The 115,343-nt window shown below is 55.9% G+C and carries 104 protein-coding genes (2 of these 104 running past the window's edge); 40 read left to right on the top strand and 64 right to left on the bottom strand.

Translation table 11 applies throughout. The annotated features are described in order from the left end of the window. A protein-coding gene (locus Q9245_RS11875) for an isocitrate/isopropylmalate dehydrogenase family protein (protein ID WP_305897385.1) crosses the window boundary here: on the top strand, positions 1-77 show its final stretch. 1,078 nt of this gene lie to the left of the window's left edge; the window shows 77 of its 1,155 coding nt (coding positions 1,079-1,155); its start codon lies beyond the left edge, outside the window; the stop codon is at positions 75-77. A gap of 47 nt (positions 78-124) precedes the next feature. Continuing rightward, complete coding sequence (locus Q9245_RS11870; RefSeq protein WP_305897384.1) at positions 125-1,384, top strand: aspartate aminotransferase family protein; 1,260 nt, start codon at positions 125-127, stop codon at positions 1,382-1,384. An 88-nt stretch (positions 1,385-1,472) separates the two neighbouring features. On the opposite strand, the gene Q9245_RS11865 is transcribed toward Q9245_RS11870, so the two are convergent. Then, the gene (locus Q9245_RS11865) at positions 1,473-2,042 is read right to left on the bottom strand and encodes a DUF1439 domain-containing protein (protein WP_371824814.1); all 570 of its coding nucleotides are present in this window, start codon (positions 2,040-2,042) and stop codon (positions 1,473-1,475) included. A 68-nt stretch (positions 2,043-2,110) separates the two neighbouring features. Further along, the gene (locus Q9245_RS11860; protein WP_305897383.1) at positions 2,111-3,337 is read right to left on the bottom strand and encodes a pyridoxal phosphate-dependent aminotransferase; all 1,227 of its coding nucleotides are present in this window, start codon (positions 3,335-3,337) and stop codon (positions 2,111-2,113) included. A gap of 158 nt (positions 3,338-3,495) precedes the next feature. Between Q9245_RS11860 and Q9245_RS11855 the strand changes: the two genes are divergently transcribed. Next, positions 3,496-4,473: a D-2-hydroxyacid dehydrogenase gene (locus tag Q9245_RS11855; RefSeq protein ID WP_305897382.1), complete on the top strand. Its 978-nt coding sequence runs from the start codon at positions 3,496-3,498 to the stop codon at positions 4,471-4,473. Positions 4,474-4,526: 53 nt separating this feature from the next. Here Q9245_RS11855 and Q9245_RS11850 read toward each other — a convergent pair whose 3' ends face one another. The 3 genes from Q9245_RS11850 to Q9245_RS11840 form a co-directional block, all read right to left on the bottom strand. Further along, on the bottom strand, positions 4,527-5,192 hold the full coding sequence (locus Q9245_RS11850) for a response regulator transcription factor (protein WP_133006238.1): 666 nt from the start codon (positions 5,190-5,192) through the stop codon (positions 4,527-4,529). A gap of 43 nt (positions 5,193-5,235) precedes the next feature. Next, entirely contained in the window at positions 5,236-7,185 is a 1,950-nt protein-coding gene (acs, locus tag Q9245_RS11845; protein WP_305897381.1) for an acetate--CoA ligase, read from the bottom strand. 216 nt (positions 7,186-7,401) lie between these two features. Continuing rightward, positions 7,402-8,961 (bottom strand): fatty acyl-CoA reductase, encoded by a 1,560-nt coding sequence (locus tag Q9245_RS11840; protein WP_305897380.1) that lies wholly within the window; start codon positions 8,959-8,961, stop codon positions 7,402-7,404. A 320-nt stretch (positions 8,962-9,281) separates the two neighbouring features. Between Q9245_RS11840 and Q9245_RS11835 the strand changes: the two genes are divergently transcribed. The 3 genes from Q9245_RS11835 to Q9245_RS11825 all read left to right on the top strand — a co-directional run bounded on the left by Q9245_RS11835 (position 9,282) and on the right by Q9245_RS11825 (position 13,147). Further along, a complete protein-coding gene (locus Q9245_RS11835; RefSeq protein ID WP_305897379.1) occupies positions 9,282-11,228 on the top strand; it encodes an EAL domain-containing protein in 1,947 nt (648 codons plus the stop codon). A gap of 213 nt (positions 11,229-11,441) precedes the next feature. Beyond that, positions 11,442-12,095 (top strand): class I SAM-dependent methyltransferase, encoded by a 654-nt coding sequence (locus Q9245_RS11830; RefSeq protein ID WP_305897378.1) that lies wholly within the window; start codon positions 11,442-11,444, stop codon positions 12,093-12,095. A gap of 44 nt (positions 12,096-12,139) precedes the next feature. Then, entirely contained in the window at positions 12,140-13,147 is a 1,008-nt protein-coding gene (locus Q9245_RS11825; protein WP_305897377.1) for a DUF2156 domain-containing protein, read from the top strand. Here the strand turns inward: Q9245_RS11825 and murI are convergent. Together murI and nudC are read right to left on the bottom strand one after the other, a co-directional pair. Continuing rightward, positions 13,139-13,969: a glutamate racemase gene (gene murI, locus Q9245_RS11820; protein ID WP_305897376.1), complete on the bottom strand. Its 831-nt coding sequence runs from the start codon at positions 13,967-13,969 to the stop codon at positions 13,139-13,141. The genes Q9245_RS11825 and murI overlap by 9 nt on opposite strands. A 2-nt stretch (positions 13,970-13,971) precedes the next feature. Continuing rightward, positions 13,972-14,799 (bottom strand): NAD(+) diphosphatase, encoded by an 828-nt coding sequence (nudC, locus tag Q9245_RS11815; protein WP_305897375.1) that lies wholly within the window; start codon positions 14,797-14,799, stop codon positions 13,972-13,974. A 136-nt stretch (positions 14,800-14,935) separates the two neighbouring features. On the opposite strand from nudC, the gene plsB reads away from it, so the two are divergent. Next, on the top strand, positions 14,936-17,407 hold the full coding sequence (plsB, locus tag Q9245_RS11810) for a glycerol-3-phosphate 1-O-acyltransferase PlsB (protein ID WP_305897374.1): 2,472 nt from the start codon (positions 14,936-14,938) through the stop codon (positions 17,405-17,407). A gap of 31 nt (positions 17,408-17,438) precedes the next feature. Here plsB and Q9245_RS11805 read toward each other — a convergent pair whose 3' ends face one another. The 9 genes from Q9245_RS11805 to cysM form a co-directional block, all read right to left on the bottom strand. Then, positions 17,439-18,263: a class I SAM-dependent methyltransferase gene (locus tag Q9245_RS11805; protein WP_305897373.1), complete on the bottom strand. Its 825-nt coding sequence runs from the start codon at positions 18,261-18,263 to the stop codon at positions 17,439-17,441. An 18-nt stretch (positions 18,264-18,281) separates the two neighbouring features. Further along, positions 18,282-18,989, bottom strand: a complete 708-nt coding sequence (gene tsaB / locus Q9245_RS11800; RefSeq protein ID WP_305897372.1) for a tRNA (adenosine(37)-N6)-threonylcarbamoyltransferase complex dimerization subunit type 1 TsaB — start codon at positions 18,987-18,989, stop codon at positions 18,282-18,284. A gap of 32 nt (positions 18,990-19,021) precedes the next feature. Continuing rightward, complete coding sequence (gene adk / locus Q9245_RS11795; RefSeq protein ID WP_305897371.1) at positions 19,022-19,675, bottom strand: adenylate kinase; 654 nt, start codon at positions 19,673-19,675, stop codon at positions 19,022-19,024. A 229-nt stretch (positions 19,676-19,904) separates the two neighbouring features. Continuing rightward, positions 19,905-21,275 carry an HDOD domain-containing protein gene (locus Q9245_RS11790; RefSeq protein ID WP_305897370.1) on the bottom strand — a complete coding sequence of 457 codons (1,371 nt, stop codon included), beginning with the start codon at positions 21,273-21,275 and terminating at the stop codon, positions 19,905-19,907. 40 nt (positions 21,276-21,315) lie between these two features. Continuing rightward, positions 21,316-23,961, bottom strand: coding sequence for a phosphoenolpyruvate carboxylase (gene ppc / locus Q9245_RS11785; RefSeq protein ID WP_305897369.1), 2,646 nt, complete (start codon positions 23,959-23,961; stop codon positions 21,316-21,318). Positions 23,962-24,042: 81 nt separating this feature from the next. Further along, a complete protein-coding gene (mazG, locus tag Q9245_RS11780) occupies positions 24,043-24,882 on the bottom strand; it encodes a nucleoside triphosphate pyrophosphohydrolase (protein ID WP_305897368.1) in 840 nt (279 codons plus the stop codon). Further along, entirely contained in the window at positions 24,879-27,116 is a 2,238-nt protein-coding gene (relA, locus tag Q9245_RS11775; protein ID WP_305897367.1) for a GTP diphosphokinase, read from the bottom strand. The genes mazG and relA overlap by 4 nt, the downstream gene beginning before the upstream one ends. A 73-nt stretch (positions 27,117-27,189) precedes the next feature. Continuing rightward, positions 27,190-28,542 (bottom strand): 23S rRNA (uracil(1939)-C(5))-methyltransferase RlmD, encoded by a 1,353-nt coding sequence (gene rlmD, locus Q9245_RS11770; protein ID WP_305897366.1) that lies wholly within the window; start codon positions 28,540-28,542, stop codon positions 27,190-27,192. 28 nt (positions 28,543-28,570) lie between these two features. Next, on the bottom strand, positions 28,571-29,464 hold the full coding sequence (gene cysM / locus Q9245_RS11765) for a cysteine synthase CysM (protein ID WP_305897365.1): 894 nt from the start codon (positions 29,462-29,464) through the stop codon (positions 28,571-28,573). Positions 29,465-29,622: 158 nt separating this feature from the next. Here cysM and Q9245_RS11760 point away from each other — a divergent pair, with 158 nt between their 5' ends. Further along, entirely contained in the window at positions 29,623-32,487 is a 2,865-nt protein-coding gene (locus Q9245_RS11760; RefSeq protein WP_305897364.1) for an ATP-binding protein, read from the top strand. A 5-nt stretch (positions 32,488-32,492) separates the two neighbouring features. On the opposite strand, the gene pdxJ is transcribed toward Q9245_RS11760, so the two are convergent. The 13 genes from pdxJ to rpoE form a co-directional block, all read right to left on the bottom strand. Next, entirely contained in the window at positions 32,493-33,227 is a 735-nt protein-coding gene (pdxJ, locus tag Q9245_RS11755) for a pyridoxine 5'-phosphate synthase (RefSeq protein ID WP_305897363.1), read from the bottom strand. Then, a complete protein-coding gene (gene recO / locus Q9245_RS11750) occupies positions 33,224-33,964 on the bottom strand; it encodes a DNA repair protein RecO (protein ID WP_305897362.1) in 741 nt (246 codons plus the stop codon). The genes pdxJ and recO overlap by 4 nt, the downstream gene beginning before the upstream one ends. Positions 33,965-33,971: 7 nt before the next feature. Next, positions 33,972-34,889 (bottom strand): GTPase Era, encoded by a 918-nt coding sequence (gene era, locus Q9245_RS11745; RefSeq protein WP_305897618.1) that lies wholly within the window; start codon positions 34,887-34,889, stop codon positions 33,972-33,974. Continuing rightward, complete coding sequence (gene rnc, locus Q9245_RS11740; protein WP_114333050.1) at positions 34,889-35,578, bottom strand: ribonuclease III; 690 nt, start codon at positions 35,576-35,578, stop codon at positions 34,889-34,891. The genes era and rnc overlap by 1 nt, the downstream gene beginning before the upstream one ends. Next, positions 35,575-35,961 (bottom strand): DUF4845 domain-containing protein, encoded by a 387-nt coding sequence (locus tag Q9245_RS11735; protein ID WP_305897361.1) that lies wholly within the window; start codon positions 35,959-35,961, stop codon positions 35,575-35,577. Before Q9245_RS11735 ends, rnc begins: the two co-directional genes overlap by 4 nt. A 26-nt stretch (positions 35,962-35,987) precedes the next feature. Continuing rightward, positions 35,988-36,770: a signal peptidase I gene (lepB, locus tag Q9245_RS11730; protein ID WP_305897360.1), complete on the bottom strand. Its 783-nt coding sequence runs from the start codon at positions 36,768-36,770 to the stop codon at positions 35,988-35,990. Between the two features lie 17 nt (positions 36,771-36,787). Continuing rightward, the gene (gene lepA, locus Q9245_RS11725; protein WP_305897617.1) at positions 36,788-38,590 is read right to left on the bottom strand and encodes a translation elongation factor 4; all 1,803 of its coding nucleotides are present in this window, start codon (positions 38,588-38,590) and stop codon (positions 36,788-36,790) included. Positions 38,591-38,692: 102 nt separating this feature from the next. Next, positions 38,693-41,416, bottom strand: coding sequence for an EAL domain-containing protein (locus tag Q9245_RS11720; RefSeq protein WP_305897359.1), 2,724 nt, complete (start codon positions 41,414-41,416; stop codon positions 38,693-38,695). A gap of 121 nt (positions 41,417-41,537) precedes the next feature. Then, positions 41,538-43,013: a DegQ family serine endoprotease gene (locus tag Q9245_RS11715; protein ID WP_305897358.1), complete on the bottom strand. Its 1,476-nt coding sequence runs from the start codon at positions 43,011-43,013 to the stop codon at positions 41,538-41,540. 83 nt (positions 43,014-43,096) lie between these two features. Beyond that, a complete protein-coding gene (locus Q9245_RS11710) occupies positions 43,097-43,546 on the bottom strand; it encodes a SoxR reducing system RseC family protein (protein ID WP_305897357.1) in 450 nt (149 codons plus the stop codon). Beyond that, a complete protein-coding gene (locus Q9245_RS11705; protein ID WP_371824813.1) occupies positions 43,536-44,573 on the bottom strand; it encodes a MucB/RseB C-terminal domain-containing protein in 1,038 nt (345 codons plus the stop codon). Before Q9245_RS11705 ends, Q9245_RS11710 begins: the two co-directional genes overlap by 11 nt. Before the next feature lie 17 nt (positions 44,574-44,590). Then, on the bottom strand, positions 44,591-45,151 hold the full coding sequence (locus tag Q9245_RS11700) for a sigma-E factor negative regulatory protein (RefSeq protein WP_305897356.1): 561 nt from the start codon (positions 45,149-45,151) through the stop codon (positions 44,591-44,593). 15 nt (positions 45,152-45,166) lie between these two features. Further along, positions 45,167-45,784 carry an RNA polymerase sigma factor RpoE gene (gene rpoE / locus Q9245_RS11695; protein WP_227664607.1) on the bottom strand — a complete coding sequence of 206 codons (618 nt, stop codon included), beginning with the start codon at positions 45,782-45,784 and terminating at the stop codon, positions 45,167-45,169. 207 nt (positions 45,785-45,991) lie between these two features. Between rpoE and nadB the strand changes: the two genes are divergently transcribed. The 5 genes from nadB (at position 45,992) to Q9245_RS11670 (ending at position 50,279) form a co-directional block, all read left to right on the top strand. After that, the gene (gene nadB, locus Q9245_RS11690) at positions 45,992-47,599 is read left to right on the top strand and encodes an L-aspartate oxidase (protein WP_305897354.1); all 1,608 of its coding nucleotides are present in this window, start codon (positions 45,992-45,994) and stop codon (positions 47,597-47,599) included. 39 nt (positions 47,600-47,638) lie between these two features. Continuing rightward, the gene (locus Q9245_RS11685) at positions 47,639-47,911 is read left to right on the top strand and encodes a succinate dehydrogenase assembly factor 2 (protein WP_305897353.1); all 273 of its coding nucleotides are present in this window, start codon (positions 47,639-47,641) and stop codon (positions 47,909-47,911) included. Then, the gene (locus Q9245_RS11680; RefSeq protein WP_305897352.1) at positions 47,895-48,371 is read left to right on the top strand and encodes a hypothetical protein; all 477 of its coding nucleotides are present in this window, start codon (positions 47,895-47,897) and stop codon (positions 48,369-48,371) included. Before Q9245_RS11685 ends, Q9245_RS11680 begins: the two co-directional genes overlap by 17 nt. 14 nt (positions 48,372-48,385) lie before the next feature. After that, a complete protein-coding gene (locus Q9245_RS11675) occupies positions 48,386-49,354 on the top strand; it encodes a folate-binding protein YgfZ (protein WP_305897351.1) in 969 nt (322 codons plus the stop codon). Positions 49,355-49,445: 91 nt separating this feature from the next. After that, positions 49,446-50,279: an HDOD domain-containing protein gene (locus tag Q9245_RS11670; protein ID WP_305897350.1), complete on the top strand. Its 834-nt coding sequence runs from the start codon at positions 49,446-49,448 to the stop codon at positions 50,277-50,279. Between the two features lie 11 nt (positions 50,280-50,290). On the opposite strand, the gene ung is transcribed toward Q9245_RS11670, so the two are convergent. The 13 genes from ung to ffh form a co-directional block, all read right to left on the bottom strand. Then, positions 50,291-51,019, bottom strand: a complete 729-nt coding sequence (gene ung / locus Q9245_RS11665) for a uracil-DNA glycosylase (protein WP_305897349.1) — start codon at positions 51,017-51,019, stop codon at positions 50,291-50,293. Positions 51,020-51,022: 3 nt separating this feature from the next. Continuing rightward, a complete protein-coding gene (gene lysS / locus Q9245_RS11660) occupies positions 51,023-52,558 on the bottom strand; it encodes a lysine--tRNA ligase (RefSeq protein ID WP_305897348.1) in 1,536 nt (511 codons plus the stop codon). 50 nt (positions 52,559-52,608) lie between these two features. Continuing rightward, positions 52,609-53,704, bottom strand: a protein-coding gene (prfB, locus tag Q9245_RS11655; RefSeq protein WP_114333037.1) for a peptide chain release factor 2 whose coding sequence is annotated in 2 segments (ribosomal slippage) — positions 52,609-53,631 and positions 53,633-53,704 — 1,095 coding nt in all. Because the reading frame shifts where the segments join, the coding sequence is not laid out codon by codon here. 161 nt (positions 53,705-53,865) lie between these two features. Beyond that, a complete protein-coding gene (gene recJ / locus Q9245_RS11650; RefSeq protein ID WP_305897347.1) occupies positions 53,866-55,611 on the bottom strand; it encodes a single-stranded-DNA-specific exonuclease RecJ in 1,746 nt (581 codons plus the stop codon). Between the two features lie 6 nt (positions 55,612-55,617). After that, positions 55,618-57,018 carry a threonine synthase gene (gene thrC / locus Q9245_RS11645; protein WP_305897346.1) on the bottom strand — a complete coding sequence of 467 codons (1,401 nt, stop codon included), beginning with the start codon at positions 57,016-57,018 and terminating at the stop codon, positions 55,618-55,620. Positions 57,019-57,029: 11 nt separating this feature from the next. After that, positions 57,030-58,331 carry a homoserine dehydrogenase gene (locus Q9245_RS11640; protein WP_305897345.1) on the bottom strand — a complete coding sequence of 434 codons (1,302 nt, stop codon included), beginning with the start codon at positions 58,329-58,331 and terminating at the stop codon, positions 57,030-57,032. 144 nt (positions 58,332-58,475) lie between these two features. Beyond that, on the bottom strand, positions 58,476-59,210 hold the full coding sequence (locus Q9245_RS11635) for a thioredoxin fold domain-containing protein (protein ID WP_305897344.1): 735 nt from the start codon (positions 59,208-59,210) through the stop codon (positions 58,476-58,478). Positions 59,211-59,344: 134 nt separating this feature from the next. Continuing rightward, positions 59,345-60,247 (bottom strand): site-specific tyrosine recombinase XerD, encoded by a 903-nt coding sequence (gene xerD / locus Q9245_RS11630; protein WP_371824819.1) that lies wholly within the window; start codon positions 60,245-60,247, stop codon positions 59,345-59,347. A gap of 97 nt (positions 60,248-60,344) precedes the next feature. After that, on the bottom strand, positions 60,345-60,701 hold the full coding sequence (gene rplS, locus Q9245_RS11625) for a 50S ribosomal protein L19 (protein WP_114333033.1): 357 nt from the start codon (positions 60,699-60,701) through the stop codon (positions 60,345-60,347). A 25-nt stretch (positions 60,702-60,726) separates the two neighbouring features. Next, positions 60,727-61,485, bottom strand: a complete 759-nt coding sequence (gene trmD, locus Q9245_RS11620) for a tRNA (guanosine(37)-N1)-methyltransferase TrmD (RefSeq protein WP_199007552.1) — start codon at positions 61,483-61,485, stop codon at positions 60,727-60,729. Between the two features lie 3 nt (positions 61,486-61,488). After that, a complete protein-coding gene (gene rimM / locus Q9245_RS11615; RefSeq protein WP_305897342.1) occupies positions 61,489-62,016 on the bottom strand; it encodes a ribosome maturation factor RimM in 528 nt (175 codons plus the stop codon). A gap of 29 nt (positions 62,017-62,045) precedes the next feature. After that, entirely contained in the window at positions 62,046-62,285 is a 240-nt protein-coding gene (rpsP, locus tag Q9245_RS11610; protein WP_133006280.1) for a 30S ribosomal protein S16, read from the bottom strand. 164 nt (positions 62,286-62,449) lie between these two features. Further along, positions 62,450-63,838 (bottom strand): signal recognition particle protein, encoded by a 1,389-nt coding sequence (ffh, locus tag Q9245_RS11605; protein ID WP_305897341.1) that lies wholly within the window; start codon positions 63,836-63,838, stop codon positions 62,450-62,452. 160 nt (positions 63,839-63,998) lie between these two features. On the opposite strand from ffh, the gene Q9245_RS11600 reads away from it, so the two are divergent. The 4 genes from Q9245_RS11600 (at position 63,999) to Q9245_RS11585 (ending at position 69,299) form a co-directional block, all read left to right on the top strand. Continuing rightward, the gene (locus tag Q9245_RS11600; RefSeq protein WP_305897340.1) at positions 63,999-64,796 is read left to right on the top strand and encodes an inner membrane protein YpjD; all 798 of its coding nucleotides are present in this window, start codon (positions 63,999-64,001) and stop codon (positions 64,794-64,796) included. An 88-nt stretch (positions 64,797-64,884) separates the two neighbouring features. Beyond that, positions 64,885-66,183, top strand: a complete 1,299-nt coding sequence (locus tag Q9245_RS11595; RefSeq protein WP_305897339.1) for an HlyC/CorC family transporter — start codon at positions 64,885-64,887, stop codon at positions 66,181-66,183. 158 nt (positions 66,184-66,341) lie between these two features. Continuing rightward, positions 66,342-68,543 (top strand): DUF1631 domain-containing protein, encoded by a 2,202-nt coding sequence (locus tag Q9245_RS11590; protein ID WP_305897338.1) that lies wholly within the window; start codon positions 66,342-66,344, stop codon positions 68,541-68,543. Positions 68,544-68,549: 6 nt separating this feature from the next. Further along, positions 68,550-69,299 carry an energy transducer TonB gene (locus Q9245_RS11585; RefSeq protein ID WP_305897337.1) on the top strand — a complete coding sequence of 250 codons (750 nt, stop codon included), beginning with the start codon at positions 68,550-68,552 and terminating at the stop codon, positions 69,297-69,299. Between the two features lies 1 nt (position 69,300). Here the strand turns inward: Q9245_RS11585 and grxD are convergent, their stop codons facing one another. Continuing rightward, positions 69,301-69,627 carry a Grx4 family monothiol glutaredoxin gene (gene grxD / locus Q9245_RS11580; protein WP_305897336.1) on the bottom strand — a complete coding sequence of 109 codons (327 nt, stop codon included), beginning with the start codon at positions 69,625-69,627 and terminating at the stop codon, positions 69,301-69,303. A gap of 210 nt (positions 69,628-69,837) precedes the next feature. On the opposite strand from grxD, the gene argF reads away from it, so the two are divergent. Both argF and Q9245_RS11570 read left to right on the top strand, forming a co-directional pair. Beyond that, on the top strand, positions 69,838-70,752 hold the full coding sequence (gene argF, locus Q9245_RS11575; protein WP_305897335.1) for an ornithine carbamoyltransferase: 915 nt from the start codon (positions 69,838-69,840) through the stop codon (positions 70,750-70,752). A 3-nt stretch (positions 70,753-70,755) separates the two neighbouring features. Beyond that, the gene (locus Q9245_RS11570; protein ID WP_305897334.1) at positions 70,756-71,829 is read left to right on the top strand and encodes an ABC transporter ATP-binding protein; all 1,074 of its coding nucleotides are present in this window, start codon (positions 70,756-70,758) and stop codon (positions 71,827-71,829) included. Positions 71,830-72,032: 203 nt separating this feature from the next. On the opposite strand, the gene Q9245_RS11565 is transcribed toward Q9245_RS11570, so the two are convergent. From Q9245_RS11565 to Q9245_RS11540, 6 genes are all read right to left on the bottom strand, one after another. Beyond that, on the bottom strand, positions 72,033-73,604 hold the full coding sequence (locus Q9245_RS11565; RefSeq protein WP_305897333.1) for an ATP-binding protein: 1,572 nt from the start codon (positions 73,602-73,604) through the stop codon (positions 72,033-72,035). Between the two features lie 56 nt (positions 73,605-73,660). Continuing rightward, positions 73,661-74,395 carry a response regulator gene (locus Q9245_RS11560; RefSeq protein ID WP_305897332.1) on the bottom strand — a complete coding sequence of 245 codons (735 nt, stop codon included), beginning with the start codon at positions 74,393-74,395 and terminating at the stop codon, positions 73,661-73,663. A gap of 174 nt (positions 74,396-74,569) precedes the next feature. Beyond that, a complete protein-coding gene (locus Q9245_RS11555) occupies positions 74,570-75,046 on the bottom strand; it encodes a peptidylprolyl isomerase (protein WP_305897331.1) in 477 nt (158 codons plus the stop codon). Beyond that, positions 75,046-77,256: an acetyl-CoA hydrolase/transferase C-terminal domain-containing protein gene (locus Q9245_RS11550; protein ID WP_305897330.1), complete on the bottom strand. Its 2,211-nt coding sequence runs from the start codon at positions 77,254-77,256 to the stop codon at positions 75,046-75,048. The genes Q9245_RS11555 and Q9245_RS11550 overlap by 1 nt, the downstream gene beginning before the upstream one ends. An 83-nt stretch (positions 77,257-77,339) precedes the next feature. Continuing rightward, positions 77,340-77,693 carry a hypothetical protein gene (locus Q9245_RS11545; RefSeq protein ID WP_305897329.1) on the bottom strand — a complete coding sequence of 118 codons (354 nt, stop codon included), beginning with the start codon at positions 77,691-77,693 and terminating at the stop codon, positions 77,340-77,342. A 235-nt stretch (positions 77,694-77,928) separates the two neighbouring features. Continuing rightward, on the bottom strand, positions 77,929-78,966 hold the full coding sequence (locus Q9245_RS11540) for an NADP(H)-dependent aldo-keto reductase (protein WP_305897328.1): 1,038 nt from the start codon (positions 78,964-78,966) through the stop codon (positions 77,929-77,931). A 102-nt stretch (positions 78,967-79,068) separates the two neighbouring features. Between Q9245_RS11540 and Q9245_RS11535 the strand changes: the two genes are divergently transcribed. Both Q9245_RS11535 and Q9245_RS11530 read left to right on the top strand, forming a co-directional pair. After that, a complete protein-coding gene (locus Q9245_RS11535) occupies positions 79,069-80,316 on the top strand; it encodes a glycosyltransferase family 1 protein (RefSeq protein WP_305897327.1) in 1,248 nt (415 codons plus the stop codon). After that, positions 80,282-80,839, top strand: coding sequence for a phosphatase PAP2 family protein (locus Q9245_RS11530; RefSeq protein WP_305897326.1), 558 nt, complete (start codon positions 80,282-80,284; stop codon positions 80,837-80,839). The genes Q9245_RS11535 and Q9245_RS11530 overlap by 35 nt, the downstream gene beginning before the upstream one ends. Here Q9245_RS11530 and dinB read toward each other — a convergent pair whose 3' ends face one another. After that, entirely contained in the window at positions 80,840-81,904 is a 1,065-nt protein-coding gene (dinB, locus tag Q9245_RS11525) for a DNA polymerase IV (RefSeq protein WP_305897325.1), read from the bottom strand. Positions 81,905-82,017: 113 nt separating this feature from the next. Between dinB and Q9245_RS11520 the strand changes: the two genes are divergently transcribed. Genes Q9245_RS11520 through minE form a run of 5 tightly spaced genes read left to right on the top strand, consistent with a single transcriptional unit; the run spans position 82,018 to position 84,568 of the window. Further along, positions 82,018-82,296 carry a DUF1244 domain-containing protein gene (locus Q9245_RS11520; RefSeq protein WP_305897324.1) on the top strand — a complete coding sequence of 93 codons (279 nt, stop codon included), beginning with the start codon at positions 82,018-82,020 and terminating at the stop codon, positions 82,294-82,296. Further along, complete coding sequence (locus Q9245_RS11515; protein WP_305897323.1) at positions 82,296-82,658, top strand: HopJ type III effector protein; 363 nt, start codon at positions 82,296-82,298, stop codon at positions 82,656-82,658. The genes Q9245_RS11520 and Q9245_RS11515 overlap by 1 nt, the downstream gene beginning before the upstream one ends. Before the next feature lie 22 nt (positions 82,659-82,680). Continuing rightward, on the top strand, positions 82,681-83,439 hold the full coding sequence (minC, locus tag Q9245_RS11510; RefSeq protein WP_305897322.1) for a septum site-determining protein MinC: 759 nt from the start codon (positions 82,681-82,683) through the stop codon (positions 83,437-83,439). 58 nt (positions 83,440-83,497) lie between these two features. Further along, a complete protein-coding gene (gene minD, locus Q9245_RS11505; protein ID WP_305897321.1) occupies positions 83,498-84,310 on the top strand; it encodes a septum site-determining protein MinD in 813 nt (270 codons plus the stop codon). A 3-nt stretch (positions 84,311-84,313) separates the two neighbouring features. Next, positions 84,314-84,568, top strand: a complete 255-nt coding sequence (minE, locus tag Q9245_RS11500; RefSeq protein ID WP_133006302.1) for a cell division topological specificity factor MinE — start codon at positions 84,314-84,316, stop codon at positions 84,566-84,568. A gap of 14 nt (positions 84,569-84,582) precedes the next feature. On the opposite strand, the gene Q9245_RS11495 is transcribed toward minE, so the two are convergent. Continuing rightward, entirely contained in the window at positions 84,583-85,590 is a 1,008-nt protein-coding gene (locus Q9245_RS11495; protein ID WP_305897320.1) for a DUF2804 domain-containing protein, read from the bottom strand. A gap of 138 nt (positions 85,591-85,728) precedes the next feature. On the opposite strand from Q9245_RS11495, the gene Q9245_RS11490 reads away from it, so the two are divergent. From Q9245_RS11490 to Q9245_RS11470, 5 genes are all read left to right on the top strand, one after another. Next, positions 85,729-86,454, top strand: a complete 726-nt coding sequence (locus Q9245_RS11490; protein WP_305897319.1) for an START domain-containing protein — start codon at positions 85,729-85,731, stop codon at positions 86,452-86,454. An 84-nt stretch (positions 86,455-86,538) separates the two neighbouring features. Next, entirely contained in the window at positions 86,539-87,030 is a 492-nt protein-coding gene (locus Q9245_RS11485) for an HPP family protein (RefSeq protein ID WP_305897318.1), read from the top strand. A 23-nt stretch (positions 87,031-87,053) separates the two neighbouring features. Then, on the top strand, positions 87,054-88,439 hold the full coding sequence (locus Q9245_RS11480) for a PhoH family protein (RefSeq protein WP_371824812.1): 1,386 nt from the start codon (positions 87,054-87,056) through the stop codon (positions 88,437-88,439). A gap of 138 nt (positions 88,440-88,577) precedes the next feature. After that, a complete protein-coding gene (locus Q9245_RS11475; protein ID WP_305897317.1) occupies positions 88,578-90,191 on the top strand; it encodes an FAD-dependent oxidoreductase in 1,614 nt (537 codons plus the stop codon). A 48-nt stretch (positions 90,192-90,239) separates the two neighbouring features. Further along, positions 90,240-91,898: an acetolactate synthase large subunit gene (locus tag Q9245_RS11470; RefSeq protein ID WP_305897316.1), complete on the top strand. Its 1,659-nt coding sequence runs from the start codon at positions 90,240-90,242 to the stop codon at positions 91,896-91,898. A gap of 46 nt (positions 91,899-91,944) precedes the next feature. On the opposite strand, the gene Q9245_RS11465 is transcribed toward Q9245_RS11470, so the two are convergent. The 4 genes from Q9245_RS11465 to Q9245_RS11450 form a co-directional block, all read right to left on the bottom strand. Then, complete coding sequence (locus Q9245_RS11465) at positions 91,945-92,508, bottom strand: winged helix DNA-binding protein (RefSeq protein ID WP_305897315.1); 564 nt, start codon at positions 92,506-92,508, stop codon at positions 91,945-91,947. A 69-nt stretch (positions 92,509-92,577) separates the two neighbouring features. Continuing rightward, positions 92,578-93,882, bottom strand: coding sequence for a TRAP transporter large permease (locus Q9245_RS11460; RefSeq protein ID WP_305897314.1), 1,305 nt, complete (start codon positions 93,880-93,882; stop codon positions 92,578-92,580). 3 nt (positions 93,883-93,885) lie between these two features. Next, the gene (locus tag Q9245_RS11455; RefSeq protein ID WP_305897313.1) at positions 93,886-94,425 is read right to left on the bottom strand and encodes a TRAP transporter small permease; all 540 of its coding nucleotides are present in this window, start codon (positions 94,423-94,425) and stop codon (positions 93,886-93,888) included. 41 nt (positions 94,426-94,466) lie between these two features. After that, positions 94,467-95,441 carry a TRAP transporter substrate-binding protein gene (locus Q9245_RS11450; protein WP_305897312.1) on the bottom strand — a complete coding sequence of 325 codons (975 nt, stop codon included), beginning with the start codon at positions 95,439-95,441 and terminating at the stop codon, positions 94,467-94,469. Between the two features lie 282 nt (positions 95,442-95,723). Between Q9245_RS11450 and Q9245_RS11445 the strand changes: the two genes are divergently transcribed. Genes Q9245_RS11445 through Q9245_RS11435 form a run of 3 tightly spaced genes read left to right on the top strand, consistent with a single transcriptional unit; the run spans position 95,724 to position 98,151 of the window. Beyond that, entirely contained in the window at positions 95,724-96,461 is a 738-nt protein-coding gene (locus Q9245_RS11445; protein ID WP_305897311.1) for a 5-oxoprolinase subunit PxpA, read from the top strand. Beyond that, on the top strand, positions 96,461-97,207 hold the full coding sequence (gene pxpB / locus Q9245_RS11440) for a 5-oxoprolinase subunit PxpB (RefSeq protein WP_305897310.1): 747 nt from the start codon (positions 96,461-96,463) through the stop codon (positions 97,205-97,207). The genes Q9245_RS11445 and pxpB overlap by 1 nt, the downstream gene beginning before the upstream one ends. After that, positions 97,204-98,151, top strand: coding sequence for a biotin-dependent carboxyltransferase family protein (locus Q9245_RS11435; RefSeq protein ID WP_305897309.1), 948 nt, complete (start codon positions 97,204-97,206; stop codon positions 98,149-98,151). Before pxpB ends, Q9245_RS11435 begins: the two co-directional genes overlap by 4 nt. On the opposite strand, the gene Q9245_RS11430 is transcribed toward Q9245_RS11435, so the two are convergent. The 4 genes from Q9245_RS11430 to Q9245_RS11415 form a co-directional block, all read right to left on the bottom strand. After that, entirely contained in the window at positions 98,141-99,493 is a 1,353-nt protein-coding gene (locus tag Q9245_RS11430) for a sigma-54 dependent transcriptional regulator (RefSeq protein ID WP_305897308.1), read from the bottom strand. The genes Q9245_RS11435 and Q9245_RS11430 overlap by 11 nt on opposite strands. After that, complete coding sequence (locus tag Q9245_RS11425; RefSeq protein ID WP_305897614.1) at positions 99,490-101,304, bottom strand: ATP-binding protein; 1,815 nt, start codon at positions 101,302-101,304, stop codon at positions 99,490-99,492. The genes Q9245_RS11430 and Q9245_RS11425 overlap by 4 nt, the downstream gene beginning before the upstream one ends. Before the next feature lie 94 nt (positions 101,305-101,398). Then, the gene (locus Q9245_RS11420) at positions 101,399-103,594 is read right to left on the bottom strand and encodes a TRAP transporter fused permease subunit (RefSeq protein ID WP_305897307.1); all 2,196 of its coding nucleotides are present in this window, start codon (positions 103,592-103,594) and stop codon (positions 101,399-101,401) included. 84 nt (positions 103,595-103,678) lie between these two features. Beyond that, on the bottom strand, positions 103,679-104,656 hold the full coding sequence (locus Q9245_RS11415) for a TAXI family TRAP transporter solute-binding subunit (RefSeq protein WP_305897306.1): 978 nt from the start codon (positions 104,654-104,656) through the stop codon (positions 103,679-103,681). Positions 104,657-105,073: 417 nt separating this feature from the next. Here Q9245_RS11415 and betI point away from each other — a divergent pair, with 417 nt between their 5' ends. From betI to choV, 6 genes are all read left to right on the top strand, one after another. Then, positions 105,074-105,670, top strand: a complete 597-nt coding sequence (gene betI / locus Q9245_RS11410; protein ID WP_305897305.1) for a transcriptional regulator BetI — start codon at positions 105,074-105,076, stop codon at positions 105,668-105,670. Continuing rightward, positions 105,670-107,133: a betaine-aldehyde dehydrogenase gene (gene betB / locus Q9245_RS11405; RefSeq protein WP_305897304.1), complete on the top strand. Its 1,464-nt coding sequence runs from the start codon at positions 105,670-105,672 to the stop codon at positions 107,131-107,133. Before betI ends, betB begins: the two co-directional genes overlap by 1 nt. A 63-nt stretch (positions 107,134-107,196) precedes the next feature. Continuing rightward, on the top strand, positions 107,197-108,864 hold the full coding sequence (betA, locus tag Q9245_RS11400; protein ID WP_371824811.1) for a choline dehydrogenase: 1,668 nt from the start codon (positions 107,197-107,199) through the stop codon (positions 108,862-108,864). Between the two features lie 34 nt (positions 108,865-108,898). Further along, positions 108,899-109,831, top strand: a complete 933-nt coding sequence (locus Q9245_RS11395) for a choline ABC transporter substrate-binding protein (protein WP_305897302.1) — start codon at positions 108,899-108,901, stop codon at positions 109,829-109,831. Positions 109,832-109,970: 139 nt separating this feature from the next. After that, entirely contained in the window at positions 109,971-110,819 is an 849-nt protein-coding gene (gene choW, locus Q9245_RS11390; RefSeq protein WP_305897301.1) for a choline ABC transporter permease subunit, read from the top strand. Beyond that, entirely contained in the window at positions 110,816-111,994 is a 1,179-nt protein-coding gene (choV, locus tag Q9245_RS11385) for a choline ABC transporter ATP-binding protein (protein WP_305897300.1), read from the top strand. The genes choW and choV overlap by 4 nt, the downstream gene beginning before the upstream one ends. Positions 111,995-112,066: 72 nt before the next feature. On the opposite strand, the gene Q9245_RS11380 is transcribed toward choV, so the two are convergent. The 5 genes in view from Q9245_RS11380 to Q9245_RS11360 are tightly spaced (at most 14 nt apart) and all read right to left on the bottom strand, a layout consistent with a single transcriptional unit that may run on beyond the window. Beyond that, positions 112,067-112,492: a secondary thiamine-phosphate synthase enzyme YjbQ gene (locus Q9245_RS11380; protein ID WP_305897299.1), complete on the bottom strand. Its 426-nt coding sequence runs from the start codon at positions 112,490-112,492 to the stop codon at positions 112,067-112,069. 14 nt (positions 112,493-112,506) lie between these two features. Further along, positions 112,507-113,574 carry a succinylglutamate desuccinylase/aspartoacylase family protein gene (locus Q9245_RS11375; RefSeq protein ID WP_305897298.1) on the bottom strand — a complete coding sequence of 356 codons (1,068 nt, stop codon included), beginning with the start codon at positions 113,572-113,574 and terminating at the stop codon, positions 112,507-112,509. 6 nt (positions 113,575-113,580) lie between these two features. Continuing rightward, positions 113,581-114,486: a 30S ribosomal protein S6--L-glutamate ligase gene (gene rimK / locus Q9245_RS11370; RefSeq protein WP_199007592.1), complete on the bottom strand. Its 906-nt coding sequence runs from the start codon at positions 114,484-114,486 to the stop codon at positions 113,581-113,583. Positions 114,487-114,488: 2 nt separating this feature from the next. Continuing rightward, positions 114,489-114,980 carry an ATP-dependent zinc protease gene (locus tag Q9245_RS11365; protein ID WP_305897297.1) on the bottom strand — a complete coding sequence of 164 codons (492 nt, stop codon included), beginning with the start codon at positions 114,978-114,980 and terminating at the stop codon, positions 114,489-114,491. Beyond that, positions 114,961-115,343 carry the 3' portion of a mechanosensitive ion channel family protein gene (locus tag Q9245_RS11360; RefSeq protein WP_371824818.1) on the bottom strand. Its footprint extends 424 nt past the window's final position, so the window shows 383 of its 807 coding nt (coding positions 425-807); its start codon lies off the right edge, out of view; it ends in the stop codon at positions 114,961-114,963. Before Q9245_RS11360 ends, Q9245_RS11365 begins: the two co-directional genes overlap by 20 nt.

Genomic DNA, 115,343 nt, shown 5'->3' with positions numbered 1-115,343 from the left:
ATCTTGCCGATTCGGGCAATGAACAGCGCAACACACAGGAAATCGGAGACGCCATCTGCAAACGATTGGCCCCGTAACCACCAAGTTGCTGATACGCATGAAAATTCATTCCGGGAGGTAATCAATGACCGACCACAAGGGCAAGCTGTCCCCTTTGTTGAAACAAGCCACAGGTGTCACTGCCGCCAAAGGCGAAGGTGCTTACATTATTGATCCGGAAGGCCGTCGTTATCTGGATTTCACGTCGGGTATCGGTGTGACCAGCACCGGCCACTGCCACCCCAAGGTGGTCGAGGCGGCGCAAAAACAGGTGGCAACCATGGTCCATGCCCAAGCGACTACTGTCATGAACCCTCGTCTGCCAGAGCTTGCCGAAAAACTGGGAGAACTTACACCGGATCCCCTGAATGCTTTCTTTTTTTCCAATGCCGGAACCGAGGCCGTAGAAGGCGCCATTCGTCTGGTGCGCCAGGCGACGGAGCGTCCCAACATCATCGTATTTCACGGTGGTTTTCACGGCCGCACCATGGGTTCTCTCTCCCTCACAACCTCGAGTGTCGGTTTGCGGGCCGGCGTCAGCCCAATGATGAGCGGCGTTGTTGTGGCTCCCTTCCCCCATGCATTTCATTATGGCTGGAGCGAAGAGGAAGCCACCGATTTTTGTTTGCGTGAGCTGGACCGGATTTTCGTGACTTATTCGGCACCCAAAGAAACGGCCGCCATGTTCATTGAACCCGTTCAGGGGGAAGGCGGTTACGTTCCGGCGAACACCCGGTTCATTCAAGGACTGAGAGAACGCTGCGACAAACACGGCATTATGCTGGTGTTTGATGAAGTGCAAGCCGGCTTCGGCCGCAGCGGCAAGTTTTGGGCCCACGATCACTTTGGCGTCACACCCGATGCCATTCTGATCGCGAAAGGCCTGGCCAGCGGTTTCCCCATTTCCGCGTTAGCAGCCTCGGAGGAAACCATGACCAAAGGCTGGCCGGGCTCTCAGGGCGGCACCTATGGCGGCAATGCGGTTTCAGCAGCGGCCGCCATTGCCACCATTGATGTCATCCGGGAAGAGGGGCTTGTAGACAATGCCGAGCGGATGGGGCAACGCTTGCGCAGCAACCTGGAATCGCTGAAGAAAGATTACCCGGACATGGCAGACATCCGGGGCATGGGGCTGATGCTGGGCGTAGAAATGCGCCGCGGCGATTGCCCGGACGGAGAACGGGCGGGCAGCCTTCTCAAGGAGTGTGAGAAGCGCGGCTTGCTGATGTTGCGCTGTGGTCCCTATCAGGAAATCGTGCGCTGGCTACCGCCACTGATCGTCAATCAGGAGCAGGTTGACGAAGCTACCCGCATTTTTGAGGAAGCACTGAAAGCAACTGCGTGATCGTGTTTTCCCTGCACGAACAAGAAGGCCGGATGACACACGTTCACCCGGCCTTTTTCGTCTGGCAGTTCATGCTGAAAGCTGGGGCTTACTCCGCCATCACCAGCTCCAATCGCCCACGGGCAACCCGGATGTCCATCGGCACCACCCCTAACAGGCGCTGGGCAGTGTTTGTTTCATCCAATCGGTACACCGGCATGGTTTCCAGCATTTGGGCCACCACCCTCATGACAGAGTCAGTCACCGGGCCAAGATCGCCTTTGAAGAACGGTGAATCAATCGAACTCTCCAGGAGTTGCAGGCGACGTATGTAGACCGCTTTCTCCTGGCTGTCATACACCGGCGCGCCTTCTACTTTCAGGGCAAGATCAACCGGAAGTTTGGCCAGAAGCGCATTCAGGGCAACCTGTCCTTTCAAATCAATCACCGCGACATCCCGGCCATCAGGACCTAATGTGATGTCGGCATCCGTCAAACTCAGGCTCAGGGGGGAGCCACTTTGAAGCTGTTCTCGATCGTATTTGGCCACCGCGTTCTTCAAATGCTGCTCCACTTCACCTTCAGTAATGGAGTACGGGGAAAAACTGGCACACCCACTTGCCAGAACGATGGCAAACATCAGCGCTAAGCGCACAATCGGTTTAAGCATGTTATTCATTCGTCAGTCTCCTCGGAAGACTCCTATAGTGCGGGATCTCCCGGGAGCTGACAACTTACAGTCCTGTATCAGAACTTCTGTTTCGCCATCCAGGGAATAATCCGGTCGAAGGCTTCGTTCATCCGTTCGCAACTGAGCGAAAAACTGAATCGAAGCGCGTTGGTGCAGTGGTCACCGAAGGCGTCTCCCGGCACCACACAGACGCCGGTTTCTTTCAGCATCCGCAAAGCCACATCCGAGCCGTCTACATGGGGCGGTAAATTGGGAAAGGCATAGAACGCACCGCCGGGCTTGTACCCTGTCAGGTGCGGCGTGCGATCGATCAAATTGACGATATTGTCCCGACGCTCGCGATAAATACCCACCATATCCTGAACGCAATGCTGCTCTGCAGAGAGCGCAGCCACGCCGGCAAACTGGGCCGGAGTGTTCGCCACCGACGTGGTAAACATGTGGTAGCGCCGCAACGATTTGATGGCGGCCTGGCTCGAAATCACCCAACCGACTCGCAGACCCGCCATGCTGTAGGTTTTCGAGAAACTGCTGATGCACATGATGTTGTCGAGATCGACCGCACAACTGAGCACGCTGGCGAAATCTTCGTCATCAAACAGCATATGGTCATAGACTTCATCGGCATAGACCTGAATGCCCCGGTACGCACACTCCTCCAGAATGGTCTCGACCGTACTGCGCGGGTATACCGCTCCGGTGGGGTTGTTGGGGTTATTCAGAACCAGCGCAAAGGTGCGGGACCCCATGGCTTTGATGACATCATCAGGATCGAGCTGATGGTTGTTTTCAGCGTACGTCGGGATGTACTTCACTTCCCCGCCCGTCATCCGGATCAGCGGTGCGTAAAGCAGAAACGAGGGGTCGGTAACGAGAAACTGCCTGCCCGGTGCCGAGGTGGCCGAAATCGCCAGGTACAGGGCCTCGGTCGCTCCACTGGTGATCAGAATATTGTCCCGGGTCAGCTTTCGATTGTAGCGTTTGCCGTAATAATCGCGCAAAGCCACCAGTAGTTCCGGTAGGCCAGCGTCCATCGTATAGCCGGTCTGACCGGCATTCAGCGCGTCAACGTATGCCTCTATGATATGCGGTGGCGTGGGTTGATCGGGCTGCCCGATTGAAAGATGAATAACATCTTTCATGGTAGAGGCCATATTCACAAGTTTGCGAATGCCGGACACAGGAATGGCCTGCATGGCGGGATTCCAGCTGGCCTTCGCTTTCCGGTACTTCATCTTACGAGACGTCGCCTGCTCCACACGCTTGTTCAATGGCTCCGGCATGTCCACCTCCTTGCACGTCGGGGGGAATAAAGGCTTACCTCGAGCGTAGCACGAAGCCCCGGGGGTACAAGTATAGCGGCCGATTTGACCACAGCCTTGCTGACAACCAGACTGTGTAATCATCGATGAACAGACTGCCAACCCCTTCTGGAGCTGACATGACAGAGTCCCGAAAACCGGTTGTTACCGTGCTAACCGCCCCGGACGATCCCACGCCGCCGGGCATTGAACCTCTGAAAGATCAGGCGGAAGTCCGCTTCGCCTGCGATGAGCAATCTCTGCGAGATACCCTGCCCGGCACCGATGTGATGATGGTAACGGACTTCCGCACCGAAGCGCTTGAGGCAGCCTGGCCCGCGGCCGATCGCCTGCAATGGATTCATGCCACCAGTGCCGGTGTCGATGCCCTGATGTTCCCTGCCCTGATCGACAGCAACGTAACCGTGACCAACGCCCGAGGCATTTTTGACCGCACCATTGCCGAATATGTGTTGTGCACCATTTTGATGTTTGCCAAAGACTTCCCCGAATCGCTCAGGCTTCAATCCCAACGCCAGTGGAAACACCGGGACACGGAGCGCGCTGAGGGCAAGCAAGTCCTTGTGGTGGGCGCCGGTTCTATCGGCCGTCAAATCGGCCGTCTGGTCAGAGCGATTGGTATGCACCCCCACGGAATTGCCAGAACGGCCCGGGACTCCGACCCGGATTTCGATGCGGTACACAGCAATGAGGCGCTGTATGAACAACTCGAACAGGCTGACTTTGTGGTGATCGCCGCCCCGCTGACCCCGCAGACCGAAGGGCTGTTTGATGCAAAAGCATTTGCCGCGATGAAAAACTCGTCCCGGCTGGTCAACATCGGGCGCGGCCCCATCGTGAATACCGAGGCGTTGATCAAAGCATTGGATGATAGAGAAATTGCCGGAGCGGCCCTTGATGTCTTTGAAGAAGAGCCCCTACCGGCAGATCACCCCTTGTGGGCGCGGGAAAATGTCATTATGACCGCGCACATGGCGGGCGATTTCATTGGCTGGAATCGGGCGCTGACCGAGCAGTTTCTCGACAATTTCAAACGATGGTCCCAGGGCGAAGAAGTCTTCAATCTGGTGAACAAAAAGCTGGGATACGCGGGCTAAAAAACGGGAGCCATCAGGCTCCCGTTTCTTATCCGTACCTAAAAGCCCGACCATCAACCGCCCGAAAGCGACTGCTCGGAAGGGTCAAGCTCCATTTGCTGAATGGCGATGACTGCTTGGGTCCGGTTGCGCACACCCAACTTACGGAAGACCGCTGTGATATGGGCCTTGATGGTGGCTTCCGATACATCCAGATCGTAAGCAATCTGTTTGTTCAGCAGTCCTTCAGCCAACATGCCCAAAACACGGAACTGCTGGGGCGTCAGAGAGGCCAGACGCTCCGAAAAGTCCGTGGGTTCGGATTGCATCCGCTCGATCTTGTCGGCCACGCCGTCCGGCAACCACACATCGCCTTCCAAAACCGCCTGAATACCTTCCGTGATGGTCGGCAGAGGCGCGCTTTTCGGGATGAAGCCGGAGGCACCATAGTCCACAGAGCGGCGCATAACCTGTAAGTCTTCGGAACCTGACACAACCACCACAGGCAAGCCCGGATACTGGCCTCGCATGAACACCAAACCCGAATAACCATGTGCACCCGGCATGTTCAGGTCCAGCAAAATCAGGTCAGCATCGGGGTTGGCCTCTACCGCCGCCTGTAATGCCTTGATGCTGTCCACCTCGACTGTATTGGCATCCGGCACCGCTTGGTTGACCGCCTGTTTCAAGGCTGCTCGAAACAAAGGATGGTCATCAGCGACGATAATTGTTTGTGTCATTCCACACATTCCTCACAGGTTATAGGCTGGCAAACACGGGCGATTAATTCGACGCCCGGCTGCCAATCAGTTCATCCACTACGCTTGGATCGGCCAGCGTGGAGGTATCCCCCAGCTGATCGTGTTCATTGGCTGCAATCTTACGCAATATTCTGCGCATAATCTTGCCGGATCTTGTTTTCGGAAGGCCTGGCGCCCACTGAATCACATCCGGGGATGCAATCGGCCCAATTTCCTTTCGAACCCACTGAACCAGTTCTTTCTTCAACTCATCTGACGGCTCTTCACCCTGCATCAGGGTAACGTACACATAGATACCCTGGCCTTTAATTTCATGGGGATACCCCACCACGGCTGCCTCTGCCACTTTAGCATGGGCAACCAAAGCACTTTCAACTTCGGCAGTACCCAAGCGGTGGCCAGACACGTTCAACACGTCATCAACACGACCGGTGATCCAGTAGTCGCCATCTTCATCGCGGCGTGCGCCGTCCCCGGTGAAGTACATACCCTTGTAGGTACTGAAATAGGTCTGGATAAAGCGTTCGTGATCCCCGTAAATCGTGCGCATCTGTCCGGGCCAGCTATCCAGAATCACCAGGTTGCCCTCGGTGGCACCGTCCAGCAGATTACCGTCATTATCGACCAATGCGGGCTGAACACCGAAGAAAGGCCGCGTGGCCGAACCCGGCTTCAGGTCCACCGCGCCCGGCAAGGGCGCAATCAGAATGCCGCCGGTTTCAGTTTGCCACCAGGTATCAACAATCGGGCATTTGCTGTTGCCTATCACACGGTGGTACCACTCCCAGGCCTCCGGGTTGATCGGTTCGCCAACCGAGCCGAGCACGCGCAGGCTGTCGCGGGTTGTGCCATCCATGCAGGATGCACCTTCGGCCATCAGCGCACGAATCGCGGTGGGCGCGGTGTACAGAATATTAACCTTATGCTTATCCACGACCTGCCCCATCCGGGAACTGTCAGGATAGTTGGGCACACCTTCGAACAGCAGGGTGATCGCACCGTTGGCCAAAGGACCGTAAAGGATATAGCTGTGGCCGGTTACCCAACCAAAATCAGCGGTACACCAGTAAACATCGCCATCATGATAATCAAACACATACTGATGGGTCATTGAAGCGTACACCATGTAGCCACCCGTGGTGTGTAACACACCTTTGGGCGCACCGGTGGAGCCGGAGGTGTACAGCATGAACAGCGGGTCTTCCGCATTCATCGGTTCCGGCTCGCATTCGGCCGAGGCATTCGCCATCAAGTCTTCGTAACAAACGTCTCTGCCTTCGGTCCACGGCACCTGATCGTTACCCGTGCGCTTAACCACGATCACACAATCAACCTTGGCTTCACTCTCGTGCTTGAGTGCTGCGTCAACATTCTTCTTCAGAGGAATGGCCCGGCCACCGCGCAGGCCTTCATCCGCTGTAACAACAAAGCGGGACTTACCGTTAACAATTCGCGCGGCGACCGCTTCCGGAGAGAAACCACCGAAAACGACCGAGTGAATCGCACCAATGCGGGCACAGGCCAGCATTGCAACGGCCGTTTCGACGATCATCGGCATGTAGATGGTAACCACATCCCCCTTCTTGACGCCTTGATCTTTCAGCACGTTGGCAAACTTACACACCTGTTCGTGCAGCTCGCGGTAGGTCACATTGCGTGAAACGGAAGGGTCGTCACCTTCAAAAATAATCGCAGTCTGGTCACCGCGTTCGGCAAGGTGTCGATCGAGACAGTTGGCCGAAGCGTTCAAAACACCATCTTCGAACCATTTAATAGACAGGTTATCGTAATCGTAAGTGCTGTTTTTTACCTTGGTAAACGGCTTGATCCAGTCAATACGCTTGCCATGTTCGCCCCAAAATTCGTTCGGGTTTTCAACGGACTGGCGATACATCTGTTCGTATTGCTCCGCCGTCACCAATGCAGCTTTCGCGATATCGGGCTGAACCGGATACACCTTTTTATCTGTCATCGTCTTCCCCTTGCTCAGAGTTGTTATCTTTATCGAATGTCTTTTCAAGGCGGGTAGAACGCAGGGCCGCGTTCAAAAATATGGTTACACGTAGTTCAACACGTGAATCACTACACAATGAATTAGACGAACGTCCAAAATAAATAGGACGAACGTCCAGCCTACGAAAAGAGGGGGAAATCACTTTTCGAGGAACCCTTCATCATTCAAGGTCATTCACGCCGCGCGCTGGGTCTGCTGCCTCGTCTTCACGCGTTTGGTTTTTCGCGGTTTCAAAGCGTATCGATTGAGTCCTGCCAGATGGATTTTCCGAAGGTACAGTTCCCAATCAATGGCGCGGGCATCGACCGGAAACAGGCTTTGGTCAATCTCACCGGTGCGCTTCGCCAACGCAAGCAATTGGTCATTGCAGAAAATGTAGTCCGGAGCGGTGTAAAACCCGAAGATCGTGGCCAGCGATTGAGTGGTATCCAGGTTTCGCAGCCACTTCAGATCGGAACGGCTACCCAGCCGCCTGAGAACGCCATTGCTCAAACTGAGAGGCAAACGGACACCACTCACCACCAGATCAAACAGGGTTCGGTTCACCGCCACAAACGGCTTCGACGGCTTTCGGTAGAAGAGATGATCGTAGGCCGCGTAGTTCGCTTTCGCTTCGGCCATTAAATGATCAATGAATTCGCCGATGGTGATCGGGTTCGAGCTGCCACTGCTGCACTGGTAAATCCTGTGTGCCTCCGGCTCGGCCAAAGCCTCAGCCAGTGCGAGGATTATCGCATTGGCCACCAGATCCACGGGAATGACGTCGATGACCCCTGAGCGGTTGCCGGGGAACAACGACACTTTTTCACGGGCGTAGGCCAGAATAATCGCATCGGCCACTTTGACTCCCTCAATCCAGCCGGCCGCCGGTTCCTCAAGCGCACTTTCAATGATCGAAGGTCGAACGATAGTCAAACTCCGGCCCTGGAGCGCCTTAAGCAAAAGCTGCTCACCCAGCCACTTGGTGAAGGTATAGGTGTCACTCCAGCCGTAGCGGCGAGCCTCCCGCAATCCCAGCTCGACCAACCGCTTTTCCAAAACTCTTCCCTCATAGCGGCTGCGCTCGTGCTCAATTTTGTCCTGGAGCGTTCTGATCAGAGCTTCAACCTCATAATAGCCATGCTCTGATCGTGGTATCGGCTTTTTGGCCGGCTGAATGACCGCTTCAGCTACCTGCCCACTGTTCATTCCATTCACGTAGCAGGTCGATACCTGCAACACCGCCAGCTTTGGATTCAACCGCGCCAGCGCGGCGACGTTGTCCAGGCATAAGGTGTTGATCTTCAACGCTTGGTCAAGCGCTTCCTGAAAGTTCACACTGGCCGCAGAGTTGATTACCGCATCCAGGTTTCCCGCCAGCTTCTGAAACGCCTCCTGCCCGATCCCGAACTCAGGCTCGGTGACCTCACCGGTGATGCACTGAACCTTGTCCGCGAGGAACGATTCGAACGACTCAGGATCGCTTTCACGCACGCTGTCGAATACCGACGAGGTCGCAATCTCTTCAATAAACCGACTGCGGGCATCCGCGTATTTTCGGTTACCCCGAATCAACAGATACACGCCGCCGATTTCGGGCACAGCCCTGATAAGCTTTTCCAAAACCACTTTGCCTAAAAAGCCAGACGTCCCTGTAATCAGCACTCGTTTACCTTTTAGCCGCTTCAATACCTGAGAAGTCGCCGTACCAGCCGATGCCTGCTCGCTCGCCATTTCCTGCCCTCCGTGTCTCATGTCCGCATACCGGATCAAGCGTTCCCGGCTAACGGGCCGGGCATTGCCTTGCTGTTATTGTCGCTCAATGTTTGCACACCCAGTATGACAAGTAGGTGACCAACTGCATACTTAACACACAAACCATTCCCCATTTCAGTTCCCGGCTTTCGAAACTGCCGCCTGATCTGTAGAAAAACCAATCACATCACATTCCTGCTAACAAACCACTTAAATAGATCGTACTAAGCATTCAATAATCCGATGATCTTGTCTAAGCTCGAACCCTAACAAGAATGAACATCTCGTCACGTATTGTTTAATACGGCGAACCAGATGGCATGCCAGCTCTGCAATTTACTTATAACAACGAAGAAATCTGGCGACGACACAACGGAAACGTGGACATGGAACCCAACCTGATCGATAAAGTTCTGGACTATATCCGGAAGCCATTCAAGCCTGATGAACTCTTGACCCTGGTGGAAGACGCATTAAACAATCACGCTCTAGTGAAATCCCACGTTGCCATCCAGACACGACTCGAAAAATCAGAAGCGCTGCACCGCTATATCGTCAACAGCTCTCCAGACATCGTTTTTATGCTGGATCAGGACGGTCACTTCTGTTTTGTTAACGACAAAGTAAAAAGCCTGTTGGGATATCCACCGGCCGAACTGTGTGGCAAACACTTCCGGTACATTCTTGATGAGCGGGATGTTGCCCGGGGCGCATACGCTCTTCGCGGGCCCAACATCAATGTCGATAACCCTCGTTCACTGGAAGTACGCCTAAAAGCCCGGGGACAAACAACTGCAACCCGCCACTTCGAAATTACTGCGTTTCCGATTGAACCTCAAAGCTGGCCCCCCGCCGATGAATCACTAAGCGGATGCTCCCCTCAGCTGGCCCGCTACTATGGCACGGCAAGAGACGTAACCGACCGAAAAGAAGCCGAAGCGTTTATTAACTTCCAGACCTATCACGACCCGCTAACCCGCCTACCCAATCGCGCCCTGTTTCGAGACCGGCTGGAACTGGCGGCGGCACATGCTCGTCGCAACAGCCATCAATTGGCCGTGATGTTTCTGGACCTTGATCGCTTCAAAATCGTCAACGACACTCTTGGTCACGCGATGGGTGACCGCCTGTTGCAGGCCGTTACCCAACGCATGGAACAATGCCTCAGGCAGGGCGATACCCTTTCCCGTTTCGGTGGTGATGAGTTCACCATCCTGCTCCCTGTTATCGATAGCACGGACGATGCCCGCGGCGTTGCCAAAAAACTCATTGCCGCACTTCAAAACCCGTTCCAGCTAGGAAATCACGAAGTGTTTGTTGGCGCCAGCATCGGCATTGCTCTGTTCCCGGACGCAGGCCAGACCATGGAACAATTGCTGCAGTGCGCAGACTCCGCGATGTACTACGTAAAAGCACGGGGCAAAGACGGGTACCGGTTCCACTCCAACAGCATGCGCACGGCCACCACCCACCGACTCCGTATGGAGCGAGATCTCAGGCTCGCCATGGAGCGCGAAGAATTTCAGGTGCATTATCAACCACAGGTGTGCTCTGAAACCCGCCGCATGGTTGGCGTAGAAGCGCTGGTGCGTTGGCAACACCCGACTCTGGGGCTTCTCTATCCGGTTGATTTCCTGCCACTGGCGGAAGAAACAGGGCTCATCGCAAAGCTGAGTGAAAAAGTGCTTAGCCACGCCTGCAAAGAGGTAGGAGGCTGGATCGCCGCGGGACATCCTGACCTTCGTCTGGCGGTCAATCTTTCGCCGAGCCAGGTGGAGCATCCACGGTTCGTTGAAATGCTGACAGAACGTCTTAACGCTCACAGTTTTCCGAGGGAAAACCTGGAAATAGAAATCACAGAAAACGTGATCATGAAGGACCTTGAACAAATCAGCAGTAAGTTCAGGGACTTGGCAAGCTCAGGCATTCGCATTGCCATTGACGATTTCGGGACTGGCTATTCCTCGCTGAATTATCTGCATCGACTGCCCATACACACCCTGAAAGTCGACCAATCATTTGTAAAAGCCATTCGCAGCGGCGACGATGGCGCATGTATTGTAAATGCCATCGTTGCCATGGCTCATGGGTTGAAACTCGAAATAGTCGCCGAGGGAGTCGAAACCAATGAGCAGCTCTCCTATCTGAAAAAACTCGGATGCCAGCAAGTACAGGGTTTCTTCTATGGCCCGGCTCAACCCGCGTCTGCAATCAGCCGGATACTGAATTCAGCGGATCGCCGCCTAGCTTGCGCCAACCAGAGCTAAGATTGTAAGACACTCCTATCGAAAAGGTTGACGCGGTTTGCAAAGCGTTGCAGCTCGTTAACTTTTGTATCCCGAAATGCGTGCTACTGCACATATTTCACACACTGCCTTCACTAACCTAATCGTTACACGCACGTCACCGAAGCAACCGCTCGCCGGTTAACAACGACAAAAAGGTGGCGGCAACCAGAGACCAGAAAGAAGGCAGTAACCATGCGCGACAAGTACAAATATATCGGTCCCGTCTACGATTTCCTCAGCAACCTTTACAGCGGCAAAAACATTCATCACTGCAAAACCGCCATGCTGGATGTAGAGACCGTGCAAAAGGGCGACCGGGTTTTATTCGCCGGTGTCGGCCATGGTCGTGACGCCATTCGCGCAGCAGAACTCGGGGCCGATGTAACCGTGGTCGATCTGTCTGAGACCATGCTGAGAAAATTCGGGGATGCCCTGCGTGACGAGGCACCTCATTTGACCATTCGCCGCATCCACAGCGATATCATGAAGGTGGATGAGGCCGGGCAGTACGACATGGTTGTCGCAAACTTTTTCCTGAACGTGTTCGATGAAGACATGATGGTCAAAGTTCTGGAGCACTTGATCAGCCTGGGCAAATCAGACGCCAAAATCGTCGTGGGCGATTTCTGCTATCCAACGGGAAACATTTTCTCTCGCACGTTCAAAAAGCTGTATTGGTACATGGCCGTTTTCGTCTTCTGGCTGTTCGCCAACAACGCCTTCCACAAGATCTACAACTATCCCGAACACATGCAGCGCCTGGGCTTGCAAGTGCGCGAAAAAAAGCACTTCAAGCTGCTTAACATGGATTGCTACTGGTCCATTTTGGGCCAGAAAAAAGCCTAAAACCTACTACCCAGCACAATAAAAAAGGTTACGGGAGCTTTACTATGTCAGACCAGATTCTCGCACTCGATGGCATCAAAGAGCGCGCGGCCAGTCAATTCACCTTTTCTGAACGGGTGAACTACCTGAAGCAACACGGCACGCACTCCCAATCCTTCTCCACGCTACAGCCCGGCATGCAATATTTTGATGTTCCGGGCGTGGGTTACATTGCCTACATGCGGAAATGGGGAGGCACCTTCGTGCTGTCTGACCCGGTAGCTGCGCCAGCAGACTTCCCCGTCATTCTTGAGCAGTTCCAACAAAAATTTCCGAACGCGTCATACGTTCAGGTGTCGAAGGCGGTTGTGGATTTCCTCCATCTGCGCTTCGGCCTGTATGGCACACAGTTTGGTTGCGAGTCTCGGATCGATCTCCAGAAATGGTCACTGACAGGAAAAAAGAAACAAATCCTTCGCACCGCTCTGAACCAGGCAGAAAAGCATGGGATTACGGTCAAAGAACGTTACAGCGACGACCACACCAAGGAAATATCCGAAGCCTGGATTCGCACCCGCAAATGCAAAAGCAATGAGATCCGGTTCCTGATTCGGCCAATGGAAATGGATTACCGGGAGAACGAACGTCACTTCTATGCTTACCAGGACGGCAAGGCCGTTGGTTTTATCTATTTTGATCCGATTTACCACAACAATGAAATTGTCAGCTACGTGCCCAATATCTCGCGGGCAAATGCGGACTTCCGGCAGGGCATTTTCTACACGTTGATGGCTCACGCCATGGAGGTATTTAAAGAGGAAGGCATTCCGTTCATTGATCTAGGCCTGATCCCGTTATCACTGGACAAAACCACAGAGCATCAAGAAAGCCGGCCCTTAAAAAAACTGATGCACGGCATCTACAGCAAAGGAAACTTCTTGTATAACTTCAAAGGCCTGGAGTTTACGAAATCCCGCTTTCGCGGCCAAAACTTCAAAACCTACTGCTGCCATAAACGCGCCATTCCGGCCCTTGAATTCTTCGCCATGTTCAAACTGACCCGGCTACTTTAAGCTGGGCCAGTGGCTCCTCACCTCGGCGACGGGCATTGCCAAGCCTTCCGAAAAGCGCGCAATATCGCGGGGGGCAGCACCCGAAAAACAGGCGGCTATCACCACCGCACCGGATAACTCCCCGGGGTTTTCCGCACCGGACAACCGGCCAACCTGTTGCAGCAAATGTCTCACTCGCCGTGCAATGGCCTCTCCCGAATCAACCCAAAACGCTACAGCGGGTAGGCTTTTTCGAAGCCAAGGCAACAACAATGGGTAATGGGTGCACCCTAAAACGACAGTGTCTACGTCACGATGATGCAACGGCCGCATGACTTCATTTAAACGGCTTTGCTCCGGTTCCTGCCCGGAAACCAGCTCTTCTGCCCAACGCACCAGATTCGGATCGCCCAAGCGGGTAACCTCGCAGTCGTTCGCAAAATCTCGGATGAGCTGGTCCAAATACGGACGCTTGATGGTAGCCGGCGTGGCTAACACCCCGATTTTTCGGTTCACCGTGCACAATGATGCGGGTTTAATCGCCGGTACCACGCCCACCACCGGAACACTTAAACGAGCTCGAAGGTGAGGCAACACCACGGTACTGGCGGTATTGCAAGCAATTACAATGACATCGCATTCGAGTTCCTGAAGGCACATCTCGATCAGCCTACAGCAGCGATCAATCACCACTTGCTCAGGCTGATCACCATAGGGAAAACCGGCATTATCAGCCAGGTACAGCAGTTCTGCGCCCGGCAAGACGCGATGGATACAGGCAGCGACACTAAAACCGCCCACACCGGAATCAAACACCAGAACTCGGGGATGACGCTGGCCCATCGTCAGGACGACGCTCCTTCAGCAGTAATCATGTCTTTCATGGATTGAATCAACTGTCCCGAGATGGTGGTCTCAGGGGGGATCGGGGGATGCTCATCCGGCGTGTACCAGCCGGCATCGGCCAGCTCATCTTTCTGAAGCACGAGATCCCCGCCTTGGTAGTCTGCGAAAAAACCCATCATCATTTGGTGAGGAAACGGCCACGGCTGCGAGTGCTGGTACCGGATGTTCGTCACATCCAGCCCGGTTTCCTCTTTCACTTCCCGAACAACCGCCTGCTCAAGACTCTCACCCGGCTCAACAAAACCCGCAATCAGGCTGTAAAAGTTGCGGGTAACCCGCGACGACTTGGCCAACAAAAACCGATCATCGCGGCGAATAACCACAATGACACACGGTGAAATTCTGGGATACCAAGGTACATTGCACCGACCACACCAACGGGCACGCTCTCTCAGGTGCGCTTGCGTAGATTCGCCACAGCGTCCGCAGAATCGATGGTCCTGCCACCACTGCCATACCTGAAAGCCGGTGCTCAGCAGTTCTACCGGCGCCGCCGGTATTTGCATGATCGCGTCTCTGAGGGTCACGGTGCTCAAGCCTGGCAAGCCCGTGTCGGGCAAAGTGCTAACAAAAAGCCTGTGCCCGCACCAGGTTCCAAGGGGCAACGCTTCTGGCCGGCTATCCCCCATTTCAGGGCCACCCCAACGCAAAAACCACCCGTTACCGGGTTTTAAAATGCTGCTTCCGGAAAAAGCCAACAACAAATCACCCTGTTTCGGCTCATCGTCGCTCCAACCGGGCACCCACTGCGCGCTGTGATTCACCATAGCCAGCCCCTATTTATCCAACGGTGGACAGCAATGTAACACATCAAAATCACTGGCCAGAATGACTATTCGGCTTTTCGCCCTCGCGACAACCCGTTAAACTTGGCCACTGTTTCCAGGTCCGGAGTTACACCTTATGCGATTTTATCAGGGCGTTCGCAGCCTGATCCTATGTTTTTTCCGCAAAATTCTGTTTTTATGGGTTCGCACAGACGTCAGCGGCAATACATTGGAAGAGTTGGGGCTCGATCCTGAAAAACCCGTCTGCTACGTGCTCCAATACAGCTCTCTATCGAGCCGTTTGGTTTTGGAACAAGAGGTGATCCGAGCCAAGTTGGCCGGCCCGGCCCCGGAGCTACCCGTTAAAAACAGCTCTACTCACTCATTTTTCTTTCTTTACCAGCGTGTGGGCGGTCTATTCCGAGGCCGCCGGCAAAAACCGGTGCCTACCAAGGAGTTCAGTGAACTCGTTAAGTTCGGTGTAAACCACTCTGATAAAGACGTACAAATTGTCCCGGTTTCTTTGTTCTGGGGCCGCTCCCCAGACAAAGAGAAGTCTTTGGTCAAACTCCTGCTTTCTGATACCTGGTCCGTGGCCGGGCGGCTGCAAAAGTTGTTGTTGATCCTGGTTCATGGCCGAAACACCTACGTACAGTTCAACCGGCCTTTGTCATTGAGCATGGTGGTTGATGAATACCGAGACAACGAAGAAAAAGCCAGACGTAAACTCGGCCGCATACTGCGCACTCATTTCCGGCGCGTACGCCAGGCCGTTTTGGGGCCAGACTTGTCACATCGACGCACGCTCGTTGAGGGGCTGCTGCGGACTCAAGCGGTAAAAGAAGCCATTCGTGAAACCGCAGCCAAAGAAGACATCGCACCGGAAAAGGTCCGTGCACGAGCGTTCAAGTACGCCGACGAAATTGCCGCCAGCATGTCTGTTGTCACCATCCGTTTCATGGAACGTGTACTCGCCTGGCTCTGGAATCGCATCTACAACGGCATTGCGATCAACAACATTCAGGTCGCAAAAGAAGTCGCACAGGATAGCTCGGTTGTTTATGTACCCTGCCACCGCTCGCACATCGATTATTTGTTGTTGTCCTACGTGCTTTACAAAAACGGGTTGATGCCACCCCACATTGCGGCCGGCATCAATCTGAACATGCCTCTGGTCGGCCCCATCCTTCGCCGTGGCGGTGCTTTTTTCATGCGCCGAAGCTTCAAGGACAACCCGCTCTACGCCACCGTGTTCAATGAATACATGCACGTGATGTTCACCCGGGGCTATTCGGTTGAATACTTCGTTGAGGGCGGCCGCTCTCGCACCGGGCGCATGCTGCCACCCAGACCAGGCATGCTGTCTATGACGGTTCGCAGCTTTCTGCGCGACAACCGCAAGCCCATCGTGTTCGTGCCCGTCTATATCGGTTACGAGAAGGTGATGGAAGGTCGCTCCTATCTGGGAGAACTGCGCGGCAAGAAGAAACAAAAGGAAAGCGTCTTCGGGCTGGCCAAAACGGTCCGAAAACTCAGCAATTCGTTCGGCCGGGTTTCCTTGAACTTCGGCGACCCTATCCCGCTGGCCAACGTGCTGGATGACGTTCGCAGTAGCTGGCGCGAGGAAGCCTACGATGCAGAGTATCGGCCTGACTGGCTCCCTGATGCGGTGTCGGAGCTATCCCAGCGGGTAGCGGGCAACATCAATGCTGCGGTCGCGGTTAATCCGATCGGCATCACGGCGACTGTTTTATTGGGCACCGAGCGCATGGCGATGGACGAAGGCCAACTGGTGCGCCTGATGGACCAGTTTGCCAACATGCTGAAGGCGTTCCCTTATGCCGACACCGTGACCTTACCCGAAGGTGACGGCAAAGACTGGCTGAGCTACTGCGAAAGCATGGGGCTGATTAACCGCTTGCCGCAAAAGCTGGGGGATATCATCTCGCTGGAAGGCTCCAACGCCATCCTCATGACCTACTACCGGAACAACATTCAACACCTGTTCGCCCTTCCTGCGCTGGTTGTCAGCCTGTTTGAAAACAAGGCCTGCCTGCGTCGAGAGAAGATTATTTTCCTGGTAAGCGTCGCCTACCCTTACCTGCAGTCGGAGCTATTCCTCCGATACTCACAGGAAGAAATCGAAAACATCATCAATCAATGGATTGACGTGTTGATCCAGCAAGGACTCCTTGTGGCACTTGAAGACGACAAGCTGAGCCGTCCCGAGGAAGGCACCGAAGCCATGTTGCGCGCGCGCATCCTGTCACGCTTTGTCATCCAGACTCTGGAGCGCTACCACATCGCTCTGGGCATCCTGCGCAAATACGGCTCTGGCAAACTGACCGCGGCTGAACTGGAAGAGCAGAGCACGCTGCTGGCCGAACGAATGTCGATTTTGTTTGGCCTGAATGCCCCGGAATTTTTCGATAAAACGCTGTTCCGCAGCTTCATTGCCAACATGCAGAAAAACGACGTGCTGATTGCCGACGAAGACGGACGGTTGTGTTACGGCGAAGGGCTGGATGAAGTGGCTGAAGATGCGCGTTTGGTGCTGAGCGTCGAAAAACGACAGGCGATTCAGCAAATCACCATGATGGACGCCTGAACAACGAATGCCGGGCCGGGCTGAACGGGTTTCAGCTCGGCAGGGCTTTTAGCGAATAAATATCGTAACGGCTGCTTTTGCCCTCAATCTGCGTCGCCGGCTTCGGCCCATTGACGGCCGGTGCCTTGCGGGGCCGCTTGACCACCACCCGGTAGCGCGCCGCTGCCAGGGCCGCTTCCAGCAATTGTTCCGAATCATCGTCGTCGCCAACCACCTGCCGGAACACCTGCATTTCTTTCTTCACGAGGGCTGATTTATCCCGGTGCGGAAACATCGGGTCCAGATACACGACATCCGCGGCCTCGGCGCCGGCCTCTTTCAGCCAATCTACGGAATTGCCTGTCTGCAAAGTCATGCGCTGTACCACAGCGGCACAATCTGCATTTAACGCAGCCCGGGCCAGACCGTCAGCCAACAAGGCATGAATCACCGGGTTACGCTCGAACAAGGTCACCTTGCAGCCCAGCCCGGCCAACACAAACGCGTCTTGCCCTAAACCTGCGGTGGCATCGAGTACGTGCAATTCGGCTTTGGTTTTCTGCAGACCGACAGCGCGGGCTACCAGCTGACCGGTGCCGCCACCGTGCTCGCGCCGATAACCCATCTTTCCGGTCACAAACTCGGCTCTGACAGGCCCGGGAGCGCCTTTTCCGGTTAGCTGCAGAGCCAAACCCTGGTCATCCATCATCAGCAGCACAGGGAAGTCTCTGACCAGCTTTGGTTTCACCAACCCCAACCAGCTCAAGCCCAACTCGTCGGCAAGATTCTGCGCGCTGTGGCTATCCCCCAGCGGCGCATAACCGACCGCAACGATGTCTTCGAGAGGAATGAGATTGGCGGGTGAGCGATCAGCCATGATGATGGTCTCCCGAGACTACTCCCGCCCCGGGAGTTTCTTCCAGGTGACTTCGTCACGAACATACACAGGCTGCGCCTGTTCCGCAGGCACGGCCTGGCCCGCATGAAAAGCAGGGATCGCCAAGCGCGCAACCTGAGAGGCCCGTGGCACCAGAGAGGTATCAATCGAGCGAATCCGGGTTGCAATCGCCTCCGGCATGCCGTCCACGAACTTCCAACCCTGACCTGCACCAAACCAGCCGTCAGTCGTAGTATCCGGGTCAGGCAGGCTGACGTTTTCCGGATGACACACACGCTCGTTACCCTGCATTGCCGGCAAACCATCACGGCAGGCAAAGGTCGCCCAATATACCTCGCTCATGCGCGCATCGAACGCGACAGCCACACCGCTGCCGTCGGCCAACTGGTGTTGCTCCATGGCACTAAGCGCAACGGCGGCCAGAGAAGAGACCGGCACTACCGGCAGATCCAGCCCCCAGGCAAAACCCTGGATGACGCCAGTGGCGATACGCACGCCGGTAAACGAACCCGGCCCGCGAGCAAAGGCTAACGCGTCCAGATCTGAAGGTTTCAACCCTCGTTCTGCGAGCAGTTCGCGAACCATGGGCATTAACAGGCGGGTATGGCCCCTGGGGGCCAGTTCAAACCGCTCGGTAATCTGGCCATCCAGCCACAGAGCGGCGGAGCAGCCTTCGGAAGACGTATCCAGTGCTAACAACTTCACAGATCAAGCCTCCGCGGCTACCCCGGTTTCAGTTACTTAAGTTGTGACAGGATCTGGTCACGAATGCTATCCAGACTGCCTACACCTTCAACGCGCACATACTTGGGTGCGTCGGCAGGCGTTTTCTCGGCCCAACCCTGATAGAAATCGATCAGTGGTGCCGTCTGGTCGTGGTAGATACCCAGGCGCTTGCGCACAGTTTCTTCTTTATCGTCTTCACGCTGAACCAGGTCTTCACCGGTTTCGTCATCTTTGCCGGCAACTTTTGGGGGATCGTATTTCACGTGATAGATACGGCCACTACCTTCGTGAACGCGACGACCAGACAGGCGGCTGACAATTTCTTCGTCGTCTACGGCGATTTCCACAACATAATCGATATCAATGCCCTGATCTTTCAGCGCTTCAGCTTGGGGAATCGTGCGTGGGAAACCATCGAGCAGATAGCCATTTTTGCAATCGGGCTGTTGGATGCGCTCTTCAATCAGCGCAATAATGATGTCGTCAGACACCAAGCCGCCGGAAGCCATCACTTCTTTGACCTGTTTTCCCAGCTCCGATTCCGCTTTAACGGCAGCGCGCAGCATGTCGCCGGTCGAAATCTGAGGGATATCGAATTGGCTGGTGATAAACTGGGCCTGTGTGCCCTTGCCCGCACCTGGTGCGCCTAGCATGATGATTTTCATAACGTTGTGCTCCCGTTGTCTTAAATTGTCGTACGAAAAGTTGTTGCAAAAATCTGCGTTTTTGCGACAACCTCTCTGGAATCGCGAGACGGTTTCAGCGAGGCCCCGGCGAGAATCGAGGCCGCATTATACGAACTCAGCCCCTGCAGAGAAAGTCGACCTCTGTATCATCGCGTATTTTAAATAGATGCAAACTGTATGTAGCGGTGTTCAGCCGGTGTCAAATGGCTCAAGAAGACAAGGAGGAAGCGAGGACATCCAGGTCGGAAGAGACTTGCTCTACGTCTAGCTGAACCCGTTCCAGATCGGATAATTCCAACCCTAACCGTTCAACCAGAGCCGGCACATCGTCAGGATTGAATTCATCGCCGATGCCCTGTTCCTTCAATACAGCATTGGCCAACTGGACCATCGCGACATATTCCTCATGGTCTCCCTGGTAACCCATGTGCTGGTGCATGCCCGCAGCCTTGATCACAGGTTCCGGCAATTGCCATAGCCGGTGCAGGATACCACCTATCGCACCGTGCCCCACCGACAGAATGTCTTCCTGTTCACTGTGCCCGAGTACTTCGTGCTCCAGCGATTGCAGACTGGCGTCCGGATTCATTTCTCTGAGCGCATTCAGCTCATCAAATTCCGTCGGAAACAAATGCCCGACCAGCAAGAGACCAAAGTTGTGCAGCAAACCACAGAGGTACGCCAACCCCTTATCGTGCCCTGCACGGGCAGCCAACCCCTGGCACAAGAAGGCACAATACAACGAGTGCCGCCAGAAGTTGTCCATCCCCAACGGCCCCTTGCGCGGCACATCAAACGCTTGAACCGACGCAATACCCAACGCTATGTGAGCAACGCGATCAAAGCCCAGCACCCGAGTGACGGCTTCCTGAACCGAATTGATCTGACCGGGATAGGCAAACAACGCGGAACGGGCGTAACGCATAATCTGTGCGGTCATGCTGGGATCGAATTCGATCAGTTCCGACAACTCCCTGGCCGAAGCCTCGGGATTGCCTGTCAGCCGGAGAATGCGCAACGCCAACGCGGGCATCGGGGGTAAGCGATAGAGCTTCTGAAGCTTGTCAGCGACTTGCTCGAGCGTCAAGGCTTCGCGCTGCCCGACACCTTGCCCATGAATCACCAGACGCCCTTCCCTTGCACCCGCCAACGCCAGCCTCAGTGAACGACCATCCAGCTCCAGCAAGGTATGATCTGTGCCCGCGGTAAACACAACGGCGTCAGCAGAACTCAAGCCTTCATCCACCAAAACCGGGATCCCCCACGCAGCCCCTAAAGGTGGCACAAAGCCCGGAGCACAATCACTGAACAAACGGGTTACTTGACGAGCCGTCAATGGCTGCAGGCGCCGACCGGTCAACTGCTGTACGGCCTCCAGATCAAGTGCGCTGTCAAACCGATGCACAGCCATGACCACACCGGTCATATCGATCAGCATCGTGGCCTGGATGAAGTCGTGCTGGGGTCGCCCCGAAGCAAGCACCAAAGCATCCAGACTGCTGGCCACGCCGGTTTCTATGGGCCGGTATGGAATCCCTTTTCGGCCCAGAAAATGCGCCAGTTTCTCTGCCAATGCCAACCGTGCTTACTCCTTGAATGGTGACAACTGAATCGGGATGTTAACCCGTGTTACGCATGCCGGCTGATATGCCCGCCATGGTGACCTTGAGAGCCCGCTCAACCAATTCGGGTACGTTGTTTTTGCCCTCGCTCTCCCTGTCCCGGCGCAGCAACTCCGCCTGCAGGTAGTGCAGAGGATCGGTATAAGGGTTCCGCACCCGCATGGAGTGGGCAAAAACCGGCTCATCTTCCAGCAAGTGGTCTTGCTCTTTCAATTCGAGCAAACGGTCCACACACCCCTGAAGGCGCGCCCGCAAGTTCGCTCCGAGGGATTTCAGGGTGTCATCTTGCACGAGAGTTTGCTCGTAGTACGAGGCAATTCGCAAATCCGCCTTGGCCAACACCATCTCGAGCATGTCTACGTAGGTCTTAAAGAAGGGCCACCCCTTCATCATTTCCCGCAGCTCCGGCAAACGTTCCAGCCGTGCAGCTTCTTCAAGCGCGACGTCGCTGCCGAGCCAGCTCGGCAGCATCAAGCGCATCTGCGTCCACGCAAAAATCCACGGAATCGCCCGCAAACTTTCAACACCACCGGTGGGTTTACGCCGGGCCGGCCGACTGCCCAGCGCCAACTTACCCAGTGCCGTTTCCGGTGTCACCTGACGGAAGTAAGGTACGAAGTCCGGGTTCTCCCGCACCACATCGCGATAGGATTTAAGCGATATTCCGGTCAGCCAGTCCATCACTTCGCGCCAACTGTCCTTGGGGACCGGAGGTGGTGCCAGTGTGGCCTCGACCACAGCCGTGGTATACAGCGTCAAGCTTTGCACCGCCAGCTTGGGCAAGCCGAACTTGAACCGAATCATCTCGCCCTGCTCGGTGATCCTGAAACTGCCGTTCACGGACCCGGGCGGCTGCGACAGAATAGCTCTGTTGGCGGGGCCACCACCCCGCCCAACCGTGCCTCCACGACCATGGAACAAGGTCAGATGCACGCCATATTGGCTGGCCACTTCCGTGAGCTTTTCCTGCGCCTGGTACTGGGCCCAGGCCGCCATCATCTGGCCCGCGTCTTTAGACGAATCCGAATAGCCGATCATGACTTCCTGCCGACCCCGACAATACTCGCGGTACCAATCCACCTGATACAACGCCGCCATGGCATCCGGCGCACCTTGCAGGTCGCTAAGGGTTTCGAACAAGGGCACTACCCGCATGGGGAATGTCATGCCCGCTTCGCGCAACAACAGAATGACGCTCAGAACATCCGAGGGCTGACTGGCCATCGAAATCACATAAGAGCCCAAGGCTTCTGGCGTCTGCCGGGCAACCACCTCGCAAGTAGCCAGCACTTCTCTGACCGGTTCAGACGGCTGCCAGCCACGGGGCACCAAAGGACGGCGACCCTGAAGCTCCCGCAACAGGAATTTCTGCCGCTCCGGCTCGGACCAGGAGGCGTAATCACCCATTCCCAAATAGTCGACAATCTCGGCCACCGCTTCCGCGTGGCGCGCCGCTTCTTGTCGGATATCCAGGCGAATCAGCGGTAACCCGAAGGTATGGGCCCGGCGAATGGTATCCAGCAGTGGGCCATTGGCAATGTGCTCCAAACCGCAGTCCACCAGAGACCGATAGCACAGCTCCAGCGGTGCCGTCAGATCTTCATTTTCAAACAAAATTTGGGTGTCGTCGGCGGCTTCGCCTTTGGCTCGCGCGGCGGCCCAATCACGGGTTTTGATCAACCGGTCCCGTAACTGACCCAGCACAACCCGGTAAGGCTCCCGGGAGTCACCCGCCTGCGCCATCAACTCTTCACTGGCTTGCCACATCGACAGCTCGGCACGCAACGCTTTGATGTCTCTAAGGTAAAGGTCGGCTGCCATCCAACGACCGAGGAAAAAAACCTCCTGAGTCACTTCATGGGTGACATTCGGGTTACCGTCCCGGTCCCCGCCCATCCACGAGGCAATCTGAACAGGCGTAGCGGCAATGGGCAGGCCTTTGCCGGACGCATCCAGCAGCGAGGTGTCCAGGTTTCGCAAGAAACGCGGCAGCGCATCCCACAGGCTGTTCTCGATGACCGCAAAGCCCCACTTGGCCTCATCAACGGCGGTCGGCCGTTCGTAACGAATTTCGTCGGTATGCCACGCCTCGGTGATCAACTGGGACAGACGACTCACGATATCGTCGCGTTCATCGGGGCGCAGATCGCTGTGATCCAGCTTCTCGAGACAGTCCGACATCTCGTCATATTTCATGATCAATGTGCGGCGAGCGACTTCGGTGGGATGCGCGGTCAGCACAAACTCGATGTGCAAATCCGCCACTTTCCGGTGCAGCTCGTCAGGCGCAACACCCCCCGCCTTGAGGCGTTCGAACACCTCGGTCAGCGATTCCACGGTCAGATCCGATGCGTGCCCTTGCTTGCGGCGAATGCCATGATATTGCTCAGCCAGATTGGCGAGATTCAAAAACTGGTTGAAAGCGCGGGTAACAGGAAGGAGTTCATCGTCACTCAACTGCCCGAGCAAGGTTACCAGGCGCTGGCCAGAACCGCTTTCTTGCAGTCGGTCAGCTTTGGCTGCGGCCCGAAGTTCCTCGATTCGGTCGTAACAATCTTGCCCGGGAAACCGTTGAATGCTTTGGCCCAACAGTTCACCCAGTAATCGTACGTTTTCTCGCAAGTCAGGATGCAGTTCAGTCACGTTGAGTTCCTTTTAAATGAACAGAAACAATCTGAACTTACGATACTAAGGATTCACCAAGAACGCTATCAGGCCTTAGGGTTAGCCCTTTTCAACGCCTTTCACTTGTTGCCAGATAGCATCAAGCGCTTCGAGACTTTCGCTATCCAAATCCCGCCCTTGATCGCGCAGAAGTCGCTCGATCGCCCGGAATCTGGCGTCAAATTTGTGGTTAGTTCTGGCCAGAGCCTGTTCCGGGTTCACTTTCATGAACCTGGCCAGATTCACGCACACAAACATCAGGTCGCCCAGCTCGTCTTCCACCGCATCACGGTCACCGGTGCCCGCCTGCGCCGCTTGCCAGGCTTCTTTCAGCTCATCAATCTCTTCGTGCAGCTTGTCAAAAACCGGGGCTATCTCGGGCCAGTCGAAGCCGTGGTTGGACGCACGCTTTTGCAGCTTTTCGGCCCGCGCAATCGCCGGCAACGTGCTGGCAATACCCTCTAGCCGGCTGACCGGCTCGTCGGTTGCGGGTTTGCTGGCCCGCTCTTCCGCTTTGATACGTTCCCAACTGGCTTTGATCCAGGCCTCGTCCGGGCGATTGTTCGGATCTATCCGGCTATCCAGAGTGCCCTCAGGGAACACATGGGGATGCCGCCGGATCAGCTTACGGACCAGGTGATCGACAATGTCGTCGAAATCGAAGTGGCCGTCTTCTTTGCCAATCTGGCCGTAAAAAATCACCTGAAACAGCAAATCCCCCAACTCATCTTTCAAATGGGGGAAATCTTCCCTGGCGATGGCATCAGCCACCTCATAAGCTTCCTCGATGGTATGGGGCACAATCGTACTGTACGTCTGCTTCGTGTCCCATGGGCACCCGGTTTCCGGCTCCCGCAGGCGCGCCATGAGGGTTTTCAAATCGTCGATCGAATAGCTCATGAGCGTTTGCGCCTTACGTCGATAATGTTCGGCAAATTACGAACTTGCGCCAGCAAGCGAGCCAGTTGTTCAAGACTGGAAATCTCTACGGTTACCCGCATGGTGGCCGTGTTTTCGTCTTTGTTGGTCTGCGTTTGCAGCGACAACACGTCGCACTTGGAGTTCGAAAACACCTGGGTGATATCCCGCAACAAGCCAGACCGGTCATAGGCCTCAATCTCGATCTCAACCGGATACACCGCGGCCGGCTGGCCACCCCAGTTAACCTCGATGATGCGGTTCGGCTCGATTTCCCGGAGGTTCAGGAACGTCAAACAGTCCTGGCGGTGCACGGTCACGCCACGCCCGACGGTGATGTAGCCGCCGATCGGATCTCCAGGCAACGGTTTGCAGCAGTTGGCCACCTGGGTTTTGAGTTTGCCCACACCCCGAATCTGGATATCAGAATCGGTGCTGTACCCGCTTTTTCGAGCCGGGCTCAGTTTCAAATCCAGCTGTTCGGTTTTCGGCTCCAACATCTGCTGGGCCACATTCGCCACTTGCGAAGGCCTCAGGTCACCGGCACCGATGGCGGCAAACATATCGTCCGAGGAATGATAGTTAACCCGCTTGGCCAAATCCGTCAGATTCACGTCGTAAAGTGACAGGCGCTTGAATTCATCCTCAAGTATGGCTCGGCCATCAACAATGTTGCGGCCACGATCTTGCTGCTTGAACCAGCTTGTGACTTTGGCCCGGGCCCGGGAGGTCTGGATGTAGCCGAGGCTCGGGTTCAGCCAGTCACGGCTGGGCGCCGGGTTGTTCGAGGTCAGGATAAAGACCTGATCGCCGGTTTTCAGCGGATAGGTCAGCGGTACTATGCGACTGTTCACACGAGCGCCACGGCAAGAGTGACCGATCTCCGTATGAACGCGGTACGCAAAATCGACCGCCGTTGCGCCTTGTGGCAAATCCACCACATGGCCTTCCGGTGTGAACACGTAGATTCGGTCGGGCACGAAATCGGATTTCAGGTGGTCAGCCAGGCCCGACAAGTCGCCCAACTCTTCCTGCCACTCCAAAACCTGGCGCAGCCAATTTATCTTGGCGTCGTAGCCGCTGGACTTGTTGTTGGTATCCGTACCCTTGTACAGCCAATGGGCACAGACTCCCAGCTCGGCTTCTTCGTGCATCGCATGGGTACGAATCTGGACTTCCATTACCCGACCTTCTTCACCCACAACCGCGGTGTGCAGCGATTGATAGCCGTTTTCTTTCGGGTTGGCGATGTAGTCGTCAAACTCATTCGGTATGTGGCGCCAAAGCGAATGCACAATACCCAGCACCGCGTAACAATCACGCACTTCCGGCACCAGAATGCGCACAGCCCGAACATCGTAAACCTGAGAAAAATCGATGCCTTTGCGGCGCATTTTTCGCCAGATGCTGTAAATATGCTTGGCCCGCCCGCTCAGCTCAGCGTCGATGCCCGAGGCTTTGAGTTCGGTCTGCAAGGTATCGAGCACACGGCGAATGTAGCTTTCACGATCCAGTCGCTTTTCATCCAGCAGCCGGGCAATCTTCTTGTAGGCGGTAGCATGCAGGTAACGGAAGGATAAATCCTCCAGCTCCCATTTGATGTGCCCGATCCCCAACCGGTGCGCGAGAGGGGCGTAAATATCAAACACCTCCCGGGCAACTTTCATGCGTTTTTCCGCCGAGGTATCTTTGATCGCCCGAATCGCACAGGTGCGTTCCGCCAGTTTGATCAGCGCGACGCGAACATCGTCGATCATGGTGACCAGCATCTTGCGGACGTTATCGAGCTGCCCTTCGCTCTGCCCCAGTACGTTGCCTTTGAGGGGGTGGTGAATCGACGAGATCGCAGCCATCTGCTGGACACCATTGATCAACCCGGCCACTTCATCACCGAATTCCTTGCGGATTTCTTCCAGCCCTACCCGCTCTTCCCGCACTGCACGGTACAAAACGGCTGCAACAAGACTGGCCTGATCAAGATGAAGCTCCGCCAGAACCTGAGCCATTTCCAGGCCGGTATGAAAACTGTTGGCCCCGGGCGCCCACAAACGGTCTTCACGGAACGCTTCCAGTGCTATCCGGTCGGCCTTTTCACAGGCCAAGCGTAACTGATCCGGATTCTCCAAATGGGTCTGTTCCGCAATACGATTAACCCAACGGCCAATGTCCACCTGGCCGTCGCCGGTTACCCCGTAATCTTCCCTAACTTTAACCATAGCAAGGACTTACCTGATGCTGGCCCGGTGTCTCTGGAACTACCCTGATCTCGGAAACCCGGACATTACAAACTCATTTACGCGTGTCGCGCTCGAACAAGGCGATCGACTCAACGTGAGTCGTGTGCGGGAACATGTCCATCACACCCGCACGCACGAGGCGGTAGCCGTTATTCACCATGACACCGGCATCTCTGGCCAAGGTGGCCGGGTTGCACGACACATACACGATCTGATCCGCGCCGAACGCCGTCAGGTACTTGCAAATCTCTTCAGCACCAGAGCGGGGCGGGTCAATCAATATTTTATCAAAACCCTCTTTGGCCCAGCTTTGATCGGTGAAATCGCCGTGCAAATCAGCCCCGAAAAACTCCACGTTATCCAGTCCGTTCAGTCTGGCGTTTTCACGACCACGAACCACCATGGCATCGTCGCCTTCCACGCCCACGACCTGCCCACCCTTTCGAGCCAGTGGCAGGGTGAAGTTGCCAAGACCGCAGAACAGATCCAGCACCCGCTCACCCGGCTGAATGTCCAGCCATTCCACCGCGCGGTGCACCATCTTGCTGTTAATACCCGCATTTACTTGCGTGAAGTCCATCGGATGGAACTGCATGGTCAGATCAAACTCTTCCATGCGGTAACTCAAGCGCTCATCATCACGACCGGACGACTCCGGCCAAATGCGATGAACCGTATCCGGGCCTTTCGGCTGCAGGTAGATATGCAGACCATTTTCCTGGCCGAAGGCGATCAGCTTTTCCTGATCTTCCGGCACCAGTGCGTCCATATTCCGGAATACCATGGCGGCGTGGTCATCACCACACGCCACCTCGACTTGAGCGATCCGGTCAAACGCCGTCATGCCGTGCAACAATTCCCGCAGCGGCATGATGCGCTCGCCAATACGAGGGTCCAACACCACGCACTCATCGATATCGGTCAGAAAGCTATTGCGCTTCTCACGGAAACCAACCAGTACAGATTCGCGGGCTTTTACGTAACGCACACCCAAGCGCGCCTTACGGCGGTATCCCAGCGATTCCGGCGAACGCATGGGCTCTACCCACTCTTCCGGCTCAATACCGCCAAAGTGCGCGAAATGCTCACGCAGGGTGTTTTCCTTGAAGCGAATCTGGGCGTCGGCACTCATGTGCTGAAGGCTGCAGCCACCGCACAAGTCGGCAAATTTGCACGGAGGTTGTTGACGATCCGGAGCGGCCTCCAGAACCTCCAGAGTACGCAGCTCATCAAACTTGCTGCGACTGCCCACCACTTTGGCCATGACGGTTTCACCCGGCAACCCGCCATCTACAAACTGAACTTTACCTTCAGCGCGGGCAATGCCCCGACCATCGTGGCCCAAGCTTTCAATCTCACAACTCACGGGTTCTTGCGGCAGAACCTTACGGCGGCGTCTACTCATAATCATTAGTCTCTTGTCGGTTTCCGGCTCAGACGCTCGGGAATACACCGGTGGATAAGTATCGGTCTCCGCGATCACAAATAATGGCAACGATTACCGCATTTTCAACCTCTCGCGAAAGCTTGAGCGCCGCCGCAATAGCACCGCCGGAGGAAACACCACAAAAAATCCCTTCCTCCCGAGCCAGGGCCCGCATGGTGTCTTCCGCTTCTTGCTGGCCAATGTCCAGCACGGAGTCCACCCGTGCGGCATCGTAAATTTTTGGCAAATACGCTTCAGGCCAACGTCGGATACCCGGAATAGACGCACCGTCTTCCGGCTGCAACCCAACAATCTGAACATCCGGGTTACGCTCTTTCAGATAACGGGACACCCCCATAATGGTGCCGGTGGTGCCCATCGAACTGACAAAATGGGTAACGCGCCCGTTAGTCTGCTCCCAGATCTCCGGCCCGGTGGTGCGGTAATGGGCCAGCGGGTTGTCCTGATTACTGAACTGGTCCAGCACCTTGCCCTTGCCTTCGGATTCCATTCGGATCGCCAGATCCCGTGCACCTTCCATGCCTTCGTCACGGGTGACATTGACCACCTCGGCTCCGTAGGCGCGCATCGATGCCCGGCGCTCCTCACTCAGGTTATCCGGCATGATCAAGATCATGCGATATCCCTTGATGGCCGCAGCCATGGCAAGGGCAATCCCGGTGTTGCCCGAAGTTGCTTCAATCAAGGTATCACCGGGGCTGATGTCACCACGGCGCTCCGCTTCCTGAATCATGCTGATGGCCGGCCGATCTTTAACCGAACCCGCGGGGTTGTTGCCCTCCAGCTTTGCCAAAACGACGTTACTGGTATCACCCGGCAAGCGCTGCAAACGCACCAGCGGGGTGTGGCCGACGTAATCTTCAATAGTGGGGAAAGTCATATTGAAACCCTGTGATACACTTTCGGGTTCGAATCATACTCGCTATAGCCGCCATGTCCCAATACAGCTTGTCGCTATATCCATGACCACTGGCTATAAATGAGTAACGTGCCTTCTCCGGCATCGCCGGGGACTCATCAGAATAACAGGAACAAGATATGCGGCGGTGGGGCATTCGCAAAAAAGTCTTGGTGGTAACCCTTGTTCCCACCCTCGTCACAACTCTGCTGCTGGGTCTGTTTTTTACCCACAGCTGGATAAATAACATCGAAAGCCTGCTTCATGACCGGGGCGAGTCGCTCTCCCGCCAGCTGGCCGCGGGCTCAGAATACGGCCTGTTTACCGCCAACCGCAGCCTGCTCAGCAGTCTCTCCAACGCGTTACTGGAAGAACAAGACGTTCGCTCAATTTCTTTCTTCACGCCCGAAGGCAAGCGGCTTCTACACACTGGCCCCGGCAGTTCCGAGGCGATACCTACAAGCGCCTTTAAGCCCAATCAAGAGGTGAAACTCACCCTTAACCACACCACTCGATTCATCAACCCTGTGCATTTGCAGGATCTGAGCATCGACACCATGATCGCCCCGGAGGCTCGTTTAACCGCGTCGCAAGCCCAAAATCCGCTGGGCTGGGTGATGGTCGAGATGTCCCACACCCGCACCGAAAAAGAAACCTACAAAGCCCTGCTGATCTCTCTTTTGATGATCATCGGCGGCGTTATCCTGAGCATCGGCATATCGTTGCGCCTCAGCCGCGCCTTCACCGACCCGGTGTTTCAGTTAAACGAAGCGGTCGCACTGCTCAAGGAAGGCAAGCTCGAAACCCGGGTGTATACCAGCGCCGGCCCGGAATTCGAACAACTCGAATCCGGCCTCAATGATATGGCCTCGGAGCTCGGTAAAGCACAAGCCGAAATGCAGCAGAACATTGATCAGGCCACCGAAGACCTGCGGGAGACACTGGAAACCATTGAGATCCAGAACATCGAGCTGGACTTCGCCCGCAAAGAAGCGCTTGAAGCCAGCCGGATCAAATCCGAGTTTCTGGCGAACATGTCCCATGAAATCCGTACGCCGCTTAACGGCATCATCGGATTCACCGAACTGCTGCTGAAAACCCCGCTACCGAGGCAGCAACGCGATCATCTCAATACAATTCGCAAGTCCTCGGAGATTCTGCTTACCATCATCAACGACATTCTGGATTTCTCGAAAATCGAGGCCGGCAAATTGCTGCTCGACCGGGTGCCATTTGCGCTTCGGGATATTGTCGAAGAAGTCATGACCATGCTGGCTCCGGCCGCACACGCCAAAAATCTCGACTTAGTGCCTCTGGTCTACAACGACGTTCCCGACCACATTGTGGGCGACCCCTTGCGGGTAAAGCAGGTCATTACCAATCTGGTTAACAACGCCATCAAGTTCACCCAAACCGGCGAAGTGGTGTTACGCGCCAGCCTTGAAGAAGAAGATACCGAGAACAACCGCGTCACCCTGCGTCTGAGCATCACCGATTCGGGGGTGGGCCTGTCCCGTGCCCAACAGCAGTCGTTGTTCAACGCCTTCAGTCAGGCAGACGCCTCTACAGCCCGTCAATACGGCGGCACTGGCTTGGGGCTGGCCATCTCCAAGCGCCTCGTCGAAGAAATGGGTGGCGAAATCGGCCTCAAGAGCGAGCTCGGCAAAGGATCCACATTCTGGTTCACGCTCACTCCAGAGCTCTCATCAGCTGCAGACAGCCGGCCACCGAAAGAGGCGCTGCGCGGTGAACGGGTAATTTATCTCGAGCAGCAGAAAACCACAGGCCTTGCGGTTGAACACTTGTTGCGGGACTGGGGCATGGTGGTGGACCGGGTGTCATCGCCGGCCGCACTGCAGGAGCACGTTGAAGAGGCGCAGCTGCATCAGGAAGGCTACGCAGCCGCGATCATTGGTATCACTCGCCACCTGCTGAACTCGAATCAGTACGGCAACTTGCTGCGCACGCTGGAAGTGGAAAGGGACTGCAGGACCCTGCTGCTAACCCCTACGCTGGAAACCCTCGACACGCCGCTCTCAGGCTTATCCAGCGGTCATCTGACCAAACCCATTTGCCGGGATTCGCTCTACGATGAACTGCTGGCGCTAATACACGGCATCCGCTCGGGCCACCTTGAAGACACCCCGGTGTCGATACCGGAACGCAATCAGGTTAAAGCACCCCGTATCCTTGCGGTCGACGATAACGACGCGAACCTGAAGCTGGTCATGACCTTGCTTCAAGACTGCAAAATCAATGCGGAAGGCGCCTCCAGCGGTTTCGAGGCTCTGACCAAAGCTCGCAAAAAACCGTTCGACCTGGTTTTCATGGATCTACAAATGCCGGGTATGGATGGCGTGGAAGCAACGGCACGTATACGGGACCTGGACTCCGACACGCATTACACGCCGATCATTGCCTTAACCGCCCACGCCCTGGCGGATGAGCAGGAACGGCTGGGGCAGCAGGGATTCGATGGCTACATGGCCAAACCGATCAGCAGTCGTCAGCTGAACGAGCTGGTGCGCGAATACACCGGTTACGACTGCAAAGCCTCCGCCACGTCGTTCAAAATTTCCGAAATTCGTGACACCCGGCGCACCCTTCGCCCGTCAAACCGGCGCATACAGCAAGACTGCATGAGTATTGACGAAAGTATCCAGCTTGCAGCGGGCAAGGCCGACCTGGCCGAAGAGTTATTCAGCATGTTGCTCGAACAGCTGCAAACCGATGCGCCTCGAATTCAGGCGCTTTGGGATGAAAGCAATCACGAAGCCTTACTGGAATGCATCCACAAATTGCACGGGGCGACCCGGTATTGCGGCGTGCCCGAACTTAGAGCCGCCGCCAACCGGTTTGAAACCGCCTTAAAATGTGAAGCGGCTGACCGTGAAATTCTGAAGGATCAGCTCAACTCTGCCATTGAGCGCTTGCAGAACTGGAGTGAGCAAACCGACTGGCAATCCCTGTTCCGCGAACAACAACGACAGCCGGAAATCCACTAACCGATTCAGGCTCGCGCGCGATCCAGAATCGCGCGCATGTCCTTCACCGCGTCTTTTAATCCGGTGAACACGGCCCGAGCGACAATGGCGTGGCCAATGTTCAATTCATTGATGCCCGGAATCGCCGCCACTCTCTCAGTGTTGTGATAATGCAAGCCATGCCCCGCGTTGACGATCAAGCCCTGTTCACGTGCATAGGCAACGGCGTCTTCCAGAATCGTCACCGAAGCTTCCGCCTGAGCCGGCGTTGCTGCTTCGGCATACTCTCCGGTGTGCAGCTCGATAACCGGCGCGCCGCAACGAACCGCCGCATCAATCTGAGCGCGATCCGGATCAATGAACAATGACACCTCCGCACCGATAGCCGCCAGGCGTTCGCAGGCGTTGGTCACCCGCTCTTCCTGCCCCACGACATCGAGCCCGCCTTCCGTTGTCAGCTCTTCGCGCTTTTCGGGCACCAGGCAGACGCACTCCGGCTTCACCTGCTCCGCAAACGCCAACATGGCGTCGGTCACGGCCATTTCGAGGTTCATTTTGGTCTGTAGAACATCCTTCAATAACAACACATCGCGATCCTGGATGTGTCGACGGTCTTCCCGGGGGTGAACGGTGATTCCGTCCGCGCCCGCTTCTTCAGCGACCAGCGCAGCCTGCACCGGGTCGGGATAGCGGGTGCCCCGCGCCTCACGCAAAGTAGCCACATGATCAATGTTTACACCAAGCAACACTCTGGAATTCATAAGGTTCTCTCTGATGAAGAAACGGAATGGCTGAATAAACTTCTGCTATGGAGGGGCTTGCCCTGCAACAGGAAATCAACAAGCACACGCATCACGCGTTTGGCTGTTCTGCGCGCCGACTCATCGCTGTAGTCATTCGCAGCCAGTGCAATCAAGGCCTCGCCCGGCAGCCGCCCCAGGCGAACGTCTGCGCCACTTGCGGCGACAATACCTTGGGCCGGATCATAACCATAATACCGACCAACCTCTACCGGGCGGTCGGTGTCGGTGGTTTGATCCCATGAAAAGTCATACCCCAAAGAACCGGCGAACGCTCTCTCGAAACGCCGCAAAATCGGCTCGACATCGCCGTTATCCTGAACACCCGACAACGCCTGAAGGCTCTCAATGTAACTGGCAAACAACTCCGGGTGGGGGTCCGCAGCCGGCAAAATACGCTGCAGGAGCTCATTGATGTACAAACCGCTATACAAGGCGCGGGTTTGCCGTAAGCGGGGCGCTTCTCGTAACTCCAGTTGCACCAGAGTTTTGAGATCGCTTTTGCCGGTCCAGTCAATCAACAAGGGCTGGAAAGGCTGGAGCTGGGCTTTCAGCGGGCTTTTCGCGCTGTTGCCACCCCGGGCAACAACGCTCATACGGCCATGGTTCAGGGTGAAAATATCCACCTGCAATGCGGTTTCGCGCCATGGCCGTCGATGGATGACGTAAGCGGGCTCTTGTTGCACCGCTCCTTTCATATCAACCTCAGAGGTCGTTCATGCCCAGGCTCTTCAGGGCTCGGTCGCTGTCGGCCCAGCCACGCTTCACCTTGACCCAAAGTTTGAGCATGACTTTGGTATCGAACATTCGCTCCATATCGATACGGGCTTCCTGACCGATCTGACGCAACCGAGCGCCCTTGTCACCGATGATGATCTTTCTCTGACCGTCACGCTCAACCAGAATCAGCGCAGAAATGTGAAGTGTCTTACCTTGCTGCTTGAACTCTTCAATTTCCACCGCTACGGAATAGGGTAGCTCGGCACCCAGCTGACGAGTAATTTTTTCCCGCACCATCTCTGAAGCCATGAAGCGCTGGCTGCGATCCGTGATCTGGTCATCCGGATAGAAATGCACACTCTGTGGCAGGAAGCGGCCGACGGCTTCTTCCAACGGCTCCAAGTTGGTCTCGCGCAGTGCTGACAATGGAATAATCTCGGCGAAATCCCGTTTTGCCGCCAAGGTTTCGAGATGCGGCAGCAGCAACTCTCGCTTCTCCAGCTTATCAACCTTGTTGATCGCCAGAATAACCGGACACTTAACCCGTTCCAGTTTTTCCAGCACCATCTCGTCCGCGGTGGTCCAATTCATCTGGTCCACCACGAACACCACCACATCGACATCCACCAAGGCCGAGGTTGCGGCCTTGTTCATGTAACGGTTAATCGCCCGGGGCTCTTCTTCATGCATGCCCGGCGTATCAACGTAAATGGCCTGCACCTCCCCTTCAGTTTTGATGCCCAATACCTGGTGACGAGTGGTTTGGGGCTTGCGGGAAGTAATGCTTAGCTTCTGCCCGAGGATGTGGTTCAGCAGTGTCGACTTGCCCACGTTAGGACGCCCGACAATGGCAACAAATCCGCAGCGGCTGTCCGGATTATCCGGGGTGGTTATATCGTTCATCATGAATTCTCCACGCCCAGCTTCTTGAGGGCACTGCGGGCGGCCTGTTGCTCAGCAATTCGGCGACTGCTGCCGGTGCCAGTGGTTTTACGGTCCAGCGACGACAACGCACAGGTCACATGGAATGTCTGATTATGGGCTTCGCCCTCCACCGAGATCACTTCGTATCGCGGTAACGGGAACTGGCGCGACTGCAGGTACTCCTGCAAACGGGTTTTCGGATCCTTCTGGGTATCCTGTACATCGAGCCCGGCCAGCCGTTCTGTAAACCATCGCAACACCTGCTCACGGCAGGTGTAAAAATCGCTATCCAGATAGATGGCACCGATGATCGATTCCACGGCATCGGCCAAGATGGACTCTCGACGGAAGCCGCCACTTTTCAGCTCCCCGGAACCCAATCTCAGATATTGGCCCAGCTGAAACTCGCGCCCGATTTCGGCAAGGGTAACCCCCTTCACCATGCGGGCTCTCAAGCGGCTCAGCTGGCCCTCACGGGCAGCTTCAAACTTCAGGAACAAGTGTTCGGCGATCACCATATTGACGATAGAATCGCCGAGAAATTCCAGACGCTCGTTGTTCTGGTTGCCAAAACTTCGGTGAGTGAGCGCCAGCAACAGCCGTTCAGGATCTTTGAACTGATAACCGATGCGGCGCTGGAGTTGATCAAGATCTGGTTTTGAACTCACTTGCCTTTAAACTCATACTCGTGTTGAAAGTGAACGACGGTGTCGACACTGCCAAATAGATTGTTGCGAACCTCATAATCAACGCTTATGAGCACCAGATCTCCGTCTTTATCAACAGTGATATTCTTGGCATCAAAACCGCGTACGTTGTTCACACTTAATTGCTTGTTAATAACACCTCGCACCTGAGCTGGCCCCATTTTGGACAGGCCGTCGATGTTTTCAAGATTTTCGAGGGCTTCCTGAATGGTAAAGTCATCAAGATAAGCCGGCCCCACTTTAAGAGCGAACGTCAGCAAACCGGCAAAAAACAAGGCCACAATCATCATCGTCAAGCCGCTGCCTTGCTGATACTTCATACCCGCGGGAAATCCATTGTTCATGCGTGTTCGCTCCGAAACCTTCGTGATCATTCGATGCCACCCACTCGATCAAAAGATGGCAGACTTGTGAAAGATTTCCAGTGCATCCAGATACCGAAGGCCTTGCCGACCACCAGCTCATCCGGAACCGTGCCCCAGAAACGACTGTCGTTACTATTATCCCGGTTGTCGCCCATTACGAAGTAATGTCCGTCCGGAACCGTCCACTCTCCCTCTCCTGAAGCAGACACGCGGCCCATGGTGAGGTAGATGTCATGTTCAACACTGCCCATGGTTTCGCGCCAGCGCTCCATTGGAGGCAATCGCGCGACAAAGTCCCGTGCCACGGGCTCGCCATTGATGAAGAGCTGTTTGTTACGGTACCGCACGGTATCGCCCGGCAAACCGATCACTCGTTTGATGTAATTGGTGACACCGTCCTCCGGAAAGCGAAACACCATAACATCACCGCGCTCCGGGTCGCCGATTTCGACAACTTTGGTGCCGGCCACTGGCAATCTCAGGCCATAGGCGTATTTGTTCACCAAAATGAAATCGCCTACTTCCAGCGTCGGCAACATAGAACCCGATGGAATCTGAAACGGCTCAATCAGGAACGAACGCAACACCAGTACAACGGCCAATACTGGAAAAAAAGAGCGACTGATATCAATCAGCCAAGGCTCTTTGGGCTCTTCCGAACTGCTCGTTTCGGCCTGTTCACTCGTGTTGGCAAGACGCCGTTTCCGCAAAAACAACTTGTCCGCCAGCCAAATCACACCCGTCACAAAGGTGAGAACAACCAATACCAGTGGAAAATCAATATCCATCGGGTGCCTTAGTGTTATTAATTATCGACTTTCAATACAGCAAGAAACGCTTCCTGAGGCACCTCGACATTACCCAGCTGCTTCATGCGTTTTTTGCCTTCTTTCTGCTTCTGAAGCAGCTTCTTCTTACGGCTGACGTCACCACCGTAACACTTGGCTGTTACGTTTTTACGTAATGCTTTGACGGTTACCCGAGAAACCACCTGGGTACCTATGGCCGCTTGAATCGCAATATCAAACATCTGCCTCGGGATCAGCTCTTTCATCTTCTCGATCAACTGACGCCCTTTCCGATGAGCCAGATCACGGTGCACGATGATAGCCAGCGCGTCCACACGCTCACCGTTGATCAATACATCCAATCGCACCAGATTCGCGTCCTGGAACCGCACAAAGTGGTAATCCAATGATGCGAAGCCACGACTTGCGGATTTGATGCGGTCGAAGAAATCCATCACCACTTCTGCCATCGGCAACTCGTAGCTGAGCTGAACCTGAGAAGACATGAAGTGCATGTTTTTCTGAACACCCCGTTTTTCTTCACACAGGGCGATGACGTTACCCAAGTGCTCTTGCGGCACAAGAATGTTGGCTTCGACAATCGGCTCGCGCATTTCTTCGATAGAGCCAATATCCGGCAGCCGGGACGGGTTGTCTACCGACACCGTCTCACCCTGCTTGGTCACAACTTCATAGATGACCGTAGGTGCTGTGGTGATCAGATCGATGTCGTATTCCCGCTCCAGGCGTTCCTGGATAATTTCCATGTGCAGCATGCCGAGGAAACCGCAGCGGAAACCAAAGCCCAGAGCATCGGAATTTTCAGGCTCAAAGAACAACGAGGCGTCGTTCAGGGTCAGCTTTTCCAGCGCGTCCCGGAAGTCGTCATAGTCATCGGCACTGACCGGGAACAAGCCCGCATACACCTGCGGCTTAACCTTCTGGAACCCCGGCAACATCGGGGTTTCTTCCGCGTATTTCTGATGCACAATGGTGTCACCCACTGGCGCACCGTGAATATCTTTAATGCCAGCGACGACAAAACCTACGTCGCCCGCTTCGAGAATATTGGTATCCGTCGGTTTGGGGTTAAAAATCCCGACCTTGTCAGCATTCCAGGCCTTATTCGTCGATTTGATAACAATCTTGTCGCCCTTGCGCAAAACCCCTTCGATGACGCGCACCAGCGACACAACGCCCAGATAATTATCAAACCAGGAGTCGATAATCAGCGCCTGCAGCGGCGCACTGCGATCGCCTTTCGGTGGCGGGATCTTCTGGATCAGATCCTCGAGAACATCTTCGACGCCCAGACCGCTCTTGGCGCTGCAGCGCACAGCATCTTGCGCTTCAATGCCAATGATATCTTCAATCTCGGCCGCCACCCGCTCTGGCTCGGCCTGCGGAAGGTCCATTTTGTTCAGTACAGGAACCACTTCGAGCCCCTGCTCCAACGCGGTATAGCAGTTGGCCACTGACTGCGCTTCTACGCCCTGACCGGCATCCACAACCAGCAGTGCACCTTCGCAGGCATACAGAGAACGCGAGACTTCGTAGGAGAAATCCACGTGCCCCGGTGTGTCAATGAAATTCAGTTTGTAGGTTTCGCCATCTCGAGCGGTGTAGTTGAGCGTTACACTCTGGGCTTTGATGGTAATGCCCCGCTCTCTCTCGAGATCCATGGAGTCCAGTACCTGAGCGGCCATTTCTCGCTCGGTCAAACCGCCACAGCTTTGAATGAAACGATCCGCCAGCGTGGATTTACCGTGGTCGATGTGGGCAATAATGGAAAAGTTACGGATTCGGCTCAGTTCAGTCACAGACAATGATTACTCATATAAGACATGGGATTGAGCCCGGTATAGCCGCTACGGGTCCGGGAACGGCGTGATTTTACCGGTATCCGGCCGCTATTGCCATGATCAGGAAATAAGCGGCTTCTCATACTGGCGAATCAGGAACCCGATAAGGGCATCTTCGTCGAGCGGATAACTGAATAAGTTACCCTGACTTTGGGCGCAACCGGCGGATTTCAAAAAGGCCAGTTGTTGCATGGTTTCAACACCTTCGGCCACCACAGTCAGGTGCAGTTTGTGCGCCAGCGCGATGACCGCAGAGGCAACATCGGTGGCGCTGACGTTGTAGGGGATATCACGAATAAAGCCATGATCGATCTTGATCACGTCCAGCGGAAGCTGCTGCAGCGCGACCAACGAGCACGAGCCCTTGCCGAAATCATCCAGTATCAGACAAACACCCAGATCATTCAGCGCAACCAAGAGCTCACGCAGCATCCTGGGATCTTCATTCAATAATTCTGCCGGCAGTTCCAGCTCGATTCGATCCGCGGCAACGCCGGTTTCAGTGACAACCCGCCGGATCAGATCCAGAAAGCCGGTGTCGGTGATCTGACGAACCGAGAAGTTGACCGCCATCTTAAGCGATTCAAAGCCCGCGCGTTCCAACGCCTGCACCTGTATACAGGCCTGCCGGAAGGCTTGTTCACCCAAGCGAATGATCAAACCGGTTTCATCAGCAAGATTGATAAATTGCTGAGCCGGAACCAATCCCTTTTCAGGATGGTGCCAGCGCAAGAAGGCTTCAACGCCAATCACTTTCTGGCTCACCAAGTCCACTTTCGGCTGGTAATGCAGCACAAAGCGGTCTTCTTGCAGCGCTGTCATCAGCTCTTCCTGCTGCAACATACGGCGCGCTGCTTTAATGTTCATGGCCGGCGTGAAGAATTGGTAGTTGTTGCGGCCCATTTCTTTCGCACGATACATGGCCAGGTCGGCATATTTCATCAGGGTCCCCACGTCTTCGCTGTCGTGGGGGATCATGGTGACACCAATACTGACGGTCACCCCGACATCGTGATCGTTCAGCCGGACTCTCTGGCACAGGCGCCGCAAAATGGTTTCGGCCACTTTACCTGCTGCCTCTGTCCCGCTGACCCGGGAAAGCAGAACCACAAATTCATCGCCGCCCAGGCGAGCGACAGAATCTTCTTCCCGCACACAACCCCGAAGCCACTCAGCCACCTGCTTAAGCAATTCATCGCCGGCATCGTGGCCCAGCGTATCGTTGATGCGTTTGAAGCCGTCTAAATCCAGATACATCAGCGCCGCCGGTTCACCGCTACGACGGGAGCGGTGCACTACGCCATTCAGACGGTCACGAAACAACTGCCGGTTGGCCAAACCGGTTAAGGGATCGAAAAAAGCCAACCGGTGCAACTCGGATTGCGCCGCTTTCAACTGTGTCAGGTCCCGCAAGCTCAATACCACCCCGGTAACCCCGGGCACCCTCAACATGGACGTAAAGGTGCCTTCCATCTCGCGGCATTGTCCGCCGGCATTGTTGATACGCGCTCGCACTGCGGGCATTTGCTTGCCCGGAGAGGTCACTGCATCTTTAAACGCCTGCCGCAGGCCGGGCCAATCTTCAGGATGGACCAACGATTTAAAGTCCAGCTCCGAAACCCGGTCAGGATCAAAGCCGAGAATATCCCGGGCGGATGGGCTGGCGTACATGGGATTGCCAGCTCTGTTCATGACCATGGTCACGTTAGCGGCACCTTCGGTAATCGCCCGATAACGGCCAGCGCTGACCTGAGCCCCCAGGCGTGAGCGCACCAAAGACAGAACAAACAGGTACATCAGAACACTGATCGCCAATCCCGACCCCAATACAATCGGTGGACGCGGATCCGAGGCAAGATAATCAAAAGCAGGCGTGGAGCGTGTCTGCAGTAGCCACTCCCGACCACCGTGAGAGATCGTCTGGCTAAGTTCGAAACTGAATTCGTTGTCCAGTGACCCCAGATTGGAGCCGTACATGAGGGTATTGCGGGACACCACCGCAGCATCGTAAATGCGCACATCCAGGAACGGGGAAATCAGCCCGACAATGCCATCTAGCAGGTTGTTCATCCGAAACGCACTGAACACATAACCCGCCAGCATCATCCGGCGCTCGGTTCTGACCTCCGGAATAGCCCCGCCTTGATACACAGGATAATACATGAGGAAACCCGCCTGATCCTCGGCCAAGGCCTCCTGAACCAACACCACTTTGCCGGTTACCATCGGCTTGGCATCATCGCGAGCCCGTTCCATGGTCACCCGGTGAATAGGGTCGCTGAAGGCGTTATAGCCGAGGGCGCTCAGATTGCGTTCGGTTCCCGGCTCGAGGTACACCATGGGATAGTAATAAGGCCCCGCGCCCAGTGGCTTAACCAGATACTTATACACCCCTTCAGCCCGCACAAAAGCAATATGATCCGCCATTTGACGAACACCAATCCTCTGCACGTAACCGATCCCCTCGATTCCGGGGTAATAACGATTGATATCGACTTTCGCAACGTACTCACGCCACTCATCCCGACTGACGTCACCTTTCACGGCGAACAGACCCGCGCTGCCCGCCAACACCTGCTCATAGTTAAGCAGCCGCTCTTCAATGGCCGTTTTTAGCTGTAAAGATTGAGCCCGGAATTTGGCTTCGGCACGATCTTCCACCAAGCGGATGGAAACCTGCCATAACAGGAGAGTGACGCAAACCGAGACGATAAAGACGAGCAATGCCAACCAGGAGTTGCGCAGCTTGAGCAGTTGGCGGAGGGATAATTCCTTGTTTTTCATATTGTCACCGGGTCCATCCCATGACCAAGGGTTCGAGAAAGTCCGGCGAGTATAGCAAAAGCTCCCGGGCATGTCGTGACACGCCCGAGAGCCAGCGCACAGCTTCAAAAAGAAGCGTTATCTACGGTCTCATCACCAGATAGATTGGCCGTCCCTGGCGCACGACACGCACCGAAACGGCCTGACCTTTCGGCAGATTTTTGACAACCTCACGGAAAGCCTTCAGCGACCCCACCGGCTTACGGTTTATCTCGGTGATGATGTCACGGTTCCGGATGCCCGCTTGCAATGCAGCTCCCCGCTCCACGCCAGTCACCAGCACGCCGCTTTCCACCCCGGCCGCGCGAGCGTTTTCCGGAGTTAGCGGTTCAACCGTCAGGCCAAGCGCACCGGCAGTTCCGCCACGATGGTCGTGGGGCATTGAACGGCTCGTGCGACCCTCTTCCGGCAATTCACCGATTTCCACATCGAGCTCAATCTCGTCACCGCCTCTCAGCACCGTCAGCCGGGCCGACTCGCCTACCGGTGTGCGGCCCACTTTCGGAGGCAAATCCGAGGACAGCTCGATTTCCTCGCCGTTGTACTCGAGGACGATATCGCCGGATTGAAGGCCGCCAGCCTGCGCGGGTGAATTGACCATGACTTCAGCAATCAAGGCACCTCGCGGCCGCTTCAGCCCAAAGGTCTCGGCAAGATCCCGGTTGACCTCTTGAATCAGCACACCCAGCCAACCACGAGCCACCGAGCCTTCGTCGCGCAGTTGACGGAACACACTCATGGCATCATCAATCGGAATCGCAAACGACACCCCCATGAAACCGCCGGAACGAGTGTAGATCTGGGAGTTAATGCCAATCACCTCGCCGTCCAGATTAAACAGCGGCCCGCCGGAATTCCCCGGGTTAATCGCAACGTCGGTCTGAATAAAAGGAACGTAGTTCTCCGAGGGCAACGACCGTCCAAGCGCACTGACGATGCCCGCCGTTACCGTGTAATCAAATCCGAAAGGAGAGCCGATCGCAAACACCCACTCCCCCACTTTGAGTTCTTCCGAGCTTCCTACCTTTACTACTGGCAGGTCGTCGGCGTTCTCGATTTTCAGAACCGCCATGTCAGAACGAGGGTCCGTGCCCACGATGGTTGCGGCAAACTCGCGGCGATCGTTCAAACGGACCACCACCTCATCCGCGCCTTCGACCACATGGTTATTGGTCAGCACATAACCGTCTTTCGATACAATGAAGCCGGATCCCATCGAGCGGGTTGGCTGTTTGCTGCCAGGTGCGCCACCAAAGGGGGAGTTAGGGCCTCGAAAGAAATCCTGCAAAAATGGCGGCAACTGATCCAGCTGCCCTTCGTCAAATGGCAGCCCCTGAAAACGGGAACGGCGTCCGGCAGGCTCGCTGGTGGTGCTGATGTTCACCACGGCGCTGGAGTTTTCTTCGACGAGCTCGGTGAAATCGGGCAACCCCCGTGCCGTCACCTGCTGGCTCCACAGCGTTGAAAGCAGAGCAGCGAAAATCAGCCATGCCCCCAGAACAAAACCTGATCGGAGTCCATCAGGATAACGAGCAACCGGCGTAGTTATTTTTTGCATGTAAACCCCCTTATTTTGGCCGTTGGTCTGCGGTTACAATTTATGGCTGCATGACCACTTTTCAACTTAAAAATCGGTAGGTTTCAGAGACAGGTCACCGACGCAATACGGTTCACTCGAACCATGTGAGGCTGGAATCGGTCACCCGACTGCGATTGCCAACGCCGCACCAACCAAAATCCCGCCCCTAAACCCACAAGCGCACCCACAATGGCCACCAGGTCGGTCTCACCCAGCAGCCGGAACGCAGCAATACTCGCCAGCACCATCAGTAACAAAGGCAGCCCGTACACGGCCAAAGAAGCTGTCAGCAGCGACTGTTCATCCAGACCTATCACCACTTCATCGCCTACTTGCGCATCGACGGTGTTCAATACCAACACCTGATTGGCCTTGCCGCCCGAAACTGCCGCCAGCGCTCGCTGACCACAACCAGCACGGGCCGAACAGCTTTCGCACGCACTGGTTTGAATGGTTTGCACCCAGGCTTTCGCGCCCTGAAGCGCCACCACTTTTCCTGTTTCAGTGATCACTTGCTACCCACCCTTGAGCCAGCGCGTCATCGATCGATACCGAACGGGCGACTTTTCGCGCCGTTTCAGGCGGAATTTCCCCCACCACAACAATCAGAAACGGCCGTTCTGCCACTCGTACTTCATGAATATAGACCGTCGATGCCCCAACTCTCGAGGCTCCTGTCGGCATTTTCAGCCCTTTGACCGGCTCGACAAACACCGAAAACGTTGCCAACCCATCCGAGAAAGCGACCGCTTTGCCGTTACTGGAGCTGGGAGTAGCGGCAGGCATGTAACCATCCGGGCGCCAATTCAATGTCCAGCCCGTCATTCGTCCTACCGACGATTGCTTAGGCTCAGGAGCGCCAAGATGGCGGGTTATTTCTCGGCCCTTGGTTTGGATTTCAAACTTTTCATCCGCAATGTCATCGGTGATCTCCAGACTGGTGTACTGGAAATGTTCGAGCACGGTTTCGTCAATATCACGTACGTGGCTCTTCACCAAAAGCCCCGTTTCTTTTTCAACCCAAAGCCGGTGGCTGTAGCGATCGCTGTCTTTGGCGGTCAAATCCACCGTCATCACCTCATAGCCAGCCACACGATCCTCCCCCATCAGTGCCGGCTGATACCATTGGCTGACCGGCATTAACTGACTGGAAAAGGCCTCGGCAAATGGCCCCGACGGAATGACTTCATCCAGCCGAATACGGCCCTGGTCCGGTAATACACAGACCACATCCATGCCTTTTCGGACAATCTCTCCCGAGCCACCATCCTGCATCACCAATCGCTCTTCCACCTGACCGTTCCGGTAGCGGTGTGCGATGCGCATAGAATGCACCTGATCACCCCGGGCATAGACAAACACGCCCTCATACGAGGTCATATTCAAGGCAGGGCCCAAGCGCTCTAACCAGTCCATTGCAGTCATTGAACGCGGAGCCTCAGCCTCGCCACCGTCGGCATGCGACTCCATAAACGGCACAAAAAGGACACACGCTAGAACCACCAGCGTTCGAACTGTGGCGAATTTGCCTTTACTCATAGCCAGACGCCTCGCGCTCAATACCCACCGTTGGCACTTACCATTCTCGCGTACCCCATAGAGCCACGCCCGGCGCCAACGCTGTTATGCTGGGCATGCTCCAGTAAGTACTGACGCACCTGGCGCAACTGCTGCTCATCCAAACGCTGAAGGGCAACCTCTTCGGTACTTAGAACCAGTTGCGGCGCCCGCTCATCTACCCCGGTTAACGCCAGTGCATTGCTCGAGTCGCCCGGCGAGGTGCCCCAGCCAGCACCGGCACCAAACCCGACCACCAGAGCCAGGGTCACCATCGCCGCTACGGGCCAGTGCCAGTAACCGCCAGCACGAGGGGCAGGCTCGGCTCTGTCTGCAACCGAGGTCTCCTGGTCATCAATTGCGGCCCGAACGGCACCTGCGACATCCACACTGTAGGAAGCGCTCGGAGCTTCGTGCATCAGGTCGCGCACCTGCTGCCATCTTTGCCATTGTTCTCTGACTTCGTTCTGATCGTCGTGCGAAAGCAATCTGCGCACTGAAAGCTCGTCCGCTTCATCGTCCATCATTGCTGACAGAGTTTCTCTGAGACGCTCATCCATCGGGTGCAACCTCACTTACGTCACTGAATGGTTAAGAAGTGGACCAATATGGCGATCCACTGCATCCCGGGCCCTGAAGATCCGGGAACGGACGGTTCCGATCGGGCACTCCAGAATCCGGGCAATGTCTTCATAACTGAGACCGTCATATTCTCTGAGCAAGAAAGCGGATCTTAGTTCCTCGGGCAGCGCAGCAATCGCTTCGGCCAACGCTTTTTGCAGCTGGTCTTTTTGCAGAAGTTTTTCTGGCGAAGCCACGTCACGCAAACGCCGGCCATCGTCGTAGTTTTCCGCCTCGGATGAATCCGCCGACGCTTGCGGGCGGCGGCCACGGGCCTCAAGATGATTTTTTGCGGTATTGACCGCAATACGATACAGCCAGGTGTAAAATGCGCTGTCACCCCGGAACCGGTCGATAGCACGAAACGCTTTGATGAACGTTTCTTGCGCCAAATCCATCACTTCGTGGCTGTCGTAAACATAGCGACTGATAATCGAGGCAACCCGAGACTGGTATTTTACAACCAACAAGTCGAACGCGGCCCGATCCCCATGACGAACCTTACGCACCAGCTGCAAATCCGTCTGGCTTTCAGTCTGTTCACTCGATGTAGAATCTGTGTTGGAAATCATGGACGACGCAACGGATTGTCCCGTTTGTTTGGCCAGCGGAGTGGCTTTTAATCGGCTCGCTTGTGTCATTGTGTAATTCCGGTGTTCAGACATGAACCCAGGTTGCCGACAGCAACCGGCTCGAGGCATATGCATCGGGCCAAATAGACAGCAAGCACAAAGTTTAGTTCAATACACTTCCACATTATGGCCTGCGACAACAACCCAATGCCACAATCCTACGAATACGATGTACTTATTATTGGCAGCGGCGCTGCCGGACTGACCGTCGCCTTGAATTTGCCAGAGCATCTGAGCGTTTGCGTCATCAGCAAAGCCGACATCAGTTCCGGAGCCACGCTTTGGGCGCAAGGCGGTATTGCTGCGGTTCTCGATGCCACCGACTCCGTTGAAAACCATATTCAGGACACCCTCAATGCCGGTGGTGGCCTGTGCCATGAAGATGCGGTGCGGTTTACCGTCGAGCATGGCAAAGCAAGCATCGACTGGCTGATTGAATCCGGCGTGACCTTCACCCGCAAAGAAAACGACGATCAATACCACCTGACCCGAGAAGGCGGCCACAGCCACCGGCGTATCATTCACGCAGCCGACGCTACCGGTCAGGCCGTATCCACCACGCTCGCCAGCCAGGCCGCAGCCAAGCGAAATATCGAGCTTAAATCTGGCCGGGTCGCGGTTGATCTGATCACCAACCGAAACCTTTCGCTACCGGGCAACCGTTGCGTGGGTGCCTATGTGTTAAACCTCGAGGATAACCACGTTGAGCTTTACCGCGCCCGTTTCACGGTTGTCGCAACCGGCGGTGCTTCCAAGGCGTACCGCTACACCACCAATCCTGACGGGGCTTCCGGTGACGGAATCGCCATGGCCTGGCGGGCCGGCTGCAGAGTCGCCAACATGGAATTCAATCAGTTCCACCCAACGTGCTTATATCACCCTCACGCCAAATCCTTCCTGATCACCGAAGCGGTTCGCGGTGAAGGCGGCGTGCTGAAGCTGCCCGATGGCAGCCGATTTATGGACAAATTCGACGACCGTGCCGAGCTGGCCCCTCGTGATGTGGTTGCCCGGGCCATCGACCACGAAATGAAGCGCCTGGGGGCAGATCACCTGTATCTGGACATCAGCCACAAACCGGCCGATTTCATCAAGCACCACTTCCCGACAATTTACGAAAAATGCCTCGGATTCGGCATCGACATCACCAAAGATCCGATTCCCGTTGTACCTGCAGCCCACTACACCTGCGGTGGCATCATCAGCGACGAGCGCGCCCGAACCGACATTAACCAGCTCTATGTTGTTGGCGAAGCAGCTTTTACCGGCCTTCATGGCGCCAACCGCATGGCCAGCAATTCGCTACTGGAATGTTTGGTGTATGGCCGTGCTGCGGCTCAGGACATTGCTCGCCGTGAAGCAGACATCCCCACCGCGCCCTCGGTGCCCGGATGGGACGAAAGCCAGGTTCGGGATTCTGATGAAGACGTGATCATTTCCCATAACTGGGACGAGTTGCGCCATTTCATGTGGGATTACGTCGGCATTGTGAGAACCACCAAACGCCTGCACCGTGCCAAACACCGGGTTGACCTGCTGCAGGGTGAGATCAACGAGTTCTACAGTAACTACCGGGTGACCAACGACCTCATTGAATTACGGAATTTGGTCACCATATCAGATCTGATCATTTGCTCTGCGCTGCAACGCAAAGAGAGCCGAGGGCTGCATTATACGCTGGACTATCCGCAAGCTCAGGGCGAGGCCCGTGACACTGTTCTGGTGCCGACAACTTATCGAACTCTGGCTCCTTGAGCCGGAGCCTTCAACAAACTTTCAAACACGGAACCCGTTATGGCCGACACCCAAGAAACCAATGCGCACACTGAGTTCCACCGTCTTTGGTGGCACAGCCGTCGCGGCATGCTGGAACTGGACGTTCTGCTTCTGCCTTTCCTGGAAGAAGTTTACCGAGACCTCGAACCGGAAGACCAGGCACGTTACCGTAAACTGTTGAGCTGCGAAGATGCCGATATGTTTGAATGGTTTATGCAACGGAGCAAACCCGAGGATCCGGATCTCCGCCGCATCGTCGAGATGATTCTGAACCGTGTCCAACCGGATTGAGCTAACACTGAGCCCCTCCTCGACTGCCGGCCTTATCGCATCGCTTCCCTGGGTTGTGCTGGCGGTTTGCACCGTTATAGCAGCGCAGGAGACGTCACTCCTGTTAACGCTCTTCGTGATCCCGGCGCTCGCGCTGGGGCGCGCAGCCTTTCAGCGCTTCGGTTTACTGAATAAGCCAAACTCCATTGTCGCTGTATCCAACGACACCACAGGGCTAACATGCCGGTTAGCCAACGGCCACGAGCTACCGGTAAAGGTAACCAACGCCAGTTTTATGAGCCCCGGATTAGCGATTCTTCAGTTCAAAACCAACACTCGAAAATCAGGGCGGATGATGACGATCATTACCGGTAATCTCGGCGCCCTTAAATCGAACACCAACGACTCAGCCTTCAGGCGCCTACGGATGTTACTTCGCACCGGTTCGACTGAACGCGGTCACAACACTTCTTTGCATTAATTCTGGAGACGATAGTGAGTAGACAGGATTTACAGCCACTCGCAATTTCGAACGGTTACGCTCTGTTGAGCGACCGGGTCATGGCCCGCATCAGCGGACCGGGAGCCGACAAGTTTGTGCAAGGCCAGTTCACACAGCACGTGGACGAGGTCACTCACAACCAGTCGCTCAGAGCCGCTGCCTGCACTCACAAGGGGCGCGCCTATTGCTTGACCCGTCTGGTGCGGGACGGCGACGACCTGTTAATGGACTTCGATGCCGCGCAGGCCGAAGCCAGCATTGCTCATCTGAAAAAATATCTGATGCTGTTTCGTGGCACCACTATGGAAACGCTGCCTGACAACCGGATCATCGGCTTGCTCGGCGAAGCCTCGGCCATCTCGGTGGCCGGCGAAGGCGCACGCTCTTTGACCGAACCGGGCCAAGCACTGAAAGCCGGTGACAGCCATCTGATCCGCATCGAAAACACCGCCGACAACATCGCGCGCTACGAATGGTGGCAATCGACAGGCGAGCTACCGGTTCCCGACGATATCGCAGAACTTCCACTGGAGCAGTGGTTGGCATCGAGCATTTCCGCCGGTGTCCCCTGGCTGACGGAGGCCTCCCGGGAAGCCTACGTACCGCAAATGCTGAATCTCCAGCACTTGCAGGGCGTACACTTCAAGAAAGGCTGTTATACCGGACAGGAAGTCATTGCTCGCATGCACTTTCTTGGCCAGTTGAAAAAAAGCCTTTACCGACTATCTTTCAACAACACTCAACAGGCTCCTGCCGTCGGCACCAAGCTGCTGGCTGGCGATAAAGCTGTCGGTGAAGTGGTCAACGCCTTGATGACCGGTGAACAGGAAGGCGAAATGCTGGCCGTCATTCGTCATGACGCCAGTACAAAACGTCTGTCTTTGGACGGGCTGGCTGAGGCACGTATCAAACTCGAGCAATTACCTTATGCGGTGCCCGAACAGCAACCTTCTGATACATAAGTTGACAGGAATGAGCGCCGTTATTTGGTATAAATGCAGCCATACACTGAGCCCGGTTTGAGGGCCCCATTCAAGCGGAAACAGACGGACCATGGCAGACATTATCGAGACCATTAAAGCGGACCTGACCAGCGCCATCGAGAACGACAAGTTAATCTTGCCGACGCTGCCCGAAGCGGCCCTGCAAGTCCGGGAGATCGCAGAATCGGAAGATACCTCGATTGCGGATTTGGTGACGGTAATCAGTAACGACACGGCACTGTCTGCCCGCATCATTCGCGTTTGCAACAGCCCGTTGTTCCGTGGCACCCGCGCCATTGAAAACCTGAACATGGCGGTAAGTCGCCTCGGCATGGCCTATACCAGCAACCTGGCCATGGGGCTGGCCATGGAGCAAATGTTTCAGGCTACCTCTGACATGGTGGACAAGCGGCTTCGGGCAACATGGCAGGCCAGCACGGAAGTTGCCGGCATCTGTCATGTCCTGGCTCAGCACTACACCAAGTTAAGACCGGACCAAGCCACACTGGCCGGGCTGGTGCACCTGATCGGCGTGCTTCCGATTCTTCGCTATGTTGAAGATAAGAGCCTGGAGCTGAGCGGCATCGTACTGGACGCAGTGATCGAAGAGCTGCACCCTCGCATTGGCAGCATGATCCTGAAAAAGTGGCAATTTCCGGAAGCGCTGCAAAATGTGCCGTTGGAGTATGCAAACTTCCAGCGCGACGTACCTAAAGCCGACCACGCAGACCTCGTGATGATCGCTAACCTGCAACGGGTTGCTGGTACCAGTCACCGTTGGAATGAGATGGATTTTGCCTCTATTTCAGCGTTCAGCCGGCTGGGATTGGACCCCGAAATGAACATGGCAGAGGAAGAAGATCTGAGCGCCCAGATGGAAGCAGCCATGGCACTGCTCGGTTAAACGAGGCTCAACTAGAAATCAAGCAGCTCCTGCTGCGACGAAGAAGCCAGAGCCCAATCTATCGGGCTCTGGTGGTTCTCAAGCAACCAATGGTTGGCACGTGAAAAATGCTGACACCCGAAGAAGCCGCGGTAGGCACTGAGCGGTGATGGGTGAGGCCCTTCCAGCACCAAATGGCGATCCCGATCAATGATCTGCCCTTTCTTCCTGGCGTAACTACCCCAGAGCAGGAACACCACCCCCTCTCGCTGTTGATTAACCAGCTCGATCACCCGATCCGTAAAGGTTTCCCAACCTTTGCCTTGATGAGCGCCCGCCTTACCCTGCTCAACCGTCAAGACAGCATTCAGCAACAAAACGCCCTGCTCCGCCCACGACTGCAAGCAGCCGTGCCCCGGTGGCGCAAGGCCCAGATCTTGCTGGATTTCTTTGAAGATATTCGTCAGGGAAGGTGGCGTTGGTACGCCGGGAGAGACAGAGAAACACAAGCCGTGAGCCTGACCCGGACCGTGATACGGGTCTTGCCCCAGAATAACCACTTTGACCTGCTGCAGCGGTGTGCTGTTCAGGGCATTGAACAGCTGTGGCTTCGGCGGGAATAGCGTCTTTCCGGCGCGCTCTTCGTCCGCCAGAAATTCCGCCAGACGATGCATATAGGGCTGACGGAACTCGTCCGCCAGCCACTGATCCCAGCCGCGCCCGGGCTTCAGCTCCTGAGCCAGCGCCTCGACCGGGTGCATGCCTTATTCGTCTCCGGCGCTCTGTTCGGCTTTGTGCTCTGGGCGCATGGCCGGGAACAGAATCACGTCACGGATCGACGGCGAATCGGTCAGCATCATGGCCAAGCGGTCGATGCCGATACCTTCACCTGCGGTCGGCGGCAAGCCGTATTCCAGAGCCATCACGTAGTCGTCATCGTAGAACATGGCTTCGTCGTCGCCGGCATCTTTCTCGGCAACCTGAGCCTTGAAGCGCTCCGCCTGATCTTCCGCATCGTTCAGCTCCGAGAAACCATTGGCGATTTCACGGCCACCCACAAAGAACTCGAATCGCTCAGTGACAAACGGATCGCTGTCTTTGCAACGAGCCAGCGGCGACACTTCTTTCGGGTACTCGGTTATGAACGTCGGCTGCATCAAGCGATGCTCGGCGGTCTCTTCGAAGATCTCGATTTGCACCTTACCCAAGCCCCAGATGTCCTTGACCTTGATACCAAGTCCTTTCGCCAGCTCACGTGCCTGCGCTTCGTCAGCCAGCTGCTCGCGGGTGAATTCCGGGTTATAGCGCAATATTGCGTCCACAACGGTCAATCGCTCAAACGGCTTGCCGAAGTCGTACTCAACCGTTTCTTCAGTACCGTCTTTCAGTACGCGCGTATTGGTAACCGTGGTCGTACCCAGCACTTTTTCAGCGATGGTACGCAGCATGTCTTCGGTCAGATCCATCAGGTCGTTGTAATCGGCGTAAGCCTGATAAAACTCAACCATGGTGAATTCCGGGTTGTGACGGGTCGACAGACCTTCGTTACGGAAGTTACGGTTGATTTCGAACACCCGCTCAAAACCACCCACAACCAGGCGCTTCAGGTAAAGCTCCGGCGCAATCCGCAGGTACATATCAATACCCAGAGCGTTGTGATGGGTCACGAACGGACGAGCAGTCGCACCACCGGGAATCACCTGCAGCATCGGTGTTTCGACTTCCATGAAATCACGCTCGGTGAAGTACTGGCGCATTACGTTGATGATCTTAGAGCGCGCGAAGAAAACCCGGCGGCTGTCTTCGTTCATCATCAAATCAACGTAACGATGGCGATAACGCGCTTCGGTGTCGGTCAGGCCTTTATGCTTCTCGGGCAACGGACGCAGCGACTTGGTAAGCAGTGTGTACTCGTCCATCGACACGTAAAGGTCGCCCTTTCCGGACTTGCACAGCACGCCGCGCACCCCCACGATGTCGCCAAGATCCCAGTGCTTGGTGTCTTTCTGGACATCTTTAGTGGCGTAGATCTGAATGCGGCCAGTCATATCCTGAACCACTTTGAACGCCTTGCGGTCGAGCATCATGCGGCCAGCAATCGCCACTTCAATGCCCATGGCTTCCAGTTCTTCTTTGGACTTGTCGCCGTATTTTTCCTGCAGCTCGGCGGCGGTGGCATCGCGGCGGAAATCGTTCGGAAACGCATTGCCCTGCTCTCGCAGGTTAGCCAGTTTGGCGCGGCGCTCCGCAATCAGCTTGTTGTCCTCGGGCTGGGTCGCGTTCGGGGTATGTTCGGTCATGTTAGCTCACTAAGAAGTCGGGGGGTCCGGTTCGGGTTGAATGGCGCTGATTACAGCGCCATCTTCAGACTGGCTTCGATAAACTTGTCGATGTCACCATCGAGCACGGACTGGGTGTTGCTGGTTTCCACCTTGGTGCGAAGATCTTTGATACGGCTGTCGTCCAGCACGTATGAGCGGATCTGGCTACCCCAGCCGATGTCAGACTTAGAGTCTTCCTGCTTCTGTTTTTCGGCGTTGCGCAATTGCATCTCACGCTCGAACAGCTTGGCTTTCAGCTGTTTCATCGCCTGATCTTTGTTCTGGTGCTGGCTTCGGCCAGCCTGACACGCCACCACAATTCCGGTGGGGTTGTGGGTCAGTCGTACCGCTGATTCGGTCCGGTTTACGTGCTGACCACCAGCGCCCGAGGCGCGGTATACGTCAACGCGCAAGTCCGCCGGGTTGATGTCGATCTCAAAGCTGTCATCCACTTCCGGAGAGATGAACACGGAAGAGAACGAAGTATGCCGGCGATTACCTGAATCGAACGGCGACTTACGTACCAGGCGATGAACGCCGGTCTCGGTCCGAAGCCAACCGTAGGCATAGTCACCCTGAATATGAATGGTCGCGCTTTTGATGCCCGCGACTTCACCTTCCTGAAGTTCGACGATTTCAGCTTTGAAGCCCCGGCGCTCGGCCCAGCGCAGGTACATACGCAGCAGCATATTGCCCCAGTCTTGCGCTTCGGTGCCGCCAGAGCCGGCCTGAATTTCCAGGTAGGCGTTATTGGCGTCCATTTCACCGGAGAACATACGGCGGAATTCGAGTTTCTCGAGTTCTTTATCAAGACCTTCAAGATCGGCCTCGATTTCCTGCACGGTGCCTTCGTCGTCCTCTTCTACGGCCATTTCGAGCAGGCTTTCTGCATCGGCCAGGCCGGAGGTGAGGTTATCAATGGTTCTGACGATCAGCTCAAGGTCAGAACGCTCTTTACCCAGTGACTGGGCACGCTCCGGATCGTCCCATACGGTTGGGAGTTCAAGTTCGCGTTCTACTTCGACCAGACGTTCGCTTCGCTGATCGTAGTCAAAGATACCCCCTAAGCGCTTCGGTGCGCTCGCGAAGCTCTTTGATCTTCGTCACTATGGGATTAATTTCCATGAAACCTTGTCTCGCTTTGGAAAATGGTGCGATAAAAACTGAGGGCGAATTCTACCGGAATTCGTGCGTTAAATCAGCTATTCGTAGGTGGGTGCAAGCACCCTACGAGGTAGGGCTTTCCGAGAGACGCGGCAAATAGAAAGAGGCCTGCCCCCTCGGGGTCAGACCCCATCCAGATTCAGCGGCTCAAGGTAATCCACCATCAACTGCAGGTTAGTCCGCCCACGGAAGGTATTGGCATCCGGCTTGTAGACCACCCGGGCGCCCGAGCGGGTGTAATCCGGCACTTCGGGGCCGGTGTTAAAGGCGATGGCATCAATAATACCGCCGCCTTCTGCAGGCTGCAGCACCAGTTTCAGGTGATTTTCACCGACAATGCGCTGGCTGACGACTTTGAATTCACCATCAAACAGCGGCTCCGGGAAGTGTTGCCCCCAAGGGCCGCTGCGTTTGAGCAAGTAAGCGGTATCGAGGTTCAGTTCTGCAGGGGCCAACGGACCGTCGGTGATAATGGCCGCCTCAAGGTCTTCTGGCTTCAGGGTATCTCGCACCGCCTCGTCGAAGGCTTTGCTGAATGCTTCGAGATCATCTCGGGCAATGGTCATGCCGGCGGCCATGGCGTGGCCGCCGAATTTTTTCATCAAGCCCGGTGATTTGGCATCCACCACAGCGAGGGCATCGCGGATGTGCAGGCCGGGAATGGAGCGGGCGGAGCCTTTCAAGCTAACACCATCGTCATCCGGTGCAAACGCAATCGTCGGGCGATGGGTCTGCTCTCGAATTCTGGCGGCAAGAATGCCGATTACTCCCTGATGCCAATCCGGATCAAACAATGCCAAGCCCCAAGGCAAACCGGCAATGTCGAGTGACATAGAGGCCAGCAATTCTTGCGCTTGCTGCTTCATGTCTTTTTCAATGGTGCGACGTTCGCGATTGAAGGTGTCCAGTTCCTGCGCAAGGCGCAAGGCTTCATCCGGATTATCGGCGAGCAGGCAGGCAATGCCGATGCTCATGTCATCCAAGCGGCCGGCAGCATTTAGGCGGGGGCCAACAACAAAGCCCAGATCGGTAGAACTGATTTCCGTGTGATCCCGGCCCGCTACTTTTAACAGCGCCAATATACCGGGGCGCGCCTCGCCTTTACGGATGCGGCGTATACCCTGCTCTACGAAGATTCGGTTGTTATGATCGAGCGGTACAACGTCGGCCACCGTCCCCAAGGCAACCAGATCCAGCAGAGCGCCCAGATTAGGCTCAGGATTCGGTAGTAGGCTGCGGTCGCGCAGGTGCTTTCTCAGCGCGGTCAGCACGTAGAACATAACACCCACGCCCGCCGCGTTCTTGCTCAAGAACGGGCAACCGGGCTGATTGGGGTTCACGATCGCATCTGCGTCTGGCAGCTCTTCTCCAGCCAGGTGATGATCGGTAACGACAACTTTGATCCCGAGATCACGGGCGGCCCGCACACCTTCGATGGCGGAGATTCCGTTATCGACCGTCACCAAGAGGTCGGGCAACTCTCCTTCTTCCTGCAATCGATGGATAATTCCTGGCGTTAGCCCGTAACCATCAGAGAAGCGACTCGGCACCCGGAAATCGACCGATGACACGCCCAACATAGACAAACCAAGCATCGCAACCGCGGTACTGGTGGCTCCGTCTGCGTCGAAATCACCCAGAATCATGACACGCTGCTTTTCAACAACGGCATCGGCCAGCAACTCCACCGCTCGGTCTATGCCTCGCAATTGCATCGGCGACGCCAAGTGTTTCAAAGTGTACTGGAGCTGATCGTCGGAATGCACCCCTCGGGCGGCGTATAGCCGACGAAGGATGGGAGGCAGGCTATGCCCCCACTCCGAACTACCAGCCGGCTGGGGGCGACGCAGGATCTTTTTAGGAGTCATGCCGGATCAGGCATTTTTCCAGTGCTTGGCCAAAAAGCCCTGCACCTCGGCCAGATCGTTCTCCAGAACGGTATAACGCTCTTCCCGCTCAAACAGATCCGCCATGTGGGGCGGCAACTGCGGCTTCACAGACAAGCCGGACTCCACAATGGCATCCGGGAACTTGGCCGGGTGTGCGGTGCCCAAGGTAATCATCGGAACCGTCGCGTCACGGCGGCAATTGCGGGCAGCGCGCACACCAATCGCGGTATGCGGATCAAGCAGGTATTCGTTCTGCTCGTAGATCTCACGGATGGTATCGCAGGTGGTTTTGTCGTCTACCGCGTCGCTGTCGAACAGCTTGCGGGCCGACTTCCAACGATAATCCTCGATGCTGACCGGGCCTTTGCTTGCGTTTTCCAACAGCTCCTTCACCGCAGCGCCATCACGACCGTGCAGGTCAAACAGCAGACGCTCGAAGTTGCTGGACACCATGATGTCCATACTCGGCGACAGCGTGTGCTCCAATTGCTGCTTCTCATAACGATTACCGCTCATGAAGCGATGCAGAATATCGTTACGGTTGGTGGCGATCACCAGCTGGCTGATCGGCAAGCCCATTTTCTTCGCCAAATAACCGGCGAAGATATCGCCGAAGTTACCGGTGGGCACGGAGAACGCCATGCTGCGGTCAGGCCCGCCCAGCGCTAGGGATGCCTGGAAGTAGTAGACAATCTGGGCCATGATCCGCGCCCAGTTGATGGAGTTAACAGCGGCCAACTGGGTTTTACCGCCCAGGAACGACTGATCACCGAAGCTTTCCTTGACCATGCGCTGGCAGTCGTCAAAGTTACCTTTTACGGCAATGTTGTGGATGTTATCGCCCTGTACCGTCGTCATCTGGCGGCGCTGGACTTCCGACACACGCTGATACGGATGCAAGATGAAGATATCGACGTGTTCGCAACGTCGGCAACCTTCGATGGCCGCAGAACCGGTATCCCCCGAAGTCGCCCCCATGATAACCACGTGCTGCTTGCGCTTTTCAAGCACATAGTCGAGCAAGCGTCCGAGCAATTGCAGCGCGAAGTCTTTGAAGGCCAGCGTGGGACCACGGAACAGTTCCATCACCCATTCATTGCTGTCGAGCTGCACCAGCGGCGCTACGGACTGGTGGGCAAAACCGCTGTAGGTTTCGTCCAGCATTGTGCGGAAATCGTCAGCCGGAATGGCATCTTCGACAAACGGGTACATGACCTTAAAGGCCAGCTCGGCATAAGGGAGACCCCGCCAGCTGCGAATCTCTTCCAGACTGAAGTGCGGCAGCGACTCCGGTACGTATAGGCCACCGTCGGTTGCCAGTCCAGTCAGAAGAACGTCTTCGAAGCCTAAAGCGGGAGCTTCGCCCCGTGTGCTGATGTATCTCACGTGCGTACCTGTTAGTTAAAATTTTCTGCGCGGATGCGGACAACGGAGCCGTCTACGTCGACCAGCGATTCCATTTCTTCAATGGCCAGATTCATCTGACGCTCCTGCACCGTATGGGTCAGGATGATGACCGGAATTCGGCCGTCCGCAAACTCGGATTCTTTCTGCATGATCGATTCAATATTGATGCCATGCTCACTCAGAATCGATGCAATCTTGGCCAGCACACCCGGGCGGTCAAACGCCTGAATCCGCAAGTAGTAGGCGGACTGGATCTCTTCCATCGGCAGCACCGGCAGATCTTCCAGCGCATCCGGTGTGAAGCCCAGATACGGTACTTTCTGCGAGCTTGCACTCGCGACCACTCGGGCTACGTCAACAATATCAGCAATCACTGCAGAAGCAGTGGCTTCGTCACCTGCACCCGGGCCGTAATACATGGTTTGACCGACGGCATCACCGTCTACCATGACAGCGTTCAGCACACCATCTACCTGAGCAATCAGATGGGTTTTCGGAACCAGTGTGGGGTGAACTCGCAATTCGATACCCTCGTCACGGCGACGGGCAATCCCCAGATGTTTAACCCGGTAGCCCAGCAGCTCTGCGTGAGCGATATCACTCGGCGTCAACGATGAAATCCCTTCGGTGTAGGCTTTTTCGAATTGCAGCGGAACCCCGATACCGGCAGAAGCCAAAATTGTGAGCTTGTGGGCTGCATCGATACCTTCAACGTCGAAGGTGGGGTCGGCTTCTGCGTAACCCAGCGCCTGTGCTTCTTTCAGCACTTCATCAAACGGGCGGCCAGCGCGCATTTCAGTCAAAATAAAGTTACCGGTACCGTTGATGATTCCGGCTATGGTGTCGATGCGGTTGGCAGCCAACCCTTCACGAACCGCTTTGATCACTGGAATACCGCCAGCTACGCCGGCTTCGTAGGCTACAACAACGCCTGCCTTTTCAGCGGCTTCGAAGATTTCATTACCGTGAACGGCAATCAGGGCCTTGTTAGCCGTAACCACATGTTTACCGTTGGCGATGGCAGTCAACACCAGCTCACGGGCAACGTCATAGCCCCCGATCAACTCAACGACAACGTCAACGTTGGTATCATTCACCACATCAAAAATGTCGGTACTGAACGGAATATCACCCAGTTCAAGATCGTCCCGGCGCTTTCGGCTAGCCACCCGGGCAATTCGAATATTACAGCCGATACGGCCCGAAATAATCGCCGCGTTGCGAGTCAGGACATTGAATGTTCCGCCGCCTACGGTTCCTAATCCGCAAATTCCGACATTAACGTCTTTCAAGCTCTCACCTCTGATCCCGCTCGGGGTGCTGATGGATTGCAATAGGGGGCATAGTATACCGATTCGGACGCGCGTGAATAAGCCCTGAATCGGTTACGTTTCAAACAGTGGGAAGCGGCCGCTCAAACGAACGGCCGGTAACAGTTATAGCAGGCCAAGACCTTCTGCCAGATTCCGGGCCGGCACATACCCCCGAATCATGTTGCCGTCTTCCAGAACAATGGCAGGAGTTCCGGTCACACCGACCTTGCCGCCCAGACGATACTGATCCGCGACCGGATTCTCACAGGTCTTGCCTGGCACCGACTTGCCACCTTTGGCCGCATCCATCGCACCCTGCTGATCATCCGCACACCACACCGACTCGTATTTCCGGAACGACGGCGTATTGGGGCCCGAACGCGGGAAAGCATAATAGTTAACGGTAATACCGTAATCATTGAGTTGCGGCACTTCATCGTGCAGCTTTCGGCAGTAGGGACAATCGATATCGGTAAACACATCGATAACGGCTTTCTGCTTGCCTTTCGCCGGGTAAGAAATAACCCCGTCGTCACCAAAATCTGCCATTTGCTGCTGACGAACCTGGGCGCGAGCCTCTTCGGTTACGTTGGCTATACCGTTATCGGTAATTTTCAACAGATCACCGGTTAACAGATAGATCCCGTCTTCCGTGGTGTAGATGGTGTCACCGTTACTGCTCTGCACTTCATAAAGGCCCGGAGCTTCGGATGCACGCACCGACATAATCCGCAAGCCCGGTACCGCCTGTGTCAAACGTTCAGTAATGGTTTCTTCGATTTCACCGGCACTCACCACGGGCGCAGCAAGCAGAGACACCATCAGACCAGCAACCGCGGCCAAAGTTTTCAGCTTCATGAGTTAGCACTTACCTTGTTGTTTAAGGATTTCGGGACTCCAGCCCCACTCGCCGGCGGACACACAATAGACCACCTTCTTGCCTGAGTGCGACACAGAGCAAACGCAAAAGTTCAATCCCACACCATACCAGATCAGCCTCTGGGATGGTGTGTCTGGTGAAGATCCTGTAATCGCTGACGGGCGACGTGAGTATAAATCTGCGTGGTTGAAAGATCCGAATGACCAAGCAGCATCTGAACCACCCGCAAATCGGCGCCATGGTTGAGCAAGTGCGTCGCGAACGCGTGCCGCAGGGTGTGAGGGGACAAATGCTTATGGATGCCGGATCGCGATGCGTACAGCTTTATACGGTACCAAAATGTCTGCCGCGTCATCGCGCTGGCGCGGTTTCCGGGAAACAGGGCATCGCTGCTCTTTCCTTTCAAGAGTTCACCGCGCGCCTCCCTCATGTAGCGTACCAGCCAATCCACCGCCTCCTCACCCAGCGGTACCAAACGCTCCTTGCCACCTTTACCACTGACACGAACCACGCCTTGGCGAAGATTGACCTGATCAACGCTCAGACCGGTAAGTTCGGTGACACGCAAACCACAACCATACAAAATCTCGAGCATAGCCCGGTCACGCAATTCCAGCGGCAATTCTGGGTCCGGCTCCGCCAACAACCGCTCAACATCGGTTTCTGTCAGCGTGTCAGGTAATCGCCGAGGCAAACGCGGACTGTCGATCCGCAAGGTTGGATCTATCTCGATCAGCCCTTCCCGCAACAAAAAGCGATAAAAACGCCGAATTCCCGAGAGTCGGCGCGCCGCAGTGCTCGCCTTCAGACCATCCGCCATTCCTCTCGACATCCACGCCAACAGGTCGGTACGTGCCGCTGATCGCAAAGTGGGCGCTCCGGGCTGCTCCTGCAACCACAGCGACAGCCCCGACAAATCACTGGCATAGGCCGATCGGGTCTTTTCACCCAAACCGTCCTCAAGCCAAACGGCATCGGCAAACCTGGCAATCAGCGATTCATCTTCAGCTCTGATCAAAAGCCACCCCACAGCTCACGCAAAACCGAAATTTAAGCACAAAAAAAGCAGCCGCTGGGGCTGCTTTTTTCGGTACTGATCGGTCGAGCCGATATCAGCCCAGCTTTTCCTTGATACGAGCTGCCTTACCAGACAGGTCGCGCAGGTAGTAAAGCTTAGCCTGACGAACGTCACCACGACGCTTCACGCTTACGCTGTCTACCAGAGAAGAATAAGTCTGGAAAGTACGCTCAACACCCACGCCGTAAGAGATCTTACGCACAGTGAAGGAAGAGTTCATGCCACGGTTGCGCTTACCGATAACCACACCTTCGAACGCCTGCAGACGCTCACGGCTACCTTCTTTAACGCGAACCTGAACAACCACGGTGTCACCCGGCGCAAACGCTGGGAGTTCCTTGGTCATCTGTTCTGCTTCAAGTTGACTGATGATGTTGTTCTTGCCGCTCATCGTAATGCTCCTGATACCCAATCTTTCAATGCCCTGATGATTCAGAGGCACCCGGTTCGTTCAAAATTTCACCCAGTAGCTGACGCTCTTCTTCCGTAAACACCCGCTCTTCAAGCAGGTCGGGGCGTCGCTCCTGTGTTCGCCTCAACGATTCTTTCAACCGCCAACGCCGGATCTGTTCATGGTGACCGCCCAAAAGAACTTCCGGCACCGCCTGACCTTCGTAAACCTCGGGCCGGGTGTAGTGCGGACAATCCAGCAAACCATCAGCAAAGGAATCCTGCTCTGCCGACTGCGCATGACCCAGCGCTCCGGGGATGAGGCGTGTTACCGCATCAATCACAGCCATCGCCGCCAGTTCGCCACCTGAGAGCACAAAGTCACCCAGTGACACTTCCCGGTCGACTTCCGCCGATATCAGACGTTCATCAACGCCCTCGTAACGACCGGCAACGAGAATCAGCTGTTTTTCGGCAGCAAGAGACTCCACTACCGACTGATCCAGCCTTTCACCCTGCGGAGAAAGATAGACCACACAGGCCTTGCCGGGTGCCGATGCCCTCGCCTCATGTATAGCGTCCCTGAGCGGCTGAATTTTCATCAGCATACCCGGACCACCGCCATAGGGCCGGTCATCAACAGTACGGTGACGATCATGCGTAAAATCCCGAGGGTTCCAGCTCTTGAACGTCAAAAGACCTTCCCGAACGGCCCTACCGGTGATTCCGTACTCCGTCACCGAAGAAAACATGTCCGGAAACAGACTGACTGCGCCAATCCACACTCGTCAGAACTCCGGATCCCAATCGACCACCATACGCGAACCACTCAGATCCACACTCATAACCACCTGATCCGGCAGATAGGGAATCAGTCGTTCGCGCTGGTCAATAGAACCGGCTGTCGCACGCACAACCAACACATCGTTGGCGCCTGTTTCCAGCAGATGATGCACCTTACCCAGGCACTCATCCTCAACCGTGAAGACCTCAAGACCTTCCAACTGAAACCAGTAGTACTCCCCATCAGGAAGCGCTGGCAATTGCTCAGTCGGAACCCTGATCTCGGCGCCCGCATAGGTGCGCGCCACTTCACGATCATCAAGCCCTTTCAGCTTGACGACGATCCCCTGCCCTTGGCGGCGACCATCTTCAAGCTTTGCTGGGATACGCTTGCCGTCCAGAACCAAAGTCCAGTCACGGTAGTTCAGTATTCCCTCTTTGGGATCGGTATCAGAGAAGACCTTAAGCCAACCCTTGACCCCAAACACCGAGGTTACCCGGCCGATCACAGTTTCCTGCGAAGTCTGTGTCATGCCTGTCAAACCTCGATATTAAACTGCAATTACTCTGCAGTCTTAAGCAGCTGCGCAACGCGATCGCTGGTCTGAGCGCCTTGGCCCACCCAGTAATCAACGCGCTCACGGTTTACACGCAGACGCTCTTCCTGGCCGCGGGCAACCGGGTTGAAGAAACCAACACGTTCAATGAAACGGCCGTCACGAGATTTACGGCTGTCAGTGACTGTCAGATGGTAGAACGGGCGCTTCTTAGAGCCGCCACGAGCCAAACGGATTGTTACCATTTCGACCAATATCCTGTTCTGTTGTACGAACTTTGTACGTTTCTCGCCTGACTGAACGCAGCCGACGAGAAGACCCATACTCGAAAGGGGCGCTATTCTATGCGAAAAAAGCGCCAATGAAAATAGGGAAACGCTCGGTTTCCCCATTTTATGTGTAAGGCTTTTTACATACGGCCAAACGGAGGCATTCCGCCACCGCCGCCGCCAGGTGGCATCATACCACCTAGACCGCGCATCATGTTGGCCATTCCGCCTTTCTTGCCAAACTTTTTCATCATCTTCGCCATCTGCTTATGCTGCTTGAGCAGACGGTTCACGTCTTGTATCTGGGTACCGGAGCCTGCAGCGATGCGGCGCTTCCGCGAATTATTGATAACATCCGGGTAGCGGCGCTCCTTCGGCGTCATGGAGCAAATAATGGCCTCCATCTGCCCCACCGACTTGTCATTGACCTGCTGCTGAGCCATCTGAGCCATTTGCCCCATGCCCGGCAACTTATCGAGCAGCCCACCAATGCCGCCCATATTTTTCATCTGCTGAAGCTGATCCCGGAAATCTTCCAGATCAAACCCTTTACCCTTTTTGATCTTCTTGGTCAGTTTTTCAGCTTTTTTCTTGTCCAGCTTGCGCTCAGCTTCTTCGATAAGCGACAACACATCGCCCATACCAAGAATTCGCGAAGCCACCCGCTCTGGATGGAACGGCTCGAGGGCATCGGTTTTCTCACCAACACCCAGGAACTTGATAGGCTTGCCGGTAATATGCCGAACCGACAGAGCCGCACCGCCGCGAGCATCACCGTCGGTCTTGGTCAGCACAACACCCGTCAGCGGCAAGGCATCGTTAAACGCTTTAGCAGTATTGGCCGCATCCTGACCGGTCATCGAGTCAACCACGAACAGCGTTTCGATCGGCTCTACGGCCGCGTGCAAGCGACCAATCTCGCCCATCATCTGCTCATCGATATGCAGACGACCGGCGGTATCAAGAATAACCACATCCACGTGTTTACGGCGGGCCGCATCAATTGCACCGTTCGCAATATCGACCGGATCCTGATCCGCACTACTCGGGAAGAATTCGACCCCAACTTCAGAGGCAAGGGTTTCGAGCTGCTGGATCGCCGCAGGACGATATACGTCGGCACTCACGACCATGACAGACTTTTTCTGACGCTCTTTAAGGAAGCGCGACAATTTGGCCACGGTCGTGGTTTTACCCGCACCCTGCAGACCGGCCATCATAATGACCGCAGGCGGACGCGTGGAAAGATTGAGGGATTCGTTACCCTCACCCATCACCCGCTCAAGCTCTTGCTGAACAACTTTGACGAACACCTGGCCCGGCGTCAGGCTTCGCTGCACTTCCTGGCCGATGGCACGCTTGCGCACACCCTCGACAAAGTCTTTGACTACCGGCAACGCCACATCGGCCTCGAGCAGCGCCATGCGCACTTCGCGCAGCGTATCTTTGATGTTGTCGTCGGTGAGGCGCGCCTGACCAGAGATCTTGCGCAAGCTACCGGATAGACGGTCCTGGAGATTCTCAAACATGTTGCTCTTCCGTACCCCGGAGAAATTGTTCACACAAATCAAGAAGCCAGCCCGGGCCGCTTGATTCCTGTTGCATAATCGCGACATTATACCCAGACTTGGGAGCCTCAGAACAACTCCGAGGCCGCTTTAACCCTTAGACCAGCATATAAAGGACGTCATGGGAACGCTGATTATCGCGGTTACCGCACTTTTCTTGTACAGCGTCGGAACTGCCCTGCAAGCACTCCACTTCAGGGGCAAAGTCGAAACCAGCCTTGCCATTACCACGCTCATCGGCATCCTCGCCTTGACCGGGCACGGCCTTCTCATCGCACAGACCGTTTATCTGGACGGCGGCTTCGATTTCAGTTTTTTCAAGAGCTCGGTGCTGATTTCCTGGCTGATCGTCTTCCTCCTGCTGGGGCTTAACCTGACCAAACCCGTGGGCAGCCTTTTTTTGGGCGCCTACCCGATCGCCGCCATCACCATTGTGATGGCCCTGGTTGTCCACACCGAATCCCGACTGATTTCCGAACAAAGCTACGGAATGCTTTCGCACGTAGCCCTGTCCGTCACGGCCTACAGCCTGTTCACACTCGCAGCCATTCAGGCCATTTTGCTTTATGTTCAGAACAGGCAACTCAAACACAACTATAACAGTCGCCTGATTCGCAACCTGCCCCCCTTACAAACCATGGAGTCACTGCTCTTTGAAATGGTGTGGGCGGGCGTTGTCTTGCTGGTTCTGGCCATTATCACTGGCGCGGTTTTCATTGAAGATCTGTTCGCGCAGGATTTGGCCCACAAAACCATCTTCTCCCTGCTGTCGCTATTGGTGTTTGCCAGCCTGCTTGTTGGCCGTTACACCAAAGGCTGGCGAGGGCTTACTGCAAGCCGGTGGACACTGGCCGGCTGCGCGCTCCTTATGATCGCCTTTTACGGCAGTAAATTTGTACTCGAACTCTTGTTCCGGTAAGGCCTAGTCGCCACCCGCGGCAACGCTTGACAGCGCAGGCTTCCACACCTTATTTTCGCAACTTGTCATCCATAGAAGGGCTCCCCTCTTGAACGAGACATCGCTAACCGCGCTGTTCATTCTGCTTGCCGGCTTAATCATCCTCTCCGCCTTTTTCTCAAGCTCTGAAACCGGGATGATGTCACTCAATCGGTATCGCCTCAAACACATGGCGAATACCGGCCACAAAGGCGCCAAACGCGCCCAGAGGCTATTGAACAGGACCGACCAGTTAATTGGCGTGATCCTGATCGGCAACAACTTCGTCAATATCCTCGCGTCGTCAATCGCTACTGTGATTGCCATCCGCATATGGGGCGATGCCGGCATTGCCATTGCCACCATTTTGCTGACCATTGTCATTCTGATTTTCGCAGAAGTCACACCAAAAACTCTGGCCGCCCTGTTTCCTGAAAAAATTGCGTTTCCGGCCAGCCATGTCCTGGCTCCGCTTCTCAAGCTTCTCTACCCCCTGGTATGGACGGTCAATCTTTTCACCACCGGCATTTTGCGACTTATCGGCATTTCGTCCGCACAAGCCAACGAAGATCACCTCAGCCGAGAAGAGTTACGAACGGTTGTTAATGAAGCCGGAGCCCTGATTCCCGCAAAGCACAAAGACATGCTGGTGGGCATTCTCGACCTGGAAAAAGTGACCGTCACCGACATCATGGTGCCCCGCAACGATGTCGTTGGCATCGACCTGGAAGATGATACAGACGATATCATCCGGCACCTGCGCAACAGCCAACATACACGCCTGCCGGTGTTTGAAGGTGACATCAACAACATTCAGGGCATATTACACCTGCGCAGCGTGGCCAAACTGCTGCACGAAGACGACATCACCAAAGACATGATCCAACAGCTTTGCCAGGAGCCTTACTTTATCCCGGAGAGCACCCCGCTCAACACGCAACTGCTTAACTTCCAGAGCGTTAAACGCCGGTTCGGTATGGTGGTTGACGAATACGGCGAAGTGCTCGGGCTTGCGACTCTCGAAGACATACTGGAAGAAATCGTCGGCGAATTCACCACAGACTACGCCTCGACCTCGCCGGACATTATTCCGCAGAATAACGGCACCTACATTATTGATGGCAGCACCTCGGTACGGACCATAAACAAAACACTGGACTGGAAACTCTCAACAGATGGCCCCAAGACACTCAACGGGCTTATCACCGAGCGCCTGGAAAACATCCCGGACACCAACGTATGCCTGAAAGTCGAAGGCCACCGGGTTGAAGTACTCCAGATCAAAGACAACGTCGTCAAAGCCGCAATCGTGCACCCGAGACAGGCGTCGAAGCGGCTCCGGGTGCGGCCAGCACAACAAGTCGAATAACCACGAAACCGCAAGGGCCTCACCCAGAACCTTGACCCAGATCCCAGCTTTCGGTTTATTTGTGTTCTTTGTGCAAAAAATGCGCTAAATTTACAAAAAACGATAATGTGGAAATAGCTCGGTCGTGTATCCGGTTAAGGCGTAGACAGGAGTTGGCCATGAACAAGCAGTCCGGTATACATTACCTTCGCGAGCACAGAGAGGCTGCCAGCAGTGACTCCGTGCCGTCCGAGGTGACTCGCATACGCAATACCGTTGTGGCCGGATTGGGTGATCTGCTGCAAGGGGCTTTTGATGCCGTGGACGACTCACTGTTTGAGCTCGCCAACAACGCCCGAAGCAATAACGAACAGAATCGTTACTTTGAAGCGATGCGGGAAATACGCATCAAGCGCAAAGGTGTAGAACGCCACTTTCAAGGCGCTGTCTCTCAGTTTTTCACCGCACCTCCCCATGCGGGCGCGCAACCAGACCAAGATTCGCAGACTGATGCCTCTAGCCTTACTCTGCTCGGCAATGACGATCTGGAAGAACAGGTCGCCTTGAACGCCATGATCAGCAAGGCCAAAACCCATTTCCAAGGGGCACTGCTTCAACTGCAGGCGCGTTTCACTCAGGTTTACCCTTCGGCCAATGACGACCAACCAGTCAACCCGATGGCCCCGGAGCACCTGTGCAGCGCCTTTACCGAAGCAATACAGGCACTGGACATCCAGATCCGTGAGCGCCTGATCCTTCTGAAACAGTTCGACAGATACGTGGTTTCGAATCTGGGCATGCTGCTTGATGAAGCCAACCGGATATTGATCCAGGCCGGCATCATTCCCAATTTCCGCTACCAGGGCAAAAGCCACGGATCCAAAGCAAAACCGGCCAGTGGTGATGCCCCGCAAGCCGAGACAAACGACAGCGCCGACGGGCCCGAGGTAGATCGCGAAGACAGCGCGATGTTCGAGCAAATCCGCGAGATGCTCAGCCAGCAACGGCAGAACGCGGGCACCATGCCCCGCAGCTCTGACCCGTCACTGCACGTCATCGGAGGCCGCGAACTCGCCAGCATCCTCAGCTCTATCCCCACCCACGCTGCCGAGCAGGATTTTGGTGACTTAAGCTCCGGCGAGCCGGTCATCGTTGATTTGCGCGAGCTGGTACAACAGCTGCTAGCTCAAACCCAAACGCCGGACGGCCGCAAGCCCGCGTTGAACGAAGTTGACGAAGACCTGATCAATCTGGTGTCTATGCTGTTCGAGTTCATTCTGGACGACTACAACCTGTCGGCACCGGTCCAGGTTCTGATCAGCCGGCTTCAGATCCCTATTCTGAAAGTCGTCATTAAAGACAAGAGTTTCTTCAGCAAGTCCAATCATCCTGCGCGCAAATTACTGAACTCTCTGGCCAAGGCTGGCATCGGCTGGAGCAGTAGTGACGAAAAGGCGCGAGACAAGCTGTACGGGCAAATTCATAGCGTAGTCCAGCGAATCCTGAATGAATTTGACGGTGACGTGGCACTGTTTGAAGCCCTGAACGTCGAGTTTGAACAGTTTCTCGAACGGGAGAACCGCAAGTCTAACCTGGTCGAACAAAGAACCCGCGAATCTGAGCGCGGCCGTATCAAATCACAGAAAGCGCAGGAAGCCGTCGATAAACTCCTCAAGGAAAAACTGTCCTGCTATAAACTGCCAGAAACCATTCACGAAATACTCACCAATGGCTGGAGCCGGGTGATGTTCCTTGCCTATCTCCGGGACGACTCTGAACACCGATGGCAGGAAACCGTCAAAGTCGTCGACGACCTGATCTGGTGCCTGCACCCGCATGAGGAAGACGAAGAGCGGGACCAGTGGGTACGCCTGGTACCCAGACTTCTGAGAACCCTGCGAAGCGGCCTGGAAGAAGTCTCTTACAATGCCTCCAAGCTGGACGACATGATGGCGCAACTGAAACACCAGTTGGCAGAAGCGTTTCGTACCAATGCGACGATCGAAGCGCGCAAAGATGAATCCGCCCCAGACGAGGGCGCACCGGCGCCCGAGACTCAAACCGCCATCCAGAGACAGCAGGAACTGGAAGATGCCGCGGTATCCGAGTTCGTTACCAAGATCGACCAACTGGAAATCGGAAATTGGGTCGAATTCCGCCTGGTCAATGGTGCAAGCTTCCGCTGCAAACTCTCCGCAATTATCGAAGAAGCCGATTGCTTTGTGTTTGTGAACCGCATGGGCCTCAAAGTCATTGAGAAAACCCGGGTTCAACTTGCGCACGAATTACGCCGGGGACGCCTGACCATGCTGGAGCAAGGCGCCCTAATCGACCGGGCTCTGAACGCCGTTGTGGGTAGCTTGCGCGCAAAAACCGCCTGATGCCCTATGCTGCAGTCTGATTCTGGCCCAGCCAAGTCCGTTCCGGCATCGTACCGGATCGCCTTGGCAGTCTCCTGTGCCCTTTTGGCCCACATTCTTTTACTTGCCGGACTATCGTTTCCGCGGCTGGAAGTACAAGATTTCAGCCACCGGCTGATTTTCACCCTGAGCTCCCCAAACTCTCGGCCCAGCATTCCGTCCGCGCCTGACCCTGTCTCGCACAAATCGCCCCGGCACTCGGAGTTCAGTGTTGAACCACGCCACGCGCTGAAACCTCAGCCCCCAGTTACCGCTGAATCCACCAAGATGCCCGGCACGCCCCAGCGCCAAGCCCCCCGCCAACAACCCTCCGACGCGCAAGCAAACCCTGCGGCGAGCGCTTCCGCACAATCTGCGCAGAGGCGCACGGTCAAATCCGAGAGCAAGGAGACGATTCAGAGAATCAGCCAATCAGCCGCGGAGCAAGATCCTTATTTGGTCGAACTTGCCGTGCATCTGGCGGAGGAACTGGAGAAGCTGAGCATACCGGCGATGTCGCAGCTGAATGCGGCCAGGGAGATGACACTCGAACTGAGGATATTGGCCAACGGAGCCCTGACCCGGGCGCGCGTGAAAGAAACAACAGGTATCGACAAAATTGACCAAGCAGCGTACCGGGCGGCCTTGTCGGCCAGCCCGTACCCGAAACCGGTGGGGGAGTCATCCGACCGCTTTGACGTGAAACTGGTGTTCACGCCAAAGCAACCGGAAAGGTAAATCAGGCTTCGGCCGGCTTAACCGCATCTTTAACCATCTTCTCGAGCTCGCCGTTTTCAGACATTTCGAGAACGATGTCGCAACCGCCTACCAGTTCGCCGCCGATGTACAGCTGCGGATAGGTCGGCCAGCTGGAGTACACCTTCAACGCTTCACGAAGTTCCTGGTTATCGAGGATGTTCACAAAAGCGAAACGCTCACCACACGACATCAGCGCCTGGACCGTGCGGGCAGAAAAACCACACTGAGGGGCTTGCGGCGTGCCCTTCATGTACAAAATAACCGGATTCTCTTCTAACTGGCTTTTGATGGTTTCATTAATATCCATGAACACATACCTCTGGTTGAAAACTGGGGTACCGGCTGCCGGCATATTCCGTCATTGTACACGGCTGACCAAGGCCGCACCAAACCACCCGCTTTGACCTCGAACAAGTGCTCGTGCACGAGCGTTGTTTTAACGGGAATGAAGGGCTAGACTTGATTCCCTTTTCAAAACGCAAACCTTACCGCAGTTTCCTTGAAACAGGGGCCATTCATGGCAGTAAGACATTTTCTGACACTTAACGACATGACAACCAGTGAACTGGAACAGTTGCTGGACCATGCTTCACGGCTCCGCAAGGAATGGCGTGAAGGCAAAGTCAGGGACTCCCTGAAGAACCGCGTGCTGGCCATGATTTTCGAAAAGTCATCGACTCGCACCAGAGTTTCCTTCGAAGCAGGCATGACCCAACTGGGCGGCACGGCCATGTTCCTTTCCCCCCGGGACACCCAACTCGGGCGTGGCGAACCGATTGAAGATTCTGCCATCGTGATTTCCAGCATGGTTGATGCGGTCATGATCCGTACCTTTGCGCACGACACGGTACAAACCTTTGCATCGGCTTCGAGCAAGCCCGTCATCAACGCGCTGACCGACGATTTCCATCCGTGCCAACTGCTTGCAGACATGCAAACCTACCGAGAGCACCGCGGCAGCATCCAGGGCGCGACCGTCACCTGGATCGGTGACGGCAACAACATGTGCCATTCGTACATCAATGCCGCGAAAAAGTTCGACTTTCACCTGAACGTCGCGTGTCCGGATGGTTACGAGCCGGATCAAGCCCTTGTCGACGCACATAAAGATCGGGTCACCATCTTCCGGGAGCCACAAGAAGCCGCTCGCGACTCCAATCTGCTAGTGACCGATGTCTGGGCCTCCATGGGGCAGGAAGACGAGCAAAAAGCCCGAGAGGAAGCATTCCGGAATTATCAGATCAATCCGGAACTGATGGCTCTGGCCGACAAAGACGCTTTGTTCATGCACTGCTTGCCGGCGCATCGCGGCGAGGAAATTTCCGCCGACATGATGGAACACGCAAGTTCGGTGGTTTGGCACGAAGCAGAAAACCGTCTGCACGCGCAAAAAGCACTGCTTGAATTCCTAATTCTCAACCGCCTGGACTGATCCATGCCAGAACCCAAGGTGCAGCCAAATGATTGGCTTCTAAACGTCAACAACCTGTCTGTCGGTTATGGCGGAGAAGCCGTGGTTAAGAACATCAACTTCGCCCTTAGCCACGGCGATATCGGCTGCCTTCTTGGCCCGAGTGGCTGCGGTAAGAGTACCATTCTGAGAGCACTGGCCGGGTTCCTGCCGATCAGTCAGGGTGAAATTTGCCTGCAATCCCAAGTGATTAGCCAACCCGGTCGCTCGGTGCCACCGGAAAAACGCAAAATCGGCATGGTGTTTCAGGACTACGCGCTCTTCCCTCACCTGAGCATCGCAGACAACGTTGGTTTTGGACTGAAGTCTCTGAGCAAAAGCGAGCGCCAACAAAAAGTCACTGAATTACTCAACCTGGTGCACCTGCAGGATCTCGCTAACAACTTCCCACACGAGTTATCCGGTGGGCAGCAACAGCGAGTGGCGCTGGCCCGGGCATTAGCCCCAGAACCGACACTGATCTTGCTGGACGAACCCTTCTCCAATCTGGATACCGACCTGCGTCGGCGGCTTAGCCTGGACGTACGCGAGATTCTGAAGACCCTTGGTATCAGCGCCATCTTGGTCACCCACGACCAGCAAGAAGCTTTTGCCATGTGTGACCAGGTCGCCGTTCTTCGTGACGGACGCATTCAGCAGTGGGATGTGCCCTTTAACCTGTACCACGAACCGGCAAACCGCTTTGTCGCCAGCTTTGTGGGCCAGGGCGGCTTCATCCCCGGCAAGGTGCTCGGGCCGGATGCGATCGAATCAGAATTAGGGGTCATTCACGGTAACCGTGCTTATAACTGGAAAGCCGGCACGTTGGTGGACATTCTGATTCGGCCAGACGACATCGTGTACGATGAACATTCCGACCTAAAGCCCAAAGTCGTGGAGAAAACCTTCGCCGGTACCTCGACACTTTATCGCTTTCGCTGCTCCGAAGACACCGAGTTCGAGACCTTATTCAGAAGTCATCTCGACTTCAACCTGGGCGAGCAAGTGCCTGTTCGTGTCGAGGCTGATCACCTGATCGCTTTTGAGCGAACGGCATAGAATTTACCGGCCATCCGAAATTCAGGCAAAAAAAAGGGCTGGCAAAAGCCGGCCCCAAAATGACGAATGAAACAAGGAAAGTTCGTAAGAACTACAACCTCTAAAGTCATCCCTTACGCCATCAAGTATCAAACAACTGGCGGGCAGGTTCAGTAGCGGTTCTGTAGTGGTTTGTTACATTCGGTGAGGGCGTGAGACGCACGTCACAAAACCGATGACTCAGACTTCCGCCGTGGCCACACTAGGCTGAATTTAGCGCCCCCAAGCTGCTCACTTCGGCCAACAAAAGCCTGCCCACCGTGCCAATACAAAATACGCCGTACAATCGATAACCCCAATCCGTATCCGCCGGACGTTCGGGTGCGACTGTCATCCAACCGGGCAAAGGCTGTGAACACCTTTTCCCAGTCGGACTCCGGTATACCCTGGCCGTCATCCTCAACATCTACACGGCAGTTCTCTTCGTCCAGATGGCACACCACCATGACCTTCCCTTGGGCGTAGCGCGCCGCATTACCGACCAGATTCTGAACAGCGCGATGGATGTAGCGCGGCTCAACGTCGGACTGGGACCAACGACCCTCACCGTCGTCAATACGACATTCAATGTCTACGCCTTCCCGGATAATTCGCTGCTCAGCCACCACCTGCTCCACGATCTCCGTCACGGAGTCATCGCGCAAGGTAAACACCGGCCCGCCCTGTTCTAGCCGGGCGTAGGTGAGTATTTCATCAATCAACTCATCCAGTTCTTGAATATCACCGTCAATCCCCGTCATCTGCTTTTGCAGTGCTTCCGGTGAACTGGCAGATTCAATCATCTGAACACCAAACCGAATCCTGGCCACCGGAGTTCTAAGTTCGTGCGAGACTGCATGGATCATCTCCCGCTGCACTTGCACCAGCCGCTGGATGTGCTCTGCCATACCGTTAAACGCCAAGCCCAACCGCGACACCACCGTGCCATCCCGTGATTCTACCCGCGCGCCCATCTCGCCACGGGCAATTCGGAGCGCCACCGATTCAACTTTCCGTAGATGCCTGTCCACGAAGCGGAGCGCCAAGAACAACCCTAACGCCAACACGCCGCCAACGACCAGCACCAGCAGCGCAACAATAGGCCACCCCCATGGATTGAAAGCCTCAGGCATTTCGACCGCAATCAGATCGCCTTCCGACAAGCGCACCACACCGGAAAGGCCACCATCATCCGTTCTCAACAGAGCTAACCCCGAGGAACTCAACCGATCAAGCACGGTCTGCGCGGGCAAATCAGCTTGATGTTGTAGCGGGCTGATCTGTACGCCTAACGTTTGCGCCAGACGGCGGGAAGTTTCTGCTCGAGCCTCTATAGCGACCGCATCCAGGTGCCAGCGCACCATCAACGCTGTCGCACGAGCAAGGTCTCGATAGGGCTGCTCCAGATTCAAACTGAGCAACCGGTCCGACGCCGCAGCCACGTAAAACACGAAACCTTCACCGGAGGGCTCCGCCACCACCTGACCGTAGCTCAGCCGCTCACGGACAACCGGCGATATTTTAAATTCACGGGGAGCACCCACTTTCATGCCAAATAAGGCGGGCATCCAATGGTATTGCTCGGAGGGATCCGGGATCTCGGCCAGCCATTCCATCAGCGGCTGCATTGAGCGCTCGTGCCAGGCTTGGGCACGCACATCGTTCAGGCCATTAAACAGAAGGACACACACCAACACCACAGCCGCGGCGACAGCGACAACCTGGGCGTATGCTTTGAGGAAGAATTTCAGCGACATGGGGCGCAACCCGGTTATTGGCGCGACGCTTAACAAGCACCACGCCAAAAGGACGGTCAGGCTTCTTTCACGAAGAGGTAACCTTTGCTCCGAACCGTTTTGATACGTCTCGGATGAATGGGATCATCACCAATCTTGGGACGGATGCGCGAAACCCGCACATCAATCGAGCGGTCCTGGCCGTCGTACTCAATACCTCGGAGCGCCGTAAAAATCTCTTCCCGGCTCAGAACCCGGCCGGCATTGCTGGCAAGCAGCCACAGCAGATCAAACTCTGCACTGGTCAGATCAATACTGTCCTCGTTCAACCAGGCTTCGCGCATTGAACGGTCAACAATCAGATCATTAAACTGCAGCCTGACCGGCTCTTCCTCACTGGTTTCAGAGCCCGTTGCGGGTGCGCTTTCGGCACGGCGCAACATGGCCCGAATCCTCGCCAGTAGCACACGAGGTTGAACCGGCTTGCCTATGTAGTCATCCGCGCCCATTTCCAGACCCAAGACCTGATCCAGATCGTCGGTTCTTGCGGTCAGCATTATGATCGGTCCGGAGTAGTCGGGGCGAACGCGCCGACAAATCGACAAGCCGTCTTCACCGGGCAACATGAGATCGAGCACCACCAGATCGGGTTGCTCTTTGCGAATCCGCTCAACGGCAGCGCCACCGTGATTTTCCAAAGATACGGCCAGGCCATTACTCTCCAGATACTCGCGGGTAAGTTCCGCCAGCCGTTCATCATCTTCTACAATCAGGATTCGCCAACTCTCGTTTGTATGTTCCACGCCGTCCATCTCTGATTATTATCTTTGATTTTAAGGTTATACACACAACAATACAGGCAACCACCGGTTACAGCAATTATACACCGCGGCCACAACCACACACGCCACAACAAAACCTTACATTCTGTGACAAAGGTCCAATTCTGACACATCACAGGCGCGCCAAGGTTCATACAGCCAACGCTAGAACAAAGGGCGCCCTTGTGTGATCTCATCGTCAGTGGCTTCGCGGCGACCGACAATCTCTAAATCAAAATATAGCGTAAATCCTGCCAAAGGGTGGTTGGCGTCCACTTTTACCAGGTTGCCATCAATACTGACCACCTGAACGATCTGCGCCTGATCGCCCGAATTGGTCTGGAACTTCATCCCGACGTCCAGCTTTTCGACACCCTCGAACAACGATCGCGGCACGGTACGCACCAGATCTTCGCGATGCTCTCCGTACGCCATTTCGGGCGGCACGGTGACTTCCAGACAATCGCCGGGCGAGCGGTCTTTCACCGCGGCCTGTATTCCCTCGATCACGTCCGGGCTGCCCATTAAAAAGTGCAGCGGCTCGCTGCCTTCAGAGGTATCCACCAGCTCGCCAATTCGATTCTTCAGGATGTAATGAACAGTGTAAACTTCCGGTCTGGTTTGCTGCGAATCTGCTTGCATTAGCTTTTCACGCTTCCTTTTTGGGTCGGAGATTCAAGTTGCTGGAGGCCATGTATGACCAGTTTCCGGTCAAGCTTTTCCCGAAAACTACCTGGGTTCGATAATCCCATACGTTCGATCATCGCTCGATAACGACCATCGTCGTTCACGCGCAGGGCCTGCCAAAGGGTCGAGAGTTTACCACGGGGCGTTGCTGTTGAGGCCTTAAGCGACTTAAGGGCTTTCCCCAACCTAAGCTCCTCATCGGTAAAGTCCCGGCCAAACGGGAAGGCCGGGAACCAGTCCTCGTCTCCCGCCGCGGCCAGAGTCTCGCGAACCTGCTGCGGGGTGTTGTTTGTCCAATCCTTTGGCAGCTCGAAATCCGACCGTACTTTTCCGGCTTTTTTTGCCTTTTTGAGCAACGAATCCTGAAAACGGGAATCGGCGATGCGAATCAAGCCCAGAAACACATCTTCATCCGACTTGCCCCGGAGATCCGCTATCCCGTATTCCGTGATCACGATGTCCCGAAGATGGCGGGGAATGGTGCAATGGGGATAACTGAACACAATATTGGACACCGCCTCCCCGCCCGATGTGCGAGAAGCCCGCAATGCGATAATCGAACGGGCACCGGGCAACTCGTGAGCCATGGCAACAAAATTATACTGACCTCCGACGCCACTGACGACGCGGCCATCGGCCAGCCCATCCGACACCGCCGCGCCATTCAAGGTGTACATCATCGTGGTATTGATGAACCGGCCGTGCAGACGTTGAGCCATTTTCGTTTTCTGATCGCCGTACGCGTGATCGTACAAATGGTTGATGAAATTCACGCTGGTCATGCAGATTTTTTCACGCTGTTGTTCCGGCAAGTTTCTCAGCTCTTGATAGAACTTTTCCGGCCCCACATAGAACCCACCGTGCATCACCACACCACCGGTAAGTTTCTCGCCCAGCCCGGTCGCCTGCAACCGGTCTCGGGTTTCCGGGTCGTCCAGATTTGCATCAACCGACACGCCGGCATCCAGTCGCAGGCGACCGCCCTTGAGCTCAACCGAGTTCCTGAAAATACCGTGGTCGATCAACCACTGCAGATCCCGGTTCCGTAAGGGCGAATCAATCAGCCCTTCGGTGCGCAGCACATCCAGTGTTTCAAGAGAAGGTTGCTCCGACACCTTACCTTCATTGATCAAACGCTGAAGGCCTTCATGCTCGAAGACTTCACGCTTTAAAATGCCTTCCTGAAGCAGATACAGAAAACCATCCACCATCATCTCACTGCAACCGTACAGCCCGATATCAAAGGGCTCAGTACCGCCGTAGTCACGTACAACCGGGAATCGCTCATCCACACGGGCCTGCTGATAAACAGACTGCCAAACCTCATTATGCTTGTGGCGGACGATGGCACTGTGAACCAATGCCACACCCAACGAACCAATCCCCACCTGCAGGGTGCCGCCGTCCTTGAGCAGGCTGCTGGCGTAAAACCCGATCATGTGATCGGCGGGGCTAACCGCCATCTGCGGCGCGGAAAACAAGGGATAGTCGGTTGCCGGGGCAGAAAGAATGACATCGAACTCGTTGTCCTCCACCACCGAGTGGCGGCCGAACCAAGGCAATTGCGGGTTTTGCTCGGCCACCATTGCAACCGGGGTGCCGTCAGCCTCACGCTGTCGTAACAAAGGCAAAATATCGAGGGAAAGATCCGGATTGCAGCTGAAACTCATCTTGCCGGGCTGCCCATGCAGCGCTCCCGGCGCCATCAACTGCCCGACCACATTGACGCCCTGAGCCATCAGATCCCGAACGGCATGCGTGTAATTGGTGCAGATATAATTTCGTTGCTGGCCGGGAATCTTGAGGTAACTGCCCGCTTTAAAGAAGAATTCCGAAACCTTTACGTTATCGGGAAGCTGGTTATTTACCACATCCCGCGCGTAAACCAGCTCCGGAACTGAACCGTAAAGACGCTTGACGAACGGCTCCATAAATCGCCGCTCCAGAGACGAGCTACCCTTGGGAGCCAGCAACGAGAGCGCGGTTACGATGTGCAGGCGAATTTCGGGGTCTTCTTTCGCTCTTTGGTACAAGGCATTGGCAAAGCGTATCGGCTTGCCCAGCCCCAATGGCAAACCCAGCGTGATGTCTTTTCCAACCCGCGCTATAACCTGATCAACGCAGGCATCTGCATCATTCAGATAGACTGTATTCTGCCCTGTCATCGCAACCCTCATCATTCAGGAATGAGTCTTGGCTTTGATCATCACACGCTAGCATGCGTCTGACAATGAGACAGGAGAGTGATTCAGAACATCCAGCGCAGGTTAAGGCACGCGCCTTCATTCAGCAGAGCAATGCCGTGATCCGGCCGGGCAGGGTCAGAGGCGTAGGTTTTACGGGAGGAATTGTCACGGTTGAAGCTCCAGCTCAACAGCCTTGAACCAATGGCAGCCAAGGCATCGTCGTGATCGTCCTGCTCATCACCGGACATCCACTCCTGGAGCTCATAAATGTCTTCTACAGACATGGATTCTTCCCGTTCCGCCAGCATACGGTCAAAGAGCAGCGGCTCAGACCGGGGCGGCTCTGCGGCTTCAGCGCGCGCCACGAAGGCTGCGCAATTCAAAGCCAACAGTACAAGGAAGATGCGGATGATCATGACAAAAGCGTGCCTCAGAACTTCAAAATACGTGCAACTGTCTATGCACTAAAGTCTAACTATTCTACTTGATAATAGTGTGAAATTGCACACAAATGCGCCAACGCTCCGCCCCGATTTGGTCATTTTTTTGTCAATAAATGGACGATTTGTTTTGCGGTTTGTAACTTCCCCGGCCTCTCATAAATCGAAGCCGGGCAGCCAAATGACCTTAACCAACTGACGTTATTGTTTTTTAGGGGCAAGGATAAGTAAATTCGCTATGTATCTCTTCAATTGCCGAGACAATGTCGGCACTCAGGTTGATTTCGACCGACCCGACATTTTCTTTCAGTTGTTCCATTGTCGTCGCGCCGATGATGTTACTGGTGACAAAATCACGGCTGTTCACCCAGGCCAACGCCAATTGTGCGGGAGTCAGCCCGTGCTGTTGCGCCAATTCTGCGTAGGCGCGGGTCGCATCAGCCGCGTGCTCGCCGGTATACCGGGAAAAACGGTCATACAGGGTTAATCGCGCCTTCTCCGGCCACTTGCCGCCGAGGTATTTCCCGGTAAGCATGCCAAATGCCAGAGGTGAATACGCCAACAGCCCTGTGGCTTCACGATGCGCAAATTCGGCAAGCCCCGCTTCGAACGACCGGTTCAACAAGCTGTATGGGTTCTGAATCGACACCGCACGCGGCCAATCGTTCTCGCGAGCGTAGCGCAGGTACTCCATCACCCCCCAAGGGGTCTCATTCGACAGCCCCACATGACGAACCTTTCCCTCTTGCACCAACTCATTCAGCGCCCCGAGCGTTTCTTCAATGGGTGTCATCACTTCATTCGGGTCGTGCTGGTACCCGAGCTTGCCAAAAAAATTGGCGTTACGGTCGGGCCAATGCACCTGGTACAGGTCTATGTAATCGGTCTGCAACCTTTGCAGGCTGCCCTCACAGGCCTCGCGGATTTGCCCCCGGGTCATGCGTGGGCCACCGCGCATGTAACCAAGACTGGGGCCCGGGCCGACCACCTTGGAGGCGATCACCAGGTCATCACGACGTCCTCTTCGGGCAAGCCAGTTACCCAGATACTGCTCAGTCAGCCCTTGCGTCTCGGCCTTCGGAGGCACCGGATACATTTCAGCCGTATCGATAAAGTTGATGCCGGCGCTTACCGCATAATCAAGCTGTTCAAATGCTTCCTGCTCCGTATTCTGCTCGCCCCACGTCATGGTGCCCAGGCAAATCAGACTGACATCAATGTCAGTATTCCCAAGTTTTCGCATTCGCATAAAAGGCTCCTTAGCGGCTTTCAAAAAAAGGGTGAAACAAGCGTAAAAGGAATGTCACGAGGTTGTCGCAGAGTTGTCATGGCCTGCTTGCATAGTGACCACATGATAAACACACTTGCGGGATGCACCGTGACCGACACCAAGCGACCAGACCGGCACAGGCGACACATTACCATTGTTTCCGAAACCTTTCCGCCGGAAATAAATGGCGTGGCCAACACGCTTCGCTACCTTTGTCAGGGGCTGATGAACCGTGGGCACCACGTCACTGTGGTTCGGCCACGACAATCCCGAGAGTCGCGGAGACCTGACCCTAACACCCGCAGTCCGCTGTTTGAACACGAACTGGTGGTGGGCGGTCTGCCGATCCCCAATTACACCGAGTTTCGCTTCGGCATCACTCGCCCCAAGACGCTTGCAACTCTGTGGCAAAACCATCGCCCCAGCTGCGTCTATGTTGCCACTCAAGGCCCGCTTGGTTTGGCCGCAGTCGCAGCGGCGAAACAGCTCGATATTCCGGTACTTTCCGGCTTCCACACCAACTTCCACAGCTACTCCCGATATTATCGGTTAGGCGCACTCGAACGCTTGCTGAGCGCCTACGGCCGATGGTTTCATAACCGAACCCAACGGACCCTCGTTCCCACCCGCAGAACCATAGCAACCGCTCAAGGCATGGGGATCGGCAATACCGCGCTCTGGAGCCGAGGGGTCGATTGCGAGCGTTTCTCACCCAAAAAACGCAGCAAATCCTTGCGCCAGCAATGGGGCCTGAACGAAGACGATCGTGCGGTCCTGTATGTCGGGCGCCTGGCTCCGGAAAAGAACCTTCCCTTAGCGGTGGTTTGTTTTGAGCGAATACGAAAACTGTACCCCACGGCCCGATTCATTCTGGTGGGCGATGGCCCTATGAAAGCTCATTTGGAAGAACGGCATCCAGAGTTCATCTTTTGCGGTATGCAACAGGGGGATGATCTGGCCGAACACTACGCCTCCGGTGACCTGTTCCTGTTTCCGAGCAAAACCGACACGTTCGGCAACGTGGTGCTGGAGGCAATGGCCAGCGGCCTGGGTGTTATCGCGTTTAACGACGCAGCCGCATCGGAGCATATACGCCACAACGACAACGGCATGAAGGCTCCGTTGCACAACGACGACAATTTCGTCCAGCACGCTCTGAAGCTGGCCGATCAACCCTCCCTACTACGGAGAGTCCGCAGCAAGGCTCGTCTCGATGCGCTCGATCTCAGCTGGAACCAGCAAATAGATGTATTCGAACGCTTGGCGTTTAACTCTTACACACAGGTCTCAAGCCATGCCGACAACAAGCAAAGCTTCCCGGTTCTTTGAGCGGGCGGACCAACTCGAGTTCGCTCTGTGCCAATCCATCAACCGCGCCATACGATTCCGGCCCATCAAAAGCTACTTCCGCCTGGTGAGCTGGCTGGGTGACGGCTGGCTTTGGTACGCTCTGATCCTTGCGATCCCCTTTATCGCGCCCGCTCACGGCCAACACATGGCCATCTTAATGGCCCTGACCGGCCTGACCTGCACCCTGACCTACAAGGCACTGAAGCATTGGCTGATCCGGGAGCGACCTTTCATTTCATTTCCGGCCATCAGCTGTGCCACGCCGCCACTGGATCGTTACAGCTTTCCCTCCGGGCACACGATGCACGCGGCCTGCTTTCAGGCGATGCTGTTTGCCATGCTACCGGCTCTGGCTTGGGCGACACTGCCGTTTACGCTTTCGGTGGCCGCGTCCAGAGTGGTTCTTGGTTTGCACTACCCGAGCGATGTGGCCGCAGGCGCAGTGATTGGCGGGCTAATGGGGTGGGCATCGGTGCAACTGTTCGTCGATCTGGTCGTCTGATCAATCAAACAACCGCAGCTGGGTGACCGGGGCTTCGTCGTTGCGAAAACGTACGCCCACCCCCATCAGGCGGACCGGCCGATCTTCACGCGTGACAAGCTCATCCAGCAACGGCTGGTAGTCCGCTGCTTCGGGTTCGGTGATCTGCTCCCGCACCCGTTCCAGAGTGTGGGTAGAAAAATCACTGTAACGAATTTTGACGAACAACTTATGAATGGGCTTGTCGCGGCTCTTACGGGCCAGGCGCAGATTCAGATCTGCCACCAATGACGGCAGCACCGATTCACACGCCGCTTTACCGGCCAGATCCTGCGAGAAGGTGCGCTCCACGCTGACCGACTTGGCAACCCGGGATACCACCACCGGCCGCTCATCCCGACCATGGGCCATTTCAAACAAGCGATACCCTTGCTTACCGAGCTTGTCGATTAAGACCTCGGCACCGAGGGCTTGCATATCACCACAGGTGGTTACCCCCAGAGCGTGAAGCTTGCCAGCGGTCACCTGACCAACTCCGGACAGCTTTTCGACCGGCAACCCGTGAACGAAGGCTGCCACTTCATCCGGTGTGATCACAAACAAACCATCGGGCTTGCGCCAATCACTGGCAATTTTGGCAAGAAACTTATTGGGCGCCACGCCTGCGGAAATGGTGATGCCCGTCTCACGCTGCACACGCTCTCGCAGGTGCCTCGCCATCAGCGTGGCACTGCCTTTATGGTCGGTAATTTCAGACACATCCAGAAAAGCTTCATCCAACGACAGCGGCTCCACCAGATCGGTCATGTCCCGCAATATGCCCATCACCTGCTGGGACACCGCCCGATACTTACTCATATTCGTCGGCACCGTCACCAGGCCCGGGCACAAGCGCCGAGCCTCACTGCCGGGCATGGCCGAGCGCACACCAAAAGCCCGCGCTTTATAATTACAGGTGGTCACCACGCCACGACCGCCATCACCGCCAACCGCCAACGGGACGTCCCTCAAAGTCGGATCGTCCCGCATCTCAACCGCGGCGTAAAAACAATCGCAATCTACGTGAATGATCTTGCGCTGGGGCATATTCCTGGGCTCAGGTTAAAAATCTGTACGTTTATACAGCCTTGTATCTTACGGTAACATGCTGAGAATGTCAGGAATCCCAAATCCACTCCGGCAAGCTACTACGAGGCACCATGAGCAATCCTATTCCCGAGTCCGAGCGCACTGAAATCGAAGCCGCCGCTTTCAGACGGCTGGTTGATCACTTGCGTCAAAACACCGATGTCCAGAACATCGACCTGATGAATCTGGCCGGCTTCTGCCGCAATTGCCTGTCGAAATGGTATCGGGCCGAAGCCGAGGAACGCGGCTTCGAGCTATCCGACCCGGCAGCCCGTGAAGAAATCTACGGCATGCCCTACGAGCAGTGGAAAGAAAAATACCAGACCGGCCCCAAGCAGGATCACAAATAATGAACATCACCGAAGCCGTCCGCATTCATCTGGCCTCGCTCCAAGGCGGCCACGCCGATTTCGACGATACCCTCGCTCTGATCGACCAGCACTTCGAGTTCCAGCCCAGCGGTTTTGATAACGGCCCGCTCCGCAACGAAGCGGGCGAGAACAACGGTTCTTGCCGGGTATTCGCTCTTGGCCAGTACTGCAATCTGAACGAGAACGACACGCTCGCCCTGTTCGCGCAGCATTACCAACAGGTTCTGGGCGACCCGACAGGCTCAAGCCATGGTAATATCCGGCAATTCATCAGCACCGGATGGTCCGGCATTCGTTTTGACAGCCAACCGCTGCGGGCCCGAGCCGAATCCACCCAGTAACCCACCAGGGAAACGAGCATTCATGAGCGATACTGCTAACCCCGAAGTAAAACAGAGCTTCCAACTTAAAAGCGCGAACATTTCGCTGACCGCGCTGGAACTTTATTACTTCGACGAACATGAATTCGAAGCGAACCTGCGGGACAAAATCAGCCAAGCTCCCGGCTTTTTCAAAGACATCCCTCTGGTGATCAGCCTCGACAAGTACGAAGGTCTGGACGGCGAGATCGATTTCTTCAAGATCATCGGCACCTGTCGCCGTCACAACATTCAGGTGATTGGAGTGCGCGCCGCCAACGAGAACCAGCGGCGGCTCGCCAAGGGCGCCTCGCTGGCTGTGATGCCAGGCGGTTCGGTTCGTGAAAAGGCAGCCGCACCCGAGCCCGTCCCTGCAGCAGCTGAACCGGTTGCTGAAGCCCCGGCAGCAACGCTTGCACCCGAGCCAGCCCCCACGAAAATTGTGACCCAAACCGTCCGCTCCGGACAGCAGATACATGCTCCGGAAGGTGATTTGATTATCCTTGCCCCGGTCCAGGCCGGTGCGGAAGTTCTGGCGGCAGGTAATATCCACGTTTACGGGGCATTGCGGGGCCGGGCCCTGGCCGGCATTCACGGGGCAGAGTCTGCGCGAATTTTTTGCCAGTCTTTAGAAGCAGAGCTTGTGTCTGTTGCCGGACACTATAAAATTCCGGAAGATCTTCAAAATAATGGCTGGAAAAGCGCTGTGCAAATCCAGCTCAAGGATGACGTGCTGGTGGTATCGCCACTGGAGAAAGGCTAGTAGTGCAATAACAAACGTTGAAGACATGACGAATCCACCGCGAAACAGGAATTGAATCTTGGCTAGAATCATTGTCGTTACCTCAGGAAAAGGCGGCGTTGGCAAAACCACCACCAGCGCTTCAATCAGCACCGGGCTTGCCAAACGGGGCTTTAAAACAGTCGTGATCGACTTCGACGTAGGTCTGCGTAACCTGGACCTGATCATGAACTGCGAACGCCGGGTTGTGTACGATTTTGTCAATGTCATCCAGGGCGAAGCCACACTGAATCAGGCCCTGATTAAAGACAAGCGGGTCGAGACGCTGTACATCCTTCCGGCTTCTCAAACCCGGGAAAAAGAAGCGCTCACGAAAGAAGGCGTTGAAAAAGTTATCAACGAACTTTCCGAAACCTTCGATTACATCATTTGCGACTCCCCGGCCGGTATCGAGCACGGCGCACTCATGGCGCTGTACTACGCCGATGAAGCCGTTGTGGTCACCAACCCGGAAGTGTCTTCGGTACGGGACTCCGACCGCATTCTGGGCATCATGCAGAGCAAGTCCCGCCGAGCCGAAATGGGTCAAGACCCACTCAAAGAGCACCTGCTGCTGACCCGGTACAACCCTGACCGCGTCGAGCGCGGCGAAATGCTGTCTGTGCAAGACGTTGAAGAAATTCTGGCCATCCCGCTGCTCGGCGTCATCCCGGAAAGCCAGATCGTTTTGAACGCCTCTAACCAGGGCCTGCCGGTCATTCTCGAAGAAGACAGTGATGCCGGGCAAGCCTACGACGATGCCGTAGCACGACTTCTGGGCGAGGAGCGCGAACACCGCTTCATGACCGCACAGAAGAAAGGTTTCTTCTCACGGATGTTCAAGGGGGGCTAAGGGATGAGTTTCCTGGATTATTTCAGAAACAGTAAAAGTAAAAACTCGGCCAACGTGGCCAAAGAGCGTTTGCAGATCATCGTAGCCCACGAACGCGGCCAACGGGGGCAGCCAGACTACCTGCCCCAGATGCAGCAAGAGCTGCTCGCGGTTATTCGTAAATACGTGCAAATCAGTGATGACATGGTGCAGGTCGAAGTAGACCGAAACGACAGCTGCTCGGTCCTGGAACTGAACGTCACCCTGCCGGAGCAATAACACCTGCGCCCGCCTTACCAGCGGGCGAAGTGGTCCTCCATCAATCCCCGTAGTCCCGCTACGGGGATTTTTTTGCCCGACGCATCTTCCACTGTGCCCTCGAACGTCCCGACAAACTGGCGAAAGTTCGACGCCAATATGCCGGCGTTCAGCTTTTCTTTACGCACACCAGAGGGCACAAACGATAAATCTACTTTGCCGTCTTCGGTGGATACACGCCAACTGGCATCCTGTTGATAACGGTCAAACTCGAATTGTGCTGCTCCCAGCACGAAACGCTGGCCGTTCAACCAAAGCGCATTCTCTGTCATACCCGTTTCGTTCACACCCGCCGCCAGATTCAGACCGACAGCCACGCCCTCACTCGTCTGGCCCGCCAGGCAGGCCCAATTCCAGGCGGTTTCCCGGCGCATGAAACCACAGCTCCAGTCGATAGAGCCCCGGCTTTGCTCATCCGTTCGCCAGATGTTCTGCCCCCATCGCACCTCACCCTCTACCGGCAAGCCAGCGGACTTCCGTGTAAACACCCACCCGGTATATCCCGCCGGGCACACCAACCGATGAGGGTCGTTGTCGTCCGTCAATTCCAGATCAACCTCGATGTTGCCCGGTGCGCTCACCCGCACATTCCGGCCGCCTACCGTCGGCTTGATCGACAAAGACACGTCGCCCTTTCTGAAACGGGCACTGCCCCGCTCCGGATAAGGTTCAATCTCGGTATGCCGGGCGAAAGGCTGGAGGAACGATTGCTCATACATCTGACCGGATTCAAAATCGAACAGATAGAAAAAACCGGATCCGACCAACTTCAAATCGACGATGGCCATTCCGAATACCCAGCCCGGCGCCATCGCACTGACAAACTGAAACTGATTAAAGCGCCACTGCCGCGCCAGGCGGGAGCGCGGCTTGTCCATCACCGTGCGCAAATCGTAGTCCTTGTAATTTATGACATCCACAGGTTCGGACATCAGTCCCGGGGCAATCCGCCCTTTCGGGTCAATCAGTTTTTTCTGGGTCATAGTTTCCGTCAAATCAGGCCAATTCGAGGTTGGGCGGCATCAGGAGGCTACCTGGTTCACAAACTCCCATTACGGCAGCAAACGGCGGTAAAACAGCGTGGTAGACTTTTCCTAACCATTAACCGCAAAGTGTAGCTTATGACCAACACCCATGTCCGTGGCATTATGGGCATCCTCTTCGGTTTCTTTGCCCTGATGCTTACCGGTGCAGTCTCTGCTGACGACCATCCTGTGTTGCCCGCAGAAAACGCGGAACAATGGGCGCTGCAAAAGCAAGCAGACAACATTCGCATCTACACCATGGACCAGCCCGGTTCGGGGTTTCGCGCGTTCAAAGCGGTTGCCCACCTCGACGTACCCATCAACAACCTGATGGCCGTCATGATCAACCCCGAATCCTGCAAAGAATGGGTGCACAACTGCATCGAGTCTTTTGCCTTCGGTAACGGCAATTTCCATGATCGCTACGCCTACTCCGTCAACGACATGCCCTGGCCGGTATCCGACCGGGACTACGTGCTGCGCATTCGAACCCGGGGCAACGCCGAGACAGGCGAAATCATCATGGACCTGAATGCCACGCCGGGCATGCGGGCCGAAACAAACAGCCGCGTGCGTGTGGATGTCTCCAACACACTCTACCGGTTCAAACCCACCGATCAGGGCACGAACATGGTGTGGGTGCAGCACACCGAGCCTAACGGCGCCCTGCCGGAATGGCTGGTCAATCAGTTGGTTATTGATATTCCCGTAAAATCACTGAAGGCGCTTGAAGCCGTAGCCCGCAAAGAGCGGTATCAGGGCTACCGAATCCAGTGGGCCAACGATGGCAACATCGAGGCCGTGGTTCCTGACACTCCCTAAGCACTTGATCAAACGGGGGTGACGACAGACCAAGGAACGGCTAAGCTGCATCTGAAACACTGCGATTGGAAGAGCTAAGATCTGATGCCTATTCTCGCCCACGAGATCATGACCCCCACCATCAAAGCGGTCCCTCAGAACTGGACGATGGATCGCCTGGCGCGGTTTCTTACCGACAATGAAATCACCGGCAGCCCTGTCACCGACGACAACGGCGAAATTATTGGAATCGCCACCCTCAAAGACATCACCGAGTTTCGCTGGAACGCGTCTCGTTCGGAAGATCAGCCCAAGCTGACCGAAGAGGAACAAGACGAAGCGCGGCGCCTGCGCATGGTGATCTTCGAGGAAATGGGCAAAGTACCGGTAGAAGTCAGAGACATCATGACCCCCCTGGTATTCTCGGTCGATGAAAACACCCCGGTCCGGGATATTGCCAATGTCATGATGGGCGAACACCTGCACCGTATTTTTGTCACCAGAGATTCAAAAATCACTGGCATCATTACGACTTACGACATGCTCAAATTAATTTCAGACAAAGAGCTGTCCCAGCGCTGCGCCGAGTGCGACTGACACAACACAGAGGTAACGCATCTATGCCAAGAGCACCGCAAGCTCGCAAAAAAATGTACGTCCTCGATACCAACGTTCTTATCCACGATCCCAACGCCCTCCTGAACTTTGAAGAACACGCCGTCATCATCCCGATGACCGTCCTTGAGGAACTCGACAGTCTGAAATCCGGCAAACAAACGGTTGCGGCCGACTGCCGCCAGGCGATCCGTAACATCGACAAGCTGCTCGGTGATGCCAATCCGAAAGACATCGAGAAAGGCGTGCCTATTCTGCGAGGCAAAAAAGCAGACCCACTGGGCACGCTCGCGATCATCATGAGCACCGAACGCAACGGCAACCATTCTCTGCCCGAGCACCTGAACGATAACAAGATCATCAACACCCTGGCGGCGCTGCAGGAACGGCACACGTCGCACGACATCATTCTGGTCAGTAAAGACATCAACATGCGTCTGAAAGCGCGGGGCTTTGGTGTCGAGGCTCAGGACTACCACAACGACCAGTTGCTGGACGACATCGATCTGCTGCCCAAAGGCTACACCGAATTCCCGAACTCCTTCTGGGACAACATTGCCAAAGTGGAAACCGTTCAGCGCGCCGGCGTGACCGAACACCTGCTCAAGCGCGAAGGAGTGCTGGCCAAGCTCAACATCAACGAGTTTGTTATCGATGAGCGAGGTTTCATCGGCCAGGTGGTGGATGTCTCCGACGATCAACTGGTGATCAAAGATCTTCTGCACGACGACCTGATGAACGAAGAAGTCTGGGGACTGGTACCCAGAGACATCTATCAGGCCATGGCCCTGCACCTGCTGCTGGACCCGGAAATCCATCTGGTTAACCTGACCGGCTCAGCCGGCTCTGGTAAAACCATCCTGGCACTGGCGGCTTGTATCGAGATGACCGTGGCCAGCAAGCTTTACAAACGCATCATCGCCACCCGATCCACCCAAGGTCTGGATGAGGACATCGGCTTCCTGCCCGGCACCGAAGCCGAGAAAATGGAGCCCTGGCTGGGTGCCATCGTCGATAACCTGGAAGCACTGCACGAAGACGACGAAAACATGTCGGCCAGCGTGGATTACATCCTTAGCAAGGTGCCGCTGCACTTCAAATCCATGAACTACATCCGTGGGCGCAGTTTCCAGCACAGCCTGATCATCATCGATGAATCCCAAAACCTGACACCTCACCAAATCAAAACCATCATTACCCGGGCCGGTAACGGCTCGAAAGTGATTTGCCTGGGTAACCTGGCACAGATCGATACGCCCTATTTGAGCCCGTTAAGCTCCGGTCTGACGTACATGACCGAACGCTTTAAAGGCTTTCAACACGGTGGACACATTCACCTTCAAGGCGTACCCCGATCGGTACTGGCGGAATTCGCTGAAGCCAACCTCTGATCTGCACGTCGAACACAGGGCGGCTCATCCTGCCCTGTGTTCTGGCCCCTCCTGCCCGCATGCCATGTCTTGACCTAGCCTCAGCCACGGGGCAGCATCCCTTAACAACTATTACAACCAGAGCCAACAGGACACTCCATGGCCAAAACTCATTCATCAGACGTGCTGGTCGCCGGTGGCGGCCTGGCGGGTATCATTACAGCCCTTGAAGCCCTTCGGGCCGGAAAAACCGTCACGCTCGTTGATCGCGATACACCCGAACGCCTCGGCGGGCTTGCCCTTTGGGCCTTTGGAGGCATGGCCTTGGTGGATACACCGCTGCAACGACGGCTGAAAATCCCCGACTCCCCCGAAACCGCCCTGAACGACTGGCTTAGGTTTGGTGAACTGGATCCGGAAGACCAATGGCCCATGAGATGGGCCCGATATTATGTGGAAAACTCCCGCACCGAGGTCTACGACTGGCTGCTAAGCGAAGGGCTGAAATTCATGCCTGCCGTGAATTGGGTGGAGCGTGGCCGACTGGCCGATGGCAACACCGTGCCCCGCTACCACATTGTTTGGGGCACCTCGCGCGAGCTCACACGAAAAATGATTGAGGCCATGCATCAGGCCAATTCCGGCGGTCGCCTGACCCTGCTGCATCAGCACCGGATTACCGGCCTGGAACACGAGGGCGGAAAAGTCTCCGGTGCCGTTGCCGTCAACGAACAAACCGGAGAAGAGGTGCGCTTCAGCGCGCCCGCTGTCGTTCTGGCTATGGGCGGCATTAACGGCAGTCACAAAGAATGCAGGGCCAACTGGCCGGCAGAACGGCCGCAGCCAGCCACCATGCTCAATGGCGCGCACCCGTATGCGGACGGCAAACTGCATCACTGGACCGAAGACAACCTGGGGGCAAAGATCACCCACGCTGGCGAAATGTGGAACTATGCAGCGGGTTTTCCCCACCCCTACCCGCACTTTAAAGGCCACGGGCTTTCCACCATTCCCAGCAAGTCGGCCCTGTGGCTGAATCATCGCGGAGAACGCATCGGCCCTGAACCCCTGGTTACCGGTTTCGACACTCATTGGCTGTGCCAGCAAGTGGCGGCTCAGGAAAAACCCTGGACCTGGCACCTGCTGAACCGGCGCATTGCCCTGAAAGAATTTGCCATCTCCGGCGCCGAGCACAACGCCCGTATCCGCGATAAACAATTTCCTCTGTTCCTGAAAGAACTGCTGCTAGGCAATAAGCCACTGGTGAAGCAAATGGAACACGAAAGCCCGCATTTTTTGGTAGCCGACACCCTGGAAGAGCTGGCCGACAAAATGAACCGGCTGACCTGCTCGATGGATATCAACCCCGCCACGCTCAAAGCCACTGCCGATGCCTTCGACGCCAATTTTCATAAGGGCAACCAGCTCAACAACGACCCGCAAATCCGGCTGATCCAACACGCAAGGCAATGGGGCCCAGACCGGCTTCGAACCTGCAAACCCGCCCCCTTGCAGAAACCCGGCGCAGGGCCGTTTATCGCCATTCACATGCAATTGACCACGCGTAAAAGTCTCGGTGGCCTGCGCACTGATTTACAAAGTCGGGTTCTGGATAGCGATAATCAACCGATTCCCGGCCTTTACTGCGTAGGGGAGGCCGCGGGCTTTGGCGGCGGAGGCGCCAACGGCAAACGGTCACTCGAAGGAACCTTTTTACCCGGTTGTATCATGACAGCCCGGGCGGCGGCTCGCTCCATTTTGGCGGCAGATTGATTCAAGCTTTTAGCAACACCAATAAGAATACTGATCAGGAGAAGATCCATGCCTAACGGCGCTCAGGCTTTGATGAAAACACTGGTAGATGCCGGAATTGAGGTTTGCTTTAGCAACCCGGGCACCAGCGAAATGCATTTTGTCGCCGCTTTGGATAATGAGCCCAAAATGCGTGCGGTATTAGCTCTGTTTGAAGGGGTCGCCACCGGCGCCGCCGATGGCTACGCCCGTATGGCCGACAAGCCCGCAGCCACCCTACTGCACCTAGGCTGCGGTTTGGGGAACGGTTTGGCCAACCTCCACAACGCGCGCAAGGGCAAGGTGCCGGTCGTGAACATTGTCGGTGACCACGCCACTTATCACGTTAAGTACAACGCCCAACTGCAATCAGACATCGAAACCGTCGCTCGTAACGTCTCACCCGGTTTCGTTCGCACCTCTCAAACCACTGAGCAACTGTGCCAGGATGCCGCTGAAGCTATTGCAGCTGCCAAAGGCCTTCCCGGCCAAGTGGCCACATTGATTTTGCCTGCCGATGTTTCCTGGGGCGAAGGGGGTATACCCTGCGCGCCGCTGCCGGAGCCGGAACTCATCGGTGCTGACGATGCCACGGTCCAAGCCGTTGCGGAAGCGATACGCAGCGACAAGAAAACCGCGCTACTACTTGGCGGCCAGGCACTCCGTGAACCCAGCTTGATAGCCGCGGCTCGGATTGCAGCTCACAGTGGTGTAAAGCTGTTCGCGGAAACCTTCCCGACTCGTATTGAACGGGGCGTGGGCCTACCGCCGGTTGAACGGATCGCTTATTTGGCAGAATTAGCCACGCTGCAATTATCCGAATACGACAATTTGATTGTGGTGGATGCTAAGCCGCCGGTCTCGTTCTTCGCCTATCCCGGCAAAGCCAGTGATCTGGTACCTGAGCACTGCACGCTTTATACCCTATCCACGCCCGAGCAAGATGCACTCACCAGTTTGAACAAACTGGCGGATACGCTGGGAGCCAGCAAGGCAGAGCCAGAACTTCAGCAGCCTGCCCGACCATCACGCCCTCGTGGCAAACTGACTGCAGAGAAAGTCTGTAAGGCACTAGGCCACATGATGCCCGAAAACAGCATCATCGTGGATGAGGCAATCACCTCCGGTTTAATGCTAAACGCCATGACCGCAGGCGCGCCCCGGCACGACATCATCACCCTTACCGGTGGGGCTATCGGTCAGGGCTTGCCCAGTGCAACCGGTGCTGCCATTGCGTGCCCGGACCGTCCGGTGTACGCGCTGATCGGCGACGGCACCGCTATGTATACCATTCAAGCTTTGTGGACCATGGCGCGCGAGCAGCTGAACGTCACATCGATTATCTTCAACAACGCCTCCTATTCGATTCTGAATGTCGAATTGGAACGGGTGGGTGCCGAAGAGGCGGGCGACAAGGCCAAGTCTCAGCTGGACATCAGCGGCCCTGTCACTCACTTTGCCCAGCTGGCCCAAAGTATGGGCGTGCACGGTATTCGGGTACACACCACCGAAGAGTTGTTAAAAGCCATGGAGTACGCCCAGAACAACCCCGGACCGCATCTGATCGAAGCAGTGGTGCCGGAGTCTCTGAACGGCGTTAAACGAAAGGTATTACCGTGGCTGCTGCGCTCGTTGCCCAGTTTGCCGAGGCCGTTAACCAAGGCATTGAAGCAGAAGATTGCGCCCTGAGGAGCCAAGAACTTGCGCACCCGCAATCTTACGGGCATGCAAAACATCACAACGAGGCTGCCGAACGGGCAGCCTGGTCATACAACCCTGAAATACCCCGTAAAAAACTGGCAATAGAACCAAGATCCGTATTCGAGAAGCCGAGCGTGCGCAGCGAATCGACCAAGCAGTTCTCCCGGATTTCGGCATAGGCTTTACAGACCGTTTCGCCCTGCTCTGTGATCGAATAAAAGGTTTCCTTCCCCCTGCGTTCCGACGCCACAACCTCGTGCTTCAGCAGCTTTTTGAGTGCATAGGTGACCGTGTGGGTGTCTTCGACGTTCAGCACCAGGCAAATGTCGCCGGCTTTTTTCGAGCGCCCCCGGTGATTCACGCTGTGCAGCACCAGAATATCCAAGGGACTCAACTCTGGCAGCCCGGTGGCATTCATGCACCGCACCATCCAGCGATTGAAGGCATTACCCGCCACAATCAAACCGAATTCCAGCTCCGAGAGCTCCGCTGCCCGGCCGGAAAGGTGAGCAGAAGACACAATGGGCCCCACTGCTTTTCTGGCTTGTGGCTCATCCTCATTGTGCAGGGTTCGGATATCCTCTGGTTTATTGTTCATAGTCTCTCCACAACCTTATTGCTGAAAAACGGCCAGCCCGCAGGGTTGGTCCTGCGGGCGCTGAGTCTATCAATTACCCATCTGATTGGGGAGGTAGGTGACAATATCCGGGAACAGAGTGATCAGCACCACGCCGGCAAGCAGCAACAGGAAGTATGGCAGCGCCGCCAGTGCCACCCGGATGATGTTATCCCCGGTCAGCCCCTGAATCACAAACAGGTTGAAACCCACCGGCGGCGTTATCTGACTCATTTCCACCACAATCACGAGGTAGATACCAAACCAGAGCGGATCGATACCGGCCGCCTGCACCATCGGCAGGACCACAGAAGTGGTCAGTACCACCACAGAAATACCGTCGAGGAAGCAGCCCAGGAGAATAAAAAATACCGTCAATGCCAACAACAGAACATAGGGCGACAGCGACAGGGTATTGATCCATGCAGCCAGATCCCGCGGGATCCCGGTAAAGCCCATCGACACCGTCAGGAAATGCGCGCCGGCAAGAATGAACGCGATCATAGTCGAGGTTTTGACCGTGCCCATCAGAGCCTGGCCAAAAGTCTCTCGGTTGAGCGAGCCACCACGCCAAGACAACAAATGCGCCAGAGCCACGCCGATAGCGGCAGACTCGGTGGGGGACGCCAACCCCGCATAGATGGAGCCGATGACACCGACAATCAGCAACACCACCGGAATCAGCGGCTTGCTGCGGCGGATTTTCTCGGCCAACGGCAGCGCTTCTTCCTCATCGGCCGGCACGCCAGCCGGATTCATTTTCGACCAGATGCCCACATAAACCGCAAACAACACCATCAGCAACAGGCCGGGCAGAATGCCCGCCACGAACAGCCGGGCGATGGACTGCTCGGTGGCGACGCCGTACACAATTAGAATAATGGAGGGAGGAATCAACAGCCCCAGTGTGGCAGAACCCGCCAGCGTGCCCAGAATCTGTTTACGGTCATAACCGCGCTGGGTCAGCTCAGGTACTGACATCTTCCCGATGGTGGCCGCAGTGGCCGCCGATGACCCGGAAATCGCGGCAAAAATACCGCAGCCGATGATATTGGTATGCAGCAGTCTGCCCGGTATACGGCCAACCCAGGGTGCGATACCACTGAACATCTGTTCAGACAGGCGAGACCGGAACAACACTTCCCCCATCCAGATAAACATCGGCAGGGCTGCCAGCTCCCAGGAAGCACTGGCACTGAAAAACGAGGTCGACAGGCTATCACCCACCGGAATACTGCTCAGAAAATGCAGGGCTGCAAGGCCCGTAGCGGTCAGGGCAAAGGCAACCCAGAGCCCCGCGCCAAGAAGAATCAGAAGCCCGGCCAGGAGCAGCAGGCTCATCCAGATCATATCCATGGTTTACTCCTGAGGGGCTTCGTCTTTGATTTGGGTGAGGCGACCAGTCATCAGCCCAATCATCACATCCAGCAGGGCAACCGCAAGCAGCACCAAGCCCGCCACCATGACCGCCTGGGGAATCCACAGCGGCACCGGCACCATACCAATCGAGACATCGCCAAAATCGTAACTGTCATAGGCCAATGAAATACTGAACCATATCGCAAAGCCTGTGATGGCCAGAGCCACCAGCGCCACCAGAATGTCCAGCCCGCGCCGAACTGCCGCTGGCAAGGTTCTGTGCAACAGATCAACCCGGATATGCCCGCCCACCGTCAGTGTGTAAGCCAGGCCGGTGAACGTAGCCCCCAGCAACAGAAAGCCTGCCAGCTCCGCCAGCCCGGGCACCTGCAGGCCTATTGAGTTCATGCCCAGCGCCAACAGAGCCTTATCTAGAATCCGCCCCAACACCTGGAGCACCACCATGACCATGATGACCGTCAGCTGTATCGCCGAAAGATAGCCGCCAAGGCGGTACAAATTGTCCAGAAACCTGTTCATGGGAGTACTCCCGGTTATTATTCGTGTAACGCCATCAACAATCAGCGCGCGCGATAGGCTTCAACAATCGCTTTGCCGTCGCTGCCAGCACGCTCCAACCATTCTTTTTCCATAGTTGCGCCCACTTCTTGCAGCCTCGGTACCAATGTCTCACTGGGCTCAGACACCACAATGCCGTTCTCTTCCATGATGGCGATTTTGGCTTCGGTTTCAGCTTTGCTGGCCGCCCAGCCACGCTTTTCAGCCTCAACCCCTGCCGCTTCAATGGCACTCTGAACCGACTCCGGAAGACGGCGGAACGCCTTGGCGTTCACCACCACCATGTTTTTGGGCAGCCACAGCTGCGCATGGTTGAAATGGGTCAGGTAATCCCAGGCCCTGGTGTTCGCTCCGGTAGACGGAGAGGTGATCATGGCATCCACACGACCGGTCCCGAACGCGGTGGGAATATCCGGCACCTCAACCTGAGTTGGCACGGCACCAAACAGTTCTGCAAGCTGCTCACTGGACTTGTTATAGGCGCGCATTTTTACACCCTGGAGTTCCTTGCCGGTTTCTACCGGAAAGCTGGTGTAAATGCCCTGCGGCGGCCAGGGCACCGCAAACAGGAGCTTCAGCCGCTGGCGCTCAAGGCGCTGTGCCAGCACATCGCGGGAGGCAAGCCAAAGCGCCCAGGCTTCATCGTAGTTACTGGCCAGATACGGCACTGAGTCCACTTCAAACAGCGGGTCTTCGTTGGCGAGACGCGACATGATCAGCTCGCCGATGGGCACCAGGCCACGACGAACCGAGTTTTTGATTTCGGGGTGTTTAATCAGTGAGCCACCGCTGTGAACAACGATGTTCATCTCTCCGTCAGTTGCGTTGCTGACGTCCTCGGCAAACTCTCGGATGTTCACAGTGTGGAAATTGGAGTCGCCATACGGTGTCGGCATATCCCACTTGGTTTCCGCCTGAACATTGGCGACCACTACAGACAACGCAACCGCTGCCAAGTGCTTCATTGATACTTTCATATTTTCCTCCCGTGCCGCAGAACCGTAACTCCGGGCGAATCACTCATGATTGTTTTTGTAAACTCAAAACCACGATCAAACATTGATCGAATGACACGCACACACCGGAAAAGTGTGCTTTATTCAATCAAATTAGCGCCGGAAAGATTCCATGTCAAACAATTCATGTTAATTATATCCGTATTTTTACCTTGATTTAGCGACATCTTATCTATAATTTGTTTGTATTGAGTGTTTTTCAGGCAGCGAGCACCTGCTTCACAAGAACAATCGGAGGCGGTTATGTTATTGAATTGCGATCTGGGAGAAAGCTTTGGCGCCTGGACCATGGGTATGGACGAACAGGTCATGCCCTATATAGACCAGGCCAACATCGCTTGCGGCTTTCACGCCGGCGACCCGATGACCATGCACAAGACGGTGCGCCTTGCGCTGGCCAACGGCGTCACTCTGGGTGCCCATCCGGCCTACCCGGACCTTCAGGGCTTCGGCCGGCGCTCCATCGCGTTCGGTGCCGAAGAAATCAGCGCACTTATCCGGTACCAGGTCGGAGCCTTGAGCCAAATTGCCGCCTCAGAAGGTGGCACCCTCCACTACGTGAAACCTCACGGGGCTCTGTACAACGACATGATGCGCAACGAGGCCATTCTCGAGGCGGTGCTGGTGGCGATTCAGAGCTCGCCTCAACCACTGGCGCTGATGGCCATGACCACGGCAGATAATCAGCCTTTAAAAGCTGCCTGCCAAAAACAAGGCGTGGTGCTGCTGCTGGAAGCCTTTGCCGACCGGGCCTACGATCAGAACGGTTATATTGTTGCCCGCAGCCTACCCGGCGCCGTACATAAAGATCAGCAGACCATTATTGAGCAAGCCAGAAACTTGTCAGCAGGCAAACCCATTCGGACCATCGATGGCGCGACGCTTCACCTGGAAGCAGACACCCTCTGCGTGCACGGCGATAACGCAGACTCGGTTGCCGCCGTCAAAGCCATTCGCGCAGCACTGGGAGCAAAGGGCTGATGTTCTGGCGTTATGAAATTACCGGCGTAGACACCGTTACCCTGCACTTTGGCGAGCGCATCGACATTCAGCTGGTTGAGCGGATTCACCGGGCCGCCGAAGCGCTCAGAATCAAGCTCGCTGGCCGGTTGATCGACACCGTTCCGTCCTACACCACACTGCTTCTCCGCTATGACCTGGCGCACGATGATTTCTCCAGCCTGATGGCCTCAGTGGCGAGCATCCTGGCAGATCTGCCAGAGGCGGGCCCCGAAAGTGCTGACAGTGAGGTTATCGACATTCCGGTGCTTTACCACCCCAGAGTCGGCCCGGACCTGGGCGCTATCGCCGCCCGCGCAGGCCTTTCGGCAGAACAGGTGATTGAGTTGCACAGCCAGCAAACCTACAACGTGTTTGCCATCGGGTTCGCTCCCGGATTCGCCTACCTTGGTCAGGTACCCGAACAACTGAACACCCCCCGGCAAGAAACTCCGCGAGCGAAAGTGCCTGCAGGGACCTTGGGCATTGCCGACACCCAGACTGCCATGTATCCGCTGCAATCGCCCGGTGGCTGGAACCTGATTGGCCGAACGCCGCTAACCCTGTTTGACCCGAACCGTGACAAGCCATCCTTGTTGGAAGCCGGCCAACGGGTCCGGTTCCGCCCGATAGACCTCGAAGAGTATGTAAAGCTGGGTGGCCGACTTGACGATCTGCCCTGGGAAAATGACAGCCCGGCACCAGAAAAAACCGGAGGCGGACAATGAGCAATCAAGCAGGCCTTGTTTTCATCAAACCGGGATTCCTAAGCCTTCTTCAGGACGCAGGGCGCAAAGGCGTTATGCACATGGGGCTGACCAGTGGTGGCGCCATGGATCGCCACGCCTGGGCCTGGGCAAACCGCCTGATGGGGAATAGCTACGACTCAGCGGCCCTGGAAATCACCTTCGGCAGCGTCGAGTTCACCTCCGAACTCGACACCTGGATTGCAGTAACCGGTGCCAGCGCACCCTGCTCCATCAACGGGATACAGCAACCGCTGTGGACGGCGCTTCCGGTAAGGGCTGGCGACACCGTTACCATCGGCGCCCCCAAAACAGGCATTCGCTCTTACCTCGCCGTGGCAGGTGGGTTCCAGATCGAAACCGGACTGGGCGGTAGCTGCGCCAACTTTGTGCGCGAAGGGATCGGTGGCGTAAGAGGCGATGGTCGCCCACTGAAAGAAGGCGACCGCCTGCCCTGCCTGGTCGGACAGCCGTCCATTAAGAGCCGAAAAGTACCCGAAGCCTGGCAACCGGACTACAAAGAAGAACTCAACCTGGCTGTGATTCCCTGCGCCCAGATAGACCGTTTCCCGGCGCGGGTGCTGCATACTTTTTTCACCAACACCTACACACTGTCTCCGCAAACCGACCGAATGGGCGCCCGCATCAAAGGCCCGGAGCTGGAAGTACGCGGTACATCGCTGATTTCGGAAGGCACCAGCCTGGGCGCCATTCAGGTGCCCGCCGATGGCCAACCGATCATCCTGCTTAACGACCGGCAGACCATCGGCGGCTACCCGAAACTCGGTGCAGTCACGCCAAGAAGCCTGGATGCTCTGGCCCAGCGCCCCCCCGGAACCAAGCTCCGGTTTCGGGCAACCACCCTGCATGAGGCTCAGCTGGAAGAGCAGCGATTTTTACGGTTTTTCCATGGGCTCAGTCTTTGAACTGAGCCTTGTCCAAGCCGTGCTTTTTCATCTTGTCGTACAGCGTTTTTCGGGCAATGCCGAGCGCGACCATGGTGTCTTTAATACTGCCCTGACACGCATTGAGCGCACTCACAATCGCCGCCCGCTCGAACCCATCCATCATTTCGGACAGCGTTTGCCGACCCGCTAAATGCCGGGTGTCAGCACTGTCACTATCCTCTAACGCAGCAGGCCCTAACAGCACGTAACGCTCCGCCAGATTTCGAAGCTCTCGAACGTTGCCGGGCCAGGAATGTTGCATCAGCCGGGCAGCTTGCCGGGCATCCAACGGCACACTTTCACGGTCGTAACGGGCGGCCGCAATCAGCGCGAAGTGATGGAACAGTGTGGGGATGTCGTCTTTACGCTCCCGAAGCGGTGGAATATCCACTTTTACCACGTTCAGGCGGTAATACAGGTCCGGCCGGAACTCACCGTCATCGCTCAGCTTTTTCAGATCGGCCTTGGTGGCGGCAATGATGCGTACATCCACATCCAGCACCTGGTTACTCCCCAAACGCTCCACCTTCTGCTCTTCCAGCACGCGCAGCAGCTTGACCTGCAGCGGCATGGGCATGCTTTCCACTTCATCCAGAAACAGCGTGCCTTGGTGCGCGTACTCCACCTTGCCGATACGGCGCTTATCCGCTCCGGTAAAAGCCCCCACCTCATGACCAAACAATTCACTCTCGATCAGGTTTTCGGGCACCGCACCGCAATTGATCGCAACAAAGTTGTGGGCGCTGCGGGGGCTACTCTCGTGAATGTAGCGCGCCAGTGCATCTTTCCCCGAGCCAGTCTCACCGTGCAGCAAAATGTTCGCGGAAATATCAAGAATCGGCTCAACCGTTGCCATCACCCGCTGCATGGTTGGGGAGTCACCCAAAATTCTGGGCCCTGGCTTGGCCAGTTGCCGCAACTGCGCCTTCAAGCGGCGGTTTTCCAGCGCCAGATGGCGTTTTTCCAGCGCGTGCTTGAGAAGCTCGATCAGTTCCTCGTGATCAAACGGTTTCTCGATGAAATCATAGGCACCCTGCTGCATGGCCGACACCGCCGTACTGATATCGCCCTGCCCCGTCAGCAGGATAACGGGGATGTCCTCATCGATGGTTCGCACCGCCTGTAACAACTCCAGACCGTTCATGCCCGGCATGTTGTAGTCACTCAACACGATGCCTTGGTATTCCGGCCCCACGCTTTTGAGCGCTGACTCACCATCCGAAAAACAAGCCACCGGCAGATCTTCCAGCGCCAGCGTCTGCTCCATCACCATCCGAATATCGGGATCATCATCCACAAAGATCACTACCGGTGCGGTCATTCTTCTGCCCTACGCTGTTTCAGTTTCAGAACAAACTCGGCACCCGGGCCGTCTGGCCGGTTATGGCCAGACAAGCTGCCACCGAGAGACTCTACAATCTGCTTGGAAATCGATAACCCTAAACCCAAACCTTGCTTGACTGAGCGGGTGGTGAAGAACGGCTCGAACACCTGTTCCGTGTTGCGGGGCAAGCCGTGGCCGTTGTCCCGTACCACGCACAGCCAGTAGTCGCCCTCTTCTGCGATCTCCACCTGAATTTCTGGCTCGGCCTGCTCTTCAACGGCCTGAACGGCGTTGGCCATCAGGTTCACCATCACCTGCTCAACCCGTATCAGATCACCATGGCACATGGTGGGGGCATCCGGCCGCAACCAGCGAATATTAATGCCGTCACTGCTGCTCTGTGCGGTGATGATTTTCAAGGCGGCGTCTACCGATAGCCGCAGGTCCACTAACGAGGGCGGCCCCTCGGATTTACGCGCAAACACTTTGAATTGGCTAATCAACTCCGCCATTTTGTCGCACAGGGTCACGATTTCCTGCAGGTTGGCATCAACCATGTCACCCGCGCCGCGCTCCAGGAACTTTCGACTGTTGCGGGCATAGGCCTGAATCGCCGTTAGCGGCTGATTGATCTCATGGTTCAGGCCCGCCGACATTTGCCCAAGCACCGCCAGCTTGGCGGCCTGAATCAGCTCCTGTTGGGTTTCCCGCAGCTCGGTTTGCGCCCGCTCCCGTTCCTGAATCTCCGCCAGCAATTGATCGTTCGAACGCTTTAGATCCACGGTGCGTTGGGCCACCCTGCGCTCCAACTGCTCGCCCCGGGCCGCCAGCTCCCGCTCTCGCCTATGCCGTTCACGCAAATACAACCAGGTCAGAAAACCGGCCAGGAAAATCGCGCCACCGCCCACCAGGAACCCGACGCGGGTCCAGAACACTGAACGGGTGTCGGCAATCACCACCAGCCGCCAATCCAGCCGGGGCAATCCGGCGTCTAACGCCAGATAGCTTTGCTCCGAATGCCCTTCGTTTATCCGAATACGGGTGGCATGTTCCGACAACACCCACGGGCCATCCTGCACCGTGAAGTCGATCGGCTTCAGCTCGCGCTGCGGATAGCGCTGACGCACCTTGGGGTTTGTGGCAGCATCGCCTGTCGGTGAAAAATCCCGGTACAACCACTTCCGGTTACTGGCCAGAAAGCTGATACCGTCGCCATCCAACACCACCATTTCGGCTTGGTGTTTAATGTCCGGGCGTTGCCAGTGGGATTCCAGCTCATGCACCAACACCTTGACGGCAACCACACCTAACACCTCACCCCGTTGACTCCGCACCGGGTGGGAAAAGTACAGGCCGCGCTCCAGCGACATAGTCCCCAACGCAAAGTACACCACCGACCCGCCGGTGTTCAGAGCATCGTAAAAGTAAGGCCGGTAAGAATAGTTGCTCCCCACAAAGCTGTCGGGCTGGCCAAAGTTGTTGGCGGCAATCGCAAGACCGGTCAAATCCATCAGGTAGATGTCGGAACCGCCCACGATTGTCGCCATGCGCTGCATTTGCTCATTGGCTTTGAGCAAGGTGACAGGATCATCAGGGCGCTTGAGGGCTTCTGCCAATAAAGGATGTTCCGCAATCAACTCGGGAACGGGGATATAACGGTTCAGTTCGTTGGCAACCAACTGCCGGTAGCGGAAGGCTTCCTGAACACTGTCGCTCTCAAGCTGACGGTATCCAAACCAACCGCCGAGCACCCAAGACAACAACAGGGTGGCAGTCAGAACGACAACAACACTGATCCGATAAAGCATGGGGTCGGGTTCCGGAAAAGCCTCTAGACTAACGTCCGGAACCCGGCAGGACAACCGGCTGCCCTGCCCGTTGTCCTGCTCTGACTTAATCACGTCAGGCCGCGGCCAGTCCTGGCGCACGCTTGCGCTGAATCAGGTAGGCAATCACTGCCAACCCGATACCCGCCAAGTCGGTCCACATACCGCCTTCGATGGTCAGCAAAGCGGCCGCAATCAGCAGCAAGCGCACCAAAACCGGGGCCGCAGATTTGGCGAACCAGCCCAGCACACCGGCCGACAACAGGTACACACCAAAGACCGCTGTAATCAATGCCCGGGCGATCTCTACCCACTCAGCTTCCATCAACAGCGCACCGTTGTAGAAGAACATGAACGGCACGATGAACGCGGCGATACCGATACGGAACGATGCCACCGAAGTAGACATGGCATTGGCACCGGAAATACCCGCAGCCGCGTAGGAAGCCAAGGCAACCGGCGGTGTAATGGCTGATACCACAGCAAAGTAGAACACGAAGAAGTGTGCCGTCAGCGGCTCAATACCCAGCTGCACCAAGCCCGGAGCCACCACAGAAGCTGCTACCGCATAAGCGGCGGTGGTTGGCATGCCCATGCCCAGCAAGATGGAGATGAACATTGCAAACACCAGCGCCAGCAAATTGCTGTGAGCCGCCACATCCAGCAGCAACACCGAGAAGCGCGCACCCACACCGGTCAGTGAGATAACACCCACAATAATACCGGCGGCCGCACACACCACGATGATCTGGATAGACATGTAAGCCGCGATTTCAAAGGCCCGCAAAATCGAACGGATGCCCATTTTATTAGGTGAAATCCAGCTCACAACCGCGGCCGAAACCGTCGCCAAAGTACCGGCACGAATCACCGAATAACCCTGGAACAACGCCACAATCAAAATGATGATCGGTGCGAACAAGTAAACCTGACGCGCCAGAACCTTCAGGTTCGGCAACTCGTCGCTGCGCATCCCGCGCATGCCCAGCTTCTTGGCTTCAAAATCCACCATGAAGAACACAGAGGCGAAATACAGAATCGCAGGAATAATCGCCGCAATGGCAATGTCGGTGTAAGGAATACCGGTAATTTCCGCCATGATAAAGGCGCCGGCCCCCATAATCGGCGGCATGATCTGCCCACCGGTAGACGCAGCCGCTTCAACCGCTCCCGCAGATTCTTTGCTGTAACCGACCCGCTTCATCAACGGAATAGTCAACGAACCGGTTGATACAACGTTACCGGCACTGGTGCCGTTGATCATACCCATCAGGCCAGAGGCAAAAATCGCCACCTTGGCAGGGCCACCACGGGAACGGCCCGCCGCGGCAAAGGCAAAGTTCACAAAGTAGTCACCCACTTTGGAAGCCTGCAGAAACGCGGCGAAAATGATGAACAGGATAATGTAGGTAGACGACACCGCAGTGGTCGGCCCCAAGATACCGGCATCGGTGTACACCTGACTGAAGAAACGCTGAACCGACAACCCCGGGTAACCCAGGAACCCCGGCAGATAAGGGCCCACAAACACGTAGGCAAGAAACACCAGCCCGATCACGACCAGCGCCATGCCCGCCACTCGACGAGTCAGCTCCATGATCAAAGCAGTACCGGCAACGGCCGCGAAAGAAATACCCACCGGCGCAAAAGCGGTGCCCGTGGTCATGCGCATCGAGGTGTTGAACACCACCAGCAAGTAAGCCGCAACGGCAATCGAGCACACCACCAGCACCAGGTCGGGCACACTGAAACGTGCACGATCACGCTGATGGAACCAGCTCATCACAATACCGATGCCAGTGGCGGCCAACAAAGGCCAGCCAAAGTGCCAGGTTTCCAGTTCGGCAGGCACCCGGAACGCGCCAGCCTTCAACTGCAAATCGAAAGAATAGGTTTGGTACAGCGCGTAAAAAGCGGGAATCAAAGCAACCGCGCTGATCCAGGATGTCCATTTATGCCGTGCAGCGCCTTCTTCGGAGGAAACAAAACGGGCACCGGCAAACAAAATAAAACCCAACACCAAGGCGCCGGCAACGTGCACAATCCGGAACGACCAGGTTTCCATGGGCGCCACGTTCAACGTGTACAAATGGAACACGGAATAGGCAATGGCCAGCATGATCACGAACTTGAGCAACAGCCCGGTAAACAAGCGGCGGTTAGCCTCTACAGGCTCTTCGTCAACATCGTGCGCGAGCAAGTGATCGTCGTTAATCGTCAGGTTCTCGGCCAATGGCTTCTCACCATCAGCGGGAAAATGTTCTTTGGTCATGATTGGTCCTGCCTATGAACAAGGCGTGTTTTCAGAAACAACCAAGCCCCGGAAGCGGCACAGCGCTCCGGGGCTCAAGCCGCATTACTTGATGGCGTCGGCTTCGATGGTGTAACCGTTTTCGTTAAACCAACGGGCAGCGCCCGGGTGCCATGGCAGCACCGTGTTCTTGCTGTAGTTTTCCGGAACGGAGAAACGCGCCGCTTTGTGGATCGACACCATCTTCTCGTTGTTCTCCATGGTCAGCTTGGTGATTTCATAGACAAAGCTTTCCGGCATATCGCAGTTCACCATGGCGAAGTTCCACATAGAAACCACACGCGAAGGCTCGTCCAGAGACTGGTAAGTACTGGCCGGAATCACAAACTCGGACACCGGGAACTGATCAACGATTTTCTTGGCTTCTTCATCGTTCATACCAATGATGTTTACATCGGTCTGAACTTCCAGCTGGCTAACCGCCGGAATCGGAATACCCGCCGCAAACGCAACCACATCAATCAGGCCATCCTGCAACTGGCCACCCAGATCCGACCAGCTCCCGTTACGGCGCTTAAAGTTAACCCCCAGGGCTTCCATCATGCGCGGGAAGTAAGTGTCAGACGTAGATCCTGCCGGGCCGAAACCGATGGTCGCACCGTCAGGAATGTCAGAAATAGATTTGATACCGGTGCTGCTCAGCGCCGTAATAGAGAACGGTGTCTCGTACATCGGGAACATGGCGCAGACATTGTCCATCTTCATGCCCGGGGCCAGAGGGCTTTCGCCGTCGCGGGATTCACGGGCGGGGCCCATGGTGGTCAAACCGAACTTCAGGTCGCCGGTGTGCACCAGCGCCATGTTCTGAACCGGGCCGCCAGTGATTTCAGCACCACCAGATACACCCAGGTTTTCAGCAACAAAGTTTGCCCAGCCAGAACCGTAGGCGAAGTAGGTGCCACCCTGGCTGGCCGTACCGACGGTAAAGCTGTCCGGCCATCCGGCGCGGTCTTGTGCAACAGCCGGTGTTGCAGCAAATACAGATGAGGCGAACGCTGCCGCCACGATGGTCTGAAGTTTCATAAAAAGGCTCCCGATGCGTTTTGTTTGTTCGGTGCAGGTAAGGCCGACCTCGACCTCCTGAAACAACTATCAGCAAACCTCGGGCCACAAAACAAAAACCGATATAAAACAATAAATTAAATAAACCGCACGACAACCAAACCCCGAAAATGGGTAGAAACCCACACACGCCCAAAGAAATTTGGGTCGAAACCCGCCAACGGCACTGCCATCGCGCTTTTCGACCACATTCATTCGCCTTCTAAACAATTAAAAGCCCCAAAAATCACCTTCCAGCCCACAGCCAGCGCCAAACAAGGCTAAAACCGTACTACTTCGACGGTTTGATATTTAGTCTTCAAACCATTACGCTTGTCAAAATTGAACGCTCATTCAAAAAATTGAACATATATTCAGAGCGAGGGGAGCCGGGACACCATGGCAAGAATCGGAGTAGAAACAATTCGGCGTCAGCAACTCATCGATGCAACGCTTCAGGTCATTGAAGAGTATGGTTTCCAAGGCGCAACCATCGGGAAAATCGCTGCGGTTTCCGGTTTGTCTGTGGGCATTGTCAGTCATTATTTCGGGGGCAAGCAGGGTCTGCTCGAAGCCACCATGCGGCATTTGCTGTCTTCGCTTCAGCAAGATGTATCCAAACTGATGGCAGACCGGCCCAACACCCCGCGGGAACGGCTGATGGCCATTGTCGATGCCAATTTCTCCGGCGTTCAGACCCACGCTCAGTCATCAAAAACCTGGCTGGCGTTCTGGACCCAAGCCATGCACAGCCCGGATCTGATGCGATTGCAACGCGTGAACGAGCGCCGCCTGCTGTCCAACCTGATGTTCTATTTGCGCGATCTGATGCCAGAGCCGCAAGTGCGCAGCACCGCTCAGACCATTGCGGCCTTGATCGACGGCTTCTGGCTTCGAGCGGCCATGAGTGAAGGCCGTATTGAACCCTCACAAGCCGTCACCCTGTGCAAAACCTATATAGACCAAGCCATTCAAGCAAATAACGGAGCTTCCTGATGACGCTGCCCATTTATCAATCGTTTATTAACGGCCAACCCATGGCCAATCAAAGCGGTGAACGGTTTGATGTCGTGAACCCGGCAACCGGCCAGGTGATCTATCAGGTTGAACAAGCCGACGAATCCGTGATGAAAGCCGCCGTTGAGAGCGCCCGGGAAGGTTTTAACGCTTGGTCCGCGATGAGCGGTCTGGAGCGCGGGCGCATTCTCAACCGCGCTGCCAACATCCTGCGCGAACGCAATGACGCGCTGGCGAAAATCGAAGTGTTGGATACCGGCAAACCCTGGCAGGAAGCCAGCGTAGTAGACGTAGTAACCGGTGCCGATTCGGTGGAGTACTTCGCCGGCCAAGCCTCCAGCATCACCGGCGAAAGCCAGCACCTAGGGCCAGACTTTTTCTACACCCGCCGCGAGCCACTGGGCATCTGTGCAGGCATCGGTGCCTGGAACTACCCGCTGCAGATCGCCTGCTGGAAATCCGCGCCGGCGCTGGCCTGCGGCAACAGCATGATCTTCAAGCCGTCAGAAGAAACCCCACTGGGCGCAATCAAGCTGGCCGAGATCTACATCGAAGCCGGCGTACCGGCTGGCGTGTTTAACGTGGCTCAAGGCGACCACCGAGTGGGACAAATGCTGACCGCCGAGCCCGCCATCGCAAAAGTGTCCTTTACTGGCGAAGCAAAAACCGGTCGCACCGTGATGGCCGATTCCGCCTCGTCACTGAAATCCGTCACCATGGAACTGGGCGGCAAATCCCCGTTGGTGGTTTTCGAAGACACTAACCTGGAACAGGCCGTGTCTGCCGCCATGCTCGGCAACTTCTACACTCAGGGCGAAGTGTGCACCAACGGCACCCGGGTGTTCGTACAGCGTTCGATTTACAACGCCTTCCTCGATGAACTGGTAAAGCGCACCGAGAACAACATCATCGCCGGTGATCCAGAACATCCAGACACCAACTTCGGTGCCCTGATCAGCGCCAAGCATCGCGACTTGGTGATGAAGTACATCGACAGCGGCAAAGCGCAAGGGGCGCGATTGCTCACCGGTGGCACAGCACTGCAACCCGCCGGCTGCGAAGGCGGGTATTTCGTGGCCCCCACCGTGTTTGCCGACTGCACCGACGACATGACCATTGTGCGGGAAGAAATCTTTGGCCCGGTGATGTCGGTACTGCCGTTCGATACCGAAGAAGAGGTGATCAAGCGTGCCAACGACACCGACTACGGTTTGGCCGCAGCGGTCTTCACCACCGACACCACCCGCGCCCACCGCGTGATTCATCAGCTGGAGGCCGGCATCTGCTGGATCAACAGCTTTGGTGCCTCACCCGCCGAAATGCCGGTGGGTGGCTACAAGCTTTCAGGTCTGGGCCGCGAGAACGGTCGCGAAACCCTCGCGCATTACACCCAGACCAAATCCGTATACGTCGGCATGGCCCCGCTTGAGGCCCCGTTCTGACATCGCCATTCCCACGAGTATCGCTGCGGGCGACTAGCCCGCATCCGTATGAAGGAGACAGCTTTGAAGTTTGATAACGAATTTGACTACGTGGTTGTAGGCACCGGTTCCGCCGGCTGCGTGCTGGCCAACCGGTTGAGCGAAAGCGGTGAGCACCAGGTATTGGTGCTGGAAGCGGGCCGCCGCGACGACACTTGGAAGATCCACATGCCTGCGGCGCTCATGTACAACCTCATGGACGACAAGTACAACTGGTACTACCACACCGAGCCGCAGAAATACCTCAACAACCGCAAACTGTACTGGCCTCGCGGTAAAGTCTGGGGCGGCGGTTCCACCCTGAACGCCATGGTGTACATCCGCGGCCACGCGTACGACTACGACCGCTGGCACGACGAAGGTGCAAAAGGCTGGCGCTACCAGGACGTACTGCCCTACTTCCGCAAAGCCGAAAGCCGGGAAAAAGGTGCCGACGACTACCGCGGCGGCAACGGCCCGTTGAACGTGCATACCGGCGACGAGCCCAACCCGCTGTTCGGGGCGTTTTTGGAAGCCACCAAACAAGCCGGCTACCCCTATACTGAAGACATGAACGGCTACCAGCAGGAAGGCTTCGGCGAAATGGACATGACCATTCGCAAAGGCAAGCGCTGGAGCGCAGCCCAGGCCTACTTGCGACCCGCGCTGAACCGTCCGAATTTGACGGCCGAAACCGGTGCCATGACCACCCGCATCCTGTTTGAAGGCGAAAAAGCCGTGGGCGTGGAATACATTCAAAATGGCAAAACCCTTCGCGTAGCCGCCCGCAAAGAAGTCATTGTCAGCGGCGGAGCCATCAACTCACCGCAGCTGCTGATGCTTTCAGGCATCGGAGCGGCAGACGAACTGAAAGAGCACAACATACCGGTTGTGGCCGATCGCCCGGGCGTTGGCAAAAATCTTCAGGATCACCTGGAAATCTACGTGCAGCACAAATCCACCCAACCGGTCACGCTGTACAAGTACACCACCCAGCCGGGCAAAACCATCGCTGGCGTGAAGTGGTTCCTGAACCACGATTGGGGCGCTTGCCGCACAGCACATCTGGAAGCCGGTGGTTTTATTCGCTCAGAAGCGGGCGTACAGCACCCGGACATTCAGTACCACTTCTTGCCGTCTCAGGTGATCGACCACGGCCGAAAAGACGCGGAATGCCACGGCTATCAAGCCCACGTTGGCCCCATGCGCCCGACCAGTCGCGGCTTCCTGAAGCTGAGATCCGCCAACCCGACCGATCACCCGATCATCGATCCAAAGTTGCTCAGCACCGAGCGGGACCGCTGGGAAATGCGGCAGAGCATCAAGCTGACCCGTGAGATTTTCGCCCAGAGCGCCTTCGATCCGTTCCGTGGCGAAGAACTCCGGCCCGGTGCCAGCGCCACGACAGACGAAGACATCGATGCCTTTGTCCGGGAATACGCAGACAGTGCGTACCACCCGTCCTGCACCTGCAAAATGGGCGCGGCCGACGACCCCATGGCGGTTGTTGACGAAGAAGCCCGGGTATACGGCGTGAGTAACCTGCGCGTGGTGGATGCCTCCATCATGCCGAGCGTGGTCAGCGGCAACCTGAATGCGCCCACCATCATGCTGGCCGAGAAATGCGCCGACCACATTCTCGGTCGCGAACTACTGCCACCCTCGTCAGCCCCCGTGTGGGAGCACCCGGACTGGAAAAACGCACAACGATAACGACGTGACAAGAAACCAAGAAAGGAGAACGACTATGAAGAAGATTATGTTGGCCTGTGCTGGCCTCGCTATGAGTGGAGCTGCTGCGGCAGCTCCGAACGCCGAATGCAAAGCCGTTCGTTTCGCCGACGTTGGCTGGACAGACATCACCGCCACCACCGCACTCGCCTCCGAAGTGCTGGAAGGCATGGGTTACGAGCCCAGCGCAAAAGTTCTGTCTGTGCCGGTGACCTACCGCTCTCTGAAGAACAAAGACATCGACGTATTCCTGGGCAACTGGATGCCTACTATGGAAGGCGATGTGCGCCCGTATCTGGAAAGCGGCGACGTTGAAAACGTCATCACCAACCTGGAAGGCGCGAAGTACACCCTGGCCGTACCGCAGTTTGTGTACGACGCAGGTGTAACCAGCTTTGCTGACATTGCCAAGCACGCGGACGAGTTCAACGAACGCATCTACGGCATCGAGCCCGGCAACGACGGCAACCGTCTGATTCAGGAAATGGTGGATCAGGATGCCTTCGGGCTGGGCGATTTCCGTGTGGTTGAATCCAGCGAAGCCGGCATGCTGTCGCAAGTCAGCCGCTCGGTTCGCCGCAATCAGTGGGTCGTTTTCCTCGCGTGGGAGCCGCACCCGATGAACGCCAACCACGATCTGGCGTATCTCGACGGCGGTGACGACTTCTTCGGGCCGAACTACGGTGGCGCGACGGTTCGCACAAACGTTCGTAAAAACTACCTGAACGAATGCCCGAACGTCGGCACTCTGCTCAACAACCTGAAGTTCTCGCTGAACATGGAGAACGAAGTAATGGGCGCCATCCTGAACGACGGCGAAGACCCGCGTGATGCCGCCAACGCCTGGTTGTCCAACAACCCGGACGTACTGACCAGCTGGCTGGACGGCGTCACCACCCTGAACGGTGAAGACGCACTGCCTGCGGTAAAAGCCTACCTCAAGCAGTAAAGCTCCCGGGGTGTTAAACCAACACCACCGCGGCTTATACAAGCACGCCCCGGGCTGATGCCCGGGGCGCTTGATCCGAAGTACCGACACCTTTCACTTTCCGTGCGAGCAATGCCCGCACCCAAAAAGACAGAAAACCATGAACTGGATAACTGAGCATCAACTGCCTTTCGGCGACTTCATGGAAGACGTTGTTGATTTTCTAGTCATCAATTTCAGCGGCTTTTTCGACGCTGTATCCGAAGGCTTACAAAGCATGATTCACGGGCTGACCGACGCCCTTCTGTGGATACCGCCCGCCGCCCTCGTATTGCTATTTACTGTGGCCGCCCACCTGCGCCATCGCCGCTGGGGCCTCACGCTTTTTACCGCCGCCAGCTTCCTGCTGATCTGGAACATCGGCTACTGGGAAGACACCATGGCCACCTTGTCATTGGTGCTCTATGCCACCCTGCTGTGCATCGTAATCGGCATTCCACTGGGCATTTATGCCGCACACAGCCAATGGCTGTACAAATTCCTGCAACCCGTACTGGATCTGATGCAAACCATTCCACCGTTTGTGTACCTGATCCCTACCCTCACTCTGTTTGGTCTGGGCGTGGTGCCCGGCGTGATCTCCACCGTTATCTTCGCCATTGCGGCTCCGGTCAGGCTGACCTACCTGGGCATTTCCCAGGTGCCGACGGAACTGCTTGAAGCCGGTAAAGCCTTTGGCTGCACCAAACGACAGCTGCTGTTCAAAGTGGAACTGCCCGCCGCCATGAGTTCCATCGGCGCCGGTGTTACCCAGTGCATCATGCTGTCGTTGTCGATGGTAGTAATCGCCGCGCTGGTCGGCGCTGATGGCTTGGGCGTTCCGGTAGTCCGAGCGCTGAACACTGTGGATATCGGTAAAGGTTTCGAAGCAGGCCTGGCCATTGTACTGCTGGCCATCTGGATGGACCGTTTCTTCCGCCAACGCAATGCTGGAGAGCCCTCACAATGATCGAATTCGAAAACGTTAACGTTGTCTTCGGCAAGCAGCCCAAGCAAGCGCTACCGCTGATTGAACAGGGCCTCGACCGTGCTGAAATCCGCGAGAAAACCGGCTTGGTGGTGGGCGTACAGAACGCCAACCTGAGCGTGAAGAAGGGCGAAATCTGCGTATTGATGGGGCTTTCCGGCTCCGGAAAATCCAGCCTGTTGCGCTGCATCAATGGCTTGAACGAAGTCACCAGCGGCGCCATCCGTATTGAACACGACGGCGAGATGGTAGATTTCACCCAGGCCAGCGAAAAAGTGCAGCGCGACATCCGCACCCGCCGCATTTCCATGGTGTTCCAGAGCTTTGCACTGATGCCGTGGCTGAGCGTTGAAGACAACGTGGCCTTGGGCCTGGAGCTGCAAGGCATGAGCAAAGCCAAACGCCGGAAGAAAGTGGCGCGTCAACTGGAGTTGGTTGGTCTTACAGCCTGGGCCAAGTGTCGCCCGGATGAATTGTCTGGCGGCATGCGCCAGCGCGTAGGTTTGGCCCGGGCTTTGGCCACAGAATCCGAAATCCTGCTGATGGACGAGCCCTTCTCTGCACTCGACCCACTGATTCGCCATCAGCTGCAGGATGAGCTGTTGAGCCTGCAGGAAGAACTGCAGAAAACCATCGTGTTCGTGAGCCACGATTTGGACGAAGCCCTGAAACTGGGCTCTCACATCGCCATCATGAAAGATGGCCAGATTGTGCAGCACGGCAAGCCGGAATCCATCGTGCTGCACCCTGAAAACGATTACGTGAAGAGCTTTGTGGCCAGCACCAACCCGCTCAATGTTTTGGCGGCCCGTTCACTGGCCTTGCCCATCGGGGAAATTCAGGAAGACGCCCAAGGCAATCGTTGCCTGAACAAGCGCTATGACATCTGGCTGCACACACCGGAATTGGCGGAAAAAGCGGTTGTTACCAGCAACGGCCAAACCTTCCAGACCCAATCCTGGCAAGAGGGACAAGCCATCGAGAGTTTGGCCAAGCAGCCAACCCGCATCGCACCAAACACACCGCTACGCGATGCTGTCGAAATTCGCTACTTCACCGGCCACAGCCTGTTGGTTGAAGAAGGCGGACAAATCACCGGCGCCATCGGCGACCGGGAGCTTTACCACGCCATGCTGGGTAAGCATCTGGACGACTAGTCGTTAGTCTGTCTGCGCTTGGCCCGGAACTTTCGCCGGTGCCAAGCGCCCAGACTTCCGCTTCTCTTTGAATCACCAACGCCCCTGCAGAGTCGCCACAATTTTTCTACCGCCCGCATGATTCCGGTGTTCACACAGATAGATACCCTGCCAAATACCCAGCGCCAGCTGACCGTGGGTGATGGGTATGGTCAGTGACGGCCCGATGATCACGTTTTTGATATGAGAGGTGGTGTCGTCCGGGCCTTCCAGCGTGTGTTCGTAATAATCCGCGTCTTCCGGCACCATTACATTAAAGTGGCGTTCCAGATCACCGCGCACGTCGGGGTCGGCGTTTTCGTTGATCGCCAACGACGCGGAGGTATGCTGAATAAAGAGATTCAACAAACCCACTTCGCAGTTGGTCAGTTCCGGAGCCCGGGCCAGGATGTCGTCGGTCACCAGATTGAAGCCGCGGGGGTACGGCGGCAATTCAATGGTGTTTTGATGCCAGATCATAGTCGCTCCACCGTTTATTTTTGCAGATCATCCCAAGGGTGAACCGGTACCGCCACGTCTTCCGGCACCTCGCTTTCGTAGGAGCTGCGGAAGTGATCCATGGCTTTCTCGGCTTCACCCAGCTCGTCAAAACGGGCAATGTGGTAGATCGCCTCGCCTTCGTTCACCAGCGGCAAATTGTTCACACAGATCACAATGCCCGAGCAGGGTGATGTAATCGCCACTTCTGTTTCACCAAACGGGTCTGCCACCATGGCCAGTTTTTGCCCTTTGCGTACACGCTGACCTAAACGAGCCACTTGCCGCATGATGCCGTCGATATCGGCCCTCACCCACTGCGAGTTTGCGGCGGTTTCCGAGCGTTTTTTCGGCGCTTTCGGGCCTTTCTTGGCGGGTACCATTTCCAGCTCGCGCATCACCCGGATGATGCCTTTCACGCCGCTGGCAATCACCACATCATCAAACCGCAAGGCTTCACCGCCTTCGAAGGTAACGACGGGTATGTCGAGGGAATCTGCGTAGGCACGGAGGCTGCCGTCCCGCAGCCCGGCATTAATTATGATAGGTGCACCAAACGCTTCGGCCATGCGGGTTGTTTCCGGGTTTTTCAGTTCGGCCCGGATCTGCGGCAGGTTGAAGCGGTGAACGGCCCCCGTGTGCAAGTCGATGATGTGGGTCACCTTCTCCATGATCAGGGTGCGCAACAAATAGGCAATGCGCCCCCCTAATGAACCCGTTTCCGAGCCGGGGAAACACCGGTTCAAATCACGGCGATCGGGCAGGTAACGGGTGCGCTGAACAAAACCGAATATGTTCACTATGGGCACCGCCACCAGGGTGCCCCGAAGGTGACGTAGCGCCGAGTTTCTCAATACCCGGCGAATAATTTCAACACCGTTGATTTCATCACCGTGAATCGCACCACACACCATCAAAACCGGTCCGTCACGCCGGCCGTGTACCACTTCCACCGGAATGTGCAGCGGGGTGTGGGTGTAGAGTTTTGCCACCGGCACTTCCACAGTCTCGCGGGTGCCGGCCTTTATCTGAACGCCGGCAATCTCAAACGGTGCTCTTGCCATAAACGATTAGCCTCTGCCCTTGGTTTTGGTTTTCCAGGGCTTATAGTTTTTCTCAGTCCAGTTAATGATCATGCCCGCCACATTTTTACCGGTGGCATTTTCGATGCCTTCCAGCCCGGGCGACGAGTTCACTTCCATCACCAACGGCCCGCGGCTGGAGCGCAGCAGATCCACACCGGCCACGTTCAGGCCCATGGCTTTTGCCGCAGTAACGGCTGTGCGCCGCTCTTCCGGGGTAATGCGCACCAACGAGGCCGTACCACCACGGTGCAGGTTTGAACGGAACTCGCCCTCGGCACCTTGGCGTTTCATGGCCGCAATCACCTTGTCGCCAATCACGAAACAGCGGATATCGGCACCACCGGCTTCCTTGATGAATTCCTGCACCAGTATGTCAGCCTTCAGCCCCATAAAGGCCTCGATCACACTCTCGGCCGCTTTTCGGGTTTCCGCCAGCACCACACCGATACCTTGGGTACCTTGCAGCAGTTTGATCACCACCGGTGCGCCGCCCACCATTTTCAGCAGTTCCGGCACGTTATCCGGTTTGTTGGCGAAACCGGTCACCGGCATGCCCACGCCTTTACGGGCCAGCAATTGCAACGAGCGCAATTTATCCCGGGACCGGGTTATCGCCACCGATTCGTTCAGTGGGAATACACCCATCATTTCGAACTGCCGCAGCACGGCGGTGCCGTAAAAGGTAACCGAGGCACCGATTCGAGGAATCACCACGTCGAAATCCTCTAATACTTCCTCGTGATAATGAATCTTCGGATCTGCCGAGGTGATGTTCATCGAGCAATGCAAGCAATCGATCACTTTCACTTCATGCCCGCGATTGATGCCCTCTTCCATCAAACGCCGAGTGGAATACAGGTGACGATTGCGCGACATAATCGCAATTTTCATGATCAGGTCCTTGGTGCCGGTTCGCCGGCAAGATAAGAAGCTTCAGGGTACACAACGGCGCGGCCCGACATGGCGGTGCGCCCCAACAACATCCGGAATCGCATGGTATCCCGGTTGGTCAATGTCATTTCAATAGGCCAGCTTTCATCGCCCACGGCAACCGTGGTTTCAATCACCAGCCGCAGTTCTTTGTGGCCGCCGGAATCCGTCACGGTGCGCTCATCCAGCACTTTGGCATCGCACTCGACGACTTCCTTCATTTCGTTCTGGACCGGATGCACCCAGAATTTCACCCGGCGCTCTCCGTTTTCAGTATAGGGCTCTGTTCGGAAGGTGTGCAGGCAGGAGGTACGCGCGCCTGTATCCACCTTGGCTTTCATCCGGTCGATGCCCAGTTCCGGCAACCCTACCCATTCACGCCAACCCAGCCCGACTCTGTTTTCCGCGGCGGCAGGTGGCGTGTTCTTCATTGCTTCAGTCGTGCTTATCGACATCCGGGACACCCTTCTCTTTATGTTGCTCCGGTGCCAACAGCTGCACCCGGAATGGCTCAGAATGACTACCGGCATAAATGCTGGTATGAGGAAACGGTATTTCGATACCTTGGCCGTCGAGCATTTTCTTGACCGCAATCATCATGCAGCTTCGGCCTTCAAGAAACCGGTCTTTTGGCACCCAAAAGGAAAACTGTAGATCCACGGAGGATGCACCAAAACCGGTCACCTGCACGAACGCTTTCGGCTCTTCCAGACAGGCGGCATTTTCTTCCGCCAGCTCGAGCAGCAGTTCGCTGACTCGCTCCACATCTTCGGCGTAGGCAATGCCCAACGTCAGATCGATGCGCCGGATGGGAAACC

It is taken from the genome of Marinobacter sp. MDS2 (assembly GCF_030718085.1).
In the GTDB taxonomy this organism is placed as follows: domain Bacteria; phylum Pseudomonadota; class Gammaproteobacteria; order Pseudomonadales; family Oleiphilaceae; genus Marinobacter.
This window is presented reverse-complemented; position numbering and strand designations above follow the sequence as displayed.

What these genes read in the sequence shown, in the direction of transcription:
- Q9245_RS11395 (WP_305897302.1), top strand. Translation starts at nt 108,899, where the DNA reads ATGAAGAAGATTATGTTGGCCTGTGCTGGCCTCGCTATGAGTGGAGCT.
- Q9245_RS11670 (WP_305897350.1), top strand. Translation starts at nt 49,446, where the DNA reads ATGGCAGACATTATCGAGACCATTAAAGCGGACCTGACCAGCGCCATC.
- Q9245_RS11520 (WP_305897324.1), top strand. Translation starts at nt 82,018, where the DNA reads ATGAGCAATCCTATTCCCGAGTCCGAGCGCACTGAAATCGAAGCCGCC.
- minC (WP_305897322.1), top strand. Translation starts at nt 82,681, where the DNA reads ATGAGCGATACTGCTAACCCCGAAGTAAAACAGAGCTTCCAACTTAAA.
- Q9245_RS11420 (WP_305897307.1), bottom strand. Translation starts at nt 103,594, where the DNA reads ATGACCAAAGAACATTTTCCCGCTGATGGTGAGAAGCCATTGGCCGAG.
- Q9245_RS11415 (WP_305897306.1), bottom strand. Translation starts at nt 104,656, where the DNA reads ATGAAACTTCAGACCATCGTGGCGGCAGCGTTCGCCTCATCTGTATTT.
- Q9245_RS11720 (WP_305897359.1), bottom strand. Translation starts at nt 41,416, where the DNA reads ATGAAAAACAAGGAATTATCCCTCCGCCAACTGCTCAAGCTGCGCAAC.
- pdxJ (WP_305897363.1), bottom strand. Translation starts at nt 33,227, where the DNA reads ATGAATTCCAGAGTGTTGCTTGGTGTAAACATTGATCATGTGGCTACT.
- Q9245_RS11860 (WP_305897383.1), bottom strand. Translation starts at nt 3,337, where the DNA reads ATGCCGGAGCCATTGAACAAGCGTGTGGAGCAGGCGACGTCTCGTAAG.
- nudC (WP_305897375.1), bottom strand. Translation starts at nt 14,799, where the DNA reads ATGGTGAATCACAGCGCGCAGTGGGTGCCCGGTTGGAGCGACGATGAG.
- Q9245_RS11635 (WP_305897344.1), bottom strand. Translation starts at nt 59,210, where the DNA reads ATGAAGCTGAAAACTTTGGCCGCGGTTGCTGGTCTGATGGTGTCTCTG.
- Q9245_RS11380 (WP_305897299.1), bottom strand. Translation starts at nt 112,492, where the DNA reads ATGATCTGGCATCAAAACACCATTGAATTGCCGCCGTACCCCCGCGGC.
- minE (WP_133006302.1), top strand. Translation starts at nt 84,314, where the DNA reads ATGAGTTTCCTGGATTATTTCAGAAACAGTAAAAGTAAAAACTCGGCC.
- Q9245_RS11850 (WP_133006238.1), bottom strand. Translation starts at nt 5,192, where the DNA reads ATGACACAAACAATTATCGTCGCTGATGACCATCCTTTGTTTCGAGCA.
- Q9245_RS11840 (WP_305897380.1), bottom strand. Translation starts at nt 8,961, where the DNA reads ATGAGACACGGAGGGCAGGAAATGGCGAGCGAGCAGGCATCGGCTGGT.
- Q9245_RS11490 (WP_305897319.1), top strand. Translation starts at nt 85,729, where the DNA reads ATGACCAACACCCATGTCCGTGGCATTATGGGCATCCTCTTCGGTTTC.
- choW (WP_305897301.1), top strand. Translation starts at nt 109,971, where the DNA reads ATGAACTGGATAACTGAGCATCAACTGCCTTTCGGCGACTTCATGGAA.
- grxD (WP_305897336.1), bottom strand. Translation starts at nt 69,627, where the DNA reads ATGGATATTAATGAAACCATCAAAAGCCAGTTAGAAGAGAATCCGGTT.
- Q9245_RS11835 (WP_305897379.1), top strand. Translation starts at nt 9,282, where the DNA reads ATGCCAGCTCTGCAATTTACTTATAACAACGAAGAAATCTGGCGACGA.
- Q9245_RS11550 (WP_305897330.1), bottom strand. Translation starts at nt 77,256, where the DNA reads ATGACAGGGCAGAATACAGTCTATCTGAATGATGCAGATGCCTGCGTT.
- Q9245_RS11570 (WP_305897334.1), top strand. Translation starts at nt 70,756, where the DNA reads ATGCCAGAACCCAAGGTGCAGCCAAATGATTGGCTTCTAAACGTCAAC.
- nadB (WP_305897354.1), top strand. Translation starts at nt 45,992, where the DNA reads ATGCCACAATCCTACGAATACGATGTACTTATTATTGGCAGCGGCGCT.
- Q9245_RS11830 (WP_305897378.1), top strand. Translation starts at nt 11,442, where the DNA reads ATGCGCGACAAGTACAAATATATCGGTCCCGTCTACGATTTCCTCAGC.
- Q9245_RS11855 (WP_305897382.1), top strand. Translation starts at nt 3,496, where the DNA reads ATGACAGAGTCCCGAAAACCGGTTGTTACCGTGCTAACCGCCCCGGAC.
- Q9245_RS11425 (WP_305897614.1), bottom strand. Translation starts at nt 101,304, where the DNA reads ATGCTTTATCGGATCAGTGTTGTTGTCGTTCTGACTGCCACCCTGTTG.
- Q9245_RS11365 (WP_305897297.1), bottom strand. Translation starts at nt 114,980, where the DNA reads ATGTCGATAAGCACGACTGAAGCAATGAAGAACACGCCACCTGCCGCC.
- Q9245_RS11555 (WP_305897331.1), bottom strand. Translation starts at nt 75,046, where the DNA reads ATGCAAGCAGATTCGCAGCAAACCAGACCGGAAGTTTACACTGTTCAT.
- Q9245_RS11825 (WP_305897377.1), top strand. Translation starts at nt 12,140, where the DNA reads ATGTCAGACCAGATTCTCGCACTCGATGGCATCAAAGAGCGCGCGGCC.
- Q9245_RS11760 (WP_305897364.1), top strand. Translation starts at nt 29,623, where the DNA reads ATGCGGCGGTGGGGCATTCGCAAAAAAGTCTTGGTGGTAACCCTTGTT.
- Q9245_RS11705 (WP_371824813.1), bottom strand. Translation starts at nt 44,573, where the DNA reads ATGAGTAAAGGCAAATTCGCCACAGTTCGAACGCTGGTGGTTCTAGCG.
- Q9245_RS11430 (WP_305897308.1), bottom strand. Translation starts at nt 99,493, where the DNA reads ATGACCGCACCGGTAGTGATCTTTGTGGATGATGATCCCGATATTCGG.
- Q9245_RS11540 (WP_305897328.1), bottom strand. Translation starts at nt 78,966, where the DNA reads ATGCGAATGCGAAAACTTGGGAATACTGACATTGATGTCAGTCTGATT.
- Q9245_RS11495 (WP_305897320.1), bottom strand. Translation starts at nt 85,590, where the DNA reads ATGACCCAGAAAAAACTGATTGACCCGAAAGGGCGGATTGCCCCGGGA.
- Q9245_RS11475 (WP_305897317.1), top strand. Translation starts at nt 88,578, where the DNA reads ATGGCCAAAACTCATTCATCAGACGTGCTGGTCGCCGGTGGCGGCCTG.
- Q9245_RS11805 (WP_305897373.1), bottom strand. Translation starts at nt 18,263, where the DNA reads ATGGCTGATCGCTCACCCGCCAATCTCATTCCTCTCGAAGACATCGTT.
- Q9245_RS11545 (WP_305897329.1), bottom strand. Translation starts at nt 77,693, where the DNA reads ATGATCATCCGCATCTTCCTTGTACTGTTGGCTTTGAATTGCGCAGCC.
- Q9245_RS11700 (WP_305897356.1), bottom strand. Translation starts at nt 45,151, where the DNA reads ATGGATGAGCGTCTCAGAGAAACTCTGTCAGCAATGATGGACGATGAA.
- Q9245_RS11600 (WP_305897340.1), top strand. Translation starts at nt 63,999, where the DNA reads ATGGGAACGCTGATTATCGCGGTTACCGCACTTTTCTTGTACAGCGTC.
- Q9245_RS11480 (WP_371824812.1), top strand. Translation starts at nt 87,054, where the DNA reads ATGCCAAGAGCACCGCAAGCTCGCAAAAAAATGTACGTCCTCGATACC.
- betB (WP_305897304.1), top strand. Translation starts at nt 105,670, where the DNA reads ATGACGCTGCCCATTTATCAATCGTTTATTAACGGCCAACCCATGGCC.
- era (WP_305897618.1), bottom strand. Translation starts at nt 34,889, where the DNA reads ATGAACGATATAACCACCCCGGATAATCCGGACAGCCGCTGCGGATTT.
- Q9245_RS11375 (WP_305897298.1), bottom strand. Translation starts at nt 113,574, where the DNA reads ATGGCAAGAGCACCGTTTGAGATTGCCGGCGTTCAGATAAAGGCCGGC.
- rlmD (WP_305897366.1), bottom strand. Translation starts at nt 28,542, where the DNA reads ATGAGTAGACGCCGCCGTAAGGTTCTGCCGCAAGAACCCGTGAGTTGT.
- rplS (WP_114333033.1), bottom strand. Translation starts at nt 60,701, where the DNA reads ATGAGCGGCAAGAACAACATCATCAGTCAACTTGAAGCAGAACAGATG.
- mazG (WP_305897368.1), bottom strand. Translation starts at nt 24,882, where the DNA reads ATGAGCTATTCGATCGACGATTTGAAAACCCTCATGGCGCGCCTGCGG.
- Q9245_RS11455 (WP_305897313.1), bottom strand. Translation starts at nt 94,425, where the DNA reads ATGAACAGGTTTCTGGACAATTTGTACCGCCTTGGCGGCTATCTTTCG.
- relA (WP_305897367.1), bottom strand. Translation starts at nt 27,116, where the DNA reads ATGGTTAAAGTTAGGGAAGATTACGGGGTAACCGGCGACGGCCAGGTG.
- pxpB (WP_305897310.1), top strand. Translation starts at nt 96,461, where the DNA reads ATGTTCTGGCGTTATGAAATTACCGGCGTAGACACCGTTACCCTGCAC.
- ffh (WP_305897341.1), bottom strand. Translation starts at nt 63,838, where the DNA reads ATGTTTGAGAATCTCCAGGACCGTCTATCCGGTAGCTTGCGCAAGATC.
- Q9245_RS11435 (WP_305897309.1), top strand. Translation starts at nt 97,204, where the DNA reads ATGAGCAATCAAGCAGGCCTTGTTTTCATCAAACCGGGATTCCTAAGC.
- acs (WP_305897381.1), bottom strand. Translation starts at nt 7,185, where the DNA reads ATGACAGATAAAAAGGTGTATCCGGTTCAGCCCGATATCGCGAAAGCT.
- choV (WP_305897300.1), top strand. Translation starts at nt 110,816, where the DNA reads ATGATCGAATTCGAAAACGTTAACGTTGTCTTCGGCAAGCAGCCCAAG.
- cysM (WP_305897365.1), bottom strand. Translation starts at nt 29,464, where the DNA reads ATGACTTTCCCCACTATTGAAGATTACGTCGGCCACACCCCGCTGGTG.
- Q9245_RS11715 (WP_305897358.1), bottom strand. Translation starts at nt 43,013, where the DNA reads ATGCAAAAAATAACTACGCCGGTTGCTCGTTATCCTGATGGACTCCGA.
- argF (WP_305897335.1), top strand. Translation starts at nt 69,838, where the DNA reads ATGGCAGTAAGACATTTTCTGACACTTAACGACATGACAACCAGTGAA.
- Q9245_RS11735 (WP_305897361.1), bottom strand. Translation starts at nt 35,961, where the DNA reads ATGAACAATGGATTTCCCGCGGGTATGAAGTATCAGCAAGGCAGCGGC.
- Q9245_RS11565 (WP_305897333.1), bottom strand. Translation starts at nt 73,604, where the DNA reads ATGTCGCTGAAATTCTTCCTCAAAGCATACGCCCAGGTTGTCGCTGTC.
- Q9245_RS11560 (WP_305897332.1), bottom strand. Translation starts at nt 74,395, where the DNA reads ATGGACGGCGTGGAACATACAAACGAGAGTTGGCGAATCCTGATTGTA.
- recJ (WP_305897347.1), bottom strand. Translation starts at nt 55,611, where the DNA reads ATGACTCCTAAAAAGATCCTGCGTCGCCCCCAGCCGGCTGGTAGTTCG.
- dinB (WP_305897325.1), bottom strand. Translation starts at nt 81,904, where the DNA reads ATGCCCCAGCGCAAGATCATTCACGTAGATTGCGATTGTTTTTACGCC.
- Q9245_RS11450 (WP_305897312.1), bottom strand. Translation starts at nt 95,441, where the DNA reads ATGAAAGTATCAATGAAGCACTTGGCAGCGGTTGCGTTGTCTGTAGTG.
- rpsP (WP_133006280.1), bottom strand. Translation starts at nt 62,285, where the DNA reads ATGGTAACAATCCGTTTGGCTCGTGGCGGCTCTAAGAAGCGCCCGTTC.
- betI (WP_305897305.1), top strand. Translation starts at nt 105,074, where the DNA reads ATGGCAAGAATCGGAGTAGAAACAATTCGGCGTCAGCAACTCATCGAT.
- murI (WP_305897376.1), bottom strand. Translation starts at nt 13,969, where the DNA reads ATGGGCCAGCGTCATCCCCGAGTTCTGGTGTTTGATTCCGGTGTGGGC.
- ung (WP_305897349.1), bottom strand. Translation starts at nt 51,019, where the DNA reads ATGCACCCGGTCGAGGCGCTGGCTCAGGAGCTGAAGCCCGGGCGCGGC.
- Q9245_RS11530 (WP_305897326.1), top strand. Translation starts at nt 80,282, where the DNA reads ATGCCGACAACAAGCAAAGCTTCCCGGTTCTTTGAGCGGGCGGACCAA.
- Q9245_RS11470 (WP_305897316.1), top strand. Translation starts at nt 90,240, where the DNA reads ATGCCTAACGGCGCTCAGGCTTTGATGAAAACACTGGTAGATGCCGGA.
- plsB (WP_305897374.1), top strand. Translation starts at nt 14,936, where the DNA reads ATGCGATTTTATCAGGGCGTTCGCAGCCTGATCCTATGTTTTTTCCGC.
- Q9245_RS11685 (WP_305897353.1), top strand. Translation starts at nt 47,639, where the DNA reads ATGGCCGACACCCAAGAAACCAATGCGCACACTGAGTTCCACCGTCTT.
- rimM (WP_305897342.1), bottom strand. Translation starts at nt 62,016, where the DNA reads ATGACACAGACTTCGCAGGAAACTGTGATCGGCCGGGTAACCTCGGTG.
- Q9245_RS11445 (WP_305897311.1), top strand. Translation starts at nt 95,724, where the DNA reads ATGTTATTGAATTGCGATCTGGGAGAAAGCTTTGGCGCCTGGACCATG.
- Q9245_RS11465 (WP_305897315.1), bottom strand. Translation starts at nt 92,508, where the DNA reads ATGAACAATAAACCAGAGGATATCCGAACCCTGCACAATGAGGATGAG.
- Q9245_RS11515 (WP_305897323.1), top strand. Translation starts at nt 82,296, where the DNA reads ATGAACATCACCGAAGCCGTCCGCATTCATCTGGCCTCGCTCCAAGGC.
- Q9245_RS11870 (WP_305897384.1), top strand. Translation starts at nt 125, where the DNA reads ATGACCGACCACAAGGGCAAGCTGTCCCCTTTGTTGAAACAAGCCACA.
- Q9245_RS11585 (WP_305897337.1), top strand. Translation starts at nt 68,550, where the DNA reads ATGCTGCAGTCTGATTCTGGCCCAGCCAAGTCCGTTCCGGCATCGTAC.
- rimK (WP_199007592.1), bottom strand. Translation starts at nt 114,486, where the DNA reads ATGAAAATTGCGATTATGTCGCGCAATCGTCACCTGTATTCCACTCGG.
- lysS (WP_305897348.1), bottom strand. Translation starts at nt 52,558, where the DNA reads ATGACCGAACATACCCCGAACGCGACCCAGCCCGAGGACAACAAGCTG.
- adk (WP_305897371.1), bottom strand. Translation starts at nt 19,675, where the DNA reads ATGAAAATCATCATGCTAGGCGCACCAGGTGCGGGCAAGGGCACACAG.
- lepB (WP_305897360.1), bottom strand. Translation starts at nt 36,770, where the DNA reads ATGGATATTGATTTTCCACTGGTATTGGTTGTTCTCACCTTTGTGACG.
- Q9245_RS11460 (WP_305897314.1), bottom strand. Translation starts at nt 93,882, where the DNA reads ATGGATATGATCTGGATGAGCCTGCTGCTCCTGGCCGGGCTTCTGATT.
- rpoE (WP_227664607.1), bottom strand. Translation starts at nt 45,784, where the DNA reads ATGATTTCCAACACAGATTCTACATCGAGTGAACAGACTGAAAGCCAG.
- Q9245_RS11590 (WP_305897338.1), top strand. Translation starts at nt 66,342, where the DNA reads ATGAACAAGCAGTCCGGTATACATTACCTTCGCGAGCACAGAGAGGCT.
- Q9245_RS11485 (WP_305897318.1), top strand. Translation starts at nt 86,539, where the DNA reads ATGCCTATTCTCGCCCACGAGATCATGACCCCCACCATCAAAGCGGTC.
- Q9245_RS11865 (WP_371824814.1), bottom strand. Translation starts at nt 2,042, where the DNA reads ATGAATAACATGCTTAAACCGATTGTGCGCTTAGCGCTGATGTTTGCC.
- Q9245_RS11535 (WP_305897327.1), top strand. Translation starts at nt 79,069, where the DNA reads ATGATAAACACACTTGCGGGATGCACCGTGACCGACACCAAGCGACCA.
- recO (WP_305897362.1), bottom strand. Translation starts at nt 33,964, where the DNA reads ATGAAAGGAGCGGTGCAACAAGAGCCCGCTTACGTCATCCATCGACGG.